This is a genomic window from Mycobacterium sp. (assembly GCF_965229265.1).
In the GTDB taxonomy this organism is placed as follows: Bacteria; Actinomycetota; Actinomycetes; order Mycobacteriales; family Mycobacteriaceae; genus Mycobacterium.
Genome location: NZ_CBDDIY010000010.1, coordinates 1,660,028 through 1,774,838, shown reverse-complemented (window position 1 = coordinate 1,774,838; position 114,811 = coordinate 1,660,028). Strand labels below are relative to the sequence as shown.

Sequence of the window (114,811 nt, the reverse complement as noted above, 5' to 3'; positions counted from 1 at the left end):
CCGTCGGCGGCGTAGCGCGACCAGGTGCCGGGCAGGAACTGCATCGGCCCCATCGCCCGGGCGTAGACGGCACGCCCGGTCTGCACGGTCTGGACGATGACCTCGTTGCCGGGCAGCGTGCCGTCGAGGGCGGGGCCGTAGATCGGGTTGATGGCGGTGCCGCGCGCGTCCGTCGCACCGCCGTTGGCGTGCATCGACTCGATGCGGCCGATACCGGCCAGCAGGTTCCAACTCAATCCGCACCCCGGTGCCGCGACAGCCATGGCCTGCTCGGCGTTGCGGTACGCGGCCAACGGAACCGCCGGGATGCGCAACGAACCGGGCGAGCTGACCACGATCGCCGGCGGCGGGGCCGACACCGTCGCCGCGGCGAAGTGGAAATTGGTCGGCTGCTTGGCCAGGGCAACGACCGAGACACCCGAGGCATCGCCCGGCGTCGGTGAAACAGCCGCCAGCGGGGTGACTTCGGTGCCGACGACGGGCGCTCCGGGAAGATCCGGCGCGGCGCCCACGGCACCGGCGAGCACGATCGGTGTGAGGACGACAATTCCGAATGCAGGAGTCCGCACCATCCGGCTGACGCGGTTCCCTATACCCACTTGTCCGTCCTCAAGAGATCAAGCCCTGCGCTGTGAACCAAGTCACCATACATAGCTTCGTGACCCCGGTGGTATCCATTGGTCACCTTGGTTACGAACCGGCCTTCTTAGACCGCCGTTCGGCAGGATCCGGCTTGCGGCCGGCTGACGGCGCCGGTTCCAGCGACTCCAGCAGCTCGCGGATCTCCTCGAGTTCGCGGCGCAAGTAGTCACGGGTGGCGACCTCGCCGACCGCCAGCCGCAGCGCGGCCAATTCGCGGGCGAGGAACTCGGTGTCGGCCTTGGTTTGCTGAGCCCGGCGCCGGTCTTCGTCGAGGGAGACCTTGTCGCGGTTCTCCTGGCGGTTCTGGGCCAGCAGGATCAGCGGCGCCGCGTAGGCCGCCTGGGTGGAGAACGCGAGGTTGAGCAGGATGAACGGATAGGGGTCCCAGCGCCAGTGGACGGCGAACAGGTTCAGCGCGATCCAGACGATGACGATGATCGTCTGCCACAACAGGTAGCGCCCGGTGCCCAGGAAACGTGCGATCGACTCGCTGAACCGGCCGATCGCCTCGGGGTCGAAGTTGACCGAGAGCCGGCTGGGGGTGCGCGGCGTGGACAGGTCGCTCATGTCGTCCCCCCTGCGCTGGTCGCTTCATCGATCGGCTGCGGTTCTTCGAAGTCCGCCCGCCAGTCGTCGGGAAGCAGATGGTCGAGCACGTCGTCGACGGACACCGCACCCAGCAGATGGTTCTCTTCGTCGACCACCGGACCGCAGACCAGATTGTAGGCGGCGAAGTACCGGGTCACCGCGCCCAGCGAGGTGCCCGGCGTCAGGTGCGGAAGGCCGGTGTCGAGCATGCCGCTGACCAGGCTTGCCGGCGGCTCGCGCAGCAGCGCCTGCAGGTGGACACAGCCCAGGTAGCGGCCCGTCGGGGTGGCCGTCGGCGGCCGCACGACAAACACCAGCGAGGCCAGCGCCGGCGTCAGATCGGGATCGCGCACCCGGGCCAGCGCTTCGGCGATGGTGGTATCCGGTGCGACCACCACCGGCTCGGAGGTCATCAGACCACCCGCGGTATCGGGGGAGTGGCTCAACAGGCGCCGGACCGGTTCGGAGTCCTCCGGGTCCATCCGGCGCAGCAGCACCTCCGCCTCGGTGGGGTTGAGCACGCCGAGCAGGTCGGCCGCGTCGTCGGGGTCCATCGCTTCCAACACGTCGGCGGCCCTGGCGGTGTCCAGCTGCATCAGCAGTACCGACTGTTCGTCCTCGGGCAACTCCTGCAGGACGTCGGCCAGGCGCTCGTCATCGAGGGCCTTGATCACCTCGGTGCGGCGCTTGGCGGGCAGATCGCGCAGGGCGTCGGCCACCGCGATCGGACGCTGACCCTCGAACTGGTGCAGCAGCTGGGCTACCCCCTGGTCGGGCATCGCCAACGCGGACGGGGTGAGGCCCTGCACGTTCTGCCATTCGACCACCTGCACGCTCGAGCGCCGGCCGAGCCGGCGCTGGCTGCGTACCGCCACCCGGGTCACCAGCCAGTCCCTGGTCCGGCTCTGCTCGATGCCGAGGTCGATCACCACCACGTCGACGCCGGCCATCTGCGGTAACTCCGGATCGCTGACCCGGACCCGGGTGTCCAGCACCTGGCCCAGGACCAGAACCTCCCCGGGGCGCTGTGCGAACCGGCGCAGCGACACGTTGCCGGTGTTGAGTGTGACGGCGTTGGGCTCGATCGCGGTGACCCGCAGTATGGGCACGAAAATTCTTCGGCGCGTGAGCAATTCGACGACGAGCCCCAGGACTCGCGGTTGTTGTCGCACGATGCTCATGCTGATCACCACATCGCGCACACGGCCCAGCGACTCGCCGTCTGGCCCGAGTACGACCAACCCCGCCAACCGCGCCGCATACACCCTGTTCACCGACGCCATGGTTGAAAGGGTAGGAGTGTAGGCGTGGAGAACGCCTATCGGCCCCGCCGAACGTGTCTGTCCGTTCCCGGGAGCAGTCTCAAGATGATCGAGAAATCCAAGGGATTACCCGCGGACGAGGTGTTTCTGGATCTCGAGGACGCGGTGGCCCCGGACGCCAAGGCGCTGGCGCGCAAACAGGTCGGTGCGGCGCTGGCGAGCCCCGGCTGGGCGGGACAGTTACGTGGCGTGCGGGTCAACGACTGGACGACACCATGGACCCATCTCGACGTGATCGGCGTCGTGTCCGAGGTCGCGTCGGCACCCTCGGGTCATCTCGATGTGATCGTGTTGCCGAAGGTGACCGAGGCCAGCCACGTTCATGCGCTGGATCTGTTGCTGACGCAGCTCGAGCTGACGCACGGCCTGCCGGTCGGGCGGATCGGGATCGATGCGCAGATCGAAGATGCCAAGGGACTGAGGAATATCGACGCGATCGCGGGGGCGCCCCGGGTCCAGGCGCTGGTGCTCGGTCCGGCCGACCTGATGGCCAGCCTCAACATGCGGACACTGGTGGTCGGGGAGCAGCCCGAGGGGTACGACGTCGGCGACGCCTACCACCATGTGCTGATGACGATCCTCGTCGCGGCCCGCGCGCACGGGATCGCCGCGATCGACGGCCCGTATCTGAAGGTGCGTGACGTGGCGGCGTTCCGGCGGGTGGCCGGCCGCGCGGCGGCGTTGGGTTATGACGGCAAGTGGGTGCTGCATCCCGATCAGATCGAGGCGGGCAACGAGATATTCAGCCCACGCCAGCAGGAGTACGACCGCGCCGAGTTGATCCTGGAGGCCTACGAGTGGCACACGTCGACGGCCGGCGGCGCCCGCGGCGCGGTGATGCTCGGTGACGAGATGATCGACGAGGCCAGCCGCAAGATGGCGTTGGTGATCGCCGGCAAAGGCAGGGCTGCCGGGATGGCCCGGCAGGGCGACCGATTCGTGCCGCCGGCCTAGTTATTGACGTAGGGCGTACTGCTCGTCGCGAGGACGGCGACGAACGCGATGTAGAGCACCACCAATGCCAGGATCACCGCGCCGACCGCCACCCCGGCGACCGCGAGGCCGAAACCGTCTTGTCCGGTGCGTTTGGTTTCCCGCATCGCGACGATGCCGAGGATGATGCCCGCGATCGAGGGCAGCCCGCAGAGCAGCAGGCTGGCCAGCGAGGTCACCAGCGCGGCGATGGCTTTGCCGTTGGTGCCCGGCGGTTTCGTCGGTCGGTAGGGGTCATACGGGTCGACGGGGTAGCCCGGATATCCCGGCGGGTAGGGGTAACCCACCGGGTAGGGCGTCGGATACACCGGCGGGTAGTTGGCCGGGTAGTCGACCGGGGCGTAGGGATCGGCGGGCGGCGTCGTGCCGTCCGGCTGGGGCGTATTGGTCATCGGGTCAGCGCCACGCGTAGATGGCCCAGATCATGCCGATAATCAACGTCGCGACCCCGACCGCGATCCCGCTGATGGCCAGTCCGTAGCCACCTTGCCGGTTCTGCTTGATCTGACTGAGGGCGACGCCACCGAGCACGATGCCGACGATCGACAGCGCAAAGCCACAGAACGGAATCAGTCCCATCACCGAGGCCACCAATGACGCGATGGCCAAGGTGTTGGTTCCCGAACCGGGATCGGGGTAGGCGTAGCCGCCCGGATACGGCGCTGCGCCGTACTGCGGCGGGGGCGGCGGGTAGGCGCCGCCGTACTGCGGGCCCGGGTAGGGAGCCGGTGCGGCGGGATAGCCCGGCGGGGCCGCCTGCGGCGGATAGCCCGGCGGGGGATAGCTCGGCGGCGGATAGCCCGAAGGCGGGAACCCGCCGGGTGCCTCATATCCCGGATAGGGCAGTGGGGGAGGAGTCGGAGTGGGTTCATCTCCCGCGGGGGCCTCGTACCCGGCCGGGGTGGGCGTCTGCTCGATGGGCGGGGCTTCGTAGGTGCCTTCGGGAGGACCTTGCTCACGCTCGTTCTGCGGCTTTTCGCCGGAGTCGCCGCCGGAAGCTGTCATGCTGATCAACCTAGCGTATGCGCAGGTGGCGCGGGACTAGCGTGTCGTGCGGCACCATTGCCTGCGGTACCGCGTTGACCTGGTATCAAGCCGCTTTCGCTCGGGTTGATACGACGCGACAAATGACGTGCACGACAGGAGAATGAGCAGATATGACCAGCCCCTTTCCCCCCGGCCAGAACCCCGGCGGCGCAGCCGGCGCGGCCCGCCGCGGGCCGGTCGGTCTACCGACCCCGCCCAAGGGTTGGCCGATCGGTTCCTACCCCACCTATGCCGAGGCCCAGAAGGCCGTGGACTACCTGTCCGATCAGCAGTTCCCGGTGCAACAGGTGACCATCGTCGGCGTCGACCTGATGCAGGTCGAGCGCGTCACCGGCCGGTTGTCCTGGCCCAAGGTGCTTGGCGGCGGTGTCATCACCGGTGCCTGGCTGGGTATTTTCATCGGCCTGGTGTTGGGCTTCTTCAGCCCCAACCCGTGGGCTTCGCTGATCACCGGTGTGGTCGCCGGCGTGATCTTCGGGTTGATCACATCGTCGGTTCCGTACGCCATGGCGCGCGGCACAAGGGATTTCAGTTCGACGATGCAGCTGGTTGCCGGCCGCTATGACGTCCTGTGCGATCCGCAGAGCGCCGAGAAGGCGCGGGACATGCTGGCGCGCTTGACGATTTAGCGGGCGCCGAAACCGCTATTTCGTGGTGCGGCGCGGATCACGATTGCGCTGCATACGGCGTGGGAGTGTTGCACATCACGCCACCGGGGTTCTACGGTTTGCCCGCGGGTAATACCCGTCGTGATGCAGGCTGCGCCCAACACGGACAGCTGCGCCGCGAGTCGAGACGACGGGAGGCGGTTGTCGTGGCAAGCCCAGGCGCACGCGCTCGGCGAGTGGGTGCGGTAGCGCTGGCCGCGCTGACCACCGCCTCGGTGGTCAGTTCCTGCGGTTCGAGTGACGACGGCCTGGTCGTCAGCTTCTACACGCCCGCCAGCGAGACGGCCACGTTCACCGCCGTCGCCAAGCGTTGCAACGACGAACTTTCCGGGCGCTTCCGCATCGAGCAGCGCAGTCTGCCCAAGGCCGCCGACGATCAGCGGTTGCAGCTGGCGCGCCGGCTCACCGGAAACGACCGCACGCTGGACGTGATGGCGCTGGACGTGGTGTGGACCGCCGAGTTCGCCGAGGCGGGTTGGGCGCTGCCGCTGTCCGAGGATCCCGCCGGGCAGGCCGAGGCCGACGCCAACGACAACACTCTGCCCGGCCCACTGGAGACCGCCACGTGGCAGGACAAGCTCTACGCCGCACCGGTCACCACCAACACCCAATTGCTTTGGTACCGAGCCGATTTGGTCGCCCCGCCACCGGACACCTGGGACGGCATGGTGGCCGAGGCCACCCGGTTGCATGACGAGGGCAAGCCCAGTTGGATCGCCGTGCAGGCCAAGCAGTACGAGGGCCTGGTGGTCTGGTTCAACACGCTGCTGGAAAGCGCAGGCGGGCAAGTGCTCTCCGACGACGGCAAGACGGTCACCCTCACCGACACCCCCGAGCACCGCGCCGCGACGGTCAAGGCGCTGCAGATCATCAAGGCGGTGGCGACCGCGCCCGGCGCCGACCCGTCGGTGACCCAGACCGACGAGGGCACCGCACGGCTGGCCCTCGAGCAGGGTAAAGCCGCCCTCGAGGTCAACTGGCCGTTCGTGTTCGCGTCGATGCTGGAGAACGCCGTCAAGGGCGGGGTGCCGTTCCTGCCGCTGGATTCCAAGCCAGAACTGGCCGGCAGCATCAACGACGCCGGAACGTTCAGCCCGACCGATGATCAGTTCACCGTCGCTTTCGATGCGGCCAAGGAGGTGTTCGGGTTCGCTCCGTATCCGGGTGTGATCCCCGGCCAGCCGACCCGGGTGACGCTGGGCGGCTTGAATCTCGCGGTGGCCAAGACGACCCGCCATCCCGCCGAGGCATTCGAGGCGATCCGCTGCATTCGTAACCTCGAGAATCAGAAGTACACCTCCATCGAGGGCGGCCTGCCCGCGGTGCGTGCCTCGCTGTACTCCGATCCGGACTTCCAGAAGAAGTACCCGCAGTACGCCATCATCCGCGACCAGCTGACCACCGCGGCGGTGCGCCCGGCCACCCCGAACTATCAGGCGGTCTCGACGCGTATCTCGGCGACGCTGGCCCCGATCACTCAGATCGACCCGGAGAAGACCGCCGACGAGCTCACCACGCAGGTGCAGAAGGCGATCGACGGCAAGGGCCTGATCCCATGACCGCGACCGTGACCGGCCCGACGGCAGCCCGCAGCGACGATCGCCGGTCCCAGCGCAAGCTGGCCTACCTGCTCATCGCCCCGGCGGTCATCCTGATGCTCGCCGTGACCGCCTACCCGATCGTGTACGCGCTGTGGCTGAGCTTGCAGCGCTACAACCTGGCCAGCCCGGCCGACACCAAGTTCATCTGGTTCGAGAACTACCAGACGATTTTGAGCGACAAGTACTGGTGGACCGCCTTCGTCATCACGCTGGTCATCACGGTGATCTCGGTGGCCGTCGAGTTCGTACTGGGCATGGCACTCGCGTTGGTCATGCACCGCACCACCTTCGGTAAGGGTGTGGTGCGCACCGCGATCCTCATCCCGTACGGCATCGTCACCGTCGCCGCCTCCTATAGCTGGTACTACGCCTGGACGCCGGGCACCGGCTATCTGGCCAACCTGCTGCCCGAGGGCACTGCGCCGCTGACTCAACAGATTCCGTCGCTGGCGGTCGTCGTCCTCGCCGAAGTCTGGAAGACCACGCCGTTCATGGCACTGCTGTTGCTGGCCGGATTGGCGCTGGTGCCCGAGGATCTGCTCAAGGCCGCGCAAGTGGACGGCGCGGGCCCGTGGAAGCGGCTGATCAAGGTGACATTGCCGTTGATCAAGCCGGCGATCCTGGTGGCGCTGCTGTTCCGCACGCTGGACGCATTCCGGATCTTCGACAACATCTATGTACTCACCGGCGGTGCCAACGACACCGCATCGGTGTCGATCCTGGGTTATGACAACCTGTTCAAGGCGTTCAACATCGGCCTGGGTTCGGCGATCAGCGTGCTGGTGTTCTTATCCGTAGCCGTCATCGCGTTCATCTACATCAAGCTGTTCGGCGCTTCGGCGCCTGGCACGGACAATGAGGGGCGCTGAGATGGAGCGGGTGGGCGCCCGGCGGGCCGCGACATGGGTGATCATCGACGTCCTGGTGGTGGTCTATGCATTGTTCCCCGTCTTGTGGATCCTGAGCCTGTCACTGAAGCCCACGTCAACGGTCAAGGACGGCAAGCTCATTCCGTCGCAGATCACCTTCGACAACTACAAGGGCATCTTCACCGGTGACGCGTTCAGCTCCGCGCTGGTCAATTCGATCGGCATCGGGCTGATCACTACCGTGATCGCGGTGGTGATCGGCGGGATGGCCGCCTACGCGGTGGCACGGCTGGACTTCGCGGGCAAGAAGGTGCTCATCGGCGCCGCGTTGCTCATCGCGATGTTCCCGCAGATCTCTTTGGTGACACCGTTGTTCAACATCGAGCGCAGAATCGGGTTGTTCGACACCTGGCCGGGTCTGATCATCCCCTACATCACCTTCGCGCTGCCGCTGGCCATCTATACGCTCTCGGCGTTCTTTCGAGAGATTCCCTGGGATTTGGAGAAGGCCGCCAAGATGGACGGCGCCACACCGGCGCAGGCGTTTCGCCGGGTGATCGCCCCGCTGGCCGCTCCGGGCATCGTGACGGCGGCGATCCTGGTGTTCATCTTCGCCTGGAACGACCTGCTGCTGGCGTTGTCGCTGACGGCCACCGACGCTGCGATCACGGCGCCGGTGGCGATCGCGAACTTCACCGGCAGTTCGCAGTTCGAGGAACCGACCGGTTCGATCGCGGCGGGCGCGATGGTGATCACGATCCCGATCATCGTGTTTGTTCTGATTTTCCAACGACGGATTGTCGCCGGGCTGACATCCGGCGCGGTGAAGGGGTAGCGGGGTTTTCTATGGCCGAGATCGTCTTGGACCACGTGACCAAGAGTTATCCCGACGGTGCGGTGGCCGTGAAGGACCTGAGCCTGACCATCGCCGACGGTGAGTTCGTCATCTTGGTCGGACCGTCGGGATGCGGGAAGTCCACCACGCTGAACATGATTGCCGGGCTGGAGGAGATCACCTCCGGCGAACTGCGTATCGGCGGCGACCGGGTGAACGAGAAGGCACCCCGCGACCGTGACATCGCGATGGTCTTCCAGTCCTATGCGCTCTACCCGCACATGACGGTGCGGCAGAACATCGCGTTTCCGTTGACGCTGGCGAAGATGCCCAAGGCCGAGATCGCCAAGAAGGTCGAGGAGACCGCGAAAATCCTTGACCTGAACGAACTTCTGGACCGCAAGCCCGCCCAGCTCTCCGGTGGGCAGCGTCAGCGGGTGGCTATGGGTCGCGCGATTGTGCGCCAGCCCAAGGCGTTCCTGATGGACGAGCCTTTGAGCAACCTCGACGCCAAGCTGCGCGTGCAGATGCGCGGCGAGATCGCCCGGCTGCAGAACCGGCTGGGCACCACCACGGTGTATGTCACCCATGATCAGACCGAGGCGATGACACTGGGTGATCGGGTCGTGGTGCTGCGTGCCGGGGAAGCCCAGCAGATCGGGACACCTGAGGAGCTTTACGGGAAGCCGGCGAACCTGTTCGTCGCCGGATTCATCGGCTCACCGGCGATGAATTTCTTCCCCGCCGCGCTCACCGATATTGGGCTGCGGCTGCCGTTCGGCGAGGTGACGTTGACCCCGGAGGTTCGGGACGTCCTGGGTCGCCATCCCAAGCCGGCCAACATCATCGCCGGAATCCGCCCCGAGCATTTCGACGACGCCGCGCTGCTCGATGTCTATGAACGTATTCGCGCGCTGACGTTCGAGGTGACGGTGGATCTGGTCGAGTCGCTGGGTGCCGACAAGTACGTGTACTTCAAGACGTCGGGCGCCGGTGCCCGGGCGGCGCAACTCGCGGAGCTGGCCGCCGAGTCCGGGGCAGGTGAAAACGAATTTGTGGCAAGGCTTTCCGCAGATTCGAAGGCGACTGTTGGACAAACCATCGAGCTGGCCTTCGATACCACCAAGCTGCACATCTTCGACGCCGACAGCGGGGTCAACCTCACCATCCCACCCGCGGCCTAAGTGAACCAGCCGACCGATCTGGTACGCGGCCACGTCCGCGGCCACTTCGCCAATGCCGGCATCGGGGCGCAGCCGGATTCGGCCACGGTCACGTTCCTGGGCCTGGACCGCATCGAGGTGCTGCGGTTCGGGCCTGATCCCCAGGGCGTCGCACACTATGTGACGCTGGGATGTTCGCGACATCCGATGGCTGAGCCGTCATCCGGGCTGGCCGACCCGCTGCGCGGGCCGCGGGCCGAGATCGTGATGAGCCTGCGGGGCAGCACGCCGACACCCGGATTGGCGCGCAGTCTGGCTGTGGTGGCGGCCACCCCGGCAGTGGAGGGCGTGGTGCTGGTGGCTGACGCCTTGATCGACCTGTCCGCGCCGTTGTGGGAGTCGGCGCCGTTTACCGCTGTGCTGCTTGGTGATTCGGCCATTGCTGACCTGCCGTTGGCGCCGCCTCGTGAGCCGGTGCACTTTCTGACGGCGGTGCCGGTCACGCAGACCGAGGCCGCCTGGGTCCGGCTCAAGGGTGCCGGGGCCATGCGCCAAGCCTGGCTCGACGACGGGGTTGACGTTCTCGATCCCCGTCGCCGAGCGAGCCGACCTGGTTAGGCTTCCTGCGCCGCGGCCGCGGTCGTCGGGCGAACGATCGGCACCGTCACGGTGGTAGTGGTGCTTCCTCCATGGCCGTCGCTGATGGTGACGACGAAGGAATCGGTGTGCGCTGCCTGTCCCGGCTCCAGCGGTGTCGAGTTGGCGTCGTAGTTGGCTAGATCGAGGGCGGTCGGGTTGAGGTTCGTCACCGTAAAGGTGTAGTGGTCTTGCGTGGCTCGATCGATACCTACTGCGTTGGATACGAAGTAGCCTGTGCCTCCGCTGATGTTCGGCTGCCCGATGTACAACACTCCTTCGCTGAGCGCCTTCACATACCCGTTGGCCGAGATGACCCGCTTTTGGACGCCGTCGCTGGCGTACTGGATCAGCTGAATGTTTGGGTGACCGGCGATCACTGAGCCGGTATCCACGAATTGCACGTAGTCGCCGTCAGCCCAAGTGACCAATACCCTGTTCGGCCAGGGTGCGACGTAGGGATCGTGGAATGCAGACACCGTGCAGGTGGCTCCCAATGTGCCGCAACCGGGGCTCGTTGCTACGTCCAGCACCTGACTCTGGCCGAACTTTCCGCCGAACAAGCCGGTGGCGCTCGAGCCGGAACCCCCCGAGTCGTTGGGGATGTAGGTGAAGGCCCCAGTCGTTGGGTCCATCGTCACGGTTCCGCCGGTAGTCGTGGCGGGGGCGCTGTAGGTGAGGGTGTCGCCGTCGGCGTCGCTGCCCGACACTGTGCCGGCGACGGCACCGGTAGTGGAGTCTCCGGCGCCGACACTGACTGATTGCACCGTGGGGCTCTGGTTGATGGGTGCGGTGCTCACGGCCAGGGTGGTGGTGATGGCGGGGCCGGTGGTGTCGTTGGGCAGGGTGTCGGTGGCGGTGAAGGTGAGGGTGTCGGTGCCGCCGGTGTGGGCGAAGGTGGTCTCGGGGGTGTAGCGGTAGACCGGGGCGGTGGTGGTCAGGCCGAGTTCGGCTTTTTCGGCGTTGCTCAGGACGCTGAGGGTGCCGTGGCTGGCGGTGGTGGTGATGGTGACTGGGTCGGCGTCGGGGTCGGTGGCGCTCACGGTGATCAGGCGTGAGCCGTCGGCACTGGCGGCTCCCAGCGGGGAGGCGGTCACGGTGGGGCTGTGGTTGATGGGTGCGATGTTGGCGGCTTGTGGAAGTCGGATCTCAGCGATTTGTACGCATTGGCCTCCCTCGCACGCATCGTCCGTCGACAGAACCGTTGGGAAAACCAGCCGGTAGTAGCGGTAGGCCGTGGTGTTCACGAATGTGACGTCCGGGTATGCCGTGAAGCGCTCGGTTGGCGGTGCGAGTTGGCCCGATGAGATCAGCGCGAAGGTCGTTCCGTCGGCAGAGCCATACAGTTCGTAGGAGCTCGGATCGCGTCCGGGGAAGTCATTCGCGGTGGTTAGGCCAAGGCCATTCACCACCGCCTGGTTACCCGCCCCGAGGTCGATCGTGACCCCTGATCCCGGTCCGGCGAAGTTGAGGTACTTCGTCGAGACTGCACCATCAAAGGCTTCTGCGACGCTTTCGCTATCTGGGCTGGAACTCGTTCCAGACGTAGTGAAGGGGGTGAAGGCCGAGGGTGGGAGCCCATCGGTTACGTCGGCGACCGAAACAGCCGCCACGGTGACGGCGAGTTGGGTGGTTGCGGCGGCGTCGTAGTTGTCGGTGGCGGTGAAGGTGAGGGTGTCGGTGCCGCCGGTGTGGGCGAAGGTGGTCTCGGGGGTGTAGCGGTAGACGGTGGTGCCGGGGGTCAGGCCGGCCAGGCCCAGGGTGTTGAGTTCGTTGGCGCTCAGGGCGGTCAGGGTGCCGTGGCTGGCGGTGGTGGTGATGGTGACTGGGTCAGCGTCGGGGTCGCTGGTGTTCACGGCGATCAGGCGTGAGCCGTCGGCGCCGGCGGCCCCGAGGGGGGAGGCGGTCACGGTGGGGTTGTGGTTGATGGCGGCGGTGGTGACGGCCAGGGTGGTGGTGATGGCGGGGCCGGTGGAGCCGCTGGGCAGGGTGTCGGTGGCGGTGAAGGTGAGGGTGTCGGTGCCGCCGGTGTGGGCGAAGGTGGTCTCGGGGGTGTAGCGGTAGACGGTGGTGCCGGGGGTCAGGCCGGCCAGGCCCAGGGTGTTGAGTTCGTTGGCGCTCAGGGCGGTCAGGGTGCCGTGGCTGGCGGTGGTGGTGATGGTGACTGGGTCGGCGTCGGGGTCGCTGGTGTTCACGGCGATCAGGCGTGAGCCGTCGGCGCCGGCGGCCCCGAGGGGGGAGGCGGTCACGGTGGGGTTGTGGTTGATGGGTGTGGTGGTGATGCTGAGGACTTGGGTGGCGGTGGCGCCGGTGCTGTCGGTGGCGGTGAGGGTCAGGGTGTCGGTGCCGCCGGTGTGGGCGAAGGCAGCTTCGGGGGTGTAGGTGTAGGTGCCGTCGCTGTTGTCGGTGAGGGTGCCGTGGTTTGGCGAGCTGACGGTGACGGTGACGGTGTCGCCATCGGAGTCACCGGTTGCGGTGGTGATCACCCGGGTCCCGGTTTCGGCGTCGGCCGTCGCGAGGGAGGCGGTTAGTTCGGGCGCATGGTTGGCCGGGCCGACGGCCACGGTGAGCGTTTGTTTGTTCGGCGCCGACGTGGGGATGGTGGCGATACCGAGGGCGGTCAGAGCGTGGTTCAGTGCGTGGATCAGGTCGTCGATGACGTTGGTGTGGAACGGATTAACCGCGGAGTCCGTGGCGGTGATGGTGAAGCTGTCGGTCCCGCCGGCGTGGGCGTAGGCAGCGTCCGGGGTGTAGGTATACGTGCCGTCCTCGTTGACGGTGACCGCGCCGTGGCTGGGCTGTCCGTTGACTCGGTACTTGATAACGTCGCCGTCGGCGTCGTAGCTCTTGACGCTGCCAGTGATGACCCCGGTCTCGGGGTCTTTGGTGTAGGTCTGGGCGGTCAGGATCGGTGTGGAGTTGAAGAATGTGTAGTGGAAGCGGCGTACACCGACCCAGGCTGCGGCGATTAGATCGGGCACCGGCGCGTCGGGAACGGGCACGGTGGGGGCAAAGTCCTTGAACCCGATCCAGTCCAGAGTGTCGTCGACGATGGCGCGCACGGTGACCGGTGCTGTTACTGGGTCGGGGTATTTGCGCCAGCGGATGGTGACCGCAGACTGGGCGGTTTGAACGGTGCTCGAGCCGGGCGCCGGGGTCTGGGCCGAGGTGGCGGCGGGTGTTGTTGCCGCCGAGGGTGTTTCGGTCTTGCTGTCGGTTTCGGTGGGGTCAGCGCTGTGCTGCACGACGCCGAGGGGGTTGGGTCGTTTACTGGAGCCGCGGGTGGCCGAGCTGGTTGTCTTCGGGGCGTTGGCCCGGGTGCGTGCGGTCCCGGCGGTTCCGCGGTGGGGTTCTGCTGATTTCGTCGTGGAGTCCGCGCCCGAGGCTGCGTTGCCCTCGTCGGCGGCCGCGAGACCCGGTGCGGCCAGCAACGCCACACTTACGCCGGTGGCGGCGGTTCCGACCTGCAACCAACGCAATACTGGCAGGTCGCGCCCGTGGCGGCGGCGACGTGTGACCGACTGAGAGTTCCCCGACGAGCTCGACATAACTTCCCCCGGATGTGTGCTTATTGTCACGATCGTCAACCATTAAGCCACACAGATCACGATTCGGCATCTTTTTTTGGCAAAACCTTCAGCTAATCTCTACACCGGGTTGACCCCACGGTTCATCGAGAATGTCGCATTACCGGACGTTGTAGCGACTCAGACCGCAAACACTGGGAAGAGGGTTGGTTAACTTTGGTGCGACGAAATCAGCACCGTCAGGCCGCTACAGCCAGTGATTCCGTCGGAAGTTCAAGTACAAGAACCCGCACACCGTCGCCATCAGCGCCAGGACCGCGGGGTAGCCATATGCCCAGGACAGCTCGGGCATGTGCTCGAAGTTCATGCCGTAGATAGCGGCGATCATGGTCGAAACCGCGGCAAATGACCACTCAGGCCGAGGCCGCTGGATACGGCTCAAGGGTGCCGGGGCCATGCGCCAAGCCTGGCTCGACGACGGGGTCGACGTTCTCGATCCCCGCCGCCGAGCGAGCCGACCTGGCTAGGCCTTCTCAGCCACGGCGGGCGCGGCTGAGCGTCGACCCGTGCTAACGACGGAAACAGTGTCGTTGCTGTTGATGACGTAGAGGGTGGTGCCGTCGGGGCTCACCGCGATTCCGAACGGTGCATCGAAGCCGGTGATGATGGTGGTGGCTTTGGTGGCGGTGTCGATGACCGACACGGTGTTGTCGCCGCTGTTGGCGACGTAGAGGGTGGTGTTATCGGGGCTGATAGCAACCCCGTACGGGCTTGGGGTGGCGATAGTTCCGATGATGTTCTGGGTGGCGGTGTTGATGACCGATACCGTGTTGCCGACGCCGTTGGCGACATAGAGGGTGGCGCCGTCGGCGCTGAGCGCCATTGCCACTGGATTTTGCAAGCCGGTGATAGCGGTGCGGACACCTGATGGTGTGATAACCGTCAAGGTGCTGGCACCTTCGGCGGCATAGACGGTGCCGTCGGAGCTGCGCGCTATCGCAGCTGCGTCAGCGACGCCGACAGACCCGAAAGTCGTGCCGGTGTTGGGGTTGACTCTGACCATCCTGCCATCTTCTAGGGCCACGTAAAGGTTGGCGGCGCTGAACGTCACCGCTAACGGGCCGGCGGGGACCGAGAGGTTTCTGGTGATCTTCTTGGTGGCGTTGTCGACGACCGTCACCGTGCGGTCGTTGTAGTTGGCGACGTAGGCGAAGGCGCCGTTGGCGCTGAACGCCACCCCTGTCGCGCCGCGGAAGCCGGCGATAGTCGCGTCCACGGTGGGTGTGGTGGGTGCGTTGACCGCATTCACGCTGACGGTGATGGCCGTCGGCGCGCTCGTCGCGCCGGTGCTGTCTTTGATCGTGTAGGTGAAGGTGTCCGTTCCGGCGAAAGTGGATGTGGGCGTGTAGGTGTAGGTTCCGGCGCCGTCGTTGCTCAGGGTGCCGTGGGCTGGCTGGGTGACCGAGTCGATGGTCCTGGTGTCGCCGTCGGCGTCACTGCTGCCCGTGAGCAGCTGCGCGGCAGTGAATGTCAGCTGGGTGCCCTGATCGGTGCTGAAGGACTGGGCAATCGCCACAGGCGCGGTGTTGATCGCAGCAGTGGTGATGGTCACGCTGGTTGGTGTGACGCCGCCGCGGCCGTCTCTGGCGGTGAAGGTGATGACATCGTTACCGCCAGTGTGGGCAAATGCCACCGTGGGCGTGTAGTTGTAGGCAGCGGCAGCGGGATCGATTCCTAGGGCGATCTTTTGGGCAGTGCTCAGTACCGCCAGGCTGCCGTGCGCAGGCGCCGATGCGGTTACGGAGACGGTGTCGCTGTCGGTGTCGTTGGTGGTGATCACCACGACACGGATGCCGCTGCTGGCCTCGGCGTCGCCGACCGTCGCTGTGAGAGTAGGGGCGTGGTTGATCGCCGCGGTGGTGATGGTGACCAGGGCTTTGGTGGTGCCGCCCGCGTCATCGGTGGTCGTGAAGGCGAAGGTGTCGGTGCCGCCGATGTGGGCGAAAGCAGTGTCAGGCGTGTAGCGGTAGACCTTGGTGGCGGATGCGTAGCCCAGGTCCGACGCTTCGGTGTTGGTCAGTGCGGTCAGGGTGCCGTGACCGGGTGTGGGTGCGGTGACGGTGTTGTCAGGGTCGTCGGTGGAGACCGCTATCAAGCGGGTACCGGTGTCGGGGTCGGCACTGCCGATGTTTGTGGTAGCGACCGGGCCGTGGAGGGCTGTGCCCATCAAGCGGATCTCAGCGATCTGGACTGAGCTAGCCGGCGTGGTTGAGGGCCGAAGCGTTGTGAAAGCCACCCGGTAGTAGCGGTAGGCGGTGGTGTTCGCGAATTCGACGTCGGGATATGCCGCACCACGGTCGGTCGGCGGCGTGAGTGCCCCTGATGAGATCAACGTGAAGTTCGTTCCATCGGAGGATCCATACAGTTCGTAGGAGTTCGGATCGCGCTCGGGAAAATCATTCGCGGTGGTGAGCCCGAGGCCGACCACAGTCCGCTCGTTACCCGCACCGAGGTCGATCGTTACGCCCGATCCCGCCGCGGCGAAGTTGAGGTATTTCGTCGAGGCCAAACCGTCGAAAGCTTTGGCGGGAGATTCGTTGGCTGGGCTGCTGGATACCTTCCCGGGCGCCACATACGAGGTGAAGGCCGAGGACGGGAGGCCCGTAGTGACCGTTTCGGTGGCCGGTACGGCGACCACCTGGGTGGTGACGGAGTTTTCGGCAGCTATACCGCCTTGGCCGTCGGTGGCGGTGAAGGTGATGACGACATCACCGCCGGTCACCAGGAACGCGGCATCGGGGGTATAGCTATATGCCGCTGCAGCGGAATCGATTCCGAGGGTGGTCTTTTCGTCTGCGCTCAACGCAGTCAGGGCGCCGTGCAGGGTGGTGGCGGTCAGGCTGAACTCGACGGGGTCGCCGTCGGGGTCGCTGGTGGTGAACACGACGATGCGGGCGCCAGTGGAGGGATTGATGTTGCGGATATCGACGCTCACGGTGGGGTTGTGGTTGATGGGTGCGGTGGTCACGGCCAGGGTGGTGGTGATGGCTGGGCCGGTGGTGCCGGTGGGCAGGGTGTCGGTGGCGGTGAAGGCCAGGGTGTCGGTGCCGCCGGTGTGGGCGAACGCCGCGTCGGGGGTGTAGCGGTAGACGGTGGTGCCGGCGGTCAGGGCCACGTCCAGTGTGCCGAGTTCATCGGCGCTCAGGGCGGTCAGGGTGCCGTGGCTGGCGGTGGTGGTGATGGTGACGGGGTCGCCGTCGGGGTCGGTGGTGTTCACGGTGATCAGACGCGACCCGTCGGCGCCGCTGGCGTCTCCCAGGGGGGAGGCGGTCACGGTGGGGGCGTGGTTGATCGCGGCGGTGGTCACGGCCAGGGTTCTGGTGATGGCGGGGCCGGTGGTGCCGGTGGGCAGGGTGTCGGTGGCGGTGAAGGCCAGGGTGTCGGTGCCGCCGGTGTGGGCGAACGCCGTGTCGGGGGTGTAGCGGTAGACCGGGGCGGTGGTGGTCAGGCCGAGTTCGGCTTTTTCGGCGTTGCTCAGGACGCTGAGGGTGCCGTGGGCGGCGGTGGCGTTGGTGATGGTGACTGGGTCGGCGTCGGGGTCGGTGGTGTTCACGGTGATCAGGCGTGTGCCGTCGGCGCCGCTGGCCCCGACGGTGGCGGTCACGGTGGGGGCGTGGTTGATCGCGGCGGTGGTCACGGCCAGGGTTCTGGTGATGGCGGGGCCGGTGGTGCCGGTGGGCAGGGTGTCGGTGGCGGTGAAGGTGAGGGTGTCGGTGCCGCCGGTGTGGGCGAACGCCGCGTCGGGGGTGTAGCGGTAGACCGTGGTGCCGGCGGTCAGGCCGGCCAGGCCTAAGGTCTTGAGTTCATCGACGCTGAGGGCGCTGAGGGTGCCGTGGGCGGCGGTGGCGTTGGTGATGGTGACGGGGTCGGCGTCGGGGTCGGTGGTGTTCACGGTGATCAGGCGTGTGCCGTCGGCGCCGCTGGCCCCGACGGTGGCGGTCACGGTGGGCGCGTGGTTGATCGCGGCCACTGTGAAGGTCAAGGCGGTTGCGGTGGTGGCCCCGGAGGTGTCTTGGGCGGCGAAGGTGATGGTTTCGACGCCGCCGGTGTGGGCGAAGCTGGCCTCGGGGGTGTAGCGGTAGGCCGCGGTACCGAGGGCTAGGCCGAGGGCTGATTTCTCGTCATTCGACAGCAGGGTCAGGGTGCCGTGGGCGGGGGCGGTGACCACGACCACTGCGACGGGGTCGCCGTCGGGGTCGCTGGAATGGGCGACGACCAACCGGGTCCCGGTCGCCGGGTCGACAGCGGTGGTGTCGACGCTCACGGTGGGTGCACTGTTGATAACAGTGGCTGGGACGGCCACCTTCGACACCGTGCCGGCTTTGGAATTGGCTAGGTAGAGGGTGGCTTTATCGGCACTGACCGCGATGCCGGCCGGGCTGTCGAGGCCGGTGATGTTGGCGATGACGGTGTTGGTGGCGGTGTTGATCACCGACACGTTGCCCGAGCCGGCGTTGGTCACGTAGAGGCGGGTGCTATCGGCGCTGAGCGCCAACGCGGACGGGTCGTTGAGACCGGTGATGGTGCTGCGGGCGTCGTCAGCGGTCTTGATGACCGACACAGTGCCGGCCTTGGCATCGGTGACGTAGAGGGTCTTGCTATCGGCGCTGATCGCTACCGCGGCGGGGTTCTTGACGTCGGTGATGGTTTTGGTGGTGGCTTTGGTGGCGGTGTTGATGACCGACACACTGTTGTCGCCGAGGTTGGTGACGTACAGCGTGCTGCCGTCGGCGTTGATCGCGAGCGCGTACGGGGTCTTGAAGCCGGGGATGGTGGTGACGGTGACAGTGCTGACCGCTGCCGCAGACCTGTCCGCGACATCTGGGGTTGCGGTGGCGGTGTTGATGACCGAAACGGTGTTGTCGGCGGAGTTGGCCACGTAGAGGGTTCTGCCGTCCGGGCTGATGGCCACCCCGAACGGCCTGTTGCCGACAGCGATGGTGTTGGTGACCTTATTGGTGGCGGTGTCGATGGCTGACACGGTGTTGTTGGCCTGGTTGGTGACGTAGACGGTCTTGCCGTCCGGGCTGAGCGCCGTCCCCGCTGGCGTGCCGCCCACGGTGACGGTCGAGTCCACGGCGGCGTGGGTGGTGACGGCGACGGTTATGGTCACCGTCGCTGGTGTGCTGGTGTGGCCGCCGGCATCGGTGATGGTGTAGGTGAAGCTGTCGGTGCCGGTGAGGCCGGTGGTCGGGGTGTAGGTGTAGGTGCCGTCACCGTTGTCGGTCAGGCTGCCACGGCCGGGCTGGCTGATGGAGGCAACGCTGACGGTCTTGGGGTCAGCACTGTCGTTGCTCAGCAACTGGGCGGCAGTAATCGCCAGCGGCGTGTTCGGATCGGTGATGAAGGTGTCATCGTTGGCGGTCGCCTTGATCGTTGCGACGCTTACGGTAACGACGGTGTGGGTGGTGGAGACGGGATCGGCTACCAGGCCCAGCTGGGACAGGACGTGTGTGAGTCCGTCGACGAGTTGGCTGACAGGGTTGGTGTGCCAGGGGTTGGCGGCGATGTCGTTGACAGCGAGGGTGAAGGTATCGGTGCCGCCGGTGTGGGCGTAGGCGGCCGTGGGGGTGTAGGTGTAGGTGCCGTCGTCGGTGACGGTGACGGTGCCGTGGCTGGGTTGCGCGTTGACTTCGTATTTGAGGATGTCGCCGTCGGCGTCATATCCCTTCACGCTGCCGGTGATGACCCCGGTGTCGGGGTCTTCGGTGTAGGTCTGGGCGGTCAAGGTGGGCGTGGAGTTGAAGAATGTGTAGTGGAAGCGGCGTACGCCGACCCACGCTGCGGCGATCAGGTCGGGCACCGGCGCGTCGGGAACGGGCACGGTGGGCGCCAAGTCGCCCAACCCGATCCAACTCAGCGTGTCGTCGACGATCGCCCGCACGGTGACCGGCGCGGTCACCGGGGCGGGGTACTCCCGAAGGTGGATGGTGACCGCAGACTGGGCGGTTTGAACGGTGCTCGAGCCGGGCGCCGGGGTCTGGGCCGAGGTGGCGGCGGGTGTTGTTGCCGCCGAGGGTGTTTCGGTCTTGCTGTCGGTTTCGGTGGTGTCAGCGCTGTGCTGCACGACGCCGAGGGGGTTGGGTCGTTTACTGGAGCCGCGGGTGGCCGAGCTGGTTGTCTTCGGGGCGTTGGTCCGGGTGCGTGCGGTCCCGGCGGTTCCGCGGTGGGGTTCTGCTGATTTCGTCGTGGAGTCCGTGCCCGAGGCTGCGCTGCCCTCGTCGGCGGCCGCGAGACCCGGTGCGGCCAGCAGCGCCACGCTCACGCCGGTCGCGGCGGTTCCGACCTGCAACCAACGCAATACTGGCAGGTCGCGCCCGTGGCGGCGGCGACGTGTGACCGACTGTGAGTTCCCCGACGAGCTCGACATAACTTCCCCCGATGTGTGCTTATTGTCACGATCGTCAATCAGTGAGCCACACAGATCACGATTCCGCATCTTCTGGGGCAAAGCCTTCGGCAAATCTTCACACCGGGTTGGCCTCAGCGTTTACCGAGAATGTCGCACTACAACGCGGCTTTACTTTGCGAGACCGCAAACAGTGGGGAGACGGTTGGTTAACTTTGGTGCGACGAAATCCGCACCGTCAGGCCGCTACAGCCAGTGATTCCGTCGGAAGTTCAAGTACAGGAACCCGCATACCGTCGCCATCAGCGCCAGGACCGCGGGGTAGCCATATGCCCAGGACAGCTCGGGCATGTGCTCGAAGTTCATGCCGTAGATACCGGCGATCATGGTCGGAACCGCGGCAATGGCCACCCACGCCGAAATCTTGCGCATGTCGAGGTTCTGCTGCAGACCCACCTTGGCCAGCTCGGCTTGCACGAGCGAGCTGAGCAGCTCGTCATAACTGGAGATCTGATCACCGGCCTGGCTCTGCAAGCTCAGGACATCGCGCATGTAGCGCAGCACTTCCTTGCTCATCAGGTCTTTGTGGTCGGTCGTGATCTTCTGTAGCGCGGCGGTCAACGGGCCCACGGCCCGGCGCATTTCGACGACCTCACGTTTGAGCATGTAGATCTGGGCGATGTCGGTCTTGAGGTCGGGGGAGAAGGCCTCTTCCTCGATGGTGTCGATGTCGCACTCCATCAGGCGGGCCACGTCGAGGTAGCTCTCGACGACGTGCTCGGCGATTCCGTGCATCACCGCGTAGGGGCCGAGCGCGAGTTGGACGTGTTCATCCTCGAGGTGGTGACGCAGACCGGCCAGGCCGGTGTGGTCGCCGTGCCGGACGGTTACCACGTAGTCGGCCCCGACGAACACCATGATCTCGCCGGTCTCGACGATCTGGCGGGCCTGAGCGACGGACTCGTGCGGCACGTACTTCACCGTCTTGACGATCAGGAACAGGGCGTCGTCGTAACGCTCCACCTTGGGGCGCTGGTGGGCGTGCACCGCGTCTTCGACGGCGATCGGATGCAGGTTGAAGGTGTGCGCCACCGATTCCATCTGATGCTCGTCGGGTTCGTGCAATCCCAGCCACACGAATGCCTTTTGCCCTTCGGCCGTGAGCTCGTGAACCTTGGCCAGCGCCGCCGCATGGGTGTACTTGCCCGGCAGCCGCGCACCCTCGACATAGATCGCGCAATCAACCATCGCCCGGGCGACGGGCACATGGATGCGTCTAGCGTCGACTTCGCCCGGCGAAGCGACGTTGCGGCCGGAACCCAGCAGCGACGGCGGCAAAGCGCGAAATGACGGCATGATGCGACCTCCCCTCACGCGGCGGCTGGGCCCCTTGAGCCCGAGGGGAAATGCTACGCGTCAGTAGGCTTTCACGGCGGGGGAACCCTGCCCGGTGAGGCGAGGGGGGCGAGTACCCTGACGCCGTGTCTGAAATGGTGCGTACCCCCCGCCTCGTCATCGACGACGAGGAGATCTTCGCTGCTCATCTCGGCGGGAAGCTGTCGGTTGAGCTGAAATCGCCGCTGGATACTCAGCGCGCGCTGTCGATCGCCTACACCCCGGGCGTGGCCCAGGTAAGTCGTGCGATCGCGGCGGATCACACCCTGGCCGCTCGCTATACGTGGGCCAACCGGCTGGTGGCGGTGGTCAGCGACGGAAGTGCGGTACTCGGCCTCGGTGACATCGGCCCGGCTGCATCACTGCCGGTGATGGAGGGAAAGGCCGCACTGTTCAAGACTTTCGGCGGTCTGGACTCCATCCCGATCGTGCTGGATACCAAGGATCCCGACGAGATCGTCGAGACTCTGATCCGGCTGCGGCCGACCTTCGGCGCGGTCAACCTCGAGGACATCTCGGCGCCGCGCTGCTTCGAGATCGAGCGCCGGGTCATCGAGGCGCTGGACTGCCCGGTGATGCACGACGACCAGCACGGCACGGCGATTGTCGTGCTGGCAGCGCTGCTGGGTGCCACCAAGGTGCTCGACCGCGACATCAGCTCGCTGCGCCTGGTGATTTCGGGATCGGGGGCCGCGGGCGTGGCATGCGCGAAGATCCTGATCGCCAGCGGCCTGACTCACGTCACGATGCTGGACTCGCAGGGCATCGTCCACGCCGGTCGGGACGACCTCAACCCGTTCAAGCGTGAACTTGCCGAGACGACCAATCCCGACGGGCGCACCGGGGGACTGGCCGAGGCGCTCGACGGCGCGGACGTGTTCCTGGGGGTATCGGCAGGTCTGGTGCCCGAGGAGCTGATCGCGACGATGGCGCCCGGCGGCATCGTGTTCGCGTTGTCCAACCCCGATCCGGAGATCCATCCGGACGCGGCCCGCAAGCATGCGGCGATCGTGGCGACGGGTCGAAGCGACTTCCCGAACCAGATCAACAATGTGCTGGCCTTCCCCGGCGTGTTCCGCGGTGCGCTGGACGCCGGTGCACGGCGCATCACTGAACGTATGAAAGTCGCTGCGGCAGAAGCGATTTTCTCTGTCGTCGGTGACGATCTGGCCCCTGAACACATCGTTCCGAGCCCGCTTGATCCACGGGTCGGGCCGGCGGTGGCTGCCGCGGTGGCTGCCGCCTCTGAATCCTGAGCGAAACCCGTTGATGCCGACGATCTTTCGCCGGCTGATGCTGGGGCTGCTGGCACTGCTGGTTGTCGCTTGCGGCCCCCCGCCGCCAGCCCCGTCGTTGGCGGTGGGCACGACGGCCGATCCCGAGACCACCCTGCTGGCGAACCTGTACGCGGCGGGGCTGCGCGCCTATGGCAGTGCCGCGCACGTGCAGACCGTCGAGGACCCGTTGGCTGCGTTGGACTCCGGGACCGTCAGCGTCGTCCCAGGTTTCACCGGCCGGCTGCTGCAGACGTTCGCTCCGGGCGCGGCAGTCCGCTCGGATGCCCAGGTCTACCGGGCGCTGCTCGGGGTGTTGCCCGAGGGGTTGGCCGCCGGCGACTACACAACCGCCGCCGAGGACAAACCCGCGCTCGCCGTCACCGACGTCACCGCCGCGGCGTGGGGCAGTCGGGACCTGAGCGCACTGCTGCGGCACTGCCGGGGTCTGACCGTCGGTGCGGTCTCCGGCGCACGGTGGCTGCCGAGTGTCATCGGTACCTGCACACTTCCGCCGGCTCGGGAATTCCCCGACGAGGCGGCCATGTTCGCGGCGCTGCGCAAGGGTGCCATCACGGCAGGGTGGACGGGCAGCGCCGACAGCGGCGTACCGAGTGAGCTCGTCGTCCTCGCCGACGGCAAGCCGACACTGGTGCAAGCCGAGAACATCGTTCCGCTCTACCGGCGCAACGAACTCGACCAGCAGCAGGTTCGCGCGATCAACGAGATCGCCGGCGTGCTGGACACCGGATCGCTGGTCGACATGCGTCGCCAAGTCGCCGAAGGAGCCGATCCGCGATCGGTCGCCGAGGACTGGCTCTCAGCGCATCCCCTCGGGCGCTAGGGGATTCAGCGATTCAGCGCATCGGCGGGGAGAGCTTGGGCAAGACGGTGGAGAACAGCCGCTGATAGCCCGAGCCGGTGACGCGCACGATCAGATCAAGGATCTTGGCGTCGGTGCCGACCAGTACGCGGGCCCGGTTCTTACGGACGCCGTCGAGAATGATCTGCGCGGCGCGTTCCGGCGTCGTCCTGGCCAGCTTCTTGTCGAACGCCTCGGCCAGCGAGGCCTGGTCCAGCCCTTCGGCGGCGGTGGCGTTGCGGGCGATGGCGGTTTTGATTCCGCCGGGATGCACCGTCGTCACCTTCACCGGGTGCTTGGCCAGCAGCATCTCCTGGCGCAGCGCCTCGGTAAACCCGCGCACGGCGAACTTGGCCGAGTTGTAGGCGGCCTGGCCGGGCACCGAGAACAGCCCGAACACGCTAGAGACATTGATGACGTGACCGTCCCCGGATTCGATCAGGTAGGGCAGGAACACCTTGGTGCCGTTGACAACACCCCAGAAGTCGACATCCATCACCCGCTCGATGTCTTTGAACTGGCTGATCTCGACGTCGCCGGAGAACGCGATGCCGGCGTTGTTGTAGACCTGGTTGACCTTGCCGAAGTGTTCCTTGACGCCGTCGGCATAGGCGGCGAAGGCCTCCCGCTCGGTGACGTTGAGGCGATCGGCCTTCACCGGGACGCCGATGGCCGCCAGACGCTGCTCGGTCACGGCCAGCCCGTCGGTGTCGATATCGCTGATCGCCACCTTGGCGCCCGATCGGCCCAGTTCGATAGCCAGTGCCTGGCCGATTCCCGACCCGGCCCCGGTTACCACCGCTACCTTCCCGGCAAACCCCTGCATGAACGCTCCTGAAAGTTGTTTGACGTGTGTCGAATGAGCCCAGGCTAGCGCGCGAGGCATCCCGGGGTAACGGCGGGATCCCTGTGCGCGATGCTTACAGCATGACGTTTCGCCGTATGACGAGTGCCGGGCTGGCTGCGGGCCTCATCGCCGGCGCCGTGGCGCTTGCCGCGCCCGCCCAGGCCGACACCACCACCGACGACTTCCTGTCCGCGCTGGGCAACGCCGGTATCACCGGGGTCGACCCGGGACAGGCAGTCGAGTTGGGACAGTCGATCTGCCCGCTGCTGGCCGATCGCAGCCAGAACACCGCCGACATCGCGTCCACCGTCGCCGACACGCTCGGCCGCCCGCTAGGGCCGGCCACCATGTTCACCGGCATCGCGGTTTCGTTCTTCTGCCCGCGTGCGGTGCAGGACCTGGCGAACGGGAACTCGCCGATCCCGCTGCCGTTCCTGAACAACTTCGGCTTCTAGCCCCGAGTGTGCGTCCCCATACGCCGCCCGCGGCGTGTTGCGGATGAAACCGCACACTCGCAGGCGGCGTAGCGTCGTTCTAGCCGAACGCTTCGTCGATAATCTCCTGCTGCTCGACGGCATGCACCTTCGACGACCCCGACGACGGCGCCGACATCGCGCGCCGCGAGATCCGCTTGATCCCGGTCAGCTTGTCCGGCAACAACTCCGGAAGGGTCAGCCCGAACGTCGGCCACGCGCCCTGGTTGGCCGGCTCCTCCTGCACCCAGAAGAACTGGTTGGCATTCGGGTACGAATCCAGGGTGTTGCTCAACCGCCGCTTGGGTAGCGGAGCCAGCTGCTCGACGCGAACGATCGCGACGTCGTCGCGCTTGTCCTTCTCCTTGCGGGCAACCAGCTCGTAGTAGATCTTGCCGCTCGTCAACAGGATTCGGGTGACCTTGGTGCGGTCGCCGTCGCCGTCGGTGTAGGTCGGTTCCTCCATGATCGACCGGAACTTCTGCTCAGTGAAGTCCCGGATGTCACTGACGGCAGCCTTGTTGCGCAGCATCGACTTCGGCGTGAACACGATCAGCGGCCGGTGCACTCCGTCTAGACCGTGCCGGCGCAACAGGTGGAAGTAGTTCGCCGGGGTCGAGGGCATCGCAATCGTCATCGAGCCCTCGGCCCACAGCTGCAGGAACCGCTCGATGCGTCCGGAGGTGTGGTCGGGTCCCTGGCCCTCGTGCCCGTGCGGCAGCAGCAGCACGACGTCGGAGAGCTGGCCCCACTTGGCCTCCCCGGAGCTGATGAACTCATCGATGATCGACTGCGCGCCGTTGACGAAGTCGCCGAACTGCGCCTCCCACAACACCAGAGCATTGGGGTTGCCCACCGAATAGCCGTACTCGAAGCCCACCGCCGCGTACTCCGACAGCGCCGAGTCGTACACCAGGAAGCGGCCGCCGGTCGGTGTGCCGTCCGGGTTGATCGTGAGCAGATCCAGCGGGGTGAACTCCTGGCCGGTCTTGCGGTCGATGATCACCGCGTGCCGCTGGGTGAACGTGCCGCGGCGGGTGTCCTGCCCGGAGAACCGGATCAGCTTGCCCTCGGCCAGGAACGAGCCCAGTGCCAGCAGCTCACCGAAGGCCCAGTCGACCTTGCCTTCGTAGGCCATCTCGCGGCGCTTCTCCAGCACGGGCTTGACCCGCGGGTGCACGTTGAAGCCCTCGGGGAACGCCAGGTGCGCGTCGCCGATCCGAGCCAGCAGCGACTTGTCCACCGCGGTGGTCATCCCGCGCGGAATCATCTGGTCTTCCTCGACCGATTCGCTCGGCTCGACCTCGACCTTCTCCAGCTCGCGAACCTCGTTGAACACCCGCTCCAACTGGCCTTGGTAATCACGCAGCGCGTCCTCGGCCTCCTTCATCGAGATGTCGCCGCGGCCGATCAGCGATTCGGTATAGGTCTTGCGCACACCGCGTTTGGTGTCGATGACGTCGTACATATAGGGCTGTGTCATCGACGGGTCGTCACCCTCGTTGTGCCCGCGTCGGCGGTAGCACAGCATGTCGATGATGACGTCCTTCTTGAACTTCTGTCGGAAGTCCACCGCCAGCCGGGCCACCCAGACGCACGCCTCCGGGTCGTCGCCATTGACGTGGAAGATCGGCGCACCCACCATTTTGGCGACGTCGGTGCAGTACTCCGAGGACCGCGAGTCCTGCGGCGAGGTGGTGAAGCCGATCTGGTTGTTGACGACGATGTGGATGGTGCCGCCGGTGCGGTAGCCGCGTAGCAACGCCAGGTTCAGTGTCTCGGCGACCACGCCCTGGCCGGCGAACGCGGCGTCGCCGTGCAGCATCATCGGCATGACGGTGAATCCGTTCTCCCCGTCGCCCTTCTCGAGTAGATCCTGCTTGGCGCGAACCAGTCCCTCCATCACCGGGTCCACGGCCTCCAGATGCGACGGGTTGGCCGTCAGCGATACCTCGATGTCGTTCTCGCCGAACATCTGGATGTAGTTGCCGGTGGCGCCGAGGTGGTACTTGACGTCACCGGAGCCGTGCGCCTGCGACGGGTTCAGGTTGCCCTCGAACTCGCTGAAGATCTGCGAGTAGGGCTTGCCGACGATGTTGGCCAGCACGTTGAGCCGGCCGCGGTGCGGCATGCCGATGACGACCTCGTCGAGCGCGTGCTCGGCGGCCTGGTCGATAGCGGCATCCATCATCGGGATGACAGTCTCCGCGCCCTCCAATGAAAAGCGCTTTTGCCCAACGTATTTGGTCTGCAAGAAGGTCTCGAACGCCTCGGCGGCGTTGAGCTTGCTCAGGATGTACTTCTGCTGGGCGACGGTCGGCTTGTCGTGCTTGACCTCGATGCGCTCCTGCAGCCACTTCTGCTGCTCGGGCTCGAGGATATGGGTGTACTCCACGCCGACGTGCCGGCAGTAGGCGTCGCGAAGCAGCCCGAGCACGTCGCGCAGCTTCTTGGACTCCTTGCCCGCGAACCCGTCGACCCGGAACACCCGGTCCAGGTCCCACAGCGTCAGCCCGTGGGTGTTGACGTCCAGATCGGGGTGGCTGCGGAAGCGCGTCTTGTCCAGGCGCAGCGGGTCGATGTCGGCCATCAGATGCCCGCGGTTGCGGTACGCCGCGATCAGCTCGATGACGCGGGCGTTCTTGTCGACGATCGAGTCGGGGTTGTCGGTGCGCCAGCGGACCGGCTCGTAGGGGATACCGAGCTCGAAGAAGATCTCGTCGTAGAAGTCGTCGGAGAGCAGCAGCTCGTGGATGGTGCGCAGGAAATCGCCGGACTCCGCACCTTGGATGATGCGGTGGTCGTAGGTCGAGGTCAGGGTGATCAGCTTGCCGATACCGAGCTCGTTGATGCGTTCCTCGCTGGCGCCCTGGAACTCGGCGGGGTACTCCATGGCCCCGGCGCCGACGATCGCGCCCTGGCCGGCCATCAGCCGGGGGACCGAGTGCACGGTGCCGATGGTGCCGGGGTTGGTCAGCGAGATCGTCACGCCGGCGAAGTCCTCGGCGGTCAGCTTGCCGTCGCGGGCACGCCGCACGATGTCCTCGTAGGCGGCGATGAACTGCCCGAACCGCATGCCCTCGCAGTTCTTGATGGCGGCCACCACCAGTGAACGTTTACCGTCTTTGCCCTGCAGGTCGATGGCCAGGCCCAGATTGGTATGAGCCGGTGTGACGCTATTCGGCTTGCCGTCGATCTCGGCGTAGTGGCGGTTCATGTTGGGGAACTTCTTGACCGCCTGCACGATGGCGTAGCCCAGCAGGTGGGTGAAGGACACCTTGCCGCCGCGGGTGCGCTTGAGGTGGTTGTTGACGACGATGCGGTTGTCGATCATCAGCTTGGCCGGGATGGCGCGAACGCTGGTTGCGGTCGGGATCTCCAGCGATGCGTTCATGTTCTTGACGACGGCGGCCGCCGCACCCCGCAGCACCTGGGTCTCCTCGCCGCTGTCGGCCGGGGACGGCGCCGCCTTGGCGGCCGGCGCCTTCGGCGGGGCCGGCGGCGCGGGGTTGCCGTTGCTCGCGGCCGGGGCAGGCTTGGCTGGGGCGGGCTTGGCCGGTGCCGGGGTGCTCGCCGGTGGCGCCGGGGCCGGTTCCGGTGGCGCGACGGGCGCGGTGCGTCCGGTCGACTGGCCGTTGCCGGTGGCGACCGTCTCGGTCGTCGGCTCGGGGTTGTAATCGACCAGGAACTCATGCCAACTCGGATCGACCGAGGAGGGGTCGTCGCGGAACTTGCGGTACATCTCCTCGACCAGCCACTCGTTCTGGCCAAATGGTGAACTCGTACTGCTCACGGCAGTTGCTCGCCTCGATTCCTTCGTCCGGGCAAGCCGCGCTCCGACGGTTGCCCCCACTGTTTAGCCCCGACACATGGCCGCCGCCTAAAAGGCTAACCCTTCTCAGGCGTTCCCGAAGCACCTCAGCCCCATGCCTGAAACTCGGGCGGCAACCGGTTCGACTGCGTCGGCGAACGGCTACGTTTCGTCGGGGATCGCAGGTAGCAGGTGCAGACTCACCGGCCACCGGCTCGGCGCGGGGCCGAAGGCCGTACGCGCATTGTTCACGATCTTTTTGCCCATCAGTCGGTTGCCGCCGCCGACCGCGGCACCGATGCCGACGGGCAGCATCTTGCCGAACGCCATCGCCGACCGCTTCAGCGTGAAGCGCTTGACGAAGTACCGCAGCAGACGCGTGTTGAGCTGTGACAACGCCGGCAGCGGCAGCAACTCGGCGCCTTCGGCCAGCCAGGCGCCGCTGGTCCGACTCGGACCCAGCAGGTCGGCGATGGCGCCCTTGCTCTCCTCGCCGACCAGAACGGCCAGCACCAGCGCCCGGCGGCGTTCCCGCTGCTCGAGCGGGATGCCGTGTACCTCGGCGACGGCCAGCACGAACACCGACGTTGCCTCGAGGAACACCAACGTCTCGCCGGCCACCGCCGAGAGCGCGGCCAGCGTGCCGATGCCGGGGAAGGCTGCGGCCGAGCCGACGGCGGCGCCGCTGGCCATCACCGCGGCCAGGTAGCGCTTCTCGAGCTTGGTGACGATGTCAGCGGGCGAGGCGTCGGGATGGGTGCGGCGCAACCGGGCAACGTAGGCCTTGACCGCCGGTGCCTGTGCGCGGGTGCTGCGTTCGATGACCTGGGACAGCACCCGCGCCGACATGGTGGCGTCGTCGTCGATGTGGGCCGGCACCTGCTCGAGAGCCGCCCGGCCGGCGACATCAGATCCAGTGCCCCGTCGGCGAACCTTCATGCGTGTGCCTTCCGTTGGTGTCTCCAGGCTAACGAACGACCACCTTCCGAACGTGCCCCGCGGTGATCCCGGTCACCACGGGTCGAAAAGAGCAGGAGGAACAAATACTGCGCGGGGCGTGCTGTGGCTCAGCATGGCAACATCGCCGATTGTGACCACAACCGGCGATGCGCCGTCCGTCGCCGGTCAGGTGGTAGCCCCGAGCCGGGTCCGGATGATCGTCGTGCTGGGCGCGCTGGTGGCGCTGGGACCGCTGACCATCGACATGTATCTGCCCGCGCTGCCGCGCATCGCCGAGGAGCTGGCGGTGTCGTCCTCGGTGGCGCAACTGACACTGACCGGCACGCTGGCCGGACTGGCGTTGGGCCAGCTGATCGTGGGCCCGTTATCGGACTCGTTGGGTCGCCGCCGGCCGCTGATGGCCGGGATCGGGCTGCACATGTTCGCCTCGGTGCTGTGCCTGATCGCGCCCAACGTGACGGTCCTCAGCCTGGCCCGCGGCCTGCAGGGCATGGGCGCGGCCGCGGCGATGGTGGTGGCCATCGCGGTGGTCGGGGATCTGTTCGACGATTCCGAGGCGGCGACGGTGATGTCGCGGCTCATGCTCGTCCTCGGGGTGGCGCCGGTGGTCGCGCCATCGCTGGGTGCGGTGGTGCTGCTCAAAGCGTCGTGGCATTGGGTGTTCGCGGTGTTGATCGTGCTGGCCGGGGCGCTGCTGCTGCTGGCGGCGCTGGCACTGCCGGAGACCCTGCCGCTTGGCCACCGGCGCCCGCTACGGGTGCGGTCGATCGCCTCGACATACCTATCGCTGCTGCGTGACCTGCGGTTTGTGACCCTCGTCTTGGTCGCAGCACTCGGGATGGCGGGGTTGTTCGCCTACATCGCGGGCGCGTCGTTCGTCCTGCAGGGCCGGCACGGCCTTGACCAGCAGACCTTTGCCCTGGTGTTCGGCGCCGGCGCGATCGCGTTGATCGCCGCCACCCAGTTCAACGTGGTGTTGCTGCGTCGCTTCGCACCGCAGCGCATCGTGGTGTGGGCGCTGGTCGCCGCCTGCGTGGCCGGTGCGGTGTTCATCGCGTTGGCAGTGACCCACACCGGTGGCGTGTACGGCTTCGTGCTCCCGGTGTGGGCGTTGTTGGCCATGTTGGGCTTCGTCATGCCGAACGCGCCCGCGGTGGCGTTGTCGCGCCATCACGAGGCCGCCGGAACCGCGGCCGCGCTGCTGGGCGCCGCCCAGTTCGGGCTGGGCGCGGTGATCGCACCGGTGGTTGGTCTGCTCGGCAACGACGAGATCGCGCTGTCGATCGTGATGACCGCAGGCGTGGCGGTGGCGTTGCTGACCCTGCTGGCCGTCGGGGTTCCCGGCGCCGACGATCACGTCGACGCCGGGACCGAACCGGGCTAGCTCGCCGAGCTGTTCTCCGCGTACCGCAGGACCGCGCCGATGCCGTCGGCGGGGCTGATCCGCTCGTCGGTGCGCACCAGCGCCGCACTGGTGGCCACTGCCAGCAGCGGAAGGGCCTCGTCGGCGCGCAGCGTCCGTTCGGGGGCGCCGCCGAGGTCGGACAAGGTGTCGGCGTCGGGAGCGATCAGGGCCAGGTCGGTGTCGGCGACGACGGTGGCGTCTGCGATGTCGCCGATGATCAACGTGTCCACCGCGCCGTCGCGCAGCGCGGCCGTCACGTCGGCCAGGCCTTCGACGGCCAGGCCGGTGCCGCGACCGGCAGCGAACCGCTGGGCGGCATCGTCGATCGTGCCCAGCCGGCGTTTGAGGAACTCCTGACCGATCTCGTGGTGCACCTCGGCCTGGTCGGTTCCTGCGGCGCGTCCACCGCCCTGCAGCTGCACGGTCTTCTCGGCGGCCCGCTCGGGCAGCGCCGAGACCAGTTCGGCGCGCGCGCCGGCCTCGCCTTCGACGAACACCAAGGCCGCCCCGGATTCGTCGACCAGCGCGGTGACACGGTCGGCGACTTCGCGGATGTTCTTGCGGATCGCTTCGTCGACCCGTGGTTGGGCCCCGCCGAACTCGTGTTCGGCCGACTTGGCCTTGTGAATCGGATAGCCCTCGCCCTCGACGTTCTCGGTGCTGACCCGCCCGGCATGGTGCACGGAGATGTCGGCTCCGGCGTGGTCGACGGCGACCAGCAGGTAGGTGGTGTGCAGCAATCCGTGCTCGACGACCGGAACTAGGTACGGCAGTTCGGAGACCCGGATGACCGTGGTCGTCGGCGGGCGAATGAGGTGCTCGTCGAGCACCACGGTGTCACCCGCCGCGATCACCGCCCGGCCGCTGCGACCCACCGGCGGGTGGGCGCTGCGAACGGCGCTGTCGATCGCTTCGATCACCGCCGCGTCGACGGACTGCTCCTCGAGGTGCTTGCGCACGTCGCGCAGCCTGGCGTCGAGTTGCGCCGACGCGTCTTGGGTGTCGTGCGAATCGTCGAAATAGATCGACACGAATGGACCTTTCGCGTCCACCAATGGGCGAAAGCGATCCGAATGCATGGCTCCTCCTCGGCTGGAAATCGTCCGGCGTCGGTTCTCCATGGGGACACGTCCCCCGACGGCTGTCGATCCCAACCTACGCTCAACGGGGCGCCTGCTCACCGGGGCCACCGCCGGGTGGCAGGGCGGTGGCTCGATAGTCTCGACTCGAGCGCGACGATGGCCGGAAGCTGGAACACCTGCACCGGCGTTGAGCACATGGTGTCGCTGCCGATCGATTGCACGGGTGGGACCCAGTTGGTCGTCAGCGGTGTGGCGTGACCATGGTCGGGAAGCCGAAACGAGGTGTGGATATGACCAGGAGCGTGGCCGGCCCGGAGCCGGACGCGGACTGGGAACCCGATCCGGCCGTGGCCGCCGATGCTCCGCCGAATCCGTGGAACGCGCTGTGGGCCATGATGGTCGGCTTCTTCATGATCCTGGTCGACTCGACGATCGTCGCCGTCGCCAATCCCAGCATCATGGACGCGCTGAAGATCACCGACTACGACACCGTGATCTGGCTGACCAGCGCCTACCTGCTGGCCTATGCGGTGCCGCTGCTGCTGGCCGGCCGCCTCGGCGACCGGTTCGGGCCCAAGAACCTCTACATCGCCGGTCTGGCGATTTTCACCGCCTCGTCGTTGTGGTGCGGGCTGGCCGGTTCCGTCGACACCCTGATCGCCGCGCGGGTGGCCCAGGGCGTGGGTGCCGCGTTGCTGACGCCCCAGACCCTGTCGATGATCACCCGGATCTTCCCGCCTGAGCGCCGCGGTGTGGCGATGAGCCTGTGGGGTGCGACGGCGGGGGTGGCCACGCTCGTCGGACCGCTGGCCGGCGGCGTGCTGGTGGACCACCTCGGCTGGGCGTGGATCTTCTTCGTCAACGTGCCGATCGGGGTGATCGGTCTGGCGCTGGCCGTCTGGCTCGTCCCGGCCGTGCCGACCCGTCGCCACCGTTTCGACGTGCCGGGTGTGGTGCTGTCCGGGCTCGGCATGTTCCTGGTGGTGTTCGGGCTGCAGGAAGGTCAGAGCCACCATTGGGCGGCGTGGATCTGGGCGGTCATCGTCGCGGGCATCGGGTTCTTCACCGCGTTCTTCTACTGGCAGTCGATCAACCGCAACGAGCCGCTGATACCACTGGAGATCTTCGCCGACCGGGACTTCAGCCTGTCCAACCTCGCCATCGCGGTGATCGGCTTCGTGGTCACCGCGATGATGCTGCCGGTGATGTTCTACGCCCAGGTGGTGTGTGGTCTGACGCCGACCCGCTCGGCGTTGCTCATCGCGCCGATGGCAGTGGCCAGCGGTGTGCTGGCGCCGTTTGTGGGCCGCCTTGTCGACCGTGCGCACCCGTCCCCGATCATCGGATCCGGCTTCTCGGTGCTGGCGATCGCCCTGACCTGGCTGTCGATCGATATGACGCCGGCGACGCCGATCTGGCGGCTGCTGGTCCCGCTGACCGCGATGGGCGTCGGGATGGCGTTCATCTGGGCGCCGCTGGCCGCGACCGCCACCCGCAACCTGCCCCCGCACCTGGCCGGTGCCGGTTCGGGTGTCTACAACGCGACGCGGCAGGTGGGCTCGGTGCTCGGCAGCGCCGGGATGGCCGCGTTCATGGCGGCGCGGATCAACGATGAGATGCCGGCGGCACCGCCCGGCGCCCAACCGGGCGAGCTCGCCGTGCTGAAGCTGCCGTCGTTCCTGCACCAGCCGTTCGCCGCCGCCCTGGCCCAGTCGATGCTGCTGCCGGGTTTCGTCGCGTTGTTCGGCATCATCGCCGCGCTGTTCCTGTTGGGCGGGCTGGGCTCGCGGCCCGCTCCGGCGGAGGCCGGCGACGACGCGGTCACCGACCCCATCCCGGTCTACGACGACGGCTATGACGACGACGACTACGTCGAGTACGTGGTGGACCGGGCGATCCACGAGTCCGACGATGAGACCGAACGCATCACGTGGGGACGTCCGGTCGCCGAGCCGCTCCCGCCGGCCTCTGGCCCGGTCGGCTTTGCCCACAACGGTTTTCATGTCGACGATGCCTACGTCCAGCCGCTGGACGTCGTGAGTGACGAGCCGGAACCGTCCTCTCGGCACCGGCTCAGCGACGTGATCGAGCCGCGGCGCGCTCGCCACTACCGCGACGAGTCCGACGCCGCTGAAACGTATGGGCGGCATTCCCGGCACCGAGAGTGAGCCGGCGGGTCAGTCGAACAGCACCGCGGGGTTCAGGAAGCCCGTCGGGTCGAAGGCTGCCTTGATCGCACGCATGGCGGCGATGTCGGCCGGCTGACGCGACATCGGCAGGTAGGCGCGCTTGCGGCTGCCCACGCCGTGTTCTGAGCTGACGTTACCGCCGTGGGCGGCAATGAGTTCCATCATCGCCGCGTACAGATGCCGTTCCTGCTCGGCACCGCAGCGCAGGACGTTCAGGTGCAGATTGCCCTCACCGATGTGGCCGAACAGCACCGGGATGGCGCCCGGGGCGTGCTCGCCGACCAGTGCGGCGGAGTCGGCAGCGAACGACGGGATCGCCGACAAGGGAAGCGACACATCGAATTTCAGGGGCGGCCCGAAGAGTCCGACCACCTCAGCGGTGGACTCGCGAACCTGCCAGAGTCGTTGCTGGGCGGTGTTGTCGATGCCCACGGCCGGCTCGTCGCACAGCTGCGCGTCTTCCAGCGCATCGGCCAGCCGTTCGGTCAGGTCGATGTCGCCGGCCAGTTCGATCAGCAGCAGCCAGTCACCACCGGTCGGGACCGCGACGTCGAGGTGTTCGGCGGCCAGTGCGGCGGCTCGTCCGTCGACGAGTTCGAGCGCGGCAATGGATTCGGTGTCGCGCAGACTGCGCCCGGCGGCAACCAGTGCGTCCAGGTCGGCGAACCCGCACACCGCCGTCACCCGGTGTGCGGGGATCGGGTGCAGCCGCAGGTCCAGGCCGGTGATCACGCCCAGGGTGCCCTCGGCGCCGACGAACAGCGCGGTCAGGTCGTAGCCGGTGTTGTCGGCGCGTACCTGGCTGTGCCGGTGCACCACCGACCCGTCGGGCAAGGCCACGTCCACCCCGATGACCTGCTCACCCATGTTGCCGTACCGCACGGTGCGCAGCCCGCCGGCGTTGGTGGAGGCCATGCCGCCCACGGTGGCCGAGTCCCGGGCGGCCAGGTCGACCCCGAACAACAGGCCCGCCGCAGCGGCTGCCCGTTGCACGGCAGCCGCCGTCACGCCGGCCCCGACCCGAATACGCCGCTCGACCACGTCGACCTCGCCGATCTCGGTCAGCCGTTCCGTGGATAGCAACACGTCGTCGTGCTCGGGCACCGTGCCGGCCACCAGCGAGGTGCGCCCACCCTGGACCGTGACACAGACACCCGCCGCCCGACACTGCCGCAGCACCGCGGCAACCTCGTCGGGCGAACCCGGCCGCACCAGCGCGCGGGCGTGGCCGCGGTAGCGGCCGGTGTAATCCACGCTGCGACCGTCGAGCACGTCGGCATCGGTGACGACGTGCGCGGCACCTACGACGGATTGCAGCCGTTCGGCCAGCGTTGAACTCATGGCGTGGGTTTATCACAGATGGACAGGAATGCTCCCAACTCCACCAAGCCTGCCGGCGTCGACGGCAGGTATTCGGTGAGCATTCTTGAGCGCACGATCACCGCGGCGTACTTGGCGCGGCTGATCGCGACATTGAGCCGATTGCGGTTGAGCAGGAAGGAGATTCCGCGCGGCACGTCGTCGATCGAGGAGGCCACCATCGAGATGAACACCACCGGCGCCTGTCGGCCCTGGAACTTGTCCACCGTGCCGGCCTGCACCTCATGCAGACCGGCGTCGTCGAGCAGGCTGCGCAGCAAAACCACCTGGGCGTTGTACGGGGTGACGACCAGTACGTCGGCGGCCCGCAGCGGACGGGTGCCGTCTTCGTCGGTCCACGCCGAACCGAGCAGCCGGGTGATCTCGGCGACGATGGCTTCGGCCTCTTCGGGGCTGTCCGTCGAGTTGCCGTCGTGGTCGAGCGCCAGGACATGGACGCCCGGCCGGATTCCGGCCAGCCGGCGCGCGGCGGTGCGGTCCTCGACCGAGTGCAGCCTGCCGTCGTAGGACAGCCGGGACACCGCGGCGCATACCGCCGGGTGCATCCGGTAGGAGCGGTCGAGGAAGTAGCCGAGGTCCGCGGGCAGCGTGTGCCGCCCGTCGACCAGCCAGCCCAGCGCGGAGGCGTCGACCGGCTCGGGATGGGTGCCCTGGCTGACCTGGGGGAGTTGCTGCGGGTCGCCCAACAGCAGCAGGTTCGTGGCCGCCGAGGCGACGGCGATCGTGTTGGCCAGGCAGAACTGGCCGGCCTCCTCGATCACCAGCAGGTCGAGGCTGTTGCGAGGCACCCGGGACGCGTTGGCGAAATCCCACGCCGTCCCGCCGATGACGCACCCGTCGTGGTCCGTAAGGAAGGCGGGATAGGCCTTTTCGTCGATGTCGGTCCACGGTCCGGTGCCGCTGGGCTTCTTGGCGACCAGCGACGCATCCACGCCGGCGGCGATGATGTCGCGAAACAGGTTCTCCACCACGGCATGTGACTGTGCGACCACGCCAACGCGCCACCGGTGTTCGTTGACCAGCCCGGCGATGACGCGGGCGGCGGTGTGCGTCTTGCCGGTGCCGGGCGGCCCGTGCACCGCCACGTAGGAATGATCCAGCGCCAGCAGGGCGGCGGAGATGTCGGCGGCGCAGTCACCGGTGCGGGGCAGCGGTGCGGTGGTGCGGGGCGGGCGCCGCAGCAGGATGTCCACGACCGCGGAGTGCGGCAGCTCGGGCAGGCCGCTCGCGACGGCGGCCGCGGCCGCGTCGATCGACTCGCGCAGCGCCTTGGTCGGAAACGGCGGGCCCGGTGTCAGGGCGAACGGCAGCTGGGTGAAGGTGCCGCCCGACTTGGGCTCTCGCTCCATGACCAGCACTTCGGTGGGTGCCGCCGGGTCGTCGCATTCGATGACCGTGGCCGCGGCGTAGGCCCGTCGTTCCGGATCGTCGGACAGCCCAGCCGGTGTCGGTGGGGCGTAGAGCGTGAACATGTCGCGGCTGAGTTCCCCGGCGGCCATCGCCCCGCTCAGCCGCAGCCGCCGTTGCTGCCTTCGGGCCCGCGGCGGCACGTTCCAGTCGGTATCGAGCTCGGCGTGCTCGGCCAGGAAAACCCCTGGGGCGTCTGACCATTCGTCAACCGGGCTGGTTATCCGGTCAAAGTGCGACCACCAGAACGGCTTGTCTTCGCGGCGGTGATACCCGCGGGCGGCGGCGATCATCGCCACCGCCCGCTGCTCGGGAGAGCGGCCCACCACGTCGTCCCCGGCGAAACGGGACAGGGTGCGGTCCAGGTCGTCGACGATCTGGACCTCTCCGGTGTCTCGCATCGGCGCTGGCCCCAGCGGCGGCACCCCCGATTCGAAGGCGCGGCCCAGCAGCCAGTCCCGAAGCTTGCGGGTGGAACGGCAGTCGTAGTGGTTGTAGTCCTCGATCTCCTTGAGCACGGTGGCCGCTTCGTCCTCACGGCCCTCGGTGCGCAGATCGCAGTATCGGGCGTACATCGTGATGGAGTCGGTCGCGGTGGTGACATCGCCGGTGCGCAGCTCTGATCCCATGTAGAGCGGCTCGAGCGACTTGAGGCTGTAGTTCTTGGTGCCTACCCGAATGCTCTTGCGCACCAAGGGATAAAGGTCGACGAGGACGCCATTGCGCAGCAGCTCGTCGACCTCGTTCTCGCCTTCGCCGTAGCGCCCGGCCAGCCGCAGCAGCGCTGTCTTCTCATACGGCGCGTAGTGGTAGATGTGCATCTTGGGATGGCGCTTGCGCCGTTTGCGCACCATCTGCAGGAAGTCGCGCAGCGCCTTGCGTTCCTGGGCGCGATCGTGGGCCCACAGCGGGGTGAACTCGTCCTGGGCACCCAGCACACCGAACATGTACTCCAGGCCCCAGTCGGAGCCGTCAACGGTCCACAGCGGGTCACCCTCGAAGTCGAAGAACAGGTCGCCCTTGTCGGGGTCGGGCAGCAGCATGAGCGGCTGCGGGTCGAGGATCTCCCACGGTGGCTTGCCGTCCACCAGGGGTGCGATCTGCAGCCTGGCCTGCCGACTCAGCGCGGTGACGGCGCGGGCGGCCAGGCCGGGCACCAGTCCGTCATTCGCGGCCAGACCTGTGGTCGTGGTGATGCCCGCCTCGATCAGCCGGGCCCGCTGGCTGACCCGCATCCCGGCGACCAGCAGCAGGTCGTCGTGGTCGCGGACCTGCGTCTCGCATTCGGGGCAGCGCATGCACGCGCGGACGGTCTCGTCGTCCCAGCGGACGGCGGACCCGGCGGCCAGGTGCCGGTCCAGCAGGGCCTGCAGCTCACCGCGCCGGGACCGGTACACCGGCAGCAGCTCGTCGACCCGGTAGCCCACCGTTGTCGCGTTGCCGAGTACCAGTTCGACCTCGTCGTGGACCGCGACCCCGGCCGCGGCGAGCGTCTCGGCGTAGGCGGCCAGCTGCAGCAGCGCCTCGACCTTGACCGAACGGGCGAGTTTGGTGTCGCGCAGCCGGTAGCGGTCCCCGTCGAGCAGCAGGAAGTCAGCGAACCCGACGAAACGCCCGTCGAACATGGCGGCCTGGTAGATGACGGGCGCGCGCTGCTCGACGGCGCGCACGGTGGCCTGCGCGGCCGCGGTCAGTCCCGCCACGGTGTAAGCGGGGCGGCCGATGACGGTGACATCCCGGCGGGACCGCAGCCCGTCGAGGTGGCGCTGCTCGTGCTGGTCACCGAGTTCGGCGGTACGGGCCAGCAGCTCGTCGTGCGCCGACACCGCCGGGCCCCGGCCGAGCTGAGCGTCGAACGCGCGCAACAGCGCGTATTCGCAGCGCGCGGCCGCGGCAAGGTCGGACGCGCTGTAGATGACGCGACCGTCGGCGACGAACACAGACCCACTGTAGGCGCGGCCCCCGACGGCTCAGCGCGTGCCGAGGTCGACGTAATGGCGTGCCGTACCCGCACTTTCCCGCCTGTTTGTCGGTTTGGGCGAAGACGCGACTCAGTTGTTGCCGATCAGCTCGACACCGTTGCCGTTCCACCGGAACTTGACCACGCTCTGCATGCCCAGGCCGTTGAGGTAGCCCAGGGCGACGGTGTCACCGGTGCTCTGCGAGGTGTCGACGTTGTTGAAGCCGTAGGTATCGGGCACTCCGGTCGGGATGTACTTGCCCAGGTGGAACATCACCGCGCGGGTGTTGGGATTCTCGGCGTTGGTGTTGGCCCGCACGATCACCGCCGACAGCTGCGCGCATTCGTTGTAGTTGCCGGCCACCGGCACCGGATACCAGCCCTGATTGCTGCGCGGATCGCGGGGCAGATCGGAGACGGCCTGCGCGATCGCGGGGGCGGCCAGGTTCACCGCGCACGGGTCGGCCGGCGGGGGCGGCGGCGGTGGTGGCGGCGTGGCAGAGGTCGGCGGCGGCGGGGGAGCCGACGTGGCGGGCGCCACCGTCGTCGTCGGCTGGGGAGTCTTGGCCACCGTGGAGTCGCCGGAGCTGCAGCTCACGAGGGTCGCGGCCAGCGCTGTGCCCACTGCCGCCACGGTCAGCCGATGCCACACACCGGCTGACGGTACCGCCCTTTGCCGACGAAGCCGGGTTACGGCACGCTTCGGGATTAGACTGCAGATCCAATGACATCCCCGGAAGACGCCGGCCCCGACGCCGACGAGCACGCACCCCAGACCTTCGCCGACCTGCAGATTCACCCAGCGGTGCTGCAGGCCGTCGCCGACGTCGGCTATGAGACCCCCTCAGCCATCCAGGCCGCCACCATTCCCGCCCTGCTGGCAGGCTCGGATGTGGTCGGTCTCGCCCAGACCGGCACCGGGAAAACCGCGGCATTCGCAATCCCGATCCTGTCCAAGATCGATCCCACCAGCCGCGCCACCCAGGCGCTGGTGCTGGCTCCGACGCGTGAGTTGGCGCTGCAGGTCGCCGAGGCGTTCAGCCGCTACGGCGCGCATCGAAACATCAATGTGCTGCCGATCTACGGCGGCTCCTCCTACGTCCCGCAGCTGGCCGGCCTCAAGCGCGGCGCGCAGGTCGTCGTCGGGACGCCCGGGCGCGTCATCGACCATCTGGAGAAGGGCAGCCTGGACCTGTCGCACCTGGACTACCTGGTGCTCGACGAGGCCGACGAGATGCTGCAGATGGGTTTCGCCGAGGACGTCGAGCGGATCCTGGCCGATACCCCCGAGTACAAGCAGGTCGCGCTGTTCTCGGCGACCATGCCGCCGGCCATCCGCAAGATCACCTCCAAGTACCTGCATGACGCGGTCACGGTCGCGGTCAAGTCCAAGACCGCCACGGCCGAGAACATCACCCAGCGCTACATCCAGGTCGCCGGCAACCGCAAGATGGACGCGTTGACCCGGGTGCTCGAGGTGGAGCCCTTCGAGGCGATGATCGTGTTCGTCCGGACCAAGCAGGCCACCGAGGAGGTCGCCGAGAAGCTGCGCGCCCGCGGATTCGCCGCCTCGGCCATCAACGGCGATATCCCGCAGGCGCTTCGCGAGCGGACCATCGCCGCGCTCAAAGGCGGATCGATCGACATCCTGGTGGCCACCGACGTCGCTGCCCGCGGCTTGGACGTCGAGCGCATCTCGCATGTGCTGAACTACGACATCCCGCATGACCCCGAGTCCTATGTGCACCGCATCGGGCGCACCGGGCGGGCCGGGCGATCCGGGACCGCGCTGTTGTTCGTCTCGCCGCGGGAACGCCACCTGCTGAAGTCGATCGAGAAGGTCACCCGCCAGCCGGTCACCGAAGACCAGTTGCCGAGCGTCGACGACGTCAACGCCCAGCGGGTCGCCAAGTTCCAGGACTCCATCACCGAGGCACTCAACGCACCCGGCTTCGACATGTTCCGCCGGCTGATCGAGGACTACGAGCGCGACCACGACGTGCCGATGGCCGATATCGCTGCGGCGCTGGCCCTGCAGAGTCGCGACGGCGCGGAGTTCCTGATGACCGAGCCGCCGCCGGAGAAGCGCCGGGAACGCCCGGAGCGCGAGGAGCGGGAACGCGCGCCGCGGCGAACCCGTGATGACCTGGCCACGTACCGGATCGCGGTCGGCAAGCGGCACAAGGTGAACCCCGGTGCGATCGTCGGCGCGATCGCGAACGAGGGCGGCCTGCACCGCAGCGACTTCGGCCATATCAGCATCAAGGTCGACCACTCGCTGGTCGAACTGCCCGCCAGGCTCCCCAAGGAGACCTGGAAGAAATTGGAAAACACCCGCATTCAGGGTGTGCTGATCGACCTGAAGCCCGACCGCGGCAGCCCGCGATACGATTCGCGTCCCTCCGGCGGGAAGCCCCGGCGCACGAGCCGATGACCGCGTCCGGTCAGGTCGACCAAGGCGGACTGGAAGCAGTTTCGGGGGTCGACCGGGTCGCGTCACTGACCGGCATCCGTGCGGTCGCGGCCCTGCTTGTGCTGGGCACCCACGCGGCCTACACCACCGGCAAGTACACGCACGGCTTTGTGGGCCTGGTGTATTCGCGGATGGAGATCGGTGTGCCGATCTTCTTCGTGCTGTCGGGGTATCTGTTGTTCGGTCCGTGGGTGCGCGCCGCGGTCAGCGGGCAGACGGGGCCCTCGGTGCGCCGCTACGCCTGGCACCGGGTGCGACGCATCATGCCGGCCTACGTCGTCACCGTGCTGGCCGCCTACCTGATCTACCACTTCCGTGATGCGGGTCCCAATCCCGGTCATACCTGGATCGGTCTGCTGCGCAACCTCACGCTGACTCAGATCTACACCGACAACTACATGTTCAACGGCTATCTGCACCAAGGACTTACCCAGATGTGGAGCCTGGCCGTCGAGGTGGCGTTCTACGTCGCGTTGCCGGTGCTGGCGTGGCTCCTGCTCGTGGTGGTCTGCCGGCGACGATGGCGGCCCGGACTGTTGTTGACCGGGCTGGTGGTGCTGGCGCTTCTCAGCCCGGCCTGGATGGTTCTGGTGCACACGACGAACTTCCTGCCCAGCGGTGCCCGGCTGTGGCTGCCGGGTTATCTGGCCTGGTTCATCGGCGGGATGCTGCTGACGGTGTTGGGCGCCATGGGAGTTCGGGTCTATGGATTCATCGCCGTCTCGTTGGCGCTCATCAGTTTCCTGATCGTGTCCACCCCGATCGCGGGCGAGCCGACCACATCACCGACGGGGCTGACGCAGGCCTTGGTAAAAACCGGCTCGTACGCGGCGATCGCGACGCTGATGGTCGCCCCGCTCGCCCTGGGCAATCGGGGGTGGTACGCGCGGCTGCTGGCCACCCGACCGATGGTGTGGCTCGGTGAAATCTCCTACGAGATCTTCCTGGTTCACCTCGTGGTGATGGAGATCGCGATGGTGGAGGTGCTGCACTGGCCGGTCTACACCGGTTCGGCGCCGGCGTTGTTCGTCGTCACCCTGGTGCTGACGATCCCGGTGGCGTGGGTGCTGCACCGGTGCACCCGGGTGCGCGGCTAGGAGCCGCTGGGCTGACGTTCCGCGGGGCACCCGCGTGCCGGAGACCCACCCTGTTCGCCGGGCGGCGCGTTGCGGCAAGTTCCACGGGTCGGAACTGCCGAGTGCGGACCCTTTGCTTGACGTTCGATGATCGAACGCGACCAAGGAGGTCCGAAGATGACGACGACGCAGACGACGAGGGTCACCGTTGACGACCACGAGATCTCGCTGAACGCGGCGGGTGATCCGGCGAACCCGGCCCTGCTCTTCTTGCACGGCTCAGGGCCGGGGGCAACAGGGTCATCCAACTGGTCGGCAGTCCTCGATGACCTCAGTGACGAGTTCTATTGTCTGGCACCGGATGTGTTGGGATTCGGCGACTCCTCGCACCCCGACCCCGCCCCGCAGGGCCTGGCTGCATTCACCGCCGCGCGCGTGGAGAGCCTGATCGGGCTTCTCGACGCGCTCGACGTCTCCCAGGCCACCGCAGTGGGGAACTCGATGGGGGGAATCTGGGCGCTGGAGATGGCCAGGCGAGCACCCGAGCGGTTGGACAAGGTCGTCCTGATGGGATCAGGCGGAGCGCCGATCCCGGCGGGATCCGCGATTCCTGCGCTTGCCAACTTCTACAAGGCACCGAGCACCGACGCGATGACAGCGTTGCTGGAAGCTTTCGTCTACGACCCGCCAGCATTCGGCGCCGAACTGCGAGAGATTGCGGAGCGGCGGATGGTCCACGTATCACGGCCCGATGTTCAGCGCTCCCACGTGGCGACCTTCGCCGACTTGGATCCGGCAAAGCCGTGGGCTCTGGCCGCCGAGGACGTTGCTGACATCACCCACGAAGTTCTCATCATCCATGGACGGGAAGACGAGTTCGTCGTCTTCGATGCCGCACTCTGGTTCTTCAAACACCTTGCGAATGCGCGCCTGTACGGGATCGGCAAGTGCGGGCATTGGACACAAATCGAGCAACACACGCGCTTCGTCACGGCGGTTCGCGCGTTCTTGAGTGGCCGGTTGTAGGCCTGGAGGGTAAATCGATGTCACAGATTCTCGGCCTGGGCATGACTCATTACCCGATGCTCCTCACCCCCGACGCCAACATGGCGATGCTGCTGCGACTGACGCTGTCCGATCCCGACATTCCCTCGGACTTCAAGGATCCGGCGAACTGGTCGGAGCGCGCGCGCCTGGATTGGTCCGCCGATGAGGGGCGGTCCGCGGCGGCCCAGCACCGCGCCGCTCTACTCGACGGACTGCGCAGGTGTAGAGCAGAACTCGACGAATTCCAGCCGGATGTGGTGCTCGTCTGGGGCGATGACCAGTACGAGAACTTCCGGGAAGAAGTCGTTCCCCCGTTTTGTGTTCTGGCATACGGAGACATCGAAGTCGAGCCGTTCGGCGTACTGCGGCGGGTCAGCGCTCCCAATATCTGGGATCTACCCGACGAGACCACCTACACCATGCACGGTGCCCGCGACGTTGCCAAAAGGATCGTCGCCGACGTGCTTGCCTCGGGAATCGACTGTGCCTACTCCTACAAGCCGCGTCCCGGAACTCACTTCCCGCACTCATTCGCGAATACCCAAACCTTCTTGGACTACGACAACGCAGGGCGGCGATTCCCCTATCCGATCGTGCCGATTGCCGTCAACTGCTACGGCGAACACGTGATCGCTCGGCAGGGCGGCATGGCGCGATTCGCCGACATCATCGCCGGGGAAACGACTGATCCGCCAGGCCCCACGCCACAAAGATGTTTCGAGTTCGGGCAGGCGATCGCGCGGTCGATCCGCGAAAGCGGACTCCGGGCGGCGCTGATCGCGTCGTCGAGTTGGTCGCACGCTTTCCTGAACGACAAAGATTGGCACCTCAAACCGGATATGAAGGCTGATCGACGCCTCTACCATGCGCTGGTCAACGGTGATATCGCGACGTGGTTGTCGTTGAGCGCCGAAGACATCGTCAACTCCGGTCAGCACGAGATATTGAACTGGTTCTGCTTGTTGGGAGCTACCCAGGAGTTGGGCTTGCAGCTGCAGTGGAGCGATCTTGTCGAGTCGGAAATTTTCAACTCCAACAAGGCATTTGCTGTTTTCCGCTGAGCTGCTCGCAGTGCCGATCGTTGGTCGTGGTTGTTCCGGCGAATGGAAGCCCGACTACAGCGAAACATGCGATGACAGCGACGCTTCGAGGAGCGAATTCGATGCTCGCAACCCAGGAGACCGCACATGCCCAACCACGTCGACGTGGAATCCATCGAGGAACTTCGTGCCGAGCGACAGCTGACTGCCGACGAGGTATGGCGACGCGCTGAAAGCCGGCTAGATTGGCCGATTTCGGAGGGAATCAACAGTGCTCACGAATGCTGTGACCGGTGGGCACGCGACCGCGCCAGGCTGGCCCTGATCGAATGCCACCCGGACGGCTCGAGTAGTCGCTGGACCTACGACGACTTGACTCAGGCGTCATCGAGGCTCGCGACGGCATGGCGCGCGGCCGGGATTCGGCGTGGAGATCGGGTTGCTGCCCTGCTCGGCCAGCAGGTGGAGACCTATATCGTCGCTCTGGCCGCGTGGCGCTCGGGCGTCATCTTTCAACCCCTGTTCGCCGGCTTCGGATCTGAGGCGCTGGCCCAGCGACTCGACGGCGGGGGCCCAGTTGCCGTCGTGGTCGATGCCAGGTACCGGGACCGTATGACGACGGCACTGGCTCATGCCAAGATCGACCCCCGGATCTACACGGTCAGCGCCGAACGGGGCCGTGGTGTGCAGTGCGGCGATCGCAGCTTCTGGGCTGAAATCGACAGCCACGGGGCGGATTCCGAACCGATCAAGCTCGGCCCATCGGAGACGGCGACGTTGCTGTACACGAGTGGTACAACGGGTGCGCCAAAGGGATGCTTGATGCCCCACAGCATCGTGGTGTCGCTGCAACCCTTCGTCCGACATGTCCTGGGACTGCATTCCAGCGACATGTTCTTCACCGGTGCCAACCCCGGTTGGGCCTACGGACTGTACGCCACCGGGTTCGGTGTGATGGCTCTTGGTCATCCGCGCGTGGTCTATACCGGTGACTTCGATCCGCACGCGTGGCTCCGTGTCCTCGACCGGGAACGCGTCACGGTGATCGCGGCTGCCCCCAGCGCATTCCGTCGCCTACATCGGGCTGCATCTTCAACCGGACTGCCCGACGCACTTCAGCGCGCAACCTGTGCCGGCGAACCGCTGGACAGTCAGCTGGCTGAGCGGTGGCGGAATCTCGCCGGTTTCGACCTACAGGACTGTTTCGGACAGACCGAGTCAGGAATGCTCATCGGGAATCTCGCCTTCGATGAGCGCGCGGTAGTTGCCGGTTCGATCGCCTCGGTGCTACCAGGGATGGAAGTGGCACTTGTCGATGCCGACGGAACTCCGCGCGACGCAACGGGCGGCATACTGGCGCTGCGCTCACCGCGGTATCAAAGCTCGTCAGGCTATCTCGACGGGCAAGAGGCTTGGCAAAAGCGCTGGCGTGGTGAGTATTTCCTGACAGGTGACGTCATGTCGCGAGACAGCGACGGCGGCTTCCGATTCAGCTCGCGCCAGGACGACCTCATCGTCACCTCGGGATACAACGTCGGGCCCACCGAAGTCGAGAACCTCCTGATGGCGCATGAGGGTGTGGAGGAGGTGGCGGTGTTGGCTGCACCTGACGCAGAGCGGGGATCGGTTGTGCGTGCGGTGATCGTGGCGAACGGCAAAGTTCCTGCGGCGCAGATCGAAGCAGACATTCAACGCCTGGTACGTGACGGACTTGGACGCCATGCCGTGCCGCGGATTGTCGACTTTGTCGAGGCGCTGCCTCGGACGGAGACCGGCAAAGTGTCGCGGACCATCCTGAGAACGCAACGGTGAAGGGCGAAGTCATGTTGAGCGATGTAGTGGTACTCGAACTTGGACAACGAGAGTCGGCCGGTTGGTGTGGTCGCCTGCTTGCCGACTTGGGAGCACAGGTCTGCTACCTGGACAGCGGCGATGTGTTGTTGGCACCTGAGGGCCGCGGCTCTCTGTATCTTCGCGGCGGCAAGAGAAAAGTCAGTCACGAGGCAGATGCCGGCAAGGTCGACGTCGTGATCACCGACGGTGCGGATTCTGCGACCTGTGCGCGCACCGCGCTGCTCAAGCAGCGGAACCCTGCTCTCGTCACGGTGTCGGTTAGCGACTACGGGCTGACTGGACCCATGGCGCTGACTCCAGCCAGCGAGCTCACGTTGCAGGCAGAAGCCGGGATCGTGGCACTACATCCCACGGGTCGACGCCCACCCGTCGCGATGGGTATCGCTCTGGCAGAGCAGGTCGCCGGGCGTTGGGCTGCGGCTGCCGCATTGATGGGTCTGTTAGTGCTCGATGTCGGAGCGGACAGTGTCGAGGCTGACGTGTCACGGTTCGAGTCGCTGGCTTCGGTTCTCCAAGTGCCCTGGCTTTATCAGCAGCTGTCGGCAGCAGGACACTACGACTACCCGGTGCCACAGATGGCGGTGCCGGGCATCGAGCCCTGTCGAGACGGCTGGGTGTGCATCGTTGCCGTGAGTCCGGACCAGTGGCTGCAGTTCAAACGCCTAGTCGACAATCCGGCTCTCGACGATGCCCGTTTCGATGTGATCCAGGAACGCATCCGATTGGCTGATGAAGTGCGCCCGCTGATCCGTGATTTCACATTGCGATACTCGGCAGCGGAGCTGGTGGCGCTGGGCGTCCAGCATCACATTCCGGTGGTGCCCGTCACCACGCCGGAGACCGTCGCCGCTTTCACTCCCTACGCCGAACGAGACGTGGTGCGGGCTGTAACCGCGGGCGGCATCGCCGTGCCGAGGCCCTCCTGGCTGGTCACCGAGTCCAAGCCATGCATGCGCCCCGACCGCGATTCGGTCGCCGAGGTGCCAACCGTGGAGCTCCCGTTGCGAGGACTGCGTGTTGTTGAGATCGGAAGCTTTCAGGCCGGTCCGCAGGTGGGTGCCCACCTTGCCGCGCTGGGAGCCGACGTGATCCGGATCGAATCAGTCAGCAGGCCCGACAGCTTGCGCTTCTTGGGTCCGCATCCAGACATCGACCGGTTCTGGGAGCGTGGGGCTTCCTATCTCGGAATCAACCTCGGCAAGCGAGCAGTCACCGCGGATCTCTCCGACCCACAGGGTCGGCGTATCACCGAACGTCTCATCGCATCAGCTGACGTCGTGGTGGAGAATTACGTGCCCAGGGTGCTCGACGGTCGCGGTCTGGACTACGCCGGCGTGCGTGCTCTCCGCGAGGACATCGTGATGCTGCGCATGCCGGCGTGGGGCTCGACCGGGCAGTGGCGGGACAACCCCGGGTTCACCTTCACGGCGAACGCGGCGGCCGGCTTGAGTTCGCTGACAGGCTATCCCGACGACGAGCCGCTCCTGACGGGCACGATCATCGACCCTATCGCCGGCCTCGTCGCCACAGTCGCGGTGTTGGCAGCGATCCGGCGGCAACGCCGCGACCACGCTGGCGCGTTGATCGAAGTACCTCTGTGCGACGTCGCCCTTGAACTGACGGCGCTTCATCTCGAGGCGGTTGCCACAGGTAAGCGGTGGAGCCGATGCGGGAATCGCCGCGGTGATCTCGCTCCCCAGGGGGTGTACCGCACCCGTGACCACCGCTGGGTCGCTCTGACCGTTGCCTGCGACCTCGAGTGGTTGGCGCTGTGTGAGTTCGCGCGCAAGCCGCATTGGGCTGCTGACACCCACCTTGCGACCACCGCCGGCCGTCTCGAGTGGAGCGCCGAACTAGACAACGAGTTGGCCGAATTCTGCTCCGGGCTCGATTCTGAAAGCCTGATCGGGAATCTTCGGGAGCGCGGGATTGCCGCGGCGCCGGTGCTGATCGGAACTGACCTCGCCGGACATCCTCAGTTGATCGCCCGGCAACGGGTCTTCTCGGTTGACCATCCCCTGGTTGGCTCGCTTCAGTATGTGGGCTTCCCCGTGCGGTTTGCCCATGCCCCCGCCGCGGCGGCGCCCGGTCCGGCCCCGCTATTCGGCCAGCACAGCCGTGAGGTGCTGATCGAAATCGGTTACAGCGAGGCAGAAGTCGATGATCTGGCGGCGGCTGGAGGGCTAGGCCGCTCCCCGTTCAACTTGCCGTTCATCGAGTTGGAGTATCAGGGTTGATGCAGCTTCACGACGCCGCCCATCTGGTGCCCCGGCTCGTGCCCACCGTGGACGTGGTCGCCGACGCCGGATATCTGACACCCATTGCCGAGATGTCTCTCGGGCCGTGCCCACGTGGGGCGGTGCTGATCCTCTACGCCGGCGATGATCGTGAGGAGAGGGACGCCATGATGAACGATCTCGCCGCCCACGGATACGAGTCCGTAGCCCTCGACACCGAACAAGTCGACGACAGTGCGCATGGGATTGCGCTGGCGCTGGCCCGCCTTGCCGAGCGGGGCTGGGGCAGTGAACAAGTCGGCGTGGTTGGCTTCCGTGCTGCTGCTGCATCAGCACTGTGGACAGCGGCGACGTTCACGCTGGGTGCAGCGGTCAGCGTCGACATCTCCGTCCATGCCGGAGCGTTTCCTGACGTGGAAAGTTGGCTCGGACAATTGACGACACCGTGGTTGGGGCTGGCTGCCTCCCGGACACCGGGTGGTGTCGGTACTCATCTTTGGCCTCGCTGGCCGGCCCTGCGCACTGTCTCAGCTGTCCACACAGAGTTTGTCTCCTATCCGGCTGCAGCCGAGGGCTATTCGATCGACGCAGTCGACGTGCATTCGTACGCAGCAGCGTTCGACAGTTGGCAGCGCACAGCCGAGTGGCTCGATGCGCGTGTCGTGCCGCGGTTGACGGCCCGTTCGGCCTCATGGCGGGCCACCTTGCCGGGCTCCGCCGGTGAGCCCTGAATCTTCGGGGATTGACCGTTTCCGATCCGTGGAACTTGCGCATACGACCCAGGTGCGGAGTGCGAGACGCTCATCACACCAGAAAGTGAGGAAAGCGATCATGGGTAACTACATCGTCGATGATCGGGCGGCGGGGAGATTCCTGGTCAATCGGGCAACCATGGTTGATCCGGACGTGCTGGCCCGCGAGCAGGAGGCGGTGTTCGATGCCTGCTGGCTGTATGTGGGCCATGAGACCGAACTGAAGCGCCCCAACGATTTCGTCAGTCGCTCGGTCGGGGGCCGGCCGCTGATCTTTGCCCGGGATTCGCAGGGTTCGATTCGGGTGTGGGTCAATTCCTGCCCGCATCGCGGCGCGATGCTGTGTCGAGAGAGCAAGGGTAACGCCCGGTTTCTGACCTGCTTCTATCACGGCTGGAGTTTCAGCACAGGCGGCGGATTGGTTTCAGTTCCCGGTGAGGATGCTTATTCCGAGGGATTCGAGCGGCCCAATCTGGCCGCACCAGCGCGAGTCGACTCGTACCGCGGTTTCGTCTTTGTCAGCTTCAACGCGGGTATCACCGATCTGCGGACGTATCTCGCTGGTGCCGCCGAGTACCTCGATCTGGTGGCCGACCAGAGCGAGGTCGGGATGGAGGTACTCGACGGCAGCCACGAGTACTCGGTAAAGGCAAATTGGAAACTACTGGTGGAGAACAGCATTGACGGCTATCATGCCTCCTCGACTCATCAGCGTTATTTCGAGATGATGCTGGCCGCGCACGGCAGCCTCGACCCCTCTGCGGTATCGGACTCCATCGCGGTGGATTTGGGCAATGGCCATGCCGCGATAGTCGGAGCGCCTGCGACTGCGAATCTGTTCGGCAGACCCCTGTCGGTCTCCGGGCAGCAGCAGCGTGCGGCGAGATTCAGCAGACTCCGGCGTCGCTACGGTGAGGCCTGGGTGGACCGGATGTCCGGAGCTCGAAACATGGTCATCTTCCCCAACCTCGTGATCATCGATCTGGTGATGGGGGTGTTGATCCGGAAGATAGACCCGGTGACACCGAGTTCGATGGAGGTCACCGCCTGGCATTTCGCCCCACCGGAGGAGGAAGCCGAGTTGCGCCGGCAACGCCTCGACAACTTCCTCACGTTCTGGGGTCCGGGCGGCCTCGCCTCACCTGATGACGTGGAAGCCTTGGAGACCTGTCAGCGCTCCTACGCCGCGCGCAAGGAACTGCCGTGGTCCGACATCTCCCGAGGGATGCACCGCGCCGTGCCGCTCGGCTCCGATGAGCTGCAGATGCGCACATGGTGGCGACGGTGGAACGAACTGGTGGCAGGTGAGGCTGCCCAGCCCGAAACCCATGGCGAACTCGGCACCTTCTATACGGCCGCTCGCCAACAGCTCTGCGCCGATGACGCGGCGTCCGTTTCGACACGATGATCTGGAGAACCTGATGAGTCACCTTGAGCTCACCGACGACCAGCAGGCTGTTGCCGAGCTTGCCCGGGGAATCGGCATGGAAGCGCTGTGGCCTGCCGCTCGCGGGGTGGATGCCGGCGATCCGGTGCCGGATACATTGGCGCAGAAACTATTCGACAGTGGACTTACCGTTCCGGTGCCTGAGAGCCTCGGCGGGCCGGGGATCGGCGATGCTGGCACGTGGCTGATCGCCCTGGAGAATCTCGCGTACGGAGACGCCGGGATCACCTTGGGTGCGATCACCACCGGTTGCGCCGCGATGCTCCTTGCCCGGCATGGCGGGGCCGATCATGAACCACTGGTTCAACGGTTGGTGAGTGGCTTTGGTCCGACGGCCGCAGTAGCCCTATACGAGCAGTATGGGCGTGGCGCAGCAGAATGGGCGACCTCGATTGCCGTCGCTGACGACGGTTCAGCACGAGTAGTCGGTACTAAGGTCGGTGTGCCGTTGGCCGCGAGCGCCGACTATTTTGTTGTCGTCGGGGTGGACTCGGATACCGGTGGTGCTCGCGCGGTCCTGGTCAGGCGTGGCACAGTCGGGGTCTCAGTTGAGCCTTACGGCCCGACACTCGCTCTCGGGGGCGCAGCGTGTGGATCGGTCACCTTCGACACGGTCGTTCCAGCCGGCAGCGTCGTGGGCTCGGCGCAGGAAGCAGGGGCCATCCTGATGTCAGTCGGGATGCTGCGGCTGTCGATTGCCGCCGTCGCACTCGGCGTCGCGCAGAGATCGTTGGACTATGCGGCGCAATACGCCACTGAACGTGTCGCCTTCGGAAAGCCTATCGCCGCGTTCCAGGGTGTTTCGTTTCCGCTGGCCGATGCCAGGATGCGCATCGATGCGGCGCGATTGGAGATCGCGGAACTGGCCGCGAGTCTCGACGCCGGCGACCCCGACAGTGCCGACGATGTAGTGACTCTGATCAGCCGTGCCGTCGCCTATGCCACCGAGGTTGCCAACACGACGACCCGGGCCGCACTGCAGACGCTCGGCGGCCACGGGTACATCACCGATCACCCAGTGGAGATGTGGTTCCGCGTCGCGGCGACGTTGTCGACGCTCGACTCGGATCCGTTGCTCTCCCGGTTCCAGCCTGTCCTCTAGATCCGCACACGAAGAACGGACAATGACGATGCCTGTCGAGCTGAGCAAGGAACTCCAGCAATACGTGGCCGAACTGCGCCAGTGGTCGGTCACCCACTGCCGACCTCATGCCCGCGAGGTTGACCGCAGCCACCGTATCTCACCGCGGTGGCCGGAAATCCTCGAGACGGCGACCGTGCCCTTGGGGCTGCCTGGCCGCGAGCCGATACCGGACTTCGGTGACGGCTACTGGGTCACCCGCCTGGCGTACTACGAGGCCCTCGCATACGGCGACGTCTGGGGTCTGTATGCGATTGGTAACGGGATCGGCCATCTCGTCGTGAAACATATCGGCACTGCAGACCAGATCCGGCGTTGGCATGACCCGGTGAACGAACAGGGTTGGATTACCGGCTTCGCGCTGACCGAGCCTCACTTCGGGTCGGATACGAGTCAGGTTTCCACCACCGCCGTCCGCGACGGTGACCGCTGGGTCCTCAACGGTGCCAAGATCTACTGCTCTTATGGCGCCATCGCCAACTACATTGTGGTCTTCGCGACAATCGACAAATCGTTGGGCGGGGCAGGTATTCGTGCTTTCGTGGTCGAGCGCGATACCCAGGGATTGGTGATCACGAAGGCCAATGAGCACAAGCTGGGTCTTCGGGGCTGGCCCACGACCGCTCTGGCGTTCGAGGATTGCCGTATCCCTGTCGACCATGCACTGGGCTGGCAGGACGGGGAACTTAACCCGAGCCTGCGTGGCCAGTCAGCTGCGTTGTCGGCGCTCTCGCTAAACCGGCCGAACATGGCGGCCATGGCGATCGGTATCGCGCAGGCTGCTGTCGACCTCACTGCCGGCGAACTCTCAGACAACAAGACTGAGTTCGATACGCATCGGTGGGCGGCTGTCACCGAGGACATCGCGATGATGAACGCCACTCTCGAGCGCGGCCGCAGGACTGCCCGTGCAGCGCAGTCACTGCTCGACGCGGGCACCCCTGACCGCGCCGCTGCGGCGACGGGAAAGGCGTACTCGCCCGCGAGCTGTGAACGAATTGTGCTGCGGTGTCTTCAGTTGCTCGGGCCGGAGTCCGTCGGCGAGCGCTGGCTGCTGGAAAAATGGTATCGCGATCTCAAGATCATGGATATCTACGAGGGATCTGGCGAGATCCAGCGCCTGATCATCGCACGCTCACTCATGGGATCCGCGGCAGCGTAGCCGCGTCATGGATCGAGGAGAAATGATGGACGATACCGCCACGGTCGAAATGGTCAGATCCGAGGCCAGTGCTGAGGTTCTGGCTGCCGTTGTGCGCTTTTTCTTCCGCGAAGCTGATCTGTTGGATCGCTGGCAATTACACGAATGGTTGGACTACTTCGATCCCAGCGCCCACTATTCGGTACCGACAACGGACTTGCCTGGAGGCGATCCCGACCGGGATCTGTTCCTGGTCCATGATGATCGATTCATGTTGGAGCAACGGGTCAATTCGCTGCTGACGCGAAGTGCACATGCCGAGTATCCGCACTCGAGGACCAGACGAATCATCGGCAACGTGCAAGCCTGGGTGGCCTCGGACGGGAACGTGGAGGCGACGGCGAACTTCGCCGTTCACCGCATTCGGAACGGCAGCATGGACACCTACGTCGGTCAGTACCGCCACAGGTTGATACCCGACGAGGAGCGCGGCTACCGCTTTGCCGCACGCACGGCAGTGCTGGATCTCGACGCCCTGCGGCCTCACGGAAAGGTCTCGATCATCCTATGAACCGACTGGCGAACAAGGTGGCTGTAGTAACGGGAGCCAGTCCCAACATCGGTGGTGCCATCGCGCGGGGATTCGCCGCCGAGGGCGCCGCCGTAGTCTGCACCGACATAGACCACGAGGTGGCCGAGAAGTGCGCCCAGAGCATCATCGATAACGGTGGTCAGGCTTGTGCTATCGCTGGTGATGTCACCGATCTCCGGCACGCCGATGCGGTGGTGCAGGTGGCGGAGGAGCGATTCGGGGGAGTTGACATCTTGGTCAACAACGCAGTGTGGTTCAACCGCAAGGGGATTCTGACCGCGTCGATTGAGGAATTCCGGCGACAGCTCGATGTCATTGTGGGCGGGGCCTTTCTGCTGACGAAGGCGGTCAGTGGGTCGATGATCCAGGGCTGCCACGGCGGCAGCATCATCAACGTGCTCTCGACTGCCGCATGGCAGGGTGAGCCGGGCAACGTGGGGTACTGCACCGGCAAGAGTGGCTTGTTGAACTTCACCCGCTCGGTGGCCATGGAGCTGGCGCAGTTCGACATTCGGGTCAACAATTTCACGCCGACTGCGACCGTACCTGCCCAGGCCGCGTCATCGGGAAAGCGATGGCAAGTGCCGCCCGGCGAGTACCGGATGGACTTTTTCGGTGCGGTGCCGTTGTCGCGGCTTCCCACGCCTGCCGACTACGTGCCGGCGCTGGTGTACCTGGCATCCGACGAGTCGGTCATGGTGACGGGTACGAATCTCACTGTCGATGCGGGTGCCACCGCCCGATACTGGCCGTGGACACCGCATCCCACAGAAATGGAGGTCTGAGGTGCATCGACGGATTGTCGGGCCGGTCGAAGGCATGTCCAAGGGCAGCACGATGACACTGGCGGGCGAGGTTCCCATCGCTGTCTTCCGGACTGACGACGGCAGTTATTACGCGACTTCGGACTCCTGCACGCACGAGAACTGGTCGTTGGGCACCGACGGTGATCTCGACGGCACAGAAGTCATCTGTCCGTTGCACATGGCCCGCTTTGATGTCGTAACGGGTGAAGCCACATGCTTCCCAGCAAGTATCGGGTTGCGTAGCTACCAGGTCGAGATTGTCGACGGCGTCGTTTACGTCATCGTGTAGCTTCGTCGCCGCGTCTGCCGACGGCTGTTGGTAGTCAGGGCAACGACGCGAGATCGACGGCCTACGGGTTGGTCTCGCCGTAGTACTCGGCCAGCGCGTCAGGGTTCATGGCAATCTTTCGGTACAACTCGACGGCGGCCTGCTTTTCGGAAAGGCCACCGGTCCCCAGCAGGGCGTGCATACTTCGCACGGACAGTGGCGACGTGCGCTGCAGGAAGGCTCTTCGTCGATCGATCGCGTATTCATCGAGAAGGTTGTCGTCTGAGCCTTCCAGGACGGAACTCAGGGCATCGGTGAGCGTGTATGCATCGAGCAGCCCGCTTGCTCCTCCCATACCCAGAGTCGGATTGGTGACGTGCGCGGCGTCACCGGCGAGCAGAACGCGCCCGTGCCGAAAGCTGTCCGCAGCTCGTTCATGAATGCGGTAAGTGCGCCAAGCGGTCAGCTGTGGCCCTGCGTTCTCGCCGGTCGCGGCGCGAAACACCCCGAGTATTCGCTGTTCGGTCTCGTCCTGGGGCAAGCTGTGTGGCTCCGCGTAGACAAAACGCCAGCTCCAATCGTCAATCCGGCCGGCGACGGCCGGCCAGGGGTCCCCGATGCAGTGTGTGATTTCGGAGAAGCCCACGTCGGACCAGTCGAACGCGGTGGTGGTCGCCACGAAGCGGTGTGGCCAGGTCCAACCGGCAAACCCGAGTCCGATTGACCTGCGCACGAGGCTGTGTGCGCCGTCGGTGCCGATCACCCACTCGGCCGTGGTCACGAGCTGGCCATCGGGTCCGTCGGCGGTGATGATGACGTCGTCCCGGGTCGGCTCCAGCGTCGAAATGCGAGTCTCGTTGTGGATGTGGACGTTCCGGTATTGGGCCAGATGTGTCATCACCACTTGGGTGAGAGCGTTGCGGCAGATGTGCAGCGTGTACGGGAATTCGACACGGTCGCCCAGCGCGGTCAAGTCGACCTTGATGCGCTCACCATTTTCGTTCACGAGAATCGTCCACGTTCTTCCGACCAGCCCGGCGGAGCGGAGGTCGTCAAGAACACCCAAACGGTCGAGTCCAGGCAACGCCGACCAGTGATACACCATGTCGTGAAGAGATTGAGAGTGGTCTGGTGCCGCTACGGCGGTCTCGGGAGTGCCCGCCTCGAACAGCGTGACATCGATTCCGCGGCGCGCCAGACCCAGGGCGGTGATCAGTCCGACCGGTCCCGCCCCGACAATGACGACGCGGGTGTCAGCCATCGATCGATTCTCCGGTTCTTCGCGAGCTCGAACGGCCAATGTAACTCGCCCGGCTCGGGGTGAGCGGACAGGTTTCCGGGGGCTGGAACATTCCCCGCCAAGCTAGCCGACGGACCACCTATGGTGGCCTTACGTCAATGCGGCCGGGGTGCCACGGCCGGGGACAACGGAGTGCCCATGGACCATGTCGATGCCACGCCTTCCATTCTGTCGAAGGCGTTCGACCTGCTGCGTGCCTTCAACTCCAACGAACGAGTCATGACCCTGACCGAACTGTCGGAAGCCAGCGGTCTGGCCAAATCGACGGTGCACCGCCTACTCGCCCGGCTGATCGACCTCGGCGCTGTAGAGCATCACCGCAGCGGATACAAGATCGGTATCGAGATCTTTCGGCTTGGGGTGACCACGCCGGCGGCAGGCATGCGCGACGTGGCGATTTCCCATCTGGCTGCGTTGCATCGTCACACGGGGTGCACGGTCCATCTAGGGGTATTACGGTCCTTCGACGTCGTGTTCCTGGAGCGGCTGTCGTTGCAGGGTGGGCCGTTCGCACTGTCAGGGGTCGGTGGCCGGCTGCCGGCGAACTGCACCTCGCTGGGGAAGGCCATGCTTGCCTACACAGACCTCGTCGATCTCGAGTCCTTCCTGCCGAATCCGATGCCGAGGATGACGGCGGCTTCGATCACCGAACCGCGCACCTTGATAGAGCAGTTGGTTGAGGTGCGCCGGACCGGACAGGCATACGAAAGTGGCGAGGCTCAACCGGGGCTCGCCTGTTCGGCGGCGCCCATTCTGGTCAACGGCCTTGCGGTGGGCGCGGTGTCGCTCTGCGTCCCAGGGGGCGGCGCCATCGACGTCCGCACGGGTGCGGCGCTGCGCGATACGGTCGGGCAGATCGCGCGCGATGTTCGAGGCCGGCTCGCCGAGGGACATTCGTACTGGTTTCCCAGGGATTTCTGACGACCGGCTCCAATGTTCCGAGCGCTGCGGGAATCTAGGTTCCAATCGCTGGAATTCCCAGGGGCGGTTCGTGATCCGGCGCCGCGAGGATGGTCGTGAATCCTCGTGATCCGAACGGAGACCGCTTCCTTATGGGAACGTCCAACGACTACCAGCACGACGGCAGTGCGACGGGCCGGGATGGACCGTTGTGTCCGGGTGAGGGTCTGCTCGACCCCAGACCCATTGTCGTCGGCGTCGACGGCACGAGTGGGGACCGCGCTGCCGTCAATTGGGCTGCGCAGGAAGCAGTTCGCCGAAGCATCGACCTGGTCGTGGTGCACACTACCGACGCGACTGCCGTGTGGCCGGCACTGGCGAGCGTGGTCGATCCGCTGCCACGGCCGCTCAGTGCCGACGCCGTTGCCGTCGGTCGGGCAATTCTCGACTCCGCTGTGGAGTCCATCGCAGTGTCCGCGAGCGCTCGGCTGAATATCGTGCCGACGTTGTACGAGGCGTCCACCGTTCCAGCGCTCGTCCATCTGTCTCGTCGAGCGCAGTTGGTCGTCCTGGGCGCTGGCGGTACGCGAAGCTGGGGATGCGTTGGGTCAGTCCTACCCTCCATCGTCCGCCGTGCAGAATGCCCCGTGGCAATCATTCCCGCCGAACTGTCTGGACCGAGGTCTGCGCAGCGTGCTGTGGTCATCGGCACCGATCGGCTGACCGGGGCTGAAGATGCCTGGGCGATCGGGTTACACCGAGCCAGTCTTACCGGGGGCGACGTCGTCGCTGTGGTGCGGCAATCACACCGCGGTGATGAACGATGGATGGCGGTGCGACACGAGCTTTCGCCTTGCGTACCGGTGTGGGCTCGGTTGATGGGTTCGCCGCGGACCCACCGCGCCGCCATCCTGCAGGAATGCCAACGAGCCCAGCTCCTGGTCCTGGCGATTGGCCGACCTCGGCCGGCCGGGATCCGCCGTGCGCTGGCTGTCGTCAGGCTGGCACGTAGGACACGGCTGCCTGTCCTCGTTGTGATGGGGTGATCGGTCCGACGCTAACACCTGTGCAGGAGGTAGTCGGCGTTGTGCACGAGGATCCCGGAGGCAACGTCGGTACTGATCAACTCGAGGTCGGCGGCAGAACGGATGACCGAAGGCGCCGCCGTCAACTGCCCGGGCACAAATGGATGATCGGTGCCGACCATGACGTGATCTGCGCCGAAGCGGTCGACTAACAGGGGGATGTTCGCCGGGTTGAAGACCAGGGCGTCAACCCAGAGTTTGCGGGTCAAAGCATCGAGGTCCTCAGGATCGGCACCGGATACCTGCGCGCGCAATCGCAGCCGCGGGTACACCCAGGGATAACTTCCGCAACCGTGTGCCAGCACGACCTGCAGTCGAGGATATGCCTCCAAGACACCGCCGAACACCAGCGCCGTCGCCGCGATCGCGGTGTCGGTGAGCATGCCGATACCGAAGTCGTAGATCTCGCCGGAGCGGCGGATGATGCCGCTGCCACCGTCCATGGGATGAACGAACAGGATGGCGCCCAGGCGTTCTGCCGCTGCGAAAAACGGCCGTAATGCCGGGTCGTCGAGCTCACGGTCACCGATCACGGTTCCGATCTCGACGCCGAGGAGTTTCAGGTCGACGATCAGTCTCTCGAGTTCGGCGACGGCGGCGTCGACATCCTGCAACGGAACGGTCCCCAGTCCGACGATACGGCCGGCCGCGGCACCGACGTTTTGAGCGATGCCGTCATTCATGCAGCGGGCAAACTCCGTGGCCTCGCGGGGAGGCGCCCAGTACGTGAGCGTCACTGGCACAGGCGATATCACCTGGGTATGGATGCCGGCCACGTCGAGTTCTGCCAGCCGTGTCGGCAAGTCCCACAGCGACGGTTGGACTGTTCTGAATATGCTGTTCCCGCGCATAATTTGGCCGGCATCAGGTCCAGGTACAAGGACCGGCCAGCGATCGTCTCCGGCATCGGTGAAAGACGGCAGTTCCAGAGGGAAAACGTGGGCGTGAACATCGGTCACAGGAGTGGATGGGGACATGTACCAGCTCTCCTTCCGCCTCGGCTCACACGTTAAGGCGGCCCCTGGGGTCACCCGAAACATGTGTTCCGGCCACCGGAATCTAGATCTAGCTCGACCTTCGCTGCTGAACACACAGCACGACAGTTGCGCCCAACGCTAGGCAGGCTGCCGCGTCCACGCCGTCTCACGTTCCGCCGGCTGGAACCGGCAGCCTGCGTCACACCGATCTTGGGTACCGCACCGGTTCACCCGGGTGCGTGCCTAGGTGTCGCTGGCCTGACGTTCCGTGGGGCACACCATCGGGACGACGAACTCCTCGAGCATGGCTCGCTCGTCGTCGGGGTCGTGGCCGGGGAAGATCAGCAGCGAGGTGAGCACCCGGACCAGCCAGCGGGCGCGCCGGTGCACGAAATCGGGATCGTCGAGTCCCAGCGAGAGCAGAAACGCCGAACTGAGCGCCTGGATCACCTCGGACTGTTCGGCCATCTCCGCACCGATGGGTGAGTTGGCAGTGGCGAACCACGCTGACAGCGCAGGGCTTTCGCGCACCAGGCGCAGTGAGGCCGTCACCCCTGAGACCAGGCGCTCGCACGGGTCCCCGATTTCGTTGACCAGTTCACTCATCTGCTCGTGGAGCCGGAGGGCCTCGCGATGCACGTACGCGGTGTGCAGTGCTTCGCGATTATCGAAGTAGCGATAGAGCGTCGCCCTGGAACACCCTGCGGCGCGGGCAATTTCGTTCATGCCGACACCGGCGATGTCGGATCCAGCGAACAACTCACCGGCGGCGTCGAGAATCCGGTCGGACGCGACCTCGGCGCGCCGGGAGCCCAGCCAGTCTCTGCCGGCCATTATCGCGCCACCCGGAACGGTACCGACAGCGGGCGGCGCACGTAGCTGCCGCCGGCCCACACCACTCCCGCGGTGTCGATCTCGTAATCCGGGCAGCGGGCCAGCAGTTCGGTCAGCGCCACCCGGGCCTGCATTCGCGCGGCCGCCGCGCCCAGGCAATGGTGAGCGCCGTGGCTGAACGTCAGGATGTTGCGTGGCCGGCGTTGCACGTCGAGTTCGCCTGCGTCGTCGCCGTATACGCGTTCGTCGCGGTTGGCCGACCCGTAGAGCAGCAGCACCTTGCGGCCGGCGGCAATTGTCCTGCCGTGCAGTTCGACGTCGCGGATGACCGTTCGGGCCAGGCCCTGCACCGGGGAGGTCAGCCGCAGGAACTCCTCGACGGCGTCGGCGATGAGGTCGGGATGCTCGACGAGCAGCCGGCGCTGGTCGGGCCGTTGGTGCAGGAGCTGAACGGCGCCGCCAAGCAGCCCGGTGGTGGTGTCGTTGCCGCCGGTGACCATCGTGAAGGTGAAAGCCAAGACCGACAGGGTGCCGGCGATGTCGCCGTCGGCGCCCACGCCGGCGGCCACCAGGTGCGAGACCGTGTCGTCGCCGGGATCGCGCCGGCGCCGGTCGATCAGCTCGGTGAAGTAGCCCATCATCGAGCCAACGGCGTCACCGACGGTGGCCAGTGCGCCGCCGATCCCGTCGGCGGAGGTGTTGGCCGCCACGATGGCCTCGGTCCAGCCGTCGAACTGGTCGCGATCCTCTTCGGGAACACCGAGATAGTGGGCCACGACCATCGAGGGCAGCGGTTTGAACAGGTCGGCGACGATGTCACCGCTGCCCGCGGCGCGCAGCCGCTCGATACGGTCGACGACGAACTGCCGCACCGCGGGTTCGACGGCCTCCACCTGCCGAGGGGTGAACCCGCGCGACACCAGCTTGCGGAACTCCGTGTGTACCGGCGGATCCTGCATCACCATCGGCGGGTTATCTTGCAGCCCAATCAGTTCCAGTTCACCGTAGGTGACGGTCAGGCCCTGGGCCGAGGAGAACGTCTGGTGGTCGCGGGCCGCCGCCCACACGTCGTCGTGGCGGGAGAGCACCCAGTAGTCCTGGCCCGGGTTGTGCCCGGCGACGTGGTGTACCGGGTCGTGGTCACGTAGGGCGCGGTACATGGGCCACGGGTCGGCCCACGTGCGGGCGGTGGCCAGCGCGAAACGGGCATCCGCCTCGTGAGACATAACGGCGGGCATGTCTTATATTTACGACACCTGGGCGAGTGTGTCAAGACGTCTGTGGAGGTTCCGCTCAACGATGGCGGATTCCGTTCGAATAGGGCGGACGATGGCGGGGCCGCTCTATTGCCACCGATGTGCGGGCGTGGGAAGCGATATGCCGCGCTGCGCCTGGAGGTCGGTAACCACCGCAGCTTCTTTGCAGCGACTGCTGGGTCGGCGGAGTTCAGAATCGACCCGGAGCGCCATCGCGTCGAGGGCCGAGTTGGCGAGGGGCTGGTCGATCCCGCGGTTGCTTCGATTCCAATCCAAGGTTCCGTCCAGGCGGCGGGGTATAGCTGCCCGATCGCGCAGAGAAGAATCGAGGCTCTGTCTGGCAACAGATTTCGTAGAGATGACTGCGTCATGTCAGAATCCGGCGTGGTGGCAAGCTATGGGCGCCACGTGGGAGCCGGGTTCATTTCATGATCCGGGCCGCGCGCTTGGCGGTAGACAAAGGCCAATTCGGTGCAATTGGAGGAGGGGGTTTGTTGTGCTTGAGAAAACGCGAAACTACCTGCCGGCATTGGAGATAGCGCTAGAATCTGGGAGTGGATTCCACGGCGACAACGACAGGCGCGGAGGTTGCTCGCACCCTATGGAACATCGTACAGGGACTCTTGCCGTGGTTACCGTGCGATCGCCGTCATGGGATTGATTCGTTCTCGACCGAAGAGCTGACTTCGGTCATTGCGGCTGGTATTCCGGGCGCAAGAATCGAACGCATTGCCGTTGAGCGGGATTCGCGGAGTACAACCGACCGGGCACGTCTACATCTGACCTGGAATGCCGCCGGACAGAATGCACGACTTCCTGCGATGGCATTTGCAAAAGGTACGCCCAGCCAGGTGTCCACACGGATCATCAATGCTGCCTTCGGGTTATGCGAATCCGAGGTGCGGTTCTACAACGAACTTCAACCGGCGGTCGCCGAGGCGACTTTGACTCCCTACATAGCGCGGCTGGGATCCGGTGGACGTTTCGCGATTGCGCTCAACACCATCGATCCCACCGATGCCACGTTCTTTGCGACCGGCGACACCGTCACCATCGCTCATGCCGAGGCGATGATGGACACGCTGGCAAGATTGCATGCGCCATTCTGGTGCTCGCCGCGGTTCTCCGCGGATCTGTCCTGGGTCACCCCCTACTCTCGTCGGCGCGGCTGGCCCATTGCCCGCGGAGTCATGCCTGTCTACAACAACATGTGGCTGCAGCGGCGCGATGATGTGCCGGCGTCGGTGAAGAAACTGACCTCGTTCTACTTGCAACATCGACGTGCATTTGAGGGGGTGTGGGAGCGCCTTCCTCCCACCTTGTGTCACGGAGATACCCACGCCGCAAACACATTTCTGCGGTCCGACGGATCGGTCGGCGTGTTCGATTGGCAACAACTGCATCGCATGCACGGCATGCGCGATGTCACCTATTTCATAGGGTGGTCCCTCGAACCCGATATACGAAGGGCCACGGAAAGAGAACTCATTGCACGTTATCTTGATGGTCTCGCTCGAAACGGCGTGACCGAGGTTCCCAGTCTCGCCGAGGCGATGAAACTGCACAGCCTGTTCATGATCGATGCGTGGAGTTCGGTCTGGCCGGCGCTGGCTATCTATAACGACGACATAGGACTTCAGCAAAGGCTTCTTCGTCGGTTTGCGGAAACTCTGCTCGACCTGGATACGGCCCGCGCATTGCGGAGTGCTCTTGCTGACTGACCGCTTCGGACGCTAGCCCTGATGCTGGCGGCTCGTCACCTATCCCGTGGTGAGGCGGCGCGGGGCGTAGCTTGTGGTCTTAGACCTTGGCGTGGGTGCTTGGCTGGTCCACTGCTGTGGCCTGCATGGCGGTGATCGCCGACTTGCGGTACAGGTAGCCCAGCTGTTGCGCAACGAAGGGCAGGCTGACGATCGGCGCGATGAGCCAAGGCAAGTTCTCGTAGATCAGAACGATGGTGATGTCCCAGAAACCACGACGCGGAAAGTCGGAGAAGCCGTGGCGGACTTCGGCGAGGTAGTACACGAAGAAGACGGTGAGCATCATCGACATCGTGAAGAAGCTCCACCACAGGGGTTTGATGCGCTTGGCGGGATCATTGCCGGCTTTACGGAGCTTGAACCATGCCGCGAGCAGAATGCATGCGCCGCCGACCGCGACCACTTCCATGCCGAATAGCGCCCCATCGCTGGTCAGATAACGGGTATCGGCGACCCCGTAGTACCACCAGGCGAAGCCCCATTTGTCTTTGTCAGTCAGGTGCATCAGTCCAAGGCTGTCCCCGACTAGCCAGGGCAGTTCCCACCACAGCTCGCTGCCGACCGCCGCGGCAACAAACCAGATCATCTGGAACTCGTTGGCTCGTTCCAGCATGGTGCGCTTCTCGCCGGGCACGTCGATCCACGAGGTGATGAACACGATGACAATCGGTGTGGTGAACAGAAAACACGCCACGACGCCCACTTCGGGCGTCATCGGAATGGCGCCGACACCCACTCCGATCACTACTCCAGCAACGAACAACGTCGATGCTGCGACGCACGCCGTATAGATCATGCGTCGTCGCTTGGCCCACGGCCTCGCGAAATCGTGCTGTTCCAGGACCGGGGTGGTCATAGATGTCCTTCCCTGAGGGCCCAAGGCGGTTCCGATAGAACCGGACGGTTAAAAAATAGAATCGCCGTTCTAGACGGTAGCAGTGCGGGGATCACGGCACAAGACGTTTGGTCTCGGAGCCTCGGCGGCGACATCGTGGCTGCCTATACTGGCGGTCGATCGAGCGGTCAGCGGATGGGCAGTGTTGGAGGTCGTTGTGGCTGAAATCTCCAACATTCGCGACGCGCGGCGCGACATGTACCGCCAGCAGATCATCGCCGCAGCGGAGTTCGAGTTCGCCAGGGCGGGTTTTGACAAGGCGAAAGTCAGCGACATCGCGCGTACGGCTGACCTGTCGCTCGGGACCGTGTACAAGACCTTCGACGGCAAGGATGCCATCTGGAATGCGCTCAACCGTCAACGTCTTGATGAGTTCGTCGCGTACGGACGACGCGCGACCACCGGAATTACCTCACCGCTGGAACGCGTCTTGTATCTGGCGCGGGCCGAATTCGTTTACTTCACTGAGCACCCCAACTTTCTGCGGCTCCACCTGGCCGAAGGACTAAGCTGGGCTACGGCGCAGCCCGAAGTGGGGCGAGGAAGCCAACGTGACACGTGGCGGACCGGCATCGACATGATGGTCGGCTTGGCCGAAGAGGTGGTTGCCTCCAGCGACGCTCCTACGATGAAACCGACGGTGCTGGCCGGCTTGGTGATCTCAACCCTGCAAGTGTGGCTGTCGGACTGGTTGCACTCGGGCTCTGACCGCTCCGCCGACGCTGCGGCGGGAGAAATGGTCAATTACCTACGAAACTCGTTGACTGCAGGACTGAATGTTCTCCCGGTCCGATGAGAACCGCTGATGGCAGGCTGCTCCAATAGGCGATCAAGCAGGCGGAGAATCTCGATGACTCTGCCCGTAGGGCAGTGCATCGGCGCCTGAGAGAGTCCAACGCGCCGGGTCGGCCCAGACCTGAAGGCGCCGAATGAAAGGGGAGTCGGAAACCCACACGGGGCCGACGCGCGTCAGCGTCAGCTGGGCCCTTCGACATCGGACATCAACACCCGCGCCCCGCCGGTCGACAGTTCCGCCATTGCGGTGAAGAACGTGCCGGCCTCGGGCGTTGTCACCGCCAGGCAGGCGGCGTCGTAGTTCGGGTAATACAGGTCGAACATCCGATACGCGGGAGTGGGGCCGCCGTCCTCCTTCGGCCACACCTTGGACGCTTCAAGCCGGGTGTAGCCCGGAATCTTGCGCGCCTGCTCCAGTTAGGCTGTGACATAATCGGATTCGAAGGAATTTGGATCGGTCGGGTTGTCGTAGATGACGGTGATCTTGGTCTCGGACACTCGGTTCCTTTCGGCGAACTGTTGTTGCTTCCCGCGCTGAACTCGACGGGGTCCGTGCTAGATGACCGCACCCGGGTTGAGGATGCCGTCGGGGTCCAATGCGGTCTTGATCCGGCGGGTGAGCTCCATCGCCTCCGGGCCCAATTGCCCGGCCAACCATGGCTTCTTGAGTCGCCCCACGCCATGCTCGCCGGTGATGGTGCCGCCCAGCGAGACAGCGAGGTCCATGATCTCGCCAAAGGCGAGGTGGGCCCGCTCGGTCATCGCGGCATCGTTGGGGTTGTAGACGATCAGCGGGTGAGTGTTGCCGTCACCGGCGTGAGCGATCACCGAGATCGTCAGATCGCGGTCGGCCGCGATCTTGGCCACCCCGCTGACCAGCTCGGCCAGCGCCGGCAACGGCACACCGACATCCTCGAGCAGCAGCGAGCCCTTGGCCTCCACCGCGGGGATGGCGAATCGCCGCGCCGCCACGAACGCTTCCCCCTCGGCCGGATCGGCCGTCGAAAAGCACTCGGTGGCACCGGCTTCGGTGAAGACCTGAGCCATGAACTCGGCGTCCTGGGCACCGGCTGGCCCGCGGTCGTCGGAGGCGGCCACCATGATCGCCGCCGCGGAGCGATCCAGACCCATCTTCAGTTTGTCCTCGACGGCGTTGATCGCCACCGAGTCCATGAACTCCAGCATCGACGGCCGGATCCGGCCGGTGATCGTCACGACGGCGTCGGCCGCGGCCTCCACCGAGTCGAACGTCGCCACCACCGTGCACGCCGACGGCTGCGGCGGCAGCAGCCGCAGCGTCACCTCGGTGACCACCCCCAGCGTGCCCTCGCTGCCGACGAACAGCTTGGTCAGCGACAGCCCGGCAACGTCCTTCAATCGCGGCCCACCCAGGCGCACCGCTGTGCCGTCGGCGAGCACGACCTGCATTCCCAGTACGTAATCGGTTGTCACGCCGTACTTCACACAGCACAGCCCGCCGGCATTGGTGGCGATGTTGCCGCCGATGCTGCAGATCTCGTAGGACGACGGGTCGGGCGGGTACCACAGGCCGTGCTCGGCAACGGCCCTCTTCACCTCGGCGTTGAGCAGTCCAGGCTGCGCCACCGCGGTTCGGGTCACCGGGTCGACGGTGATGTCGCGCATCTTCTCCGTCGACAACACGATGCCGCCGTCGATCGCGGTGGCCCCGCCGGATAGCCCGGTGCCCGCACCACGGGGGACGACGGCGATGCGGTGGGTGCTGGCCCAGCGCAACACGGTCTGCACCTCCTCGGTACGGGTGGGCCGGACCACGGCCAGCGGCGTTCCGGCCGCGGGATCGGCGGCCCGGTCGTGGCGGTAGGACGCCAGGATGTCGGGGTCGGTGACGACGACACCGTCGGGAAGTTCGGCGGCCAGCTCGGCCACGGCGCTCACGGCCATGCGCACATCGTAGGCGGGCGACGGTTGGGAGCCGATTGTCACAGCACCTCGAACAGCGTCATGGTCGCAGCGTAGGCGGGGCGGCCGGGCCGCCGGCGTCGAGTTCGCGAAGCGCCGGCAGCCACGGGCAGGCGACCGCGATGACCAGGATCGGCACGGCCAGGACCAGGAACGTCACCTTGAGCCCGAAGGCGTCGACCAGGGGACCGGCGAGCATGAACCCGAGCGGGCCCGCCGCGTAGGCCATCGACGTCATCACCCCAACTACCCGGCCCCGTAGCTGCTGGGGCGTGCGGGTCTGCATGACGGAGTTGTAGATCGGCCCGATCGGTCCGTAGACCAGGCCGATGAGCGCCGCCAACGCCAGGATCACCGGCAGCGGTGGCAGGAATGCGATGGCGATGCTGGCCACGCCCAGCGTCAGGACCGCCACCAGGATCGTCGTGCGCCGGCTTGCGACCCGCGACAGCACGGTCCAGCTCAACGCCCCGATCAGCCCGCCGATGGCCAGCGCCATGAGCACCCAGCCCAGCTGGGCCGGCTCGTTGCGGTCGGTGAAGTACTTCGGGAACAGGACACTTTCCATCGGCAGGTAGAGCCCGGTCACCGCCAAGGACACCAGGGCCAGCGTCCGCAAGACCCGCTCACTCCACACGAAGCGCAAGCCCTCGACGATCCCCGAGACCACCCCGTCGGGCCGCGTGTCGTGATCGGGGCGCCCGGCGCCCTCGAGCCGGAGCAGCCCGGTGGCCGCGATGGAGAGGGTGAACACCGCGGCGGTGGCCCACATGGTGTTGACCCCGCCGATGGTCGCGATCAGCAGGCCGCCGACACCGGGACCGGTGATGTAGGCGAGGTTGAACACCGCCTCGTAGATGCTGTTGGTGTGGTCGAGCGACCATCCGGCCCGGCCGCCGGCCTCGGGCAGCATCGATTCCCGGGCGGTCACCCCAGCCGGATCGAAGAAGGCGCCGAGCGCGGCCAGCGCCGCCAACACGACGGTGTCGAGCACCTCGGTGCCGAACACGATCGCCAGCACCGGGATCGCGGTGACCGCCACCGCCGACAGGGCATCGGAGAGCATCGCGACCCGCCGGCGCCCGGCGAGGTCGACGGCGGTGCCGGCAACCAGCGTCGCGAGCAGCAGGGGCAAGGTCGCCGCACCGGCGACGATCGAGGCGTCCACCGCGCGTCCGGTGCGCTGCAGGACCAGCCACGGGAAAGCGACCATGGAAATGCCGTTGGCGCCCGCGGCCAGAAAAGTCGACGACAGGATCAGCAGCGCGGGGATGCGCGTGGTGCTCACCGGCAGGAGCTTATTTTCTCGCGCCCTGGCGCGGACCGGGGCACAGTGGACCGGTGACCCTGCTTCCGCATCCGCGCACCGGTGTGCTCTTCGAATCCCCGGTCCCGGCGGGTGCGGGATGGCCGGGTGATCCCGCGGTGCCCGAGACGCCGGTGGCCGCGAACGCCGCGCAGGTGGTCGAGTTCGCCGCGTCCGTGACCGAGACCGCCGGGCTGGACGCCATGATCAGCGTGTGCCGGGCATGCCCACGACTGGTCGCCTGGCGTGAGGAGGTCGCGGTGACCAAGCGACGGTCCTTCGCCGGCGAGCCGTACTGGGGCAGGCCGATCACCGGGTGGGGATCGGCGCGGCCGAGAATTCTGGTGCTGGGGCTGGCCCCCGCCGCCCAGGGCGGCAATCGAACCGGTCGGGTGTTCACCGGTGACCGCTCCGGAGACCAGCTGTTCGCCGCCCTGCACCGTGCCGGGCTGGTGAGTTCGTCGATCAGCGTCGACGCCGCGGACGGCCTACACACCACCGATGTTCGTGTGGTCGCTGCGGTGCGATGCGCACCGCCCGGCAACGCGCCGACACCGGAGGAACGCCAGACGTGCGAGCCATGGCTGACCGCCGAGTGGCGCCTGATCGCACCCTACGTCCGGGTGGTTGTCGCGCTCGGCGGGTTCGCCTGGGAGGCCGCGCTGCGGATGCTGGCCGGCGAGCGGGCGGGCGGGGCCAAACCGAAGTTCGGCCACGGGGTGGTCGCCGACCTGCGCTCGGACCTGCACTTGATCGGTTGCTATCACCCCAGCCAGCAGAACATGTTCACCGGTCGGCTCACGCCGGCCATGCTCGACGAGGTGTTCACCGATGCTAGGACGCGGGCTTTTGGGCCTGCGCCAGGATCGAGAAGGCCTTGTCCATTTGGGCGATCCCAGCCAACATGATCGACTGCGACTGGCTCAGTTCAAACGGATCCATCGCCGGGCCGACGGCGTCGCAGTACTGCGAGGCCTGCTGATACTGGCCGACAGCGTCCTGCAGGGCCGCGGTGAGTGCCGGATCGGGGGTCGGCAGCGCAGCCGAGACGGCCGATGTCGCGGATTGCAAACGGGTGCAGGCGTTCTGGAAGCCCTCGACATTCTCGGCGTCGGCCGAAATCGCGGCGTCTTCGAACGCGGACTCCAGCCCGTGCACGCTTGCGCTATTGCTCGACCACCAGTCGGACAGCCCGCTGGCGGCCGCCGTTGGCGTCGCACCGCCGGCAATCAGGACCGCGACTGCTGATGCCAGCACCGCACCGCGACGAAACGTAACCATGCTTTCCTTCCGGACTGTGTCTGCAAACCAGCGGAGAGTACCTGCGAGACGGCGACGCCCAGACAAACTCGAAACGAACACCTGACTCCGCTGACGTGCGGGAAGCATCTACGTCGCGGGTGTGTTTGTCTCACAATGCGGCTCTCCGTTCTCGACCTCGTTCCGGTTCGTACCGACCAGACCACCGCCGACGCGCTGGCGGCAACGGTGGCACTGGCTCAAACCGCCGACCGACTGGGATTCACCCGATACTGGCTGGCCGAACACCACAACATGCCCGCGGTGGCGGCCACCAGCCCGCCGGTGCTGATCGCCTACCTGGCCGCCCAGACCACGCAGGTGCGGCTCGGCTCGGGCGGGGTGATGTTGCCCAACCATGCGCCACTCGCCGTCGCCGAGCAGTTCGCTCTGCTGGAGGCCGCCGCCCCGGGCCGCATCGATCTGGGCATCGGCCGCGCCCCCGGTTCGGATCCGGTGACGTCGATCATGCTGCGGGGGTCCCGCGACGACTCCGATATCGAAAACTTCCCGCAGTATCTCGACGACGTGGCGGCGCTGATGAGCGCGCGCGGCGTGCGCATCCCGATCCGCAATCAGGACTACATCCTCAAGGCCACGCCGAGTGCCGTGGGCGAGCCGCGGCTGTGGCTGCTCGGCTCATCGATGTATTCGGCGCATCTGGCCGCGGCTAAGGGACTGCCATACGTGTTCGCCCATCACTTTTCCGGGCAGGGCACCGCCGAGGCGCTCCAGGTGTACCGCTCGGAGTTCCGGCCGTCGGCGGTGGCCGCCGAACCGGTGACGTTCATGACCGTCAACGCGGTGGTGGCCCCCACGGCCGCCGAGGCCGAGGCGTTGCTGCTGCCGAACCTGCACATGATGGCGCGGCTGCGGACCGGCCAGCCGTTGGGCGCATTGGATCTGGTCGAAGACGCGGCCGCGCTGGCGATGCATCCGCAGGCCGAGGCGATCGTGGCGGCCGGCCGTGAACGGGCCATCGTAGGCGCGCCCGCCGAGGCTGCCGCCCAGGTTCGTGCCCTGGCCGAAGAGTTCGACGTCGACGAGGTGATGGTCAACCCGGTGGCTTCGGCGTACCGGGGCACCGCGCCGGCGAGCGCGCCGGCTCGTGACACCACCCTGGAACTGCTGGCCAAAGAGCTGTTCTAAGGCGTCAGCCGCACAATGGGAATGGGCCGCTTCGTCGCTTTCTGGTAGGCGCTGTACCGACCGGCATTGTTGTCGTCGACGATCCGCCACAACCGCGCATAGTCGGGATCGTCGGGCAGCAGCAGGCGCGCGGTGACGGCCAACCGCCTTCTCCCGAGATTGATCTCGACATGGGGGTCCGCGCGCAGATTGTGATACCACGCCGGATTCCGGTCGGCGCCGCCGTTGGACGCGACGACCAGGTAATCGCCGCCGTCGCGGTAGTACGCCAGCAGCATGGAACGCGGCTGACCGGTCTTCGCCCCGATGGTGTGCAGCATCAACGCGGGCGGTACGCCGGGCATCCGATGTCCGATCCACCCTTTGGTGCGCCGGTACACCGCATCGTGCACCTTGACGAATCTCATCAACGCCATGTGGTTCAGCGACGTCATGCCACCACCCTCATCCAGTCGTGTCCAGTGTTGTCAGGGCCTCGCGCAGGATCCGGCCGGTACCGTCCCGGTCCGGGTCGCGGCGCAACAGCATTCCCTTGGCGAATGACAGCTTGTCGCCGTCGCGTCGCGGGATCACGTGCAGGTGGATGTGGAAGACCGTCTGCATCGCTGATTTACCGTCGTTGATGGCGATGTTGTTGCCCGTCGCGCCCAGCTGCGATGCCCGCGTCGCCTGCGCGATGCGCTGCCCCACGGCCAGCATCCCGGCCAAGGTATCGGCCGGGGTGTCGGTGAGGTCGACGCTGTGGACCTTGGGCACCACCAGGGTGTGGCCGCGGGTGAACGGACGAATGTCGAGGATTCCCAGGAAGTTCTCGTCCTCATAGACACGGATGGCCGGCGCAGTGCCGGCGACGATCGCGCAGAACACACATGCCATCCCGCCACCGTAGCCGTCCAGCGCTACGCTGCCCCAGGTGGACTCCACCGACATCGCCTTTGCCGGCGCCGCCGAACAGGCGCGCATGCTGGTCAATGCAACGATCACCGCACCGGCGCTGCTGGAGCTCTACCTCGAGCGGATAGCCCGCGTCGACCGGGAACTGCGCGCCTACCGGGTGGTGTTCACCGAGAGCGCCCGCCGCGAAGCCGCAGCCGCTCAGGACTTGCTGGACGCCGGCGAACGGCTGCCGCTGCTCGGCGTGCCGGTCGCGATCAAAGACGACGTCGACGTCGCCGACGAGTTCACCTGCTGCGGCAGCAGTGCCTACGGGCTGGCGCCGACGGCCGACGCCGAGGTGGTGCGTCGGCTGCGCGCGGCGGGTGCGGTGATCCTGGGCAAGACGGCGGTCCCGGAGATGATGCTGTGGCCGTTCACCGAGACGGTCGCGTTCGGCGCGACCCACAACCCGTGGGATCTGGCCCGCACGCCCGGCGGCAGCAGCGGCGGCAGCGGCGCGGCGGTGGCGGCGGGCCTTGCCCCGCTGGCATTGGGATCCGACGGGGCCGGGTCGATCCGCATTCCGTCCACCTGGTGCGGGTTGTTCGGTCTCAAACCGCAGCGCGACCGGGTGCCGATCGCCCCGCATGACGACGCGTGGTGCGGACTGAGCGTCAACGGGCCGATGGCTCGCACGGTCGAGGACGCCGCATTGTTCCTCGATGTCACCGCCGGCCAGACCGGGCCCCCGGGCGGGTTCGTCGCGGCGGCGGCGCGGGAACCGGGCCGGCTGCGCATCGCCTTGAGCAGCAAGCTTCCGCCGACCATGGTCGGACGGGCCGGGCAGGCGCAGCAGAAGGCCTTGGACGGCGCCGAGGCACTGCTGCGCGACCTCGGACACGAGGTGCTCTGGCGCGATCCGGACTATCCCGCCTGGGCGGTCTACGGCCACGTCCTGCCGCGGATGTGGCGCGGTGCCTACGACGACGTCAACGCCCTGCCGCATGCGGAGCGGCTCGAGCCCAGGACCAAGGGCATCGCCCGGCTGGGCCGGCTGATCTCCGATACGCAGATCGCCCGGATTCGCGCCGCGGAACCTGCCCTGTCGGCGCGGGTGCAGTCGATCTTCGACGACGTCGATGTCCTCATCACCCCGGGCACGGCGATGGGCCCGTCGCGGATCGGGCAGTACCAGCACCGCGGCGGCCTGTCGACGCTGGCGATGGTGGCCTCGCGGGTGCCGTTCCAGGCGATCTTCAACGCGACCGGTCAACCCGCTGCCGCCGTCCCGTGGGGACTGGACAACGAAGGCGTGCCGGTCTCGGTGCAACTCGTCGGCCGGCCGTTCGACGAGGCCACCCTGCTGTCGCTGAGCCATCAGATCGAGACGGCCCGGCCCTGGGCTCATCGGCGCCCGCCGGTGTCCTAGCTTATTGCTCGCCGAGCAGCGCCTCCCGCCATAGCGCCAGCTTGTCGGCGTAACGCATGGTGTGGGCGGGGCTGGTGGATGGCAAACGCAAATAACTGACGGGCACGTCGATTTCGACGAGTCGGTCGTAGTTGCGCTCGGCGGCCGCGCCGTTGAAGAAGACCCGTTCGACGCGTGGGTGCTTCGCGAAGAAGGCGCCGAAGTCGTTGGGCACCATACTGTCCGGCTGCACCGCCGAGTCCAGGCTGCCGATCCGGCGGCACTGCCTGAGCACGTCCCACACCGCGACGCGGTGCTGGCGCAGTGCGCCGGTGCGCCGCTCATAGCCATCGTCGGGATCGAAGCCGAACACCTCTGCGGTGATGCGCCAGAAGGCATTCCGGGGATTGCCGTAGTACTGGCCGGCCGACAGCGACATGACGCTGGGCATGTTGCCCAGGATCAACCACCGGGCATCGGCCCCGGCGATGGGCGGCAATCCCGCCAACAGCGGCGATCGTGACATCGGATCCAACCGTATACGTTGGGCGGGTGACCGAAGCCGTCGACATCGAGACATCCGGGCTGCTGGACGGATTGACCGGGGATGCCCGCGCCGAACGAGCCGAATTGATCCCGTGGCTGTTGGACCAGGGCATCACGGTCGAGGAGATCCGGGCCTCGTCCGCACCCATGCTGTTGCCGGGCCGGCGGCTCATCGGTGACGACGGCACCTACGTATCGGCCCGGGAGATCAGCGCCCGAACGGGTCTGGACATCGACCAGTTGACCAGGTTCCAGCGGGCCAGCGGTCTGCCCTATGTGGAAGACCCCGACGCCGCGGTGTTCATGCGGCCCGACGGCGACACCGCGGTGCACATCAAGCGGTTCCTCGACCTCGGCGTCGATCCCGACCAGATGCTCACCGTCGTACGCGTACTGGCAGAAGGACTTTCGCATGCCGCGGAGGTCATGCGGTACGCCGTGCTGAGCGCGACGCTGCGCCCGGGCAGCTCCGAGCTGGAGACGGCCAAAGGTGTGCAGGACTTCGTGCGTTCCGCCGGACCGCTGCTCGGTCCGATGATCCAGGACATGCTGATGTTGCAGCTGCGCCACGCGATGGAGACTGAAGCCGTCAACGCCAACGAGCGGGCCGCCGGCGCGCCGCTCCCCGGGGCGCGCCAGGTGGCGATTGCGTTTGCCGATCTCGTCGGGTTCACCAGGCTGGGGGAGGAGGTGCCCCCGGAGCAACTCGAGCAGCTGGCCAACCGGCTCGCCGAGGCCGCGCGGGACTTGGCGGTCCCGCCGGTGCGGTTCATCAAGACCATCGGCGACGCAGTGATGCTGGTGTCGACGGATACCGCGGCGCTGTTGGATGCGATGCTCACCCTCGTCGCGGTCATCGACGCCGACGGGGCCCTGCCGCAGCTGCGGGTGGGAATCGCCCACGGCCCGGCGGTGAGTCGCGCCGGCGACTGGTTCGGCAGCCCGGTCAACCTGGCCAGCCGCGTCACCTCGGTCGCGCGGCCCGGCTCGGTGCTGCTCTCAGAATCCGCGCATCAACAGATTGGCGACGACGATCGCTTTCGCTGGTCCTTCGCCAAAGCGCGTCATCTCAAGGGCATCCAGGACGACGTCAAGCTGTTCCGCGCTCGTCGATCCGACACCGACTGAGGGCATGCCGTCGCGGTCGGGCCCGGGTGTTCGCCCGCAGCGAAGCCCTGGCCGGGGGTTTGTAATGATGTAATCATGTAATTCATGAAGCACCAACACACCCATCGCCGCCCCGGCCGACCCGGTGGCTGGCAGCAGGCCGATCAACCCGACGCGACCGATGCCGGCGAGTGGTTCGCCGGGCGGCTTCCTGACGGCTGGTTCACCGGCGACCCGGCGGTCATCGTCGACCGCGAGGAGATCACCGTCATCGGGCGGCTGCCCGAAACCGCCGACAAACCCGACAGCGAAGCGCGTGCCGCCGGACGGGCGTCGCGATTCCGCGAGGACACCCGCTCCGAGCGCATGCGGATCGCCGAGGAGGCGCAGGACAAGTACGGCCGCAAGGTGTCCTGGGGGGTCGAACTGGGTACGCCGGAGGCTCCCGAGCGAATCCTGTTCACCCACATCGCCGTTCCCGTCATGACCCGCCTGAAGCAACCCGAGCGGCAGGTGCTCGACACCCTGGTCGACGCCGGGGTCGCCCGGTCGCGCTCCGATGCGCTGGCCTGGTGCGTGCGGCTGGTCGGTGAACACGCCGATGAGTGGCTGGCCAAGCTGCGCTCGGCGATGGCCGAGGTCGACGATCTGCGCGCCGAGGGCCCGGGTCTCTAGGCCTGCGTCATGGCGTAGTAGGCACCGCGACGGTCGATGAGCTCGGCGTGCGTGCCCGCCTCCACTATCCGCCCGGCCTGCATCACCAGGATGGTGTCGGCATCGCGAATGGTAGACAGCCGGTGGGCGATGATGAAACTGGTTCGCTCCCTGCGCAATTCGGTCATCGCCTGCTGAATGAGCAACTCGGTCCTGGTGTCGACCGAACTGGTGGCCTCGTCGAGGATCAGCAGCTGGGGGCGAGCCAGGAACGCCCGGGCGATCGTGATCAGCTGCTTCTCTCCGGCGCTGATGTTGGCGCCGTCGTCACTGACCCGAGTCTGATAGCCGTCGGGCAGGGTGTGCACGAAGCGGTCGACGTAGGCCGCCCGCGCCGCCGCGACCACCTCGTCCTCGCTGGCGCCGGGCCGCCCGTAGGCGATGTTCTCGGCGATCGTGCCGCCGAACAGCCAGGTGTCCTGAAGCACCATGCCAATCCGCGAGCGCAACGACTCCCGACTCACCTCGGTGATGTCGACACCGTCGACGAGTATTCGCCCGGCGTCCACGTCGTAGAACCGCATCAACAGGTTGACCAGGGTGGTCTTACCCGCACCGGTGGGCCCGACGATGGCCACCGTGCTTCCTGGCTCGGCGACCAGCGACAGGTCCTCGATCACCGGGGTGCCCTCCCGGTAGCTGAACCAGACGTTCTGGAATTCGACGCGTCCGCCCGCACTGCGCGGCAACTCCCGGGTGGCGTCCGGTGATTCCTCGGGTTCGTCGAGGAAGTCGAAGACCCGTTCGGCGCTGGCCACACCGGACTGCAGGGTGTTGTACATGCCGGCAACCTGGGTGAGCGGCTGGTTGAACTGGCGCACGTATTGAATGAACGCCTGGATGCTGCCCAGGGTGATCTGACCGGTGGCGACTTGGTAGCCGCCGACCACCGCGACCGCGACATAGCTGAGGTTTCCGATGAACGTCGTGGCCGGCGATACCAGCCCGGAGAAGAACTGCGCCCCGAAACTCGCGTGGTAGACGTCGTCGTTGCACTCGCGAAACTTCTCCTGGGCCGAAGACCGGTGGCCGAACGTCTTGACCACGGTGAAACCGCTGTAGGTCTCCTCGATGTGGGCGTTGAGCCGGCCGGTGTTGGTCCACTGCGCGACGAACATCCGCTGGGACCGCCGCGCGATCACCCGGGTCACCCACAGCGACAGCGGCACCGTCACCACCGTGATGAGCGCCAGCAGCGGTGAGATGGTCAGCATCATGACCAGCACGGCGACGACGGTGAGCACCGAGGTGAGCAGTTGGCTGATCGTCATCGACACCGACGATTGGATGTTGTCCACATCGTTGGTCACCCGGCTCAGCAGTTCGCCGCGCTGGCGGGAGTCGAAGTAGGACAACGGCAGCCGGTGCACCTTGGTCTCGACGTCGGCACGCAGCGCGGTGACGGTGCGCTGCACGATCACGTTGAGCAGCCGGGCCTGTGCCCACACCAGCAGTGCTGCAACCAGATACAGCCCCAGCGCCAGCAGCAGGGTGCGGCCCACCGCGGTGAAGTCCACACCGTGACCCGGGACGACGTTCATCCCGGACAGCAGGTCGGCGAAGGCGTTGTCACCGCGCGCCCGGGCCGCGGCGATGGCCTCCTCCTTGGTGATGCCCGCCGGCAGGCGGCGGCCGATCACCCCGTTGAACAGCAGGTCGGTGGCATGCCCGAGGATGCGTGGCCCGATGACGCCGATCGCGATACCGACGACCGACAGCGCGATGACCGTCGCGGTCAGCCCGCGCTGTGGGGTGAGCCGGCCCAGCAGTCGCAGCGCCGAGCCCGTGAAGTCCCGGGAGCGGGCTTGGCGCGGGTCCTGCGTCATAGCGCGCATGCCGCCGCCGCGCATCGCCGGAGCGCTCACAGCCCGCCTCCGACGGCAAAGCCCACCGACTGTGAGTCGACGAACTCGGCGTAGGTGGGGCAGTCGGCCAGCAGGGTGTCGTGGGTGCCGGTGCCCACCACCCGGCCGCCGTCGATCACGACGACGTTGTCGGCCTGCATGACCGTCGAGATCCGTTGGGAAACAATGATCACCGTCGCATCGGCCGACACTTCGCGCAGCGCTGCCCGCACCCGCGCATCGGTGTGCACATCGAGAGCGGAGAACGCGTCGTCGAACAGATAGATCGGGGGGCGGCGGATCACCGCCCGGGCGATTGCCAGCCGTTGGCGCTGACCGCCGGAGAAGTTGATACCGCCCTGGGCCACCCGCATGTCAAGGCCGTCGGGATGGGCTCGCACGAAGTCGTCGGCGGCCGCCACCCGCAGCGCCGACCACATGTCATCCTCGTCGGCGTCGCCCTTGCCGTAGCGCAGATTGTCGGCGACGGTCCCGGAGAACAGGTAGCCCCGCTGGGGAACCAGTCCCAGCGCCGCCCACAGGATCTCGGTGTCGTAGTCGCGCACGTCGACGCCGTCCACGCGGACGGCCCCGGCGGTGACGTCGTAGAGCCGGCAGATCAGCGAGATCAGCGTCGACTTCCCCGAACCGGTGCTGCCCACGATCGCCGTCGTCGTCCCCGGCCGCGCGGTCAGCGAAACACCTTCGAGCACAGATCGTTCCGCGCCCGGGTAGCGGAATGTCGCGTTGTCGAGGACGACCGTTCCCCGGATCCCGCCGTCCGGTTGCTGCGGGGCGGCCGGGCTGGTGATCGCCGTCTGCGTGGACAGCACCTCGGTGATCCGTTCGGCGCACACCGCGGCGCGCGGCAGGATCAGCAGCAGCAGCGTGGCCATCATGACGGCCATCAGGATCTGCATGAAGTAGGACAGGAACGCAATCAGCGAACCGACCTGCATCTGCCCGGCGTCGATCCGCAGCCCGCCGAACCAGATCAGGGCCACGCTGGAAATGTTGATCGTCAGCGTGGTGACCGGCAGCATCAACGCCTGCCACCGCCCGGCGGCGAGCGCGGTGTTCGACACCGCGGCGTTGGCCACGCCGAAGCGCTCCTGTTCGACGGATTCGCGGGCGAAAGCCCGGATCACCCGGATGCCGGACAACTGCTCACGCATCACCCGGTTGATCCCGTCGATGAGGCGCTGCATGCTGCGAAAGATCGGCAGCATCCGCGAGACGATCCAGTAGTTGGACAGCGCCAGCACGGGAACGCTGACGACCAGCAGCCAGGACAGCCCGGCGTCCTGGTGGATCGCCATGATGATGCCCCCGACGCACATGATGGGCGCGGTGACCAGGACGGTCGTCGTCATCTGGATCAGCACCTGAATCTGCTGGACGTCGTTGGTGGTGCGGGTCAGCAACGTCGGCGCCCCGAACCGCGCGGTCTCGTGCGCCGAGAAGGTGGTGACATGGTGGAACATCGCCGAACGCAGGTCGCGGCCGAACCCCATCCCGGTGCGCGAGCCGAAGTAGACCGCGCCCACTGCGCACACCACCTGCAGGGCGGTGACGGCCAGCATCACCAGCCCCAACTCGGCGATCAGCGGAGTGTCGCCCGTGGCCACGCCGTCGTCGATGATTGCGGCGTTGACGGTGGGCAGGTACAGCGATGCCAGCGTGCTGACGATCTGCAGCCCCATCACGGTGGCGACCAGCCACCGGTACGGCCGGACATACTGTCTCAGCAGTGCCAGGAGCATTTCGTTACTGTCGCACACGGGCGCTGCGGCACTGCAGGGCCCGGCCGGCTCCCGCCTCCGCTCGCCACAGCAAAGTTGCAGGTCAAGCGGCATGTCGGTGGTTGTACCAAGAGGCGGCCGCTACAGTGCATGCTGTGACACGCAGCAGGTGCGCATGACAGCGACGCGCAAACTGGCGCTGGCCCTCGCCATCGCAGCCGCCATCCCGATGGTGGGCGCATGCTCGAATTCGAGCGGCGGCCCCGACCAACCCCAGGCGTCGCAGCCGTCGGCCCCGCAGTCGGGCAACTCCAAGCACGGCCCGATGTTCCCCGAGTGCGGCGGCATCACCGACCAGATCATGGCCGAGCAGACCCGGGTGACCGGCCTGGTGAACACGGCAAAGAACTCCGTCGGCTGCCAGTGGCTGGCCGGTGGCGGCATCCTGGGGCCGCACTTCTCCTTCACCTGGTACCGGGGCAGCCCGATCGGGCGGGAACGCAAGACCGAGGAACTCTCGCGCACCAGTGTCGAAGACATCAACATCGAAGGCCACAGCGGATTCATCGCAGTCGGCACCGATCCGACTCTGGGAGACAACCTGTGCGAGGTCGGCATCCAGTTCAACGACGACTTCATCGAGTGGTCGGTCAGCTTCGCCGAGAAGCCCTTCCCGCCGGCTTGCGACGTGGCCAAGGAACTCACCCGGCAATCGATTGTGAACTCCAAATGAGGCGGCCGGTCGTCGGGTTGCTGGCGGTGCTGTCGGCGGTGGTCATGGTCAGCGGCTGCGCCAGGACGGTGGACGGAACCGCGGCCAAGTCCGGCTCGGGCAGTGTTCCTCGTAACGACAACTCGGCCCAGCAGTACCCGAACCTGCTCAAGGAGTGCGACGTCCTGACCACCGACATCCTGGCCAAGACCGTCGGCGCCGACCCGCTGGATATCCAGAGCACCTTCGTCGGCGCGGTCTGCCGCTGGCAGGCCGCCAACCCCGCGGGCCTGGTGGACATCACCCGGTTCTGGTACGAGCAGGGCAGCCTCGACAACGAGCGCGCGGTCGCCCAGTTCCTCAAGTACCAGATCGAGAACCGGTCGATCGCCGGCGTCCCGTCGATCGTCATGCGCACCTCCGACCCCAACGGTGGCTGCGGGGTGGCCAGCGACGCCGCCGGTGTCGTCGGGTGGTGGATCAACCCGCAGGCGCCCGGTATCGACGCGTGCGGTCAGGCCATCAAGTTGATGGAGCTGACCCTGGCCACCAACTCGTAGCGGCAGCGATCCAGACCTGAGAGCGACGATTCATCGCAAAAGTCACTCTCAGGTCTGACTCGATGTGCACACCCGCTAACGCGGCACGTGGAATGCCGTCAGGTCGGCACCGTCGAGTTCCAGGCCGGCCCAGCGGCCCGGCACCGACAGGACCGCGATCCCCGAGGTTGGGAACTTCATCGAGATGCGTTCGGCGGCGGCCCGGTCGGAGTTCTGCGGCCCGGCCAGGGCCAACGCCACCTGGCTGATCGTGGGTTCGTGGCCGACCACCAGCAGTGTGCCCACCTGATCACCCACCTGGTTTATCTCGTCGATCATCGTGCCCGGGGTGGCGCCGTAGAGCCGTTCGGAGTAGGTCGCCGGCGCGCTGATCTGGGTCCGGTCCAGGGTCTGCCGGGTCCGGGTCGCCGACGAGCACAGCACCAGGTCGACGGCGGGCACATGGGCCCGTAGCCAGTCGCCCGCCAGCGCCGCCTCGCGGATACCGCGCGGCGCCAGCGGCCGGTCGTGGTCGCCGACACCGGTGGGGTAGTCCGACTTGGCATGCCGCATCAGCACCAGGGTGCGTTGTCCCGTACTCACGCCTCACAGGCTAGATCCTTACGCGCACATGCCGGTCGAGGTCCCCGGACTTGTCGGCGCATCGCCATACACTGCCCGCAACACCGATCAGACAGGACGAGGACCCGCCGAATGCGATTCGTGCACACCGCCGACTGGCAGCTCGGGATGACGCGCCACTTCCTGGCGGGCGAGGCCCAGCCGCGCTACTCGGCCGCCCGCCGGGACGCGGTCGCCGGACTCGGTGCGCTGGTCGAACAGTCCGGTGCCGAGTTCGTCGTGGTGGCCGGCGACGTGTTCGAACACAACCAATTGGCACCGAAGGTGATCAGCCAGTCCCTGGAGGCCATGCGGGCCATCGGTGTTCCGGTGTACCTGCTGCCGGGCAACCACGACCCCCTCGACGCCTCGTCGGTCTACACCAGTGCGCTGTTCACCGCCGAATGCCCGGACAACGTCGTCGTCCTCGACCGCGACGGGCTCTGGGACATCCGGCCCGGTGTGCAGCTCGTCGTCGCGCCATGGCGCTCCAAGGCGCCGACCACCGATCTAGCCGGCGCTGCGCTGCGCGGTCTGCCCGCCGACGGGACCATCCGCATCCTGGTCGCCCACGGCGGTGTCGACGTGCTCGACCCGGACCCGGGCAAGCCGTCGCTGATCCGCATGGCCGCGGTGTCGGACGCTGTCGAGCGCGGCGCCGTCCACTATGTCGCGTTGGGGGACAAGCACTCTCGAACCCGAGTCGGGGACAGCGGCCGAGTGTGGTACTCCGGCTCACCCGAAGTGACCAACTTCGACGACGTCGAGGCTGACCCGGGCCATGTGCTCGTGGTCGATGTCGACGAACGCGATCCGGCGCACCCGGTGAGTGTCGAGGCCCACCGCGTCGGCCGCTGGCGGTTCGTCACGCTGCACCGGCAGGTCGACAACACCCGCGACATCGCCGACCTGGACCTCAATCTCGACCTGCTGGGCGACAAGGACCGCACGGTGGTGCGGCTCGGGCTGACCGGTTCCCTCACGGTTACCGACCGCGCCGCGCTGGATGCCTGTCTGGACAAGTACTCCCGGTTGTTCGCCTGGCTCGGCACCTGGGAGCGGCACACCTCGATCGCGGTCATGCCCGCCGACGGCGAGTTCGACGACCTCGGGATCGGCGGGTTCGCCGCAGCGGCGGTCGCCGAACTCGTCGACACCGCGCGATCCGGCGCCGCCGACGCCCAGGACGCCCAGGCGGCGCTCGGTCTGCTGCTGCGGCTGGCGGGGAGCACCGCCGCATGAGGCTGCACCGGCTGGTCCTGACCAACTATCGCGGAATCACGCACCGCGACATCGAATTTCCCGATCACGGTGTGGTCGTGGTGTGCGGCGCCAACGAGATCGGCAAGACGTCGATGATCGAGGCGCTCGATCTGCTGCTGGAGTCCAAGGACCGATCGACGAAGAAGGAAGTCAAGCAGGTCAAGCCCACCCACGCCGACGTCGCCTCCGAGGTGCTCGCCGAGATCAGCTCGGGGCCATACCGTTTCGTGTACCGCAAGCGCTTCCACAAGAAGGCCGAAACAGAACTGACGATCCTGGCTCCGCGCCGCGAGCAGCTCACCGGGGACGAGGCGCACGATCGTGTGCTGGCCATGCTCGGTGAGACGGTCGACACCGAGCTGTGGCACGCCCAGCGGGTACTGCAGGCCGGCTCGACCGCCGCGGTGGACCTTTCCGGCTGCGACGCGCTCTCCAGGGCCCTGGACCTGGCGGCCGGTGACGATGCGGCGTTGTCGGGTACCGAACCGCTGTTGATCGAACGGATCGACGCCGAGTACGGCCGCTACTTCACCGCGACCGGCAGGCCGACGGGGGAGTGGGCGGGCGTCATCGGCCGGTTACGCGCGGCCGATGAGGACGTGGCGCGGTGCGCGGCAGCGGTCAGGGAGGTCGACGAGCGGGTTCGCACTCATGCCGATCTGGCCGAGCGTCGCAAGGATCTGGCCGGCCGGCGACCGCAGGTGGCCCAGCGGCTCGCCGCCGCCGAGGCCGCGGCCGCGGCGCTGTCCGAACTCGGTGATCAACTCGAAGGCGCCAAGCTGGTCGCGACGGCGGCCCAGGGCACCTGCGCCGCGTCGGCGGCCGCCCAGGCCGAACGCCTCCGGCTGCGCGCTGATGTGGATGTGCGTACCGGGACCGTCGCGAGCCTGCAAGCAGAGCTGGCCGAGTCGACGATCGCCGAGACAACGGCCCGCGAGGTCGCCGAATTGGCTGCTGCCGCAGCGCAGGACTCGACCACCGCGCTGGTGGCGGCTCAGGGTGCGGTGGACAATGCCCGTCGCGTGGTGGATGCGCTGGCCGGGCGCGACCAGGCGGAGCGTCTCACCGCGCGGCTGGATCGCATTGGGGCCGCCGAACGCGAGCTCGCCGAGCTGACGGGCCGGCTCTCGGACATCGCCATGACGGCCGAGGTGATGGCCGACATCGAGTCGGCCGCATCGCTGGTGGAGCGCTTCGAGGCCCAGCTCGCGCTGACCGCCACCACGGTGGAGTTCACCGCAGCCGCGGATCTCGAGCTGGTGATCGGCGGGGAGACCATCCGGCTCGCCGCGGGGCAGCGGTGGGCGCCGCCGAACACCTCGCCGACGACCGTCGCGCTGCCCGGGCTGGTCAGCGTGCGCATCGACCCCGGCGCCACGACCTCTGATGTGCAGACGAAACTCGATACCGCGCAACGGGTTCTGGCGCAGGCGCTGCAGCAGGGTGGCGTCGCCGACGTCGAGCGCGCGCGGGAGGTCGAGCAGCGCCGCCGCGCGCTGATCAGCAGCCGCGACCAGCTGGCCGCCACGCTGGCCGGGCTGTGTGAAGGCGACGGCGTCGAGGCGATGCGGACCCGGCTGGCTGCCCTGCGCGCGGCCATCCCACCCGAACTCGCGGCACCCGCGGCCGGCAGCGACGCCGCCCATGCCGCGCTCGCCGGTGCGCAGGATGCGCTGGATCACGCGCGCGCCGATGCCGACCTGCACCAGCGCGCGTTGGCGCAGGCCAATGCCGCACTCACCGAGAAGGCGACCGCGACAACGGTTTTGCAGGCGAAGCTGGCCGGTGCGGCCACCGAGCTCGCGGCGGCCACGGAGCGGCTGGCGACGCTGCGGGCGCTCACCGGTGACGAGGAGCTGGCCGCCCGCGCCGCCGCCGAGGTCGACGCGCAGCGTCAGGCCGATGCGCGGGTCGCCGAGCTGGCGCAGCGCTATGCCGCGGCCGACCCGGGGGCGGTCGAGGCGGAACTGGACTCAGCGGGGGCCGAAGCCGCTGTGCTTCACCGCGAGCTGGCCGCGATCAGCCAGCAGCTCAACGACATCACCGTCGAACTGGGCGTGATGGGCACCCAGGGCCGCAAAGGCAACCTGGACGCAGCGCAGATCGCCCGTGAGCATGCCTTCGCCGAACACGAGCGGGTGTCGCGGCGTGCCCGCGCGGCGCAGCTGCTGCGGTCGGTGATGGCCCGCCACCGGGACACCACCAGGCAGCGTTACGTCGAGCCGTTCCGCGCGGAGATCGAGCGCCTGGCGCGACCGGTATTCGGGTCGTCGTTCGAGGTCGAGATCGACAGCGATCTGCGAATCCGCAACCGCACCTTGGACGGTCGCACCGTGCCCTACGAGTCGCTGTCGGGCGGAGCCAAGGAGCAGCTGGGTATTCTGGCCCGGCTGGCCGGTGCGGCGCTGGTCGCCAAGGAGGACACCGTTCCGGTCGTCATCGACGATGCGTTGGGCTTCACCGATCCCGACCGGCTCACCAAGATGGGCGCGGTGTTCGACACCGTGGGGCATCACGGACAGGTGATCGTGCTGACCTGCACACCGACCCGCTATCTCGGGGTGCAGGACGCCCACGTCATCGAACTGAGTGCCTGAGGCGCCACCCTTAGTCGGCCAGCGCCAGGACCTCTTCGAAGCCTGCTGCCAGGCAGTCGTAGAACTCGTCGAAGTCGGGGATCGCGCCGGTGTCGACGTCGATGCCCAGCGCGCAGGTGTCGACGTAGGTCAGCAGCGTGACGTTGACCGCCGAACCGACGGTCGGGCCGAAGGCATACTGCATCCGCACCTGCGCACCGCCCAGATACACCGGCACGGGCACACCCGGCACATCGCTGCACAGGAAGTCGACGTGGCGCAGGATCGAACCGATATACCAGCGCGGCATCAGGTTCAGCGCGCCCGCGATCAACTGCGTGTACGGCAGCGACTTCTCGTTGCGCACGCGACCGGTGCGCTCATGGATGCTGCTGATCCGCTGCGCCGGGTCGGCCGTCCCGACCGGGACGTCGAAGCGCATCAGGGTGATCCGGTTGCCGCCCATATCATCGCCCTCGCTGCGCAGGCTGATCGGCATGGTCAGATGGAGGTCACCCACCGGCACGCCGTGCTTGTCGTGGTAGCGGCGCAGCCCGCCGGCCACCCCGGCGACGAAGGCGTCGTTGAGCGCGCCGCCGCTGCGGTGGGCGGCCTCCCGAAGGCGGGGCATGGCCACCTCGAGCACACCAAGCCGGCGAACCAGGGTGCGTTCCGTCATCAGGGGTGAGCCAGTCTTGTTGACCGGCCGGACCGTGCGGTACACCGACGCAGCCAACTCACCAGCCGCTTCCGCGGTCTGCAGTGGCTGCCGAATCGTGTTGAACACCAACTTCGGAGCGTTCTTCACGGTCTCGGTCACGGCCTTGCCGACCAGTCCGGCGTTGTACCGCAGGGCGTCCCGGTAACCGTCCAGCGGCGCTGGAACCGGGATCACCGGCTCGGCCGGGCCCTCGCCGAGGGTGCGAGGCTCGTCGGTCAGGTCGAAGAGCGTCATTGCGATCTGCACGCCACCGACTCCGTCGGTCAGCGCGTGGTGGAATTTGCACAGCACCGCGGCGCCGCCGTCGTCGAGACCCTCGATGAGGGTGGCTTCCCACATCGGCCGGGCCCGGTCGAAGTCGGACATGGCCGCCAGCCGCGCCATCTCCAGCACGCCGTCGAGGTTGCCCGGCTCGGGTGCCGACACTTTGCGCATGTGGAAATCCAGGTCGAAGTCGGGGGCGTACTCCCACCGCGGCGGAGCCGGCGGCGGCGAGTTCACCACCCGCTGGCGAAACATCGGCAGTTCTCGGCTGACGAGTTCGAACCGCTCCCGTACCAGGTCCCAGTCGGGGGACCGGTCCAGAAGGATTACTGTCACCACGGTCGATCTCAGCCGCGGATCGGCTTCCATCGACCAGGTGAACGCGTCGGTGTTGCGCATGAATTCGGTCATGGTGTGCTCCCACTCACAACCTACGACGAGAGTGGTGCACGGCAGAACAGCGTGCGCTCAGTTGAGGACTTTGTCCCCTAACGCTGGTGCCCCGTCCCCACGCGATTTCGGCGCGAAAACCGCCGCTGAGCGAACGTTTCCGCGCCGAAATCGCGTGGGGACGGGGCTCTCGGCCAGTGCGTGGCTGAAGCCGTCCCAGTCGTCGACCAGCCGGACACCGTCGCGATCGGTCGGGACGATGACGGTGGCCACCGAGTCGTGGTCGGTGGTGGCAGCAACGGTCAGGTAGCCGGCGAACAGTGTCCCGGTGCTGTAGCACTTCTCGCCGGTGAGTCGGTAACCCCCGGTATCGGCAGCAGTCGGGTGTTGAAGACCAGGCTCCGACGGCGTTGGACCCGCCTTCGGCGGCCTTGGCCAGCCAGCTGCGTGAGCGAGCCTCCGAGACGGTGCGCAGCTGTTGTTCGGCGAACCAGAAATGCGTGCGGAAGATATGCGCCACAATCGGATCCGCGGTGGCAAGATCGATGATATTTGAAATGGATTGACGGACAAGGAAATTCGATCCACCGAGTTCTGTGGGTAGCCGCAACGTGTCGAATCCGGCTTGCTTGAGTGCGGTGATTTGGTCAAAAAGTTTCTCGTCGTTGAGATCCCGGTCTTTGGCGCCGGCCCGGATCTGGGCGAGCAGATCGCTGAAGGCCGGTGTGCCGGGCAGGATGCGGTTGACGGGCTCGACGGTGGGCATGGCCTCGTCCTACCGACGGCCTCCGTTGGGGCACGGCTTTGGCTCATCCCGAACCTAAGAGAGGCTACGGCGCATTCCATTCCCGAGCCGGGCAGGGCAGAATCGGGGCATGACGGACCGGACGCGATGACTCTGAACGAGAAACGTCGCCGCGCCCACCAGAAGCTGGCGGCTTTGCCCGGAGTGCGTCCCGTCCGCCGCCCGGTGACGACGGGCGGATCCGACCAGTTCGACCTCTATTACGTGCGGGCCGGACGCAAAACCAAACATCCCGTGGTCATCATCCCCGGCGGACCGGGCGCCGCCTCGATCGCGCTTTACCGGGGTTTGCGCCGACGCGCCGCCGCCGTCGGCCTGGACGTGATCATGATCGAACACCGGGGCGTCGGAATGTCGCGCCATGACGACGCCGGGGCCGATCTACCGCCGGAGGCGCTCACCATCGAGCAGGTCGTCGACGACGTCGCCGCGGTGCTCGACGACGCCCAGGTCGACAGTGCGATCATCTACGGCACCTCGTACGGCACCTACCTCGCTGCGGGCGTCGGGGTACGCCACCCGGCCCGGGTGCACGCGATGATCCTGGATTCCCCGTTGCTGGCCGGCGACGACATCGAGGCGGTCCGGCGCACGCTGCGCAGCGTGCTCTGGTACGGGCGTGCCGACACCGCCGAACTGGCGGACAAGGTCCGCCGACTGGTCGACGACGGTGTGATGACGCCGGCCGCCGCCCAGCTCGCGGCCACCGTCTACGGCTTCGGCGGGGCGCCGCTTCTCGACCGCCAACTCGACCTGCTCCTACAGGGGCGACACCTGTTGTGGACGGTGATAGGTCGCGCCGGTGAATTGATGGTCGGCCGAAAGGCCCCCTACCGCAACGAGACCGACCTCGTCGGCCGGATCGGCTTTCGGGAGCTGAACTATGCGGCGGATCCGGACGGGTTGCCGCTGGACCCAGCGGTGGCCATGCGGGAGTTCGCCGACGGGGCGCCGCCGCCGTTTGAGGCCGAGCCGTTCGATCTGGTCACCGCGATGCCCCGATTCGGCTGGCCCACGGTGGTCATCTCCGGTGGGCGTGATCTGACGACGCCGCCGGAGGTCGCCGAGCGGGTCGCCGACCTCATCGGCGGGTCGGTGTTGGTGCGGTTGCCGACCACCGGCCACAGTGTGCTCGACACCAAGGAGCGCGCCGCGTTGCGCATTCTGGAGGCAGTCTGCGCCGGCCGGATCGACGCGTTACCGGCTCAGGCCGACGAGCTGGATGCCCTGCCGAGCCGGCCGGCGGTGCGGCTGATGGTGTCGGCGATGTCGGCGGCGGCGCGCCTGGAGGCCGCGCTGCCCGCGGCCGTCCCGCGGGCGGCGGCGCGCAGCCAGGCCAAGCCGGTTATTTCATGAAGCCGATCGCGGTGTAGTTCAAGTCGCCGAGCCCGGCCGGACCGAAGTTGGCCAGGTTGCTGCGCACCGCGACATTGCCGGCCGACTGGAACAGCGGCAGGCTGAACACCTCGGCGAACAGCATCTTGTCCAGCTCGTTGGCCAGGTTGCGGGCCTTGTCCGGGTCGAGCTCGTCGAGCACCTGTTCGGCCTTGGTGTCGATCTCAGGGCTGGAGATCTTGCCGAAGTTGCTCTCGGCCCCGGTGGTGTAGATCTGGTTGAGCGAACCCAGTGCGAATGCGTCACCGCCCCAGCTGAATTGCGCGATGTCGAAGTCGCCGGGAATCACGTAGTTGGTGAAGAAGCCGTTTCCGGGTTTGGCGTCGATCTGCAAGTTCACCCCAATCTGCGCCAGGCTGTTCTGCGCGACCAGGGCGACCTGTCGGGTGGTCTGCGCGTCGTAGAGCACATCGCGGATGACCAGTTGCTTGCCATCCTTTTCGCGGAACTGCCCGTTCAGTTTCCAGCCCAGGGCGTCGAGTTCGGCCTTGGCCTTCTCGGGGTCGTAGGCCACCACAGCGCTGTTGTCCTGATAACCCTGCTGGCCGGCAACGAAGATGTGGTTGTTCAGCGGGACGGGTTTGTCGACCAACCCGCGTTGCGTGACGTCGGCGATGGCCTGTCGGTCGATGCCCTTGGCCACGGCCAGCCGAAGCGCCTTGTCCGACAGGATGGCCCCGGACGCGCCGTTGAAGGTGAAGTGGTACCACATCAGCCCCGGCGTGCGACGGATCGAGATGTCCGGGGAGCGCCGGGCGATGGTGAGTTCGTCGAGGGATCCGAGCCCGGTGGCATCGATGGTGTTGTTCTGCAGCGCCGGCACGCGCGCCGCGTCGTCGAGCACCAGATAGGTGATCGAGTCCAACAGCGGCGGCGTGCCCCACCACTTCGGATTACGGGTCAGCACAATGCGTTGCGCGGTGCGGTCCAGCGTCGAGACCATGAACGGGCCCGCCGACGGGCCGGGTCCGTTGCGCTGGCCCTTGTTGAACACCTCTGGGTCGGCCGTCACGCTCTTGGGGAACAGCATGTTGTTCCCGGCGAACATGCCACGCCAATCGGTATAGGGCTTGGCGAAGGTGATGATGGCCTGGCGGTCATCGACGCCCTGGGTCACCGACTCGACCCGGTCGCTGCCGTCTGGCGCGGCGATGGCGAAGGCCTTGTTCTTGCCGCTGCGTGCACTGATCTGCGAGGCGAGGTCCTGCCAGGTGATCGGCGTCCCGTCGGACCAGGTGGCCTTGGGGTTGATGGTGTAGGTGACCACCTGCGGGTTGGTCTTGGTCAGCTCGACGTTGGTGAAGTAGTCGGTGTTGACCGTCATCGATCCGTCGGCGGCGATGACGAACGCCCGCGGCATGGTCGGGCGTAGCACCGCCGCGGTGTCCCCGTCATTGCCGTCGACATTGAGGATGTTGAAGTTGGCCGGGAACGATGTCAACGCCAGCCGCAGGTTGCCGCCGGTGCGCAGGGTGGCCGGGTCCTGCGGATTGATGTCACTGGACGAACCCACCTCGGCATTGCCACCGGCGGAGGGGACGTCGCGCTTGCTGCTCGAACATCCGGCCGCCACCAGACTCGCCACGACTGCCAGTGCTGCGATTCGGCCGGCGGTCCGGCGGATCAAGGGGGTCACGCCACTGATGCTAGTGGCGAGTGTGATCTGGTTGCGGGATGGCGGCCAGCAACGTTCTGGTGTACTCGTGCTGCGGGCTGGCAAAGATGTCTGCGGCGTCGCCGTACTCCACCATCGCGCCGCGGTACATCACCGCCACCCGGTGGGCGAGGTGTTTGACCACCGACAGGTCATGCGAGACGAACAGATACGACAGGTCGAACTCGTCCTGCAGGTCGAGTAGCAGGTTGATGATGCCGGCCTGAATGGACACGTCGAGGGCGGACACCGGTTCGTCGAGGGCCAGAATCTTGGGCTGCAGCGCCAACGCTCGGGCGACACCGATCCGCTGCTTCTGGCCGCCGGAGAACTCGCCGGGGTAGCGGCTCGCATCGGCACGGCGCAGCCCGACGATCTCCAGCAGCTCGGCAACCCGCGCGTCGATGCGCTGCTTGTCGAAGCCGTTGGCCTGCAACGGTTCGGCTAGCAAGTCGAAGACAGGTAGCCGAGGGTCGAGGGAGGCCACCGGATCCTGGAAGACCACCTGCAGGTCCCGGCGCAGTTCGCGCCGGCGGGCGGCTGTCAACGTCGCGACATCGTTGCCGAGCACCTCGATGGATCCCGACTGCGGCGCGGTGAGCTCGAGGATCTCGTGCAGAGTGGTCGATTTTCCGGAGCCGGATTCGCCCACGATGCCCAGGGTCTGCCCCTGGAGCAGGTCGAAACTGAGGCCGTCGACCGCGCGGACCTCACCGGTCTGGCGGCGAAACACCACACCCTTGGTCAGCCGGTAGGTCTTGACCAGATCGCGCACCCGGATGACCACCGGCGGCTCGGCGATCTCGGCAACGGCGGCCGGCTGGGTGGATACCCCGTAGATCTGCGCCGCGGAGCGCCCCGTCACCTCCTCGGTGCGGATGCAGGCTGCCGAATGGCCTTCGGCGACTGTCAACAAGGCAGGCTCCTCAGCGCGGCAGTCGTCGATGGCCAGTGGGCAGCGCGGCGCGAAGGGGCAACCCGGCCCCAGGTTCACCATCGTCGGCGGTGCGCCCGGAATCGGGACCAGCCGGGTGCCCTGCGGCGAACCAAGCCGGGGCACCGACCCCAATAAGCCTGCGGTATAAGGCATTCGCCGGTCGCGGTACAGGTCGTCGACGCCGGCCACCTCGACCGCGCGACCGGCGTACATGACCAGAGCGCGGTCGGCGAACTCGGCCACCACCCCGAGGTCGTGGGTGATGATCAACACGCCCGCCCCGGTGATGTCGCGCGCGGTCTTGAGAACGTCGAGGATCTGCGCCTGCACGGTCACGTCCAGGGCCGTCGTCGGTTCGTCGCAGATCAGCAGATCGGGGTCGTTGGCGATCGCGATGGCGATAACGACTCGCTGCCGTTCGCCGCCGGAGAGTTCGTGGGGGAAGGCCCGCGCGCGCCTGCCAGGCTGGCGATGCCGACGAGCTCGAGTAATTCGATAGCCCGGGTGCGCGCAGCCTGCTTGCCGACGTCGCGGTTGTGCACCCTGATCGCCTCGGCGATCTGGTCGCCGACGGTGTAGACCGGGGTCAGTGCGGACATCGGATCCTGGAACACGGTCCCGATTCGCTTGCCGCGGACCTGCGACATGTCGGCGTCGGACAGGCCGAGGAGTTCCTGGCCACCCAGCCGCACCGAGCCGGATACTGTGGCGTACTCGGGCAACAAACCGATGACGGCCATGGCCGCCGCGGACTTGCCCGAGCCCGACTCGCCGACCATCGCGACGACCTCACCCGGCCGGACCTGGTAGGTCAGGCCGCGTACGGCGTCGAGCTCGCCGGTGTCGGTGGGAAAGGTCACGCCAAGATTGGTGACCTCCAGCAGGGTGTCGTTCATGAGCTGGTCTTCTTCGTGCGCCCACGCCGTAGCGTGGCGCTGCCCGGGTCGAGCGCGTCGCGCAGTCCGTCGCCGGTCAGGTTGGCGCACACCAGGATCAGCACCAGCACGCCGGCCGGGAACAGGAACACCCACGGAAACGTCGTCGCCGATTTCGTGCCGTCGGCGATCAGGGTACCCAGCGAGACGTCGGGTGGCTGGACGCCGAAACCGAGGAAGCTCAAACCGGTTTCGGCCAGGATGGCGACCCCGACGTTCAGCGCGGCGTCGATGATCAGGATCGAGGCCACGTTGGGGATGATGTGGCGGGTGATGATCCGCCAGCTGGGTACCCCCATATAGCGTGCGGCCTGGACGTATTCGCGCTCCCGCAGGCTCATCGTCAGGCCGCGGACCATCCGGGAGCTGACCATCCAGCTGAACCCGGCCAGCAGCACGATCAGCAGCGCGATGTTGGCAGAGTTCTTGGTGCGTGGGGTGATGATCGCGATCAGGATGAAGCTGGGGACCACCAGCAGCAGGTCGACCAGCCACATCAGGGCGCGGTCACGCCAGCCACCGAAGTACCCGGCGATCGAGCCGACGGTGGCGGCGATCGCGGTCGAGATCACCGCCACACACACGCCGATGAGCATCGACTTCTGCATGCCGCGCAGGATCTGGGCTAGTAGGTCCTGACCCAGGGCGTTGGTACCGAGCCAGTGATCGGTGCTGGGCGGGTCTTGGAGCGCGTAGAAGTCGAGCTCGGTATAGGACCACGGCAGCAGCGGAGGCAGGGCGTAGCAGCCGATGAACAGTAGGGCCAGCACCACCAGCGACGCCATTGCCGGGCGATTGCGGGCGAACCGGCGCAGCACCAGTGTGCGCCGGGAGGCGAACTCCTCGGGCTTGACCCCGGATCTCGCGGTGGTCGCTTCGGTCATGTCACCCTCACCCGGGGATCGAGAATCGCGTAGATGACGTCGGACAGCAGCCCGGCCAGCAGCACGACCGCGCCGGAGAACAATGTGATCGCGGCGACGATGTTGGTGTCCTGGGTGGCGATGCCCGCAACCACCCATTCGCCCATGCCGTGCCAGCCGAAGATCTTCTCGACGAACACCGCCCCGGTGACCAGGCCTGCGACGCCGTAGGCGAACAGCGTCGCCATTGGGATCAACGCGGTGCGCAGCCCGTGTTTGAAGAGGGCCTGCCGACGGGTGAGTCCCTTGGCGCGGGCGGTCCGGATGAAGTCCTGACCGAGGACGTCGAGCATGGCGTTGCGCTGGTAGCGGCTGTAACCGGCGATCGCGCCCAGTGCCAGGGTGACGGTGGGCAGGATCAGATGCTGCAACCGGTCGACGAACTGACTCCACGGACCTCCGGTCGCGTCGGGTGAGGTCTCGCCGATGTACTCGAAGATCTGCACTCCCAGAACGGAATTGATCCGTAGCGCGGCCAGGATCGCCATGTTGGCGATCACGAATGTCGGGGTGCTGATCACCAACAGCGACAGCAGGGTGATCACTCGGTCGGACAACCGGTATTGGCGGATCGCGCCCCAGGCTCCTACGACGACTCCGATGACGGTGCCCAGCACCGAGCCGATCACCAGCAGGCGCAGGCTGACCCCGATCCGCCGCCCCAGTTCGTCGGACACTGGCTGACCGTTGACCGTGGTGCCGAAGTCACCGCGCACAGCTCCGGCTACCCAGTGGCCGTATCGCAGCGGAATGGGCTTGTCGAGATCCAGCTCTGCGGCTTTGGCGTCGATCACCGCTTGCGGTGGGCGCGGATTGCGCTGCAGCAGGCTGTTGAGGGGGGAGAAGGTCAGCGAAGTCAGGGTGAACGTCAGGAACGAGGCCAGGGCCAGCAACACCAGGTAGTTGAGCAGGCGGCGCGCCAGGAATCGCGTCACAGGCCGCCGTCCACTGCTCGGTGCATGCAGCACAGGGTAGGAGATGTCGAGCGGAAACGACGGGAAGGGGGCCGGGTTGCTTTGCTGAGGACCGGGTCAGGGGGCCGATTTGCGGCGAGTCTGGAGCGCGGTGGTGCAGGTGGGGGTTTCGGCCGCACAGCTCATGGTTAACCAATTGTCAGCGGACTGGCAGCCGAGCCCGTCTGTGCAATACCGACCGAGACCGATTGGAAGTGACGAGATGACCAGTACGTCCACCCGACGAACCAGTATCAAAGCGCTGTCCGCCGTGGTCGGCGGCAGTGCGATCGTGGCCATGGGGGCGCTGGCCGTGGCGGCGACCGAGCAGGGCAGCGGCGGCATGATCGTCTCCGATCCCGGCACGTTCACCTCGCCGGTGACCTCGGAGATGACCACCGGTGAAACCACGAAGTCGACTGAGGTCGAACCCACCGAATCGCCGGAGGTTGCCACCCCGCCGGTTACCGCCACCACGCCCGAGGCGCCCTAACGCCTCAACTACTCCAGGATTCGGTGAACTTGGCCACCGATGTCCGCACCCGATCGGCTACCGTGTCGGCGTCGGCCGGCGGCGGAGCGCCGCCGAACGCGGTGGCCAGTCCGGCCACCGCTCGGTCGGCGAGGGGCTGCCAGGTGGCCGCCCAGCCCTCGATGACCTGCCGGTTGTCGGGGTTGCGGGCGATCGCGTAGTGGGCCAATTCAGCGCTCCACGCCTGGCTGCGGGTGGTGTCCACCCGGGACTCCTGCAGCAGGGCCGCGGTGAGACCGTCACCGTTGGCGCTGGCCAGGTCGACGAAGGCCTCCTTGAGCAGGGCGTCCAGCGTCGGCTTGAGGACGAGGTTCAAGGCGGTGAACGCCTCGCCCCAGTCGTAGGCCAGCAGTAGTCGCTCCAGCGCTTCGCGCGCGGGCTGCCACGCCTCGTCGGTCTCCCAGACTCGGCGGGTGGCCTCGGTGTTAGCCAGCTGGGTGCCGTGGCTCAGGGACAGTGATTTGGCCCGGTAGGCGATCCATTGCAGGGCGCGGAGTTCGTCGGCGGCCTGGAAGAACGCGGCGTTGGTGATGTAGGCGCTGGGCGCCAGTTGGCCGACGTAGAGCCCGGCGATCTGCAACACATGAAGGGCGAATCGGGCTGGGACGTACACCCGCTCCAACACCGCCACCCAGGCCGGGTCCAGCTTCTCGTCGTGATCGAGCTCCTCGTAGTGGTCGACGACGCCCTCGGCGTAGACCTCACGTTCGTGCTGCAAAGCGATGTAGCGCCGGTAGTTCAGGGCCGCCGGGTCCCGGAAGCCTTCCCAGTCGCCTGCTTGCAGCGGCGACCCTTCGCGGTGTTTCAGATACCACTGGTTGATGGGGCTGTGCGGGTCGAGGTCGAAGGGGGCGGGCTTGCGATTGAAGTGGTAGTGGAACTTGCCCGTGACGACCTCGTACTCGGTGGGTTTGCGGCGGGTGTCGCCGATGACGCTCCAGGTTTTGAGCCGGCGGGGGGTGGCGGCGGTCATTGTCAGTCCTCTCGTTCCAGAAACCAGTGCAGTTCGTCGTCGCCGACATAGCGCATCCGGCCGGCGAATCCGGCGATGGCCGGCTCCAGTGACGCCAGCGGAATTGATTCGCCCGCAGCATCTTCCAGGCTCGTGCGGGTCACGCGCAGGAACCATGGCGCGTGGATGCGCACGTAGCCGGCGTGGTCGTCGATGGTGATGTCGGCGTTGGGGTTGTCGACGCTGATCGCCTCGGTGAGGGCAGCGACGATGTCGGGGTCGAAGCCGCGCACGATCGGGCCGACGAGTTTGGGTTCGGAGCTGGTCATGTCGGGTCTCCGTTCAGCAGTACTGCGATCTGGTCGCCGTCGCGGCGCACCGGATAACTGCGCAACCGGCAGCTGGGTGGGTTCATCCCGGCCCCGGTCGACAGGTCGAACTCCCAGCTGTGTGCCGAGCAGGTCAGCACGCCGTCGGTGACTTCGCCGTCGGCGAGCGGGAATCCGGCGTGCGGGCAGCTGCCCTCGTAGGCCCGGATCTCGCCGTTGCGCAGGTGCGCCAACAGGATCGGCTGGTCACCGAGGTAGAACTCGGCGACTTCGCCTTCCCACAGTTCATCGACGGTGGTGACCGGGGTCCAGGCCAGGGTCTCACTCATAGAACGCCTCGACGTGATCCAGTGGTCCCACTCTGGCGGCGCCGATCGTCACCGTGGGGTCGAGGACATTGCCGTTGTGGCGCAGCAGAATTGGAGATTCCTTACGTGCGACGCGGCGGCCCACGACATGGTGGGCGATCTGCTGGCCCACCGATTCCACGGTGTCGCCGTCGTCGACGGGGATGAGCAGTTCGAGGATGTCGCCGTCGAAGAGGGCGGTCAGGGGCAGAAGTGCCATATCTAGTCTCCTAACTCTTCTTGGCCCAGGCGTAATCGTCGGCGTCGCGGCCCTGTTCGTCTGGGGACAGCCCGAAGTACTCCAGGACGGTGCCCAGGTCGGGTGGACTGATCTCACCCGAGAGCACCCGGTCAATCAGGGACTGGTGGCCGGCGAAGCGCTCCGGGCGTTGGGTGAAGATCCACCGGCACGGCTCGGAGCAGAACAGATACTTGCGCCCGTCGTGGACATGGGTCAACGGTGCCGGATCGGTATGGGCGCCGACGATCACCCCGGCGGCCCGCACGATCGGCAGCTGGCACATGTTGCACGTGATCGGAAGTGTCTCGGGCAGCGTCGCGGCGATGTCGCCGTTGCGGACGTTGTCGGTGATGACGTCCCAATGTTTGCCGAAGTCACGATTCCAGCCGGGGTACTTCTCTTCCAGCCACAGGCGTTCCTCGGCGGAGACCCCCGCGTCGGGGTTCCACCACACCGTTGGCCGGTAGTTCCACACTCCGAGGTGGATGGCGTGGTGATACCAGGTCAGCTCGTCGATGAATTCCTGCCAGTACCAGGGATAGTCGAGGCCGAAGTCGCGGAACTGGTCGGCGAACTGCTTGACCACCCAGTCCTCGATGAACTCCTTGAAGCTCATCCGCCGGCTCCCCAGCGGGGTGTAGTAGTCCATCGACAGTCCGGTGAGTAGCGCGAAGATCCGCCACGACCGCCAGAACATGTGGTCGATGAGGAATTGGCCCCACTCCTTCTCGCCGTTTTCGATCAGCACCTTGATGGTGGGCTCGCCCTGTTGGGCATGCCGGGCCTCGTCGGTCTGGATGGAGGAGATCAGCGCGCCGAACTCCAGATCGCCGACGTCGATAGCGTCGGCGGCCATGCCGAGGAACTGCAGGTTGGTGAAGCCGGTCTCCAGGGTGAACGTCAGCTGCAGGGCAATCGAGGTGGCGTCGTTTGCCACGAACATGTCGTCGAATAGGTAGCGCACGGCCAACACGATCCAGTCGTTGGTGTGAAAAGCCTTGAGCGCCCAGTCGCCCCGCGGCTCTTTGTCGAGCAACCCGTAGGGGAAGAACGCCTGGATCTGGCCGTGCCGGACCTCGTCGAGGGTCCCGAACGTCGCGGTGTTGCGCCAGGCCGCGGCACGCCCGAAGCGACCCATTCGTGCCTCGCCGATCGAGGCCAGATACTCCGGCATCGTGATGGCGCCGTAGTGCGCGACGATCACCGACTTCCAGCCGGGGTCGAGCGCGTCGAAGAATTTCGAACGGCCGATCGCGTTCTTCAGCGAGTAGGTGGTGGTGTCCTTGGTGACCTGATTGTGGACGTACTCGCGGTAGCCGATCTTGTACGGCTCGTCCCACTTGAGCCAGCCCTCGGCCGACACCCGGTGGGAACCGGAGAGCGGTTCGGGGAAGACCTCGTCCTCGGTGACGTACCGGAACGTCCAGTTGGTGTCGCGGGCGAGGTCGTACCAATCGCTGCGGGAGAGTTTGGGCATGGGCGGTCCTCGTGATCTGCGGGCTCTTGGGCTGAACCCCTGCTATGAGGGTGCGCACGATGCCGAGGATTCCTAAGTATTCAGATCAGGCTGATTCTCACCGGTGCCTTCCGGTGATCGCCGCCCTTACGATCCACCCGGCAGCTGTGTGCAACACACGAGAAAAGAGGAGGCGCAGTGACTGTCACCGAGGAATACCTGGCCAACAACGCCGAGTACGCCAAGAGCTTCACGGGTCCGCTTCCGTTGCCGCCGAGCAAGCACGTCGCGGTGCTGGCGTGCATGGATGCGCGGTTGGACGTCTACCGGATCCTCGGCCTCAAAGACGGTGAGGCGCATGTGATTCGCAACGCAGGCGGGGTCGTGACCGATGACGAGATCCGTTCGCTGGCCATCAGCCAGCGGTTGCTCGGCACAAGGGAGATCATCCTGATCCACCACACGGACTGCGGCATGCTGACGTTCACCGATGACGTGTTCAAACGGGAGATCCAGGACGAGGTCGGCATCAAACCGGAGTGGGCGGCTGAATCGTTCACCGATCTCGACGAGGACGTTCGCCAGTCGCTGCGCCGCATCGAGCTCAGCCCGTTCGTCACCAAGCACGAGTCGTTGCGAGGCTTCATCTTCGACGTCGCCACCGGCAAGCTCAATGAGGTCGTTCTCTGAGAGCCGACGGGGAGCGCCACCCCAGCCTGGACTCGAAGATCGTTGCGGCGCTGGACCGCATCGGCGACGCGCTGCATGTTGTCGCCCGGCGGGCTGCCGAAGCCAACGAGCTGTCGAGTACCCAGTTGCGGGTGCTCAGCTGGTTGCATGTGGGCTCGCCGCCGGCGGCCCGCAGCACGGCCCTGGCCCGCGAACTCAACGTGTCCGACCCGACGGTCAGTGACGCGATCGGCGCGTTGACCCGCAAGGGCCTGATCGAACGACGGCGTGATCCCCGCGATGGCCGCAGCCATCAGCTCGTTCTGACCGCGGCCGGCAAGCGCACGGCCGCGGCGATCCACCGCTGGACGGCGCCGGCCGAGATCGCCACCTCGAAGCTCGATCGCGTCGAGGCCGAGCGGCTGCTGGACAGTTTGATCGCGGTAATGGGTCAGCTTCATCACGCCGGGCTGATGCCGGTGAGCCGCGCCTGCAGTACCTGTGTTCAGCTGGGCGTGGGGCCGGACTCGCCGCGCAGCTATCACTGCTTGTTCTATGACACCCCGATGGCCGTCGCGGATCTGCGGGTGGACTGCGTCGACCACGTGAGCGCGGGGTAGTTCCGCCCGCCGGCCGGTCGAGCCCGGGGCGAGTGCACACAACCCTTGACTTCGTTCGTTCTGCTCGCTAAATTCCGGGTAGCTTTGTAATTCTGGTCAAACCTACCAACTTTACGAGGAAACTAATGGCAAGTCCGGTGGTCGAACGCCCCAAACCGGGGCAGTACGAGCTGAGCCATCTGCGGGCCCTCGAGGCCGAGGCGATCCACATCATCCGCGAGGTCGCGGCCGAGTTCGAGCGACCGGTGTTGCTGTTCTCCGGGGGTAAGGACTCGATCGTGATGCTGCACCTGGCGATCAAGGCCTTCGCGCCCGGGCGGCTGCCGTTTCCGGTGATGCACGTCGACACCGGACACAACTTCGAAGAGGTCATCGCCACGCGTGACGAACTGGTCGCCCGCCACGGCGTGCGGCTCGTCGTCGCGAGCGTCCAGGAGGACATCGACGCCGGCCGGGTCGTGGACAACGGGCCGTCGCGCAACCCCCTGCAGACCGTCACACTGTTGCGCGCGATCCGGGAGAACAAGTTCGACGCCGCGTTCGGCGGTGCCCGCCGCGACGAGGAGAAGGCCCGCGCTAAGGAGCGCGTCTTCAGCTTCCGCGACGAGTGGGGGCAGTGGGACCCCAAGGCGCAGCGGCCCGAGCTGTGGAACCTCTATAACGGCCGGCACCGCAAGGGCGAACACATCCGGGTGTTCCCGCTGTCGAACTGGACCGAGTACGACATCTGGGCCTACATCGGTGCCGAGGACATCTCCTTGCCGGCGATCTACTACTCGCACCGGCGGCCGGTGTTCCGCCGGGACGGGATGCTGCTCGCGGTGCACGAGTTCCTCAAGCCGAACGCCGACGAGGAAGTGTTCGAGACCTCGGTGCGCTTCCGCACCGTCGGTGACGTCACGTGCACCGGCTGCGTCGAGTCCACCGCGGTCACCGTCGACGAGGTGATCGCCGAAACCGCGGTGTCCCGACTGACCGAACGAGGCGCCACCCGCGCCGACGACCGTATCTCCGAGGCCGGCATGGAAGACCGCAAGCGGGAAGGCTACTTCTGATGGCAACACTCCTCCGGCTGGCCACGGCCGGCTCCGTCGACGACGGCAAGTCCACCCTGATCGGCCGGCTGCTCTATGACTCCAAGGCCGTGATGGAAGATCAGCTCGCCGCGGTCGAGCGAACGTCCAAAGAGCGTGGCAATGACTACACCGACCTGGCGCTGGTCACCGACGGGCTACGGTCCGAACGCGAGCAGGGCATCACGATCGACGTCGCCTACCGCTACTTCGCTACGCCCAAGCGCAAATTCATCATCGCCGACACTCCTGGGCACCTCCAATACACCCGCAACATGGTGACCGGCACGTCGACCGCCCAATTGGTGATCGTGCTCGTCGACGCTCGGCACGGCCTGCTGGAGCAGTCCCGCCGCCATGCCTTCCTGGCATCGCTGCTCGGCGTGCAGCACGTGATCCTTGCGGTCAACAAGATGGACCTCATCGATTGGGACCGTGAGCGGTTCGAGTGGATCCGTGACGAGTTCCACGCGTTCGCGGCGCGGCTGGACATCCACGATGTCACCACCATCCCGATGTCGGCACTGCACGGCGACAACGTGGTGACCAAGTCCGACAAGACGCCGTGGTACGACGGGCCCGCGCTGCTATCGCACCTCGAGGACGTCTACATCGCTGGGGACCGCAACCTGGTGGACGTCCGCTTCCCGGTGCAGTACGTCATCCGGCCGCAGACCGTGGAACACGCCGATCACCGCAGCTACGCCGGCACGATCGCCAGCGGTGTCATGCGCCCCGGCGACGAGGTCGTCGTGCTGCCCGCCGGCAAGACCAGCCGGATCACCGCCATCGACGGACCGACCGGTCCGGTGACCGAGGCGTTCCCCCCGATGGCGGTGTCGATCAGCCTGGCCGATGACATCGACATCTCCCGCGGCGACATGCTGGCCCGCCCGCAGAACCAACCGACCACCACGCAGGAATTCGACGCCACGGTGTGCTGGATGGCCGACGAGGCCACGCTGGAACCCGGTCGCGACTACATCATCAAGCACACCACCCGAACCACCCGGGCGAGGGTGAGCGGGCTGGACTATCGCCTCGACGTCAACACCCTGCACCGCGACAAGAGCGCAACGGCGTTGAAGCTCAACGAACTCGGCCGGGTCACACTGCGTACCCAGGTCCCACTGCTGCTCGATGAGTACGTGCGCAACGCCGCAACCGGGTCCTTCATTCTGATCGACCCCGACACCAACGTGACGGTGGCCGCCGGGATGGTCCGCGACACCGCGCCGGCATCCAGCCGCAGTGCCTCCCCGAACACGGTGCGCCACCAGTCGCTGGTGAGTGCCGGTGAGCGGCTGACCAAGGGGCGCACCCTGTGGTTCACCGGCCTGTCTGGCTCCGGGAAGTCGTCGGTGGCCGTCCTGGTCGAGCAGAAACTGCTCGAACATGGTTGCCCCGCATACATTCTCGACGGCGATAACCTGAGACACGGACTCAACGCCGACCTGGGATTCTCGATGGCCGATCGCGCCGAAAATCTGCGGCGGCTGGCCCACATCGCGACGCTGATGGCCGATGCCGGCCTGACCGTACTGGTGCCGGTGATCAGTCCGCTCGAGGAACACCGCGAGCTGGCCCGCACTGTGCACGCCGACCAGGGCGTGGAGTTCTTCGAGATTTTCGTCGACACCCCGCTGGAGGACTGCGAGAAGCGTGATCCCAAGGGCCTCTACGCCAAGGCGCGTGCCGGAGAGATCACCCACTTCACCGGGATCGACAGCCCGTATCAGCGTCCGAAGAATCCGGATCTGCGGCTCACCCCCCAGTACAGTCCCGACGAGCTGGCCCAACAGGTCATCGACGTGCTGGACAGTCGCCGGTGAGCGATCACGAACTGGCCGCCACCTTGGCCACGGAGGCGGGCAGATTACTGCTCGACATCCGTCGCGAGCTCTCGGACGCCTCGGCTGCTGAGCGAAAAGCAGCGGGGGACAAGCGGTCTCACGACTACCTGATGGAGGCGCTGGCCGCGGCCCGGCCCGATGACGCGGTGCTCTCCGAAGAGGGGGCCGACGATCCGGTCCGGCTGCGCAGCGAGCGGGTGTGGATCGTGGATCCGCTCGACGGCACTCGGGAGTTCTCCGAACTCGATCGCGACGACTGGGCCGTGCACGTCGCACTCTGGCAGGCCGGCGATTTGATCGCCGGCGCGGTGGCGCTGCCCGCGCAGGGCATCACCTTTGCCACCCCGCACGTCCCGGCACCTCCGCCCGCCCCCGCCGCACCGCGGATCGTGGTGTCGCGGACCAGACCCCCGGCGATCGCGCTGCAGGTTCGCGACGCCCTCAACGGCACGCTGGTCGAGATGGGCTCTGCCGGAGCCAAAGTCGCCGCGGTGGTCCAGGGCCGCGCCGATGTCTACGTCCACGCGGGCGGTCAGTACGAGTGGGATTCGGCCGCGCCGGTGGCAGTGGCCCGGGCTGCCGGGCTGCACACGTCGCGCATCGACGGCTCGGCGCTCCAGTACAACCGGCCCGACCCCAAGCTGCCCGACGTGGTGGTATGCCGGCCCGAGTACGCCGAAGCGGTGCTGGCCGTAACGCAGTAGCGTGATGTGTCATGAGTGAGCTCACGACATTGCGCGCGATGGCCGGTCTCCCACTGCAGCCGGCGAGTCTGGGCACCTCGGCGCTGGTCCTGATTGACTGCCAGAACACCTACACACGCGGTGTCATGGAACTCGATGGCGTGCAGGCCGCACTGCAGGAGGCGGCCACGCTGCTGGACAGTGCGCGCTCAGCGGGGATTCCGGTCATTCACATCCAGCATGACGACGGTCCCGGATCGCTGTACGACATCAGCGGTGAGAGCGGCGCGATCGTGCCGATCGTCGCCCCCCGCGAGGGGGAGCAGGTCGTGGTCAAGAACTACCCGAACGCCTTCGTGCAGACCGACCTGGACGAACGGCTCAAGGCTGTCAACGCCGAGAACCTGATCCTGGCGGGCTTCATGACGCACATGTGCGTGAATTCCACCGCTCGTGGCGCGTTCAACCTCGGCTATGCACCCACCGTGGTGGCGGCTGCGACGGCAACCCGGGCATTGCCGGGACCGGATGGCGGGTCGTCGGTGCCGGCCGCGACCCTTCAGGTTGCGAGTTTGGCCGCCCTGGGGGACCTGTTTGCTGTCGTCGTTGCGGAGGCGGCCGCGATCCCGGCTTGAGATGCTTTGCCGGGCGCGAACCTGAGAAAGTGGCGCCAGAAACCTGAGAGAGTCCGGCTCGGCGACCCCGGGTGACGGGTCCCTACTGGCGCGGGACCTAGGTCCCCGGTTCTGATGACGCAGACGTAATAATTAGCTCTTTCGCGAGCCGTCCTTGCCATCTAGCCATGTCAGACGATATTTCGCAGTTTACGGCAAGTTAACTCGTCTGAATTTTCCCGGTCATGTCGAAAAATTTGTCCGACTAAAACGTCAATTTCTATTTTCCCTCAGGTTTTTCTCAGGTACCTTCAGGTTCGTCAGTGTTGACCACACCCGGGAGGGATTGAAATGCAAATCTCCGTACGATCACAGCTCATAGCGGGGACTGCCGCGGTGGTTGGCGCCAGCGCCATCGCCATGACGCCCGTAACCCAGGCCAATCTTGCTCTGCCTGCGCTTCACATGCCCTCCGCCGCGACGGTTGACGTCGCCCTGGCTGGCTTCGACAACCCGTTGTCGGAGGTGTTCAAGACTCTGGGGCAGACCAACACCCTGATCTTCGGTTCGGGCGATGCGCTGGGTGACTACCCGTTCATCCTCAACCTCACCGGCTTGGCGACGATCAAGGCCGGCTACGCCTTCAACGCCACGGGCATCATTCCGCAGATCATCAACGACCACCTGCCGATCATCAGTCAGCTGGGCAAGAACGGCTCGGCCTACCTGGACAGCTCATTCAACGCCCTCTACTCGGTCGGTTACACCCTCAACGAGGGGCTCTGGAACGCGACCGGGGAAGCCCTCACGCTGAATTTCCCGGCGGCCATCAACACGTTGTTGGAGGCCGTCCAGGTCGCCGGTCAAACGGCCCTGCAGTCGGGCGCCTACGTCCTGAACAATGTTGTCGCCAAGGCGAGTGCGCTGCTGTCTGCGGTTCCGACGCTGGCGAGCCTCGTCGTCAACAGCACCCTCGGGCAAGCCTAGGTGCTGGTTGGCGCGGTGGTGAAGGTGGCGCAGAACATCGTGGCCGGCGTCGAGGCCGGCAACTTCGAGGCCACCTGGAATGCCGCCGTCGACGGATTCTTCGGCCCGAACGGTATTCCCGGCGTGATCAACGCGTTGACCATCGGTGCGGGGGTCCAGACCGACGCAACGACCGTTGTCCCGAGCGTCCGTGGCGTCATTCAGGCCGCCGTGCATGGCGTCGCGACGGCGCTGGCCACGACGGCGCCGAGCCCCGGGCCGGTTTCGCCGCCGGCTGCAGCCGAGTCGGCCGCACCGTCGGCAGCGGCGCTGCGCTCGGCGGCGGCCGTGGAGTCGTCGTCGAGTGAGGCCACTGCCGCTGATGAGGGCTCCGGCTCCAACAGCGCCACGCCTGGCGACAACTCCAACGCTGGCAGCGAGTCCAAGGGCGACACTGCCAAGGCCGGCGCCAAGCACGGCCTGGGCGGTTCCAAGAGGGCAGCGGCCAAGGCTTCGGCCAGCAAGTCCGCGGAGTAACTCACTGCGCTGACGAGGTGCCCCTCCTTCTTTGTTCGAGGAGGGGCACCTTGTTGTGCGGGTTCATCCAGCATGGCGTAATTCGCGGGGACGGAGGCTGTGCCTTCTCAGCTTTTTCTCAGGTATTGTTGAGCCGGGAAAGCCCGGAAATCCACAGGAGGTGACACGCGGTGCGGCGGGGTATCGGCGCGATCTTCACCACGGGTGTCGCCCTTGTCGGCGCATTCGTTGTGGTTGCCAATCCGGTCGTGGCGCCACCGGCAGACCTCCGGGTACCGGCCGTTGAGCTCTCGGCCGGCGCCAGCGCATCGACGGACGTGCCGGATCAGTCGTTATTGAATGCGATAGCTCAAGATCCCGCAGAGGCCGGCCTCACGGAGGTCCTCAAAAGGTTGCTGGCCAAGCTCGTCACCGATGCCGCCGAGCTCGGCGGGCAGTCGGTCGACGGAGCGTTGTGGGCCCAGGCCTCGCTTGCACAGCGGCCGGCGCCCACCGCAGCCGCGTCGCCGCATCCGTCGGCTCAGGCGAGCGTCAGCGTGCCCGTCCTCAGCTCGCCTCGTGTTTCGCCGAGCGGCGTCGTGACCGACATCCCCGAGACGCTCGTGCAGCACATCGTGATCTCGATGGTCGACGGCGTCGGGTACGCCGACAGTGCGGTCACCACAGCCCTGCAGGCAGCGGCCGCACGCCTGGTCCCGTCGAGGATCGTCGGCGACGCCATCGGCGCCGAACTCGGCAAGCCGTTGGCCGAGCTGAACGATTTCCTCGGGCGACCGGTGAGTCCCACCTCGAATTTTTTCACTCCCGCCGCGGTGACCTCGATCACCGGCCCGGTGTCCAGCCCAGCCGGGCCGGCTCGCCGTGCTCTCGCTGCGTCGGCACGATCGGCGATTGCGCTGCATCCCGCCCGAACCTCGGAAAAGGCGACCGCGGGCAATGGTGCCACCGATCTGAGCGACGGCAACAAGACGGTCGCACGGGCACGGCACGCCCAGGGCCAGGTGCGGCGCACTATCGCGGCGGCCGTCGACGCCGCCCGGGCCTCGGCGAAGCGGGCCGATTCCGCCGTGGGCAAGGCGATCGGGTCGCATCGGTCCTAGTCGTCGGCCGCCCGTCGGCCGCGCAGTGGCAGAATTCGCGGAATGCGGATGTCAGCGAAGGCGGAGTATGCCGTTCGCGCCATGACTCAGCTTGCCTCCTACGGCACATTGGTCAAGACCGAGGATCTGGCGAAGGCCCAGGGCATCCCCGCACAGTTTCTCGTCGACATCCTGTCCGACTTGCGAACCGACCGGCTGGTGCGAAGCCACCGCGGGCGCGACGGCGGCTACGAACTCGCCCGCCCCGCTACCGACATCAGCATCGCCGACGTGCTGCGTTGTATCGACGGGCCGCTGGCCAGCGTGCGTGACATCGGTCTGGGTGACCTGCCCTACAGCGGACCCACCGCGGCACTGACCGATGTATGGCGAGCGTTGCGCGCCAGCATGCGATCGGTGCTGGAAGAAACCAGCCTGGCCGACGTGGCTAGCGGAAACCTGCCCGACCACGTTGCCGACCTGGCTCGCGCCTATCTGGGCCAGGAGGACCGGCGCGGACACAGCGGGTAAGCACTGCAGGTGGGCGCGGATCCATCGGGTCGGGCGAGGAGTTGCATGACGTTGCCGGCCGGATCGCGGGCGCCACGGTCGCCGCCACGGAGCGAGCACCGTTGCCAATCAGCCACTCTCGGCCGCTGCGGGCAACGGCGGTCGGGTGCGCGGGGCGGTATGGCCCCTGTCGCTGGGACACCGATCGACGGGCCGATGCGCCCGAGTCGGCCGCGGCCCGTAGGGTCTGTGACTTATGGCAACACCGCAGACCCGGGTCGAAGTGCTGGGCGGTATCGGGCCCAACTGGTTTGCATCCGTGATGGGTACCGGGATAGTCGCGACGGCGGGTGCCACACTTCCGGTGCAGTTCTGGGGTTTGCGCGCCTTCACCGAGGTGGTGTGGGTGATCGCCGCGGTACTGCTGGCTGGGCTGATCGTCGTGGTGGGCGGTCACTGGCTCCGGCATCCGACGGTGGCCCGGACCCACGCCCGTAATCCTCAGATGGCGCATTTCTACGGAGCGGCGCCGATGGCGCTGCTCACCGTCGGCGCCGGTGCGGTCCTGGTCGGCCGCGGTGTCATCGGCGAACGGCTCGCTGTTGACCTGGATTGGGTGTTGTGGACCGCGGGCACGCTCGGCGGGCTCTTCACCGCGGTCAGCATTCCGTACCTGATGTTCACCCAGCACGACGTCGAACCGGATGCCGCATTCGGCGGCTGGCTGATGCCGGTGGTTCCGCCGATGGTGTCGGCCGCCTCCGGTGCGCTGCTCATCCCGCATATGGCGCCCGGCACCGGACGCACGACGATGCTCTACGGCTGTTATGCGATGTTCGGCCTTTCGCTGGTGGCGGCGTTCATCATCATCTCGATGATCTGGAGCCGGCTGGTGCTGTTCGGCACGTCGGGCACCGCGCGGGTCCCCACGCTGTGGATCGTGCTCGGCCCGCTCGGTCAATCCATCACCGCCGCCGGTCTTCTCGGGCTCAACGCGGCCCTGGCGGTCGATGCCCGGCTGGCCGAGATCATGAACGCGTTCGCCATCGTCTTCGGGGTGCCGGTGTGGGGGTTCGCCGTGCTCTGGATCGCGCTGGCCGCATCATTGACGATCCGCACCCTGCGGCGGGGGATGCCATTCGCCCTGACCTGGTGGAGCCTGACGTTCCCGGTCGGCACGTTCGTCACCGGGACCACTCAGCTGGCCGTGCACACCGGTCTGCCGGCGTTCACGGTTGCCGCGGGGGTCGCCTACGCCGGGTTGTTGAGCACCTGGCTGTTGGTTGCGGTGCGCACCATGCGCGGCAGCGTGCGCGGTAACCTCCTGCGCCCGCCGCCAAGCGCCGGGCCGGTGCGCGCCCGTAAAGACCCGCGGCCGTAGCGCTACTTGCGGGCGGTCAGTTCGAGGGCGATGTTGTCGGGATCGCGGAACTCGAGGATGTAGGCCGCGCCGATGTCTTTGACCGGCTCGTGGGCGATCCCGAGTGAGTCGAGGTGCGCGGCGGCCCGTTCCAGTTCCGCCCTACCGGGCAGCGGGAAGGCGAGGTGGTCCAGGCCCACCCGGTCCTCGTCGAAGGTCCCGGTACCGACGGGGCGAAGACCCAGTAGCGCCCCACCCAGGTTGTAGATGACGCCACCGAACAGGAACGACAGCCGCTCTCGGGTCGCGTCGTCGGCGTCCGGCGGGAGTTCTGCGTACACCGGCCAGCCGAACACATTGTCGTAGAACTGTCGCGAACGCTCGATGTCGGTGACGGTGAGGCGTACGTGGGCGATGGCGGTGGTGGCGATCGACATGGGGCTCATGGTGCCAGTACCGACCGAACGGCGCGGGCGTCCGGACCGGACATGCCAGAATCGCGAGCGTGCAGATTGGTATGACGCTGCCGGTCATGGAACCGGACATCGACGCGGGCATCCTCAAACGCTGGGCCCAGGCAATCGACGAGGGGCCGTTCTCCTCGTTGTGCTGGGGCGAGCGCATCGCTTTCGGTAACCCCGACTCGCTGACCCTGCTGGGGGCGCTGTCGGGGTGGACCGATCGCGTTCCCTTGGTGACCACCGTCGTGGTTCCGCAGTTGCATGACCCGGTGATGCTGGCCAAGGCATTGGCCACCGGCGACATGTTGTGCGGCGGGCGGCTGACGGTGGGCATCGGGGTTGGCGGCCGCCACGAGGACTACCGTGCCGTCGGTGCCGACCCGAAGAGCCAGACCATGCGGGATATGGCCGAGCGGGTGGCGGTCATGAAACGGGTCTGGGCGGGGGAGAAGATCACCGAATCGGTGCTACCGGTCGGTCCGCGCCCCGCCCAAGACGGCGGACCGCGGCTCCTGGTCGGCAGCATCGGGCCCAAGACGGTGCGCAGCGCCGCCGCGTGGGCCGAGGGGCTGGCCGGCATCACCCTTGACCTCGATCTGGACAAGCAGGACGAGCTGTTCGACGTGGCCCGTGCCGCGTGGGCCGATGCTGGCAAGCCGAAACCCCATCTGGGGACGTCGTTTTGGTTCGCCCTCGGCGATGGTGCGGGTCCTCGCGAGCAGGTTCACCGGCACCTGCGCCACTACATGAACTGGATCCCGTCCGAGTACGTCGACGCGATAGCGCCGACCACCGGATGGGCGGGGACCGACGAGGAGCTCGTCGCGGTGCTGCGCCGGTTCGCCGAGATCGGCACCAGCGAGGTGCACCTCATTCCCACCAGTTCAGACCTCGACCAGCTGCGGCGGGTCGCCGACCTGGTCGGTGAAATATCCGCCCAAACCGACGTTTCGGCGTGAAAGCGCGAGTAAGCCACGCCATTTCGTCGATTTCGCCGAACAACGATGAGGTGAGGCCATGACCCAGCCGTATGGCAACTACCAGATCGAGGTCTACTTCCAGGGCCTCACCGGGGTACTGCCCAGCCTGCCGATGTCGTTCGACGAGCTGGAAGCGCGCGCTGCTCAGGCGCTTTCGCCGTCGCTGTGGTCCTATGTCGCCGGCGGCGCGGGCGACGAGCGGACCCAGCGCGCCAACGTGACCGCGTTCGAGCAGTGGGGCCTGATCCCGCGGATGCTGGTCGGGGCCACCGAGCGCGACCTGTCGGTCGAACTGTGGGGGCGGCGCTGGCCGGCGCCGGTGTTCATGGCGCCGATCGGGGTGATCGGTTTGTGCACCACCGACCGCCACGGCGACATCGCGGCCGCCCGCGCGGCCGCCCGCACCAATGTGCCGCTGTGTGTATCGACACTCACCATGGATCCGCTGGAGGATGTCGCCGCCGAATTCGGAGACACGCCAGGGCTTTTCCAGCTCTACACCCCGACCGATCGGGAGCTGGCCGAAAGCCTGGTCCACCGCGCAGAGGCGGCCGGCTACGCCGGCATCGTGGTCACGCTGGACACCTGGGTGCCGGGCTGGCGGCCGCGTGATCTGTCGATGGCGAACTTCCCTCAGCTGCGAGGGATGTGCCTGGCCAACTACATCAGCGATCCACACTTCCGGGCGAAGGTGGACGCCGATATCGATGCCGACCCCCGCAACGCGGTCCTGCATTGGATCAGCATCTTCGGTAACTCGCTGACGTGGCCGGACCTGTCGTGGCTGCGGTCGCTGACGTCATTGCCGTTGATCCTGAAGGGCATCTGCCATCCTGACGACGCCCGCCGCGCCATCGACGCCGGGGTAGACGGTATCTACTGTTCCAACCACGGCGGTCGCCAGGCCAACGGCGGGCTGCCGGCAATCGACTGCCTGCCCGACGTGGTGGACGCCGCTGGTGACGTGCCGGTGCTGTTCGACTCCGGTATCCGCTCCGGAGCCGACATCGTCAAGGCGCTGGCCATGGGGGCCACGGCAGTCGGCATCGGCCGCCCCTACGCCTATGGCGCGGCGTTGGCCGGAACCGACGGGATCGTGCACGTGTTGCGATCGATGCTGGCCGAGGCGGACCTCATCATGGCCATCGACGGCTACCCGACACGTGGCGACCTCACGCGCGGCGCGCTGCGGTCCGTGCGACAGTAGGGCCATGTCGCAACCATCGACCAGGGTCAGCCGGCTGCCCGAGAAGCAGAACACCACACGCAGCAGGCTCGACGAACTGCTCGACGCCACACCGCTGGCCACCATCGCCTTGATCCGCGACGGTCACCCGGTGATCTTCCCCGTCGGCTTCGCCCGGATCGACGACGAGCTGGTGATCCACGGTTCCACCGGTTCGCCGTGGATGCGTCAACTTGCCGGCGGTGCTGGCGCGGCCGTCTCGGTCACCGCCCTCGACGGTGTTCTGGTGGCGCGCAGCGGGTTCGAGAGCTCGTTCCAGTTCCGCAGCGCGGTGCTGTTCGGGACGTTCGAGTTGGTCCAGGACGTCGACAAGGTGCGCTACCTGGAGATGCTGACCGACACCTTCATCCCAGGTCGGGTGGCTGAGCTGCGGCCCAGTTCAAGAAGGGAACTGGCGGCCACCCTGGTGTTGCGGATGCCGATCGCCGCCGACAACTGGTCGCTCAAGATCGGCGACGGCTGGCCCGAGGACGACGACGAGGACGTCGCTGCCGGCGCGTGGGCCGGGGTGGTTCCCCTCACCATGGTCTACGGCGAGCCCCAGCGTGCCCCCGACTGCGACCCCGGCACCCCGGTGCCGCCCTCGGTCAGGGCGATGTCCGGTGAACTGTCGAACCGCCGGGGGAGACTGCGCCGCTGACAACCGGTTTGGGTCGCAGGACCATGCTGAACGCCAGCGCCACGATCCCGATGCCGACGCAGGTCCAAAACGCCGCTTGGAAGGTGGAGTCCGTTCCCGAGCCGACCATCGGTCCGGCCCAGGCGAATCCGAGCGAGAAGCCGATACCGTAACTGGCATTGGCGATTCCTGGCAGCGCGCCAGGTTCCTCGTCGGATGCCTGCAGCACCCCAAGCGAACTCAACGGCGTGAGAATCACTGCCGTGCAGGTGAATCCGAAGACGACCATGAGTGCCATCACGACGTACTTGTGGTCGGCGAAGACTGCCATTGCCGCCACGACAACGATGGTGGCGGCGATCCCGGCGCGCAGCACCGTCACGAAGCCGACGCGGACGGCCAGCCGCCCGACGAACGGCGCGGTCAGCACCTGCACGATTGCACCCGGGGTGAGGAACAGCAGCGCTGTCATCGTCGCATTGAGCCCGAAGCCGGAGTCGGGGTCCTCGGCCATGCTGGGCACGATGAATCCCAGCACCACCATGAACGAGCCCATGACCAGAACGGTGACGGCGAGCAGGGGCCAGGCTTCCCGGGAGCGCATGTGCTTGAACGCGACCAGCGGGTGCGCGACTCGCCTGTCCACGACGGCCAGCGCGAACAGGGAGGCGAGCGTCACGGCCAGCCACGTCAGCGCGAGAGTGGACGTCCACCCGCCGTGGCTGCCTTTGGACAGGAACAGCGTGATGCCGGTGACGGTCGCCGCGATGAACACGGCACCGACCCAGTCCATCCGACCCGCTGAGCGGGCGCCGAGCTCGTCGGCGGGCACCCAGCGCCAGGCGAATACGACGGCGAGGAGGCCGACCACCAGGATCAGGGCGAAGATCGAGCGGTACCCGAACGTGTCGGTCATGATCCCGGCGAGGAACGCGTCCCCACCGGCGACTCCGCCGTTGATCGAGGCCATCACCCCGCAGCACACACCGAAGGTCGCGCCGCTGACCCGGGCCCGCAGGATGAGGAAGGCCAGACCGTAGGTGATGTTGGACGCGCCCTGGAGGAATCTGCCGACGACGACTACCGGCAGGGACGTACTCAAACACAGAACGGTCCCGATGCACAGCACCACCAGGATGGCGATCAGGACCCGTTTGCGACCGACGTAGTCGCTCCACCGGATCAACACCACGTTGGCGATCGCCCCGGCCAGGTAGAAGGGCGTCGATATGGCCACGAACGCGCCCGGGCCCAGGGCGTCGTTGATATCACGAACCGCCGGCGCCAACATGGTGGCGTTGAGCGAGAACGACATCAGCGAAAAGACGAGCGCCGCCACCAGGAACGCGACGCCCCGGCGGGACAGGGAGTCGACGTCGCGAGAGCCTACCGGCGGATGACTCACAGGGCCCTCCCTAGAGGAGGTGGCGCTGCGTTATCGACGGCCCCGCGGGCCCCGCTGCCCAGCGGATCGGGCTCACCGCCGGCCCCAGGGCGCCAACAACGTGCGCCAGAGTTTGCGGAATCCTTCTGGGAAGACGATGTCTTCGGTGTTGCGCTCCGGACGTTCGGGCGTCCGGTCCTTGTCTGCGCCGTGGGCGTTCGGGGAGTCAGCACGCTCAGCCATGGATCACCCCCAGGTAACACCGACCCCGTCGAGGGCCGGTGCTGCCCACGGTATCTGACCGCGTTCCCGACGTCTGGGGAATCCGGGCTCGCCCCTGGTGTGCGCGGATTGTTACACCGGCTCTCGTCCCGATGCGGTCGGGCGTTTGTGTCCGCCGCGCTGAACCCCATGATTAACTGGCCCCGTCTGATCTCCACGAGCTCTCGCAAAGGAAAGGGCGCGTGTCCATGGCATCTGCTCGGTGGTTACGAAGCGTCGTCATAATTGCTGGCTTGTCCGCGGCGATACCGCTGTCGCCGGCCGGAATCGCAGCGGCAGACCCCATCATGGACGCCTTGGCCACTACGCCCTGTAGCTACTCTCAGGTCACGGCAGCCCTCAACGCCCAAGCGCCGAGCCTGGCCGTCCAACTCAACAACCGGCCGGACATGCAGGCCAACTTGCAGCAGTTCCTGGCGATGCCGGTGGATCAGCGTCAGCAGGCTCTTGCCCAGCAGCAGACGGTCGTCCCGCCGGCGCTTCAGGCGCTGCTCTACGCGCAGATCGGCCCGCAAGTCACCCAGGTTGCCAACACCTGCATGAATTACTGAAGACCCCGGCTTTCGACCGTGACGTCGGTGGGTTGAACGCCAAGATCGGCTGACCGGACGTCGTTTCGGCAACCGAAGCGGCGGCTGGCGGCGTAGGCTCCGATCGAGGGTCTAACACCGCGGCGGTCCGGCGTAGGAACGTGTTCTAAAACCGGGATTTGTCGCTCGCGTAAGGTTAGAGTCCCTCATCATGCAGGCCGCATTGGCTAACTCTCACACGGCGGACGCCACCTCGATGGCGTTCCACGGCCGACCGGACGTGGGTGAGGCGCTCGCGGGGATCCGGCGACCGGTCGCCGTCGTGGAGTCGGCTCATGGGCCGCGGGCCATCGTTCTTTCCGATGCCGGATTGTTGGCGCCCGAGGTCGTGGGCCATGAATTGCTCGCGGTTTTGCCGCCGATTTATCCGGAGTGGCTGGGCGAGCGGAGCTTCACCGCAGCGCATGGTGTCCGATTCCCGTACGTGATCGGCGAGATGGCCAGGGGTATCGCCACGCCACGCATGACGATCGAGGGCGTGCGCGCCGGGGTGATGGCCTTCTACGGCAGCGCCGGACTGGATCTGCCCACGATCGAGGCTGGCGTGCGGGAGATACAAGGCGCCCTCGGCCCCGATGCCGGCGGTTGGGGTGCCAACCTGATCCACAACCTGCACAACGAGGGCGTCGAGATCGCCACGGTCGATCTGTTCCATCGCCTCGGCGTCCGTTATGTCTCGGCCTCGGCATTCATGCGGTTGACGCCGGCGATCGTGCTCTACTCCGTGAAAGGGCTGCGCCGGGGCGCCGACGGTCAGATTGTTCGGGCCGGGCGCATCTTCGCCAAGGTTTCGCGCGATGAGGTCGCGCGGCAGTTCCTTTCGCCCGCGCCTGAGGTGATGTTGCAGGCGCTGGTCGCCGAAGGGCGGATCACCCCAGACGAAGCCCAACTCGCTCGCGCAATCCCCATCGCCGAGGACATCACCGCCGAGGCGGACTCCGGCGGCCACACCGATAACCGGGCGCTGACCGTGCTGCTCCCGCGCCTGATCAGTCTGCGCGACGAGGTCGCCGCGGCCTTCGGGTACGCCGTCCTGCCGCGGGTGGGGGCCGCCGGCGGCCTGGGAACGCCTGCGGCCGTGGTGGCCGCGTTCGCCGCTGGGGCGGCCTACGTCCTGACGGGGTCGGTCAATCAGTCTGCGGTAGAAAGCGGACTTTCGGCCGATGCGCGCAGCCTGCTGGCCCAGGCCCAGGCCACCGACGTGGCGATGGCGCCGGCCTCGGACATGTTCGAGATGGGGGTGACCGTGCAGGTGCTCAAGCGCGGCACCATGTTCGCCCAACGCGGCCACCGGCTCGATGCCTTCTATCGCCGGTATTCCTCGTTCGAGGAAGCCCCGGCCGATGAGGTCAAGAACCTCGAGACGGCGGTGCTCGGGCGCACGATCGCCGAGATCTGGGCAGAGACCGAAGCGTTCTTCTCGAGAAGTGACCCGCAGCAGGTGGAACGTGCGCGTGCGGACCCCAGGCATCGCATGGCACTGGTATTCCGGTGGTACTTGTTCAACGGCTCGCAATGGGCCCGCGATGGGATCACCGAGCGGCGTGGCGACTACCAGATCTGGTGCGGCCCAGCCATGGGTGGCTTCAACGACTGGGTGCGCGGGAGTTTCCTCGAGCCGGTGGAGGCACGCACGGTTCGTCAGATCGCACTCAACCTTCTCGAGGGGGCCGCGACCGTGACGCGGGCTGGGCAGTTACGCACCGCCGGCGTCGCGATGCCGGCTTCCTCGTTCGATTTCCGTCCCCGTCCCCTCGGATAGTTTGTCCACGTCCCCCGGATAAAAG

General features: G+C 66.7%; 99 protein-coding genes and 3 pseudogenes (1 of these 102 only partly in view). 57 read left to right on the top strand and 45 right to left on the bottom strand.

Features of this window, described 5'->3' with window-relative positions; translation table 11 throughout:
* The 3 genes from ADBZ9K_RS10075 to ADBZ9K_RS10065 form a co-directional block, all read right to left on the bottom strand.
* Positions 1-572, bottom strand: partial view of a lytic transglycosylase domain-containing protein gene (locus tag ADBZ9K_RS10075; RefSeq protein WP_526620884.1) — the 5' portion only. It extends 613 nt beyond the left edge of the window; 572 of the gene's 1,185 nt are visible here — the first part of the coding sequence; it begins with the start codon at positions 570-572; its stop codon lies off the left edge, out of view.
* Positions 573-690: 118 nt separating this feature from the next.
* Entirely contained in the window at positions 691-1,209 is a 519-nt protein-coding gene (locus ADBZ9K_RS10070; protein ID WP_526619916.1) for a DUF1003 domain-containing protein, read from the bottom strand.
* A complete protein-coding gene (locus tag ADBZ9K_RS10065) occupies positions 1,206-2,513 on the bottom strand; it encodes a magnesium transporter MgtE N-terminal domain-containing protein (protein WP_526619915.1) in 1,308 nt (435 codons plus the stop codon). The genes ADBZ9K_RS10070 and ADBZ9K_RS10065 overlap by 4 nt, the downstream gene beginning before the upstream one ends.
* A 24-nt stretch (positions 2,514-2,537) precedes the next feature.
* Here ADBZ9K_RS10065 and ADBZ9K_RS10060 point away from each other — a divergent pair, with 24 nt between their 5' ends.
* Positions 2,538-3,506, top strand: coding sequence for an HpcH/HpaI aldolase/citrate lyase family protein (locus tag ADBZ9K_RS10060; protein WP_526619914.1), 969 nt, complete (start codon positions 2,538-2,540; stop codon positions 3,504-3,506).
* Here ADBZ9K_RS10060 and ADBZ9K_RS10055 read toward each other — a convergent pair.
* Together ADBZ9K_RS10055 and ADBZ9K_RS10050 are read right to left on the bottom strand one after the other, a co-directional pair.
* On the bottom strand, positions 3,503-3,937 hold the full coding sequence (locus ADBZ9K_RS10055) for a DUF4190 domain-containing protein (protein ID WP_526619913.1): 435 nt from the start codon (positions 3,935-3,937) through the stop codon (positions 3,503-3,505). The genes ADBZ9K_RS10060 and ADBZ9K_RS10055 overlap by 4 nt on opposite strands.
* 4 nt (positions 3,938-3,941) lie before the next feature.
* Positions 3,942-4,550, bottom strand: a complete 609-nt coding sequence (locus ADBZ9K_RS10050) for a DUF4190 domain-containing protein (RefSeq protein WP_526619912.1) — start codon at positions 4,548-4,550, stop codon at positions 3,942-3,944.
* 152 nt (positions 4,551-4,702) lie between these two features.
* On the opposite strand from ADBZ9K_RS10050, the gene ADBZ9K_RS10045 reads away from it, so the two are divergent.
* The 6 genes from ADBZ9K_RS10045 (at position 4,703) to ADBZ9K_RS10020 (ending at position 10,346) form a co-directional block, all read left to right on the top strand.
* Positions 4,703-5,221: a general stress protein gene (locus tag ADBZ9K_RS10045; protein ID WP_526619911.1), complete on the top strand. Its 519-nt coding sequence runs from the start codon at positions 4,703-4,705 to the stop codon at positions 5,219-5,221.
* A 185-nt stretch (positions 5,222-5,406) separates the two neighbouring features.
* Positions 5,407-6,819, top strand: a complete 1,413-nt coding sequence (locus ADBZ9K_RS10040) for an ABC transporter substrate-binding protein (protein ID WP_526619910.1) — start codon at positions 5,407-5,409, stop codon at positions 6,817-6,819.
* A complete protein-coding gene (locus ADBZ9K_RS10035; RefSeq protein WP_526619909.1) occupies positions 6,816-7,730 on the top strand; it encodes a carbohydrate ABC transporter permease in 915 nt (304 codons plus the stop codon). The genes ADBZ9K_RS10040 and ADBZ9K_RS10035 overlap by 4 nt, the downstream gene beginning before the upstream one ends.
* A 10-nt stretch (positions 7,731-7,740) precedes the next feature.
* The gene (locus ADBZ9K_RS10030; RefSeq protein ID WP_526620882.1) at positions 7,741-8,565 is read left to right on the top strand and encodes a carbohydrate ABC transporter permease; all 825 of its coding nucleotides are present in this window, start codon (positions 7,741-7,743) and stop codon (positions 8,563-8,565) included.
* 11 nt (positions 8,566-8,576) lie between these two features.
* On the top strand, positions 8,577-9,749 hold the full coding sequence (locus tag ADBZ9K_RS10025) for an ABC transporter ATP-binding protein (RefSeq protein WP_526619908.1): 1,173 nt from the start codon (positions 8,577-8,579) through the stop codon (positions 9,747-9,749).
* A complete protein-coding gene (locus ADBZ9K_RS10020) occupies positions 9,750-10,346 on the top strand; it encodes a suppressor of fused domain protein (RefSeq protein ID WP_526619907.1) in 597 nt (198 codons plus the stop codon).
* Here ADBZ9K_RS10020 and ADBZ9K_RS10015 read toward each other — a convergent pair.
* Both ADBZ9K_RS10015 and ADBZ9K_RS10010 read right to left on the bottom strand, forming a co-directional pair.
* Positions 10,343-13,834, bottom strand: a complete 3,492-nt coding sequence (locus ADBZ9K_RS10015; protein WP_526619906.1) for a beta strand repeat-containing protein — start codon at positions 13,832-13,834, stop codon at positions 10,343-10,345. The two genes, ADBZ9K_RS10020 and ADBZ9K_RS10015, sit on opposite strands and share 4 nt — an antisense overlap.
* A gap of 304 nt (positions 13,835-14,138) precedes the next feature.
* Entirely contained in the window at positions 14,139-14,279 is a 141-nt protein-coding gene (locus tag ADBZ9K_RS10010; RefSeq protein WP_526619905.1) for a CorA family divalent cation transporter, read from the bottom strand.
* A gap of 40 nt (positions 14,280-14,319) precedes the next feature.
* Here ADBZ9K_RS10010 and ADBZ9K_RS10005 point away from each other — a divergent pair.
* Positions 14,320-14,418: pseudogene (locus tag ADBZ9K_RS10005) on the top strand (suppressor of fused domain protein); the annotation flags it as partial.
* Here ADBZ9K_RS10005 and ADBZ9K_RS10000 read toward each other — a convergent pair.
* Together ADBZ9K_RS10000 and ADBZ9K_RS09995 are read right to left on the bottom strand one after the other, a co-directional pair.
* Entirely contained in the window at positions 14,415-20,243 is a 5,829-nt protein-coding gene (locus tag ADBZ9K_RS10000; protein ID WP_526619904.1) for a tandem-95 repeat protein, read from the bottom strand. The pseudogene ADBZ9K_RS10005 and the gene ADBZ9K_RS10000 sit on opposite strands and share 4 nt — an antisense overlap.
* A gap of 303 nt (positions 20,244-20,546) precedes the next feature.
* Positions 20,547-21,656 (bottom strand): magnesium and cobalt transport protein CorA, encoded by a 1,110-nt coding sequence (locus ADBZ9K_RS09995; RefSeq protein ID WP_526619903.1) that lies wholly within the window; start codon positions 21,654-21,656, stop codon positions 20,547-20,549.
* Between the two features lie 134 nt (positions 21,657-21,790).
* Here ADBZ9K_RS09995 and ADBZ9K_RS09990 point away from each other — a divergent pair, with 134 nt between their 5' ends.
* Positions 21,791-22,951 carry an NAD(P)-dependent malic enzyme gene (locus tag ADBZ9K_RS09990; RefSeq protein ID WP_526620880.1) on the top strand — a complete coding sequence of 387 codons (1,161 nt, stop codon included), beginning with the start codon at positions 21,791-21,793 and terminating at the stop codon, positions 22,949-22,951.
* 13 nt (positions 22,952-22,964) lie between these two features.
* Entirely contained in the window at positions 22,965-23,813 is an 849-nt protein-coding gene (locus tag ADBZ9K_RS09985) for a glycine betaine ABC transporter substrate-binding protein (RefSeq protein ID WP_526619902.1), read from the top strand.
* A gap of 13 nt (positions 23,814-23,826) precedes the next feature.
* Here the strand turns inward: ADBZ9K_RS09985 and ADBZ9K_RS09980 are convergent, their stop codons facing one another.
* The gene (locus ADBZ9K_RS09980) at positions 23,827-24,657 is read right to left on the bottom strand and encodes an SDR family NAD(P)-dependent oxidoreductase (protein ID WP_526619901.1); all 831 of its coding nucleotides are present in this window, start codon (positions 24,655-24,657) and stop codon (positions 23,827-23,829) included.
* Positions 24,658-24,758: 101 nt separating this feature from the next.
* Between ADBZ9K_RS09980 and ADBZ9K_RS09975 the strand changes: the two genes are divergently transcribed.
* Entirely contained in the window at positions 24,759-25,133 is a 375-nt protein-coding gene (locus ADBZ9K_RS09975) for a DUF732 domain-containing protein (RefSeq protein ID WP_526619900.1), read from the top strand.
* A gap of 79 nt (positions 25,134-25,212) precedes the next feature.
* Here ADBZ9K_RS09975 and ADBZ9K_RS09970 read toward each other — a convergent pair whose 3' ends face one another.
* The gene (locus ADBZ9K_RS09970; RefSeq protein ID WP_526619899.1) at positions 25,213-28,944 is read right to left on the bottom strand and encodes a multifunctional oxoglutarate decarboxylase/oxoglutarate dehydrogenase thiamine pyrophosphate-binding subunit/dihydrolipoyllysine-residue succinyltransferase subunit; all 3,732 of its coding nucleotides are present in this window, start codon (positions 28,942-28,944) and stop codon (positions 25,213-25,215) included.
* Positions 28,945-29,124: 180 nt separating this feature from the next.
* Positions 29,125-29,901 carry a hypothetical protein gene (locus ADBZ9K_RS09965; RefSeq protein ID WP_526619898.1) on the bottom strand — a complete coding sequence of 259 codons (777 nt, stop codon included), beginning with the start codon at positions 29,899-29,901 and terminating at the stop codon, positions 29,125-29,127.
* A 133-nt stretch (positions 29,902-30,034) separates the two neighbouring features.
* Here ADBZ9K_RS09965 and ADBZ9K_RS09960 point away from each other — a divergent pair, with 133 nt between their 5' ends.
* A complete protein-coding gene (locus tag ADBZ9K_RS09960; protein WP_526619897.1) occupies positions 30,035-31,306 on the top strand; it encodes a multidrug effflux MFS transporter in 1,272 nt (423 codons plus the stop codon).
* Here the strand turns inward: ADBZ9K_RS09960 and ADBZ9K_RS09955 are convergent.
* Entirely contained in the window at positions 31,303-32,406 is a 1,104-nt protein-coding gene (locus ADBZ9K_RS09955; RefSeq protein WP_526619896.1) for an Rv2629 family ribosome hibernation factor, read from the bottom strand. The two genes, ADBZ9K_RS09960 and ADBZ9K_RS09955, sit on opposite strands and share 4 nt — an antisense overlap.
* A 395-nt stretch (positions 32,407-32,801) precedes the next feature.
* On the opposite strand from ADBZ9K_RS09955, the gene ADBZ9K_RS09950 reads away from it, so the two are divergent.
* On the top strand, positions 32,802-34,577 hold the full coding sequence (locus tag ADBZ9K_RS09950) for an MFS transporter (RefSeq protein WP_526620878.1): 1,776 nt from the start codon (positions 32,802-32,804) through the stop codon (positions 34,575-34,577).
* Positions 34,578-34,586: 9 nt separating this feature from the next.
* Here ADBZ9K_RS09950 and ADBZ9K_RS09945 read toward each other — a convergent pair whose 3' ends face one another.
* From ADBZ9K_RS09945 to ADBZ9K_RS09935, 3 genes are all read right to left on the bottom strand, one after another.
* A complete protein-coding gene (locus tag ADBZ9K_RS09945) occupies positions 34,587-35,939 on the bottom strand; it encodes an FAD-binding oxidoreductase (protein WP_526619895.1) in 1,353 nt (450 codons plus the stop codon).
* On the bottom strand, positions 35,936-39,325 hold the full coding sequence (locus tag ADBZ9K_RS09940; protein WP_526619894.1) for a TM0106 family RecB-like putative nuclease: 3,390 nt from the start codon (positions 39,323-39,325) through the stop codon (positions 35,936-35,938). Before ADBZ9K_RS09940 ends, ADBZ9K_RS09945 begins: the two co-directional genes overlap by 4 nt.
* Positions 39,326-39,436: 111 nt before the next feature.
* The gene (locus ADBZ9K_RS09935) at positions 39,437-39,997 is read right to left on the bottom strand and encodes an LppP/LprE family lipoprotein (RefSeq protein ID WP_526619893.1); all 561 of its coding nucleotides are present in this window, start codon (positions 39,995-39,997) and stop codon (positions 39,437-39,439) included.
* A 72-nt stretch (positions 39,998-40,069) separates the two neighbouring features.
* Between ADBZ9K_RS09935 and ADBZ9K_RS09930 the strand changes: the two genes are divergently transcribed.
* The 13 genes from ADBZ9K_RS09930 to ADBZ9K_RS09870 all read left to right on the top strand — a co-directional run bounded on the left by ADBZ9K_RS09930 (position 40,070) and on the right by ADBZ9K_RS09870 (position 55,240).
* The gene (locus ADBZ9K_RS09930; protein ID WP_526619892.1) at positions 40,070-41,779 is read left to right on the top strand and encodes a DEAD/DEAH box helicase; all 1,710 of its coding nucleotides are present in this window, start codon (positions 40,070-40,072) and stop codon (positions 41,777-41,779) included.
* Complete coding sequence (locus tag ADBZ9K_RS09925) at positions 41,776-42,915, top strand: acyltransferase family protein (RefSeq protein WP_526619891.1); 1,140 nt, start codon at positions 41,776-41,778, stop codon at positions 42,913-42,915. Before ADBZ9K_RS09930 ends, ADBZ9K_RS09925 begins: the two co-directional genes overlap by 4 nt.
* Before the next feature lie 156 nt (positions 42,916-43,071).
* Positions 43,072-43,920: an alpha/beta fold hydrolase gene (locus tag ADBZ9K_RS09920; RefSeq protein WP_526619890.1), complete on the top strand. Its 849-nt coding sequence runs from the start codon at positions 43,072-43,074 to the stop codon at positions 43,918-43,920.
* 17 nt (positions 43,921-43,937) lie between these two features.
* Positions 43,938-45,002, top strand: coding sequence for a DODA-type extradiol aromatic ring-opening family dioxygenase (locus ADBZ9K_RS09915; RefSeq protein WP_526619889.1), 1,065 nt, complete (start codon positions 43,938-43,940; stop codon positions 45,000-45,002).
* A 126-nt stretch (positions 45,003-45,128) separates the two neighbouring features.
* Positions 45,129-46,793, top strand: coding sequence for an acetate--CoA ligase (locus ADBZ9K_RS09910; protein WP_526619888.1), 1,665 nt, complete (start codon positions 45,129-45,131; stop codon positions 46,791-46,793).
* An 11-nt stretch (positions 46,794-46,804) separates the two neighbouring features.
* Positions 46,805-49,072: a CaiB/BaiF CoA-transferase family protein gene (locus ADBZ9K_RS09905; RefSeq protein WP_526619887.1), complete on the top strand. Its 2,268-nt coding sequence runs from the start codon at positions 46,805-46,807 to the stop codon at positions 49,070-49,072.
* A 38-nt stretch (positions 49,073-49,110) separates the two neighbouring features.
* Entirely contained in the window at positions 49,111-49,803 is a 693-nt protein-coding gene (locus ADBZ9K_RS09900; protein ID WP_526619886.1) for a dienelactone hydrolase family protein, read from the top strand.
* 28 nt (positions 49,804-49,831) lie between these two features.
* Positions 49,832-51,232, top strand: a complete 1,401-nt coding sequence (locus ADBZ9K_RS09895) for an aromatic ring-hydroxylating oxygenase subunit alpha (RefSeq protein ID WP_526619885.1) — start codon at positions 49,832-49,834, stop codon at positions 51,230-51,232.
* Positions 51,233-51,245: 13 nt separating this feature from the next.
* On the top strand, positions 51,246-52,373 hold the full coding sequence (locus ADBZ9K_RS09890; RefSeq protein ID WP_526619884.1) for an acyl-CoA dehydrogenase family protein: 1,128 nt from the start codon (positions 51,246-51,248) through the stop codon (positions 52,371-52,373).
* 22 nt (positions 52,374-52,395) lie between these two features.
* On the top strand, positions 52,396-53,574 hold the full coding sequence (locus tag ADBZ9K_RS09885) for an acyl-CoA dehydrogenase family protein (protein ID WP_526619883.1): 1,179 nt from the start codon (positions 52,396-52,398) through the stop codon (positions 53,572-53,574).
* A 25-nt stretch (positions 53,575-53,599) separates the two neighbouring features.
* Entirely contained in the window at positions 53,600-54,124 is a 525-nt protein-coding gene (locus tag ADBZ9K_RS09880) for an aromatic-ring-hydroxylating dioxygenase subunit beta (RefSeq protein WP_526619882.1), read from the top strand.
* Positions 54,121-54,930: an SDR family NAD(P)-dependent oxidoreductase gene (locus ADBZ9K_RS09875; RefSeq protein ID WP_526619881.1), complete on the top strand. Its 810-nt coding sequence runs from the start codon at positions 54,121-54,123 to the stop codon at positions 54,928-54,930. The genes ADBZ9K_RS09880 and ADBZ9K_RS09875 overlap by 4 nt, the downstream gene beginning before the upstream one ends.
* A gap of 1 nt (position 54,931) precedes the next feature.
* Entirely contained in the window at positions 54,932-55,240 is a 309-nt protein-coding gene (locus ADBZ9K_RS09870; RefSeq protein WP_526619880.1) for a non-heme iron oxygenase ferredoxin subunit, read from the top strand.
* Positions 55,241-55,301: 61 nt separating this feature from the next.
* On the opposite strand, the gene ADBZ9K_RS09865 is transcribed toward ADBZ9K_RS09870, so the two are convergent.
* The gene (locus tag ADBZ9K_RS09865; protein WP_526619879.1) at positions 55,302-56,480 is read right to left on the bottom strand and encodes an FAD-dependent oxidoreductase; all 1,179 of its coding nucleotides are present in this window, start codon (positions 56,478-56,480) and stop codon (positions 55,302-55,304) included.
* Between the two features lie 177 nt (positions 56,481-56,657).
* On the opposite strand from ADBZ9K_RS09865, the gene ADBZ9K_RS09860 reads away from it, so the two are divergent.
* A complete protein-coding gene (locus ADBZ9K_RS09860) occupies positions 56,658-57,440 on the top strand; it encodes an IclR family transcriptional regulator (protein ID WP_526619878.1) in 783 nt (260 codons plus the stop codon).
* An 89-nt stretch (positions 57,441-57,529) separates the two neighbouring features.
* Complete coding sequence (locus tag ADBZ9K_RS09855; RefSeq protein WP_526619877.1) at positions 57,530-58,465, top strand: universal stress protein; 936 nt, start codon at positions 57,530-57,532, stop codon at positions 58,463-58,465.
* A gap of 11 nt (positions 58,466-58,476) precedes the next feature.
* Here ADBZ9K_RS09855 and ADBZ9K_RS09850 read toward each other — a convergent pair whose 3' ends face one another.
* The 3 genes from ADBZ9K_RS09850 to ADBZ9K_RS09840 form a co-directional block, all read right to left on the bottom strand.
* Positions 58,477-59,481, bottom strand: coding sequence for an amidohydrolase family protein (locus ADBZ9K_RS09850; RefSeq protein WP_526619876.1), 1,005 nt, complete (start codon positions 59,479-59,481; stop codon positions 58,477-58,479).
* A 243-nt stretch (positions 59,482-59,724) separates the two neighbouring features.
* Entirely contained in the window at positions 59,725-60,315 is a 591-nt protein-coding gene (locus tag ADBZ9K_RS09845) for a TetR/AcrR family transcriptional regulator (RefSeq protein WP_526619875.1), read from the bottom strand.
* Entirely contained in the window at positions 60,315-61,553 is a 1,239-nt protein-coding gene (locus ADBZ9K_RS09840) for a cytochrome P450 (RefSeq protein ID WP_526619874.1), read from the bottom strand. Before ADBZ9K_RS09840 ends, ADBZ9K_RS09845 begins: the two co-directional genes overlap by 1 nt.
* A 572-nt stretch (positions 61,554-62,125) precedes the next feature.
* Between ADBZ9K_RS09840 and ADBZ9K_RS09835 the strand changes: the two genes are divergently transcribed.
* Positions 62,126-63,292 carry a phosphotransferase gene (locus tag ADBZ9K_RS09835; RefSeq protein WP_526619873.1) on the top strand — a complete coding sequence of 389 codons (1,167 nt, stop codon included), beginning with the start codon at positions 62,126-62,128 and terminating at the stop codon, positions 63,290-63,292.
* A 79-nt stretch (positions 63,293-63,371) separates the two neighbouring features.
* On the opposite strand, the gene ADBZ9K_RS09830 is transcribed toward ADBZ9K_RS09835, so the two are convergent.
* Positions 63,372-64,187, bottom strand: coding sequence for an Emopamil-binding protein (locus ADBZ9K_RS09830; protein ID WP_526619872.1), 816 nt, complete (start codon positions 64,185-64,187; stop codon positions 63,372-63,374).
* 196 nt (positions 64,188-64,383) lie between these two features.
* On the opposite strand from ADBZ9K_RS09830, the gene ADBZ9K_RS09825 reads away from it, so the two are divergent.
* On the top strand, positions 64,384-65,022 hold the full coding sequence (locus ADBZ9K_RS09825) for a TetR/AcrR family transcriptional regulator (RefSeq protein ID WP_526619871.1): 639 nt from the start codon (positions 64,384-64,386) through the stop codon (positions 65,020-65,022).
* 179 nt (positions 65,023-65,201) lie between these two features.
* On the opposite strand, the gene ADBZ9K_RS09820 is transcribed toward ADBZ9K_RS09825, so the two are convergent.
* From ADBZ9K_RS09820 to tap, 3 genes are all read right to left on the bottom strand, one after another.
* Complete coding sequence (locus ADBZ9K_RS09820; RefSeq protein WP_526619870.1) at positions 65,202-65,387, bottom strand: hypothetical protein; 186 nt, start codon at positions 65,385-65,387, stop codon at positions 65,202-65,204.
* A 189-nt stretch (positions 65,388-65,576) separates the two neighbouring features.
* Positions 65,577-66,944 (bottom strand): FAD-binding oxidoreductase, encoded by a 1,368-nt coding sequence (locus ADBZ9K_RS09815; RefSeq protein WP_526619869.1) that lies wholly within the window; start codon positions 66,942-66,944, stop codon positions 65,577-65,579.
* 58 nt (positions 66,945-67,002) lie between these two features.
* Complete coding sequence (gene tap / locus ADBZ9K_RS09810; protein ID WP_526619868.1) at positions 67,003-68,250, bottom strand: multidrug efflux MFS transporter Tap; 1,248 nt, start codon at positions 68,248-68,250, stop codon at positions 67,003-67,005.
* Positions 68,251-68,309: 59 nt separating this feature from the next.
* Between tap and ADBZ9K_RS09805 the strand changes: the two genes are divergently transcribed.
* Positions 68,310-69,176, top strand: coding sequence for a uracil-DNA glycosylase (locus ADBZ9K_RS09805; RefSeq protein WP_526620877.1), 867 nt, complete (start codon positions 68,310-68,312; stop codon positions 69,174-69,176).
* Here ADBZ9K_RS09805 and ADBZ9K_RS09800 read toward each other — a convergent pair.
* A complete protein-coding gene (locus ADBZ9K_RS09800) occupies positions 69,103-69,549 on the bottom strand; it encodes a hypothetical protein (protein ID WP_526619867.1) in 447 nt (148 codons plus the stop codon). The two genes, ADBZ9K_RS09805 and ADBZ9K_RS09800, sit on opposite strands and share 74 nt — an antisense overlap.
* Positions 69,550-69,684: 135 nt before the next feature.
* On the opposite strand from ADBZ9K_RS09800, the gene ADBZ9K_RS09795 reads away from it, so the two are divergent.
* Positions 69,685-70,716 carry an LLM class flavin-dependent oxidoreductase gene (locus tag ADBZ9K_RS09795; protein WP_526619866.1) on the top strand — a complete coding sequence of 344 codons (1,032 nt, stop codon included), beginning with the start codon at positions 69,685-69,687 and terminating at the stop codon, positions 70,714-70,716.
* On the opposite strand, the gene ADBZ9K_RS09790 is transcribed toward ADBZ9K_RS09795, so the two are convergent.
* Positions 70,713-71,150, bottom strand: a complete 438-nt coding sequence (locus ADBZ9K_RS09790) for a nitroreductase family deazaflavin-dependent oxidoreductase (RefSeq protein WP_526619865.1) — start codon at positions 71,148-71,150, stop codon at positions 70,713-70,715. The two genes, ADBZ9K_RS09795 and ADBZ9K_RS09790, sit on opposite strands and share 4 nt — an antisense overlap.
* 10 nt (positions 71,151-71,160) lie before the next feature.
* Positions 71,161-71,592, bottom strand: a complete 432-nt coding sequence (locus tag ADBZ9K_RS09785; protein WP_526620875.1) for an HIT family protein — start codon at positions 71,590-71,592, stop codon at positions 71,161-71,163.
* An 85-nt stretch (positions 71,593-71,677) separates the two neighbouring features.
* On the opposite strand from ADBZ9K_RS09785, the gene ADBZ9K_RS09780 reads away from it, so the two are divergent.
* Positions 71,678-73,021 (top strand): amidase, encoded by a 1,344-nt coding sequence (locus tag ADBZ9K_RS09780; protein ID WP_526620873.1) that lies wholly within the window; start codon positions 71,678-71,680, stop codon positions 73,019-73,021.
* 1 nt (position 73,022) lies between these two features.
* On the opposite strand, the gene ADBZ9K_RS09775 is transcribed toward ADBZ9K_RS09780, so the two are convergent.
* Complete coding sequence (locus tag ADBZ9K_RS09775) at positions 73,023-73,526, bottom strand: DNA-deoxyinosine glycosylase (RefSeq protein ID WP_526619864.1); 504 nt, start codon at positions 73,524-73,526, stop codon at positions 73,023-73,025.
* Positions 73,527-73,552: 26 nt separating this feature from the next.
* On the opposite strand from ADBZ9K_RS09775, the gene ADBZ9K_RS09770 reads away from it, so the two are divergent.
* Together ADBZ9K_RS09770 and abmR are read left to right on the top strand one after the other, a co-directional pair.
* On the top strand, positions 73,553-74,674 hold the full coding sequence (locus ADBZ9K_RS09770) for an adenylate/guanylate cyclase domain-containing protein (protein ID WP_526619863.1): 1,122 nt from the start codon (positions 73,553-73,555) through the stop codon (positions 74,672-74,674).
* An 84-nt stretch (positions 74,675-74,758) separates the two neighbouring features.
* Positions 74,759-75,328, top strand: coding sequence for an ATP-binding transcription factor AbmR (gene abmR / locus ADBZ9K_RS09765; protein ID WP_526619862.1), 570 nt, complete (start codon positions 74,759-74,761; stop codon positions 75,326-75,328).
* On the opposite strand, the gene ADBZ9K_RS09760 is transcribed toward abmR, so the two are convergent.
* Together ADBZ9K_RS09760 and ADBZ9K_RS09755 are read right to left on the bottom strand one after the other, a co-directional pair.
* Entirely contained in the window at positions 75,325-77,217 is a 1,893-nt protein-coding gene (locus ADBZ9K_RS09760) for an ABC transporter ATP-binding protein (protein ID WP_526620871.1), read from the bottom strand. The two genes, abmR and ADBZ9K_RS09760, sit on opposite strands and share 4 nt — an antisense overlap.
* Positions 77,218-77,228: 11 nt before the next feature.
* Complete coding sequence (locus tag ADBZ9K_RS09755; RefSeq protein ID WP_526619861.1) at positions 77,229-78,974, bottom strand: ABC transporter ATP-binding protein; 1,746 nt, start codon at positions 78,972-78,974, stop codon at positions 77,229-77,231.
* 154 nt (positions 78,975-79,128) lie between these two features.
* On the opposite strand from ADBZ9K_RS09755, the gene ADBZ9K_RS09750 reads away from it, so the two are divergent.
* A complete protein-coding gene (locus tag ADBZ9K_RS09750) occupies positions 79,129-79,686 on the top strand; it encodes a DUF3558 family protein (protein ID WP_526619860.1) in 558 nt (185 codons plus the stop codon).
* Positions 79,683-80,225 carry a DUF3558 family protein gene (locus tag ADBZ9K_RS09745; protein WP_526619859.1) on the top strand — a complete coding sequence of 181 codons (543 nt, stop codon included), beginning with the start codon at positions 79,683-79,685 and terminating at the stop codon, positions 80,223-80,225. Before ADBZ9K_RS09750 ends, ADBZ9K_RS09745 begins: the two co-directional genes overlap by 4 nt.
* Before the next feature lie 75 nt (positions 80,226-80,300).
* Here the strand turns inward: ADBZ9K_RS09745 and ADBZ9K_RS09740 are convergent, their stop codons facing one another.
* Positions 80,301-80,807: a SixA phosphatase family protein gene (locus tag ADBZ9K_RS09740; RefSeq protein WP_526619858.1), complete on the bottom strand. Its 507-nt coding sequence runs from the start codon at positions 80,805-80,807 to the stop codon at positions 80,301-80,303.
* A gap of 111 nt (positions 80,808-80,918) precedes the next feature.
* Between ADBZ9K_RS09740 and ADBZ9K_RS09735 the strand changes: the two genes are divergently transcribed.
* Together ADBZ9K_RS09735 and ADBZ9K_RS09730 are read left to right on the top strand one after the other, a co-directional pair.
* On the top strand, positions 80,919-82,067 hold the full coding sequence (locus ADBZ9K_RS09735; protein WP_526619857.1) for a metallophosphoesterase family protein: 1,149 nt from the start codon (positions 80,919-80,921) through the stop codon (positions 82,065-82,067).
* Positions 82,064-84,685 carry an AAA family ATPase gene (locus tag ADBZ9K_RS09730; protein WP_526619856.1) on the top strand — a complete coding sequence of 874 codons (2,622 nt, stop codon included), beginning with the start codon at positions 82,064-82,066 and terminating at the stop codon, positions 84,683-84,685. Before ADBZ9K_RS09735 ends, ADBZ9K_RS09730 begins: the two co-directional genes overlap by 4 nt.
* A gap of 10 nt (positions 84,686-84,695) precedes the next feature.
* Here ADBZ9K_RS09730 and ADBZ9K_RS09725 read toward each other — a convergent pair whose 3' ends face one another.
* On the bottom strand, positions 84,696-86,060 hold the full coding sequence (locus ADBZ9K_RS09725) for a wax ester/triacylglycerol synthase domain-containing protein (protein ID WP_526619855.1): 1,365 nt from the start codon (positions 86,058-86,060) through the stop codon (positions 84,696-84,698).
* 186 nt (positions 86,061-86,246) lie between these two features.
* Positions 86,247-86,885: pseudogene (locus ADBZ9K_RS09720) on the bottom strand (acyl-CoA dehydrogenase family protein); the annotation flags it as partial.
* Between the two features lie 46 nt (positions 86,886-86,931).
* Here ADBZ9K_RS09720 and ADBZ9K_RS09715 point away from each other — a divergent pair.
* Positions 86,932-88,200 (top strand): alpha/beta fold hydrolase, encoded by a 1,269-nt coding sequence (locus ADBZ9K_RS09715; protein ID WP_526619854.1) that lies wholly within the window; start codon positions 86,932-86,934, stop codon positions 88,198-88,200.
* On the opposite strand, the gene oppA is transcribed toward ADBZ9K_RS09715, so the two are convergent.
* From oppA to oppB, 4 genes and pseudogenes are all read right to left on the bottom strand, one after another.
* A complete protein-coding gene (gene oppA / locus ADBZ9K_RS09710; RefSeq protein WP_526620869.1) occupies positions 88,190-89,842 on the bottom strand; it encodes an oligopeptide ABC transporter substrate-binding protein OppA in 1,653 nt (550 codons plus the stop codon). The two genes, ADBZ9K_RS09715 and oppA, sit on opposite strands and share 11 nt — an antisense overlap.
* Positions 89,843-89,885: 43 nt before the next feature.
* A pseudogene (oppD, locus tag ADBZ9K_RS09705) lies at positions 89,886-91,726 on the bottom strand (oligopeptide ABC transporter ATP-binding protein OppD).
* A complete protein-coding gene (gene oppC, locus ADBZ9K_RS09700; RefSeq protein ID WP_526619853.1) occupies positions 91,723-92,649 on the bottom strand; it encodes an oligopeptide ABC transporter permease OppC in 927 nt (308 codons plus the stop codon). Before oppC ends, oppD begins: the two are co-directional and overlap by 4 nt.
* Positions 92,646-93,623 (bottom strand): oligopeptide ABC transporter permease OppB, encoded by a 978-nt coding sequence (oppB, locus tag ADBZ9K_RS09695; RefSeq protein WP_526619852.1) that lies wholly within the window; start codon positions 93,621-93,623, stop codon positions 92,646-92,648. The genes oppC and oppB overlap by 4 nt, the downstream gene beginning before the upstream one ends.
* A 241-nt stretch (positions 93,624-93,864) precedes the next feature.
* On the opposite strand from oppB, the gene ADBZ9K_RS09690 reads away from it, so the two are divergent.
* Entirely contained in the window at positions 93,865-94,134 is a 270-nt protein-coding gene (locus tag ADBZ9K_RS09690) for a hypothetical protein (protein WP_526619851.1), read from the top strand.
* 4 nt (positions 94,135-94,138) lie between these two features.
* On the opposite strand, the gene ADBZ9K_RS09685 is transcribed toward ADBZ9K_RS09690, so the two are convergent.
* From ADBZ9K_RS09685 to ADBZ9K_RS09665, 5 genes are read right to left on the bottom strand one after another with little or no spacing between them, the layout of a single operon-like run.
* A complete protein-coding gene (locus ADBZ9K_RS09685) occupies positions 94,139-95,146 on the bottom strand; it encodes a ferritin family protein (RefSeq protein ID WP_526619850.1) in 1,008 nt (335 codons plus the stop codon).
* Positions 95,147-95,148: 2 nt separating this feature from the next.
* The gene (locus ADBZ9K_RS09680; RefSeq protein WP_526619849.1) at positions 95,149-95,454 is read right to left on the bottom strand and encodes an MmoB/DmpM family protein; all 306 of its coding nucleotides are present in this window, start codon (positions 95,452-95,454) and stop codon (positions 95,149-95,151) included.
* Positions 95,451-95,783, bottom strand: coding sequence for a Rieske 2Fe-2S domain-containing protein (locus ADBZ9K_RS09675; protein ID WP_526619848.1), 333 nt, complete (start codon positions 95,781-95,783; stop codon positions 95,451-95,453). The genes ADBZ9K_RS09680 and ADBZ9K_RS09675 overlap by 4 nt, the downstream gene beginning before the upstream one ends.
* Positions 95,776-96,021, bottom strand: a complete 246-nt coding sequence (locus ADBZ9K_RS09670; protein WP_526619847.1) for a toluene-4-monooxygenase system B family protein — start codon at positions 96,019-96,021, stop codon at positions 95,776-95,778. Before ADBZ9K_RS09670 ends, ADBZ9K_RS09675 begins: the two co-directional genes overlap by 8 nt.
* A 10-nt stretch (positions 96,022-96,031) precedes the next feature.
* The gene (locus ADBZ9K_RS09665) at positions 96,032-97,519 is read right to left on the bottom strand and encodes an aromatic/alkene/methane monooxygenase hydroxylase/oxygenase subunit alpha (protein ID WP_526619846.1); all 1,488 of its coding nucleotides are present in this window, start codon (positions 97,517-97,519) and stop codon (positions 96,032-96,034) included.
* A gap of 177 nt (positions 97,520-97,696) precedes the next feature.
* Here ADBZ9K_RS09665 and ADBZ9K_RS09660 point away from each other — a divergent pair, with 177 nt between their 5' ends.
* From ADBZ9K_RS09660 to ADBZ9K_RS09610, 11 genes are all read left to right on the top strand, one after another.
* Positions 97,697-98,188 (top strand): beta-class carbonic anhydrase, encoded by a 492-nt coding sequence (locus ADBZ9K_RS09660; protein ID WP_526619845.1) that lies wholly within the window; start codon positions 97,697-97,699, stop codon positions 98,186-98,188.
* A 26-nt stretch (positions 98,189-98,214) separates the two neighbouring features.
* Positions 98,215-98,787, top strand: coding sequence for a MarR family winged helix-turn-helix transcriptional regulator (locus tag ADBZ9K_RS09655; RefSeq protein ID WP_526620867.1), 573 nt, complete (start codon positions 98,215-98,217; stop codon positions 98,785-98,787).
* A gap of 125 nt (positions 98,788-98,912) precedes the next feature.
* Positions 98,913-99,842 (top strand): sulfate adenylyltransferase subunit CysD, encoded by a 930-nt coding sequence (cysD, locus tag ADBZ9K_RS09650; RefSeq protein ID WP_526619844.1) that lies wholly within the window; start codon positions 98,913-98,915, stop codon positions 99,840-99,842.
* Entirely contained in the window at positions 99,842-101,692 is a 1,851-nt protein-coding gene (gene cysN / locus ADBZ9K_RS09645) for a sulfate adenylyltransferase subunit CysN (protein ID WP_526619843.1), read from the top strand. The genes cysD and cysN overlap by 1 nt, the downstream gene beginning before the upstream one ends.
* On the top strand, positions 101,689-102,417 hold the full coding sequence (locus ADBZ9K_RS09640) for a 3'(2'),5'-bisphosphate nucleotidase CysQ (protein ID WP_526619842.1): 729 nt from the start codon (positions 101,689-101,691) through the stop codon (positions 102,415-102,417). Before cysN ends, ADBZ9K_RS09640 begins: the two co-directional genes overlap by 4 nt.
* Before the next feature lie 11 nt (positions 102,418-102,428).
* Complete coding sequence (locus ADBZ9K_RS09635; protein WP_526619841.1) at positions 102,429-103,031, top strand: cysteine hydrolase family protein; 603 nt, start codon at positions 102,429-102,431, stop codon at positions 103,029-103,031.
* 399 nt (positions 103,032-103,430) lie between these two features.
* Entirely contained in the window at positions 103,431-103,997 is a 567-nt protein-coding gene (locus ADBZ9K_RS09630; protein ID WP_526619840.1) for a hypothetical protein, read from the top strand.
* Positions 103,998-104,513 (top strand): hypothetical protein, encoded by a 516-nt coding sequence (locus tag ADBZ9K_RS09625; protein ID WP_526619839.1) that lies wholly within the window; start codon positions 103,998-104,000, stop codon positions 104,511-104,513. It abuts the gene before it with no gap.
* Between the two features lie 170 nt (positions 104,514-104,683).
* Positions 104,684-105,613 carry a hypothetical protein gene (locus ADBZ9K_RS09620; protein ID WP_526619838.1) on the top strand — a complete coding sequence of 310 codons (930 nt, stop codon included), beginning with the start codon at positions 104,684-104,686 and terminating at the stop codon, positions 105,611-105,613.
* Between the two features lie 42 nt (positions 105,614-105,655).
* On the top strand, positions 105,656-106,123 hold the full coding sequence (locus ADBZ9K_RS09615) for an Rrf2 family transcriptional regulator (protein WP_526619837.1): 468 nt from the start codon (positions 105,656-105,658) through the stop codon (positions 106,121-106,123).
* 235 nt (positions 106,124-106,358) lie between these two features.
* Positions 106,359-107,483 carry a TDT family transporter gene (locus ADBZ9K_RS09610; protein ID WP_526619836.1) on the top strand — a complete coding sequence of 375 codons (1,125 nt, stop codon included), beginning with the start codon at positions 106,359-106,361 and terminating at the stop codon, positions 107,481-107,483.
* A gap of 2 nt (positions 107,484-107,485) precedes the next feature.
* Here the strand turns inward: ADBZ9K_RS09610 and ADBZ9K_RS09605 are convergent, their stop codons facing one another.
* On the bottom strand, positions 107,486-107,899 hold the full coding sequence (locus ADBZ9K_RS09605; protein ID WP_526619835.1) for a VOC family protein: 414 nt from the start codon (positions 107,897-107,899) through the stop codon (positions 107,486-107,488).
* 80 nt (positions 107,900-107,979) lie between these two features.
* Between ADBZ9K_RS09605 and ADBZ9K_RS09600 the strand changes: the two genes are divergently transcribed.
* The 3 genes from ADBZ9K_RS09600 to ADBZ9K_RS09590 are packed head-to-tail and all read left to right on the top strand — an operon-like array spanning position 107,980 to position 110,789.
* Positions 107,980-108,882, top strand: coding sequence for an LLM class flavin-dependent oxidoreductase (locus ADBZ9K_RS09600; RefSeq protein WP_526620865.1), 903 nt, complete (start codon positions 107,980-107,982; stop codon positions 108,880-108,882).
* A gap of 58 nt (positions 108,883-108,940) precedes the next feature.
* Positions 108,941-110,110, top strand: coding sequence for an alpha-hydroxy-acid oxidizing protein (locus tag ADBZ9K_RS09595; RefSeq protein WP_526619834.1), 1,170 nt, complete (start codon positions 108,941-108,943; stop codon positions 110,108-110,110).
* A 4-nt stretch (positions 110,111-110,114) separates the two neighbouring features.
* Positions 110,115-110,789: a pyridoxamine 5'-phosphate oxidase family protein gene (locus tag ADBZ9K_RS09590; RefSeq protein WP_526619833.1), complete on the top strand. Its 675-nt coding sequence runs from the start codon at positions 110,115-110,117 to the stop codon at positions 110,787-110,789.
* Here the strand turns inward: ADBZ9K_RS09590 and ADBZ9K_RS09585 are convergent.
* Together ADBZ9K_RS09585 and ADBZ9K_RS09580 are read right to left on the bottom strand one after the other, a co-directional pair.
* Positions 110,737-112,173: an MFS transporter gene (locus tag ADBZ9K_RS09585; protein WP_526619832.1), complete on the bottom strand. Its 1,437-nt coding sequence runs from the start codon at positions 112,171-112,173 to the stop codon at positions 110,737-110,739. The genes ADBZ9K_RS09590 and ADBZ9K_RS09585 overlap by 53 nt on opposite strands.
* Positions 112,174-112,245: 72 nt before the next feature.
* The gene (locus tag ADBZ9K_RS09580; RefSeq protein WP_526619831.1) at positions 112,246-112,395 is read right to left on the bottom strand and encodes a hypothetical protein; all 150 of its coding nucleotides are present in this window, start codon (positions 112,393-112,395) and stop codon (positions 112,246-112,248) included.
* Between the two features lie 272 nt (positions 112,396-112,667).
* On the opposite strand from ADBZ9K_RS09580, the gene ADBZ9K_RS09575 reads away from it, so the two are divergent.
* Positions 112,668-112,985 carry a hemophore-related protein gene (locus tag ADBZ9K_RS09575; protein ID WP_526619830.1) on the top strand — a complete coding sequence of 106 codons (318 nt, stop codon included), beginning with the start codon at positions 112,668-112,670 and terminating at the stop codon, positions 112,983-112,985.
* 190 nt (positions 112,986-113,175) lie between these two features.
* Positions 113,176-114,786: a PfaD family polyunsaturated fatty acid/polyketide biosynthesis protein gene (locus ADBZ9K_RS09570; RefSeq protein ID WP_526619829.1), complete on the top strand. Its 1,611-nt coding sequence runs from the start codon at positions 113,176-113,178 to the stop codon at positions 114,784-114,786.
* Positions 114,787-114,811: the final 25 nt, after the last annotated feature.

Coding starts and splice junctions, on each gene's coding strand:
- ADBZ9K_RS09845 (WP_526619875.1), bottom strand. CDS start 60,315: ATGGCCGGCAGAGACTGGCTGGGCTCCCGGCGCGCCGAGGTCGCGTCC.
- ADBZ9K_RS10010 (WP_526619905.1), bottom strand. CDS start 14,279: ATGATCGCCGCTATCTACGGCATGAACTTCGAGCACATGCCCGAGCTG.
- ADBZ9K_RS09680 (WP_526619849.1), bottom strand. CDS start 95,454: ATGACCAGCTCCGAACCCAAACTCGTCGGCCCGATCGTGCGCGGCTTC.
- ADBZ9K_RS09670 (WP_526619847.1), bottom strand. CDS start 96,021: ATGGCACTTCTGCCCCTGACCGCCCTCTTCGACGGCGACATCCTCGAA.
- cysD (WP_526619844.1), top strand. CDS start 98,913: ATGGCAAGTCCGGTGGTCGAACGCCCCAAACCGGGGCAGTACGAGCTG.
- ADBZ9K_RS09925 (WP_526619891.1), top strand. CDS start 41,776: ATGACCGCGTCCGGTCAGGTCGACCAAGGCGGACTGGAAGCAGTTTCG.
- ADBZ9K_RS09830 (WP_526619872.1), bottom strand. CDS start 64,187: ATGACCACCCCGGTCCTGGAACAGCACGATTTCGCGAGGCCGTGGGCC.
- ADBZ9K_RS09605 (WP_526619835.1), bottom strand. CDS start 107,899: ATGTCGATCGCCACCACCGCCATCGCCCACGTACGCCTCACCGTCACC.
- ADBZ9K_RS09865 (WP_526619879.1), bottom strand. CDS start 56,480: ATGGCTGACACCCGCGTCGTCATTGTCGGGGCGGGACCGGTCGGACTG.
- ADBZ9K_RS10045 (WP_526619911.1), top strand. CDS start 4,703: ATGACCAGCCCCTTTCCCCCCGGCCAGAACCCCGGCGGCGCAGCCGGC.
- ADBZ9K_RS09635 (WP_526619841.1), top strand. CDS start 102,429: ATGAGTGAGCTCACGACATTGCGCGCGATGGCCGGTCTCCCACTGCAG.
- ADBZ9K_RS09980 (WP_526619901.1), bottom strand. CDS start 24,657: ATGCAGGGGTTTGCCGGGAAGGTAGCGGTGGTAACCGGGGCCGGGTCG.
- ADBZ9K_RS09790 (WP_526619865.1), bottom strand. CDS start 71,150: ATGACGTCGCTGAACCACATGGCGTTGATGAGATTCGTCAAGGTGCAC.
- ADBZ9K_RS09735 (WP_526619857.1), top strand. CDS start 80,919: ATGCGATTCGTGCACACCGCCGACTGGCAGCTCGGGATGACGCGCCAC.
- abmR (WP_526619862.1), top strand. CDS start 74,759: ATGAAGCACCAACACACCCATCGCCGCCCCGGCCGACCCGGTGGCTGG.
- ADBZ9K_RS09615 (WP_526619837.1), top strand. CDS start 105,656: ATGCGGATGTCAGCGAAGGCGGAGTATGCCGTTCGCGCCATGACTCAG.
- ADBZ9K_RS10070 (WP_526619916.1), bottom strand. CDS start 1,209: ATGAGCGACCTGTCCACGCCGCGCACCCCCAGCCGGCTCTCGGTCAAC.
- ADBZ9K_RS09630 (WP_526619840.1), top strand. CDS start 103,431: ATGACGCCCGTAACCCAGGCCAATCTTGCTCTGCCTGCGCTTCACATG.
- ADBZ9K_RS09905 (WP_526619887.1), top strand. CDS start 46,805: ATGTTGAGCGATGTAGTGGTACTCGAACTTGGACAACGAGAGTCGGCC.
- ADBZ9K_RS10065 (WP_526619915.1), bottom strand. CDS start 2,513: ATGGCGTCGGTGAACAGGGTGTATGCGGCGCGGTTGGCGGGGTTGGTC.
- ADBZ9K_RS09875 (WP_526619881.1), top strand. CDS start 54,121: ATGAACCGACTGGCGAACAAGGTGGCTGTAGTAACGGGAGCCAGTCCC.
- ADBZ9K_RS09675 (WP_526619848.1), bottom strand. CDS start 95,783: ATGAGTGAGACCCTGGCCTGGACCCCGGTCACCACCGTCGATGAACTG.
- ADBZ9K_RS09960 (WP_526619897.1), top strand. CDS start 30,035: ATGGCAACATCGCCGATTGTGACCACAACCGGCGATGCGCCGTCCGTC.
- ADBZ9K_RS09745 (WP_526619859.1), top strand. CDS start 79,683: ATGAGGCGGCCGGTCGTCGGGTTGCTGGCGGTGCTGTCGGCGGTGGTC.
- ADBZ9K_RS09990 (WP_526620880.1), top strand. CDS start 21,791: ATGGTGCGTACCCCCCGCCTCGTCATCGACGACGAGGAGATCTTCGCT.
- ADBZ9K_RS09965 (WP_526619898.1), bottom strand. CDS start 29,901: ATGAAGGTTCGCCGACGGGGCACTGGATCTGATGTCGCCGGCCGGGCG.
- ADBZ9K_RS09795 (WP_526619866.1), top strand. CDS start 69,685: ATGCGGCTCTCCGTTCTCGACCTCGTTCCGGTTCGTACCGACCAGACC.
- ADBZ9K_RS09730 (WP_526619856.1), top strand. CDS start 82,064: ATGAGGCTGCACCGGCTGGTCCTGACCAACTATCGCGGAATCACGCAC.
- ADBZ9K_RS09600 (WP_526620865.1), top strand. CDS start 107,980: ATGACGCTGCCGGTCATGGAACCGGACATCGACGCGGGCATCCTCAAA.
- ADBZ9K_RS09750 (WP_526619860.1), top strand. CDS start 79,129: ATGACAGCGACGCGCAAACTGGCGCTGGCCCTCGCCATCGCAGCCGCC.
- ADBZ9K_RS09975 (WP_526619900.1), top strand. CDS start 24,759: ATGACGTTTCGCCGTATGACGAGTGCCGGGCTGGCTGCGGGCCTCATC.
- ADBZ9K_RS09850 (WP_526619876.1), bottom strand. CDS start 59,481: ATGTCCCCATCCACTCCTGTGACCGATGTTCACGCCCACGTTTTCCCT.
- ADBZ9K_RS09775 (WP_526619864.1), bottom strand. CDS start 73,526: ATGTCACGATCGCCGCTGTTGGCGGGATTGCCGCCCATCGCCGGGGCC.
- ADBZ9K_RS09785 (WP_526620875.1), bottom strand. CDS start 71,592: ATGGCATGTGTGTTCTGCGCGATCGTCGCCGGCACTGCGCCGGCCATC.
- ADBZ9K_RS09610 (WP_526619836.1), top strand. CDS start 106,359: ATGGCAACACCGCAGACCCGGGTCGAAGTGCTGGGCGGTATCGGGCCC.
- ADBZ9K_RS09780 (WP_526620873.1), top strand. CDS start 71,678: ATGCTGGTCAATGCAACGATCACCGCACCGGCGCTGCTGGAGCTCTAC.
- ADBZ9K_RS10050 (WP_526619912.1), bottom strand. CDS start 4,550: ATGACAGCTTCCGGCGGCGACTCCGGCGAAAAGCCGCAGAACGAGCGT.
- ADBZ9K_RS09665 (WP_526619846.1), bottom strand. CDS start 97,519: ATGCCCAAACTCTCCCGCAGCGATTGGTACGACCTCGCCCGCGACACC.
- ADBZ9K_RS09995 (WP_526619903.1), bottom strand. CDS start 21,656: ATGCCGTCATTTCGCGCTTTGCCGCCGTCGCTGCTGGGTTCCGGCCGC.
- ADBZ9K_RS09855 (WP_526619877.1), top strand. CDS start 57,530: ATGGTCGTGAATCCTCGTGATCCGAACGGAGACCGCTTCCTTATGGGA.
- ADBZ9K_RS09800 (WP_526619867.1), bottom strand. CDS start 69,549: ATGGTTACGTTTCGTCGCGGTGCGGTGCTGGCATCAGCAGTCGCGGTC.
- ADBZ9K_RS09955 (WP_526619896.1), bottom strand. CDS start 32,406: ATGCATTCGGATCGCTTTCGCCCATTGGTGGACGCGAAAGGTCCATTC.
- ADBZ9K_RS09685 (WP_526619850.1), bottom strand. CDS start 95,146: ATGACCGCCGCCACCCCCCGCCGGCTCAAAACCTGGAGCGTCATCGGC.
- ADBZ9K_RS09725 (WP_526619855.1), bottom strand. CDS start 86,060: ATGACCGAATTCATGCGCAACACCGACGCGTTCACCTGGTCGATGGAA.
- ADBZ9K_RS09880 (WP_526619882.1), top strand. CDS start 53,600: ATGGACGATACCGCCACGGTCGAAATGGTCAGATCCGAGGCCAGTGCT.
- oppC (WP_526619853.1), bottom strand. CDS start 92,649: ATGACCGAAGCGACCACCGCGAGATCCGGGGTCAAGCCCGAGGAGTTC.
- ADBZ9K_RS09760 (WP_526620871.1), bottom strand. CDS start 77,217: ATGCGCGGCGGCGGCATGCGCGCTATGACGCAGGACCCGCGCCAAGCC.
- ADBZ9K_RS09570 (WP_526619829.1), top strand. CDS start 113,176: ATGCAGGCCGCATTGGCTAACTCTCACACGGCGGACGCCACCTCGATG.
- ADBZ9K_RS09920 (WP_526619890.1), top strand. CDS start 43,072: ATGACGACGACGCAGACGACGAGGGTCACCGTTGACGACCACGAGATC.
- ADBZ9K_RS09595 (WP_526619834.1), top strand. CDS start 108,941: ATGACCCAGCCGTATGGCAACTACCAGATCGAGGTCTACTTCCAGGGC.
- ADBZ9K_RS09885 (WP_526619883.1), top strand. CDS start 52,396: ATGACGATGCCTGTCGAGCTGAGCAAGGAACTCCAGCAATACGTGGCC.
- ADBZ9K_RS09755 (WP_526619861.1), bottom strand. CDS start 78,974: ATGCTCCTGGCACTGCTGAGACAGTATGTCCGGCCGTACCGGTGGCTG.
- ADBZ9K_RS09945 (WP_526619895.1), bottom strand. CDS start 35,939: ATGAGTTCAACGCTGGCCGAACGGCTGCAATCCGTCGTAGGTGCCGCG.
- ADBZ9K_RS09930 (WP_526619892.1), top strand. CDS start 40,070: ATGACATCCCCGGAAGACGCCGGCCCCGACGCCGACGAGCACGCACCC.
- ADBZ9K_RS09590 (WP_526619833.1), top strand. CDS start 110,115: ATGTCGCAACCATCGACCAGGGTCAGCCGGCTGCCCGAGAAGCAGAAC.
- ADBZ9K_RS09715 (WP_526619854.1), top strand. CDS start 86,932: ATGACTCTGAACGAGAAACGTCGCCGCGCCCACCAGAAGCTGGCGGCT.
- ADBZ9K_RS09840 (WP_526619874.1), bottom strand. CDS start 61,553: ATGCCCGCCGTTATGTCTCACGAGGCGGATGCCCGTTTCGCGCTGGCC.
- ADBZ9K_RS09915 (WP_526619889.1), top strand. CDS start 43,938: ATGTCACAGATTCTCGGCCTGGGCATGACTCATTACCCGATGCTCCTC.
- ADBZ9K_RS10055 (WP_526619913.1), bottom strand. CDS start 3,937: ATGACCAATACGCCCCAGCCGGACGGCACGACGCCGCCCGCCGATCCC.
- ADBZ9K_RS09690 (WP_526619851.1), top strand. CDS start 93,865: ATGACCAGTACGTCCACCCGACGAACCAGTATCAAAGCGCTGTCCGCC.
- cysN (WP_526619843.1), top strand. CDS start 99,842: ATGGCAACACTCCTCCGGCTGGCCACGGCCGGCTCCGTCGACGACGGC.
- ADBZ9K_RS09815 (WP_526619869.1), bottom strand. CDS start 66,944: ATGGCCGTGAGCGCCGTGGCCGAGCTGGCCGCCGAACTTCCCGACGGT.
- ADBZ9K_RS10035 (WP_526619909.1), top strand. CDS start 6,816: ATGACCGCGACCGTGACCGGCCCGACGGCAGCCCGCAGCGACGATCGC.
- ADBZ9K_RS09860 (WP_526619878.1), top strand. CDS start 56,658: ATGGACCATGTCGATGCCACGCCTTCCATTCTGTCGAAGGCGTTCGAC.
- ADBZ9K_RS09580 (WP_526619831.1), bottom strand. CDS start 112,395: ATGGCTGAGCGTGCTGACTCCCCGAACGCCCACGGCGCAGACAAGGAC.
- ADBZ9K_RS09985 (WP_526619902.1), top strand. CDS start 22,965: ATGCCGACGATCTTTCGCCGGCTGATGCTGGGGCTGCTGGCACTGCTG.
- ADBZ9K_RS10025 (WP_526619908.1), top strand. CDS start 8,577: ATGGCCGAGATCGTCTTGGACCACGTGACCAAGAGTTATCCCGACGGT.
- ADBZ9K_RS09910 (WP_526619888.1), top strand. CDS start 45,129: ATGCCCAACCACGTCGACGTGGAATCCATCGAGGAACTTCGTGCCGAG.
- ADBZ9K_RS09890 (WP_526619884.1), top strand. CDS start 51,246: ATGAGTCACCTTGAGCTCACCGACGACCAGCAGGCTGTTGCCGAGCTT.
- ADBZ9K_RS09950 (WP_526620878.1), top strand. CDS start 32,802: ATGATGGTCGGCTTCTTCATGATCCTGGTCGACTCGACGATCGTCGCC.